Origin of the sequence: Pseudomonas corrugata (assembly GCF_001269905.1) — a bacterium.
Lineage (GTDB): Bacteria > Pseudomonadota > Gammaproteobacteria > Pseudomonadales > Pseudomonadaceae > Aquipseudomonas > Aquipseudomonas corrugata.
The window spans coordinates 57,672-171,078 of the sequence record NZ_LHVK01000003.1 but is presented as its reverse complement, the minus strand read 5'-3'; the positions used below and the strand labels follow the sequence as shown (position 1 = coordinate 171,078).

General features: G+C 61.5%; 106 protein-coding genes, 2 pseudogenes and 1 riboswitch (2 of these 109 only partly in view). Of the genes and pseudogenes, 52 read left to right on the top strand and 56 right to left on the bottom strand.

Annotated elements, in window-relative coordinates:
* On the bottom strand, window positions 1-536 hold the 5' portion of the coding sequence (locus AD665_RS01025) for a M16 family metallopeptidase (protein ID WP_053190568.1). The gene continues 820 nt to the left of window position 1, outside the view; the window shows 536 of its 1,356 coding nt (coding positions 1-536); it begins with the start codon at window positions 534-536; its stop codon lies beyond the left edge, outside the window.
* Between the two features lie 344 nt (window positions 537-880).
* Here AD665_RS01025 and ftsY point away from each other — a divergent pair, with 344 nt between their 5' ends.
* The 4 genes from ftsY to rpoH all read left to right on the top strand — a co-directional run bounded on the left by ftsY (window position 881) and on the right by rpoH (window position 4,907).
* Window positions 881-2,251: a signal recognition particle-docking protein FtsY gene (gene ftsY / locus AD665_RS01020; protein WP_024778909.1), complete on the top strand. Its 1,371-nt coding sequence runs from the start codon at window positions 881-883 to the stop codon at window positions 2,249-2,251.
* A complete protein-coding gene (gene ftsE, locus AD665_RS01015) occupies window positions 2,248-2,919 on the top strand; it encodes a cell division ATP-binding protein FtsE (protein WP_024778908.1) in 672 nt (223 codons plus the stop codon). Before ftsY ends, ftsE begins: the two co-directional genes overlap by 4 nt.
* Entirely contained in the window at window positions 2,916-3,938 is a 1,023-nt protein-coding gene (gene ftsX, locus AD665_RS01010) for a permease-like cell division protein FtsX (protein WP_024778907.1), read from the top strand. The genes ftsE and ftsX overlap by 4 nt, the downstream gene beginning before the upstream one ends.
* Before the next feature lie 114 nt (window positions 3,939-4,052).
* Entirely contained in the window at window positions 4,053-4,907 is an 855-nt protein-coding gene (rpoH, locus tag AD665_RS01005) for an RNA polymerase sigma factor RpoH (protein ID WP_024778906.1), read from the top strand.
* A 185-nt stretch (window positions 4,908-5,092) separates the two neighbouring features.
* On the opposite strand, the gene mtgA is transcribed toward rpoH, so the two are convergent.
* A complete protein-coding gene (gene mtgA / locus AD665_RS01000; protein WP_024778905.1) occupies window positions 5,093-5,815 on the bottom strand; it encodes a monofunctional biosynthetic peptidoglycan transglycosylase in 723 nt (240 codons plus the stop codon).
* Window positions 5,816-5,888: 73 nt separating this feature from the next.
* Between mtgA and AD665_RS00995 the strand changes: the two genes are divergently transcribed.
* The 4 genes from AD665_RS00995 (at window position 5,889) to trmB (ending at window position 8,140) form a co-directional block, all read left to right on the top strand.
* Window positions 5,889-6,269: a DUF423 domain-containing protein gene (locus tag AD665_RS00995; protein ID WP_024778904.1), complete on the top strand. Its 381-nt coding sequence runs from the start codon at window positions 5,889-5,891 to the stop codon at window positions 6,267-6,269.
* Between the two features lie 84 nt (window positions 6,270-6,353).
* The gene (gene thiS / locus AD665_RS00990) at window positions 6,354-6,554 is read left to right on the top strand and encodes a sulfur carrier protein ThiS (RefSeq protein ID WP_024778903.1); all 201 of its coding nucleotides are present in this window, start codon (window positions 6,354-6,356) and stop codon (window positions 6,552-6,554) included.
* Between the two features lie 56 nt (window positions 6,555-6,610).
* Window positions 6,611-7,405 carry a thiazole synthase gene (locus tag AD665_RS00985; protein ID WP_024778902.1) on the top strand — a complete coding sequence of 265 codons (795 nt, stop codon included), beginning with the start codon at window positions 6,611-6,613 and terminating at the stop codon, window positions 7,403-7,405.
* 9 nt (window positions 7,406-7,414) lie between these two features.
* Window positions 7,415-8,140 (top strand): tRNA (guanosine(46)-N7)-methyltransferase TrmB, encoded by a 726-nt coding sequence (gene trmB / locus AD665_RS00980; RefSeq protein WP_053190566.1) that lies wholly within the window; start codon window positions 7,415-7,417, stop codon window positions 8,138-8,140.
* Window positions 8,141-8,268: 128 nt separating this feature from the next.
* Here the strand turns inward: trmB and AD665_RS00975 are convergent, their stop codons facing one another.
* The 9 genes from AD665_RS00975 to AD665_RS00935 all read right to left on the bottom strand — a co-directional run bounded on the left by AD665_RS00975 (window position 8,269) and on the right by AD665_RS00935 (window position 14,961).
* Entirely contained in the window at window positions 8,269-8,592 is a 324-nt protein-coding gene (locus tag AD665_RS00975) for a DUF3392 domain-containing protein (protein ID WP_024778900.1), read from the bottom strand.
* Window positions 8,593-8,610: 18 nt separating this feature from the next.
* Entirely contained in the window at window positions 8,611-9,810 is a 1,200-nt protein-coding gene (gene hemW / locus AD665_RS00970; RefSeq protein WP_024778899.1) for a radical SAM family heme chaperone HemW, read from the bottom strand.
* The gene (gene rdgB / locus AD665_RS00965; RefSeq protein WP_024778898.1) at window positions 9,807-10,403 is read right to left on the bottom strand and encodes an RdgB/HAM1 family non-canonical purine NTP pyrophosphatase; all 597 of its coding nucleotides are present in this window, start codon (window positions 10,401-10,403) and stop codon (window positions 9,807-9,809) included. The genes hemW and rdgB overlap by 4 nt, the downstream gene beginning before the upstream one ends.
* Entirely contained in the window at window positions 10,400-10,834 is a 435-nt protein-coding gene (locus AD665_RS00960) for a DUF4426 domain-containing protein (protein WP_024778897.1), read from the bottom strand. The genes rdgB and AD665_RS00960 overlap by 4 nt, the downstream gene beginning before the upstream one ends.
* A gap of 28 nt (window positions 10,835-10,862) precedes the next feature.
* Window positions 10,863-11,483, bottom strand: coding sequence for a methionine biosynthesis protein MetW (metW, locus tag AD665_RS00955; RefSeq protein WP_053190564.1), 621 nt, complete (start codon window positions 11,481-11,483; stop codon window positions 10,863-10,865).
* 7 nt (window positions 11,484-11,490) lie between these two features.
* Complete coding sequence (metX, locus tag AD665_RS00950; RefSeq protein ID WP_024778895.1) at window positions 11,491-12,630, bottom strand: homoserine O-succinyltransferase MetX; 1,140 nt, start codon at window positions 12,628-12,630, stop codon at window positions 11,491-11,493.
* A gap of 182 nt (window positions 12,631-12,812) precedes the next feature.
* Window positions 12,813-13,403, bottom strand: a complete 591-nt coding sequence (locus AD665_RS00945) for a YggT family protein (RefSeq protein ID WP_024778894.1) — start codon at window positions 13,401-13,403, stop codon at window positions 12,813-12,815.
* Window positions 13,404-13,413: 10 nt separating this feature from the next.
* The gene (gene proC / locus AD665_RS00940) at window positions 13,414-14,232 is read right to left on the bottom strand and encodes a pyrroline-5-carboxylate reductase (protein WP_024778893.1); all 819 of its coding nucleotides are present in this window, start codon (window positions 14,230-14,232) and stop codon (window positions 13,414-13,416) included.
* Between the two features lie 36 nt (window positions 14,233-14,268).
* On the bottom strand, window positions 14,269-14,961 hold the full coding sequence (locus AD665_RS00935) for a YggS family pyridoxal phosphate-dependent enzyme (protein ID WP_053190562.1): 693 nt from the start codon (window positions 14,959-14,961) through the stop codon (window positions 14,269-14,271).
* Window positions 14,962-15,016: 55 nt separating this feature from the next.
* Here AD665_RS00935 and AD665_RS00930 point away from each other — a divergent pair, with 55 nt between their 5' ends.
* A complete protein-coding gene (locus AD665_RS00930; RefSeq protein ID WP_024778891.1) occupies window positions 15,017-16,051 on the top strand; it encodes a type IV pilus twitching motility protein PilT in 1,035 nt (344 codons plus the stop codon).
* Window positions 16,052-16,171: 120 nt separating this feature from the next.
* Here AD665_RS00930 and AD665_RS00925 read toward each other — a convergent pair whose 3' ends face one another.
* Window positions 16,172-16,783: a C40 family peptidase gene (locus tag AD665_RS00925; RefSeq protein ID WP_024778890.1), complete on the bottom strand. Its 612-nt coding sequence runs from the start codon at window positions 16,781-16,783 to the stop codon at window positions 16,172-16,174.
* Window positions 16,784-17,032: 249 nt separating this feature from the next.
* Between AD665_RS00925 and AD665_RS00920 the strand changes: the two genes are divergently transcribed.
* A complete protein-coding gene (locus tag AD665_RS00920; protein WP_024778889.1) occupies window positions 17,033-17,461 on the top strand; it encodes an NINE protein in 429 nt (142 codons plus the stop codon).
* Between the two features lie 122 nt (window positions 17,462-17,583).
* On the opposite strand, the gene AD665_RS00915 is transcribed toward AD665_RS00920, so the two are convergent.
* From AD665_RS00915 to gshB, 7 genes are all read right to left on the bottom strand, one after another.
* Window positions 17,584-18,855, bottom strand: a complete 1,272-nt coding sequence (locus tag AD665_RS00915) for a dihydroorotase (protein WP_024778888.1) — start codon at window positions 18,853-18,855, stop codon at window positions 17,584-17,586.
* Window positions 18,852-19,856 carry an aspartate carbamoyltransferase catalytic subunit gene (locus AD665_RS00910; RefSeq protein WP_024778887.1) on the bottom strand — a complete coding sequence of 335 codons (1,005 nt, stop codon included), beginning with the start codon at window positions 19,854-19,856 and terminating at the stop codon, window positions 18,852-18,854. Before AD665_RS00910 ends, AD665_RS00915 begins: the two co-directional genes overlap by 4 nt.
* A 24-nt stretch (window positions 19,857-19,880) precedes the next feature.
* Window positions 19,881-20,387 (bottom strand): bifunctional pyr operon transcriptional regulator/uracil phosphoribosyltransferase PyrR, encoded by a 507-nt coding sequence (gene pyrR, locus AD665_RS00905; protein ID WP_024778886.1) that lies wholly within the window; start codon window positions 20,385-20,387, stop codon window positions 19,881-19,883.
* Window positions 20,388-20,468: 81 nt separating this feature from the next.
* Window positions 20,469-20,906: a Holliday junction resolvase RuvX gene (gene ruvX / locus AD665_RS00900; protein WP_024778885.1), complete on the bottom strand. Its 438-nt coding sequence runs from the start codon at window positions 20,904-20,906 to the stop codon at window positions 20,469-20,471.
* Window positions 20,906-21,475: a YqgE/AlgH family protein gene (locus tag AD665_RS00895; protein ID WP_024778884.1), complete on the bottom strand. Its 570-nt coding sequence runs from the start codon at window positions 21,473-21,475 to the stop codon at window positions 20,906-20,908. Before AD665_RS00895 ends, ruvX begins: the two co-directional genes overlap by 1 nt.
* Before the next feature lie 222 nt (window positions 21,476-21,697).
* Window positions 21,698-22,594: an energy transducer TonB gene (locus tag AD665_RS00890; protein WP_024778883.1), complete on the bottom strand. Its 897-nt coding sequence runs from the start codon at window positions 22,592-22,594 to the stop codon at window positions 21,698-21,700.
* A 100-nt stretch (window positions 22,595-22,694) separates the two neighbouring features.
* Window positions 22,695-23,666 carry a glutathione synthase gene (gshB, locus tag AD665_RS00885; RefSeq protein WP_053190560.1) on the bottom strand — a complete coding sequence of 324 codons (972 nt, stop codon included), beginning with the start codon at window positions 23,664-23,666 and terminating at the stop codon, window positions 22,695-22,697.
* 222 nt (window positions 23,667-23,888) lie between these two features.
* On the opposite strand from gshB, the gene AD665_RS00880 reads away from it, so the two are divergent.
* The 17 genes and pseudogenes from AD665_RS00880 to madM all read left to right on the top strand — a co-directional run bounded on the left by AD665_RS00880 (window position 23,889) and on the right by madM (window position 42,577).
* Window positions 23,889-24,314, top strand: coding sequence for a response regulator (locus AD665_RS00880; RefSeq protein WP_024778881.1), 426 nt, complete (start codon window positions 23,889-23,891; stop codon window positions 24,312-24,314).
* Between the two features lie 47 nt (window positions 24,315-24,361).
* Window positions 24,362-24,727 carry a twitching motility response regulator PilH gene (gene pilH / locus AD665_RS00875; RefSeq protein WP_024778880.1) on the top strand — a complete coding sequence of 122 codons (366 nt, stop codon included), beginning with the start codon at window positions 24,362-24,364 and terminating at the stop codon, window positions 24,725-24,727.
* 10 nt (window positions 24,728-24,737) lie between these two features.
* Window positions 24,738-25,277 carry a chemotaxis protein CheW gene (locus tag AD665_RS00870; protein ID WP_053190558.1) on the top strand — a complete coding sequence of 180 codons (540 nt, stop codon included), beginning with the start codon at window positions 24,738-24,740 and terminating at the stop codon, window positions 25,275-25,277.
* Window positions 25,278-25,457: 180 nt separating this feature from the next.
* Window positions 25,458-27,512 carry a methyl-accepting chemotaxis protein gene (locus AD665_RS00865; RefSeq protein ID WP_024778878.1) on the top strand — a complete coding sequence of 685 codons (2,055 nt, stop codon included), beginning with the start codon at window positions 25,458-25,460 and terminating at the stop codon, window positions 27,510-27,512.
* A 171-nt stretch (window positions 27,513-27,683) separates the two neighbouring features.
* Entirely contained in the window at window positions 27,684-33,617 is a 5,934-nt protein-coding gene (locus AD665_RS00860) for an Hpt domain-containing protein (protein WP_053190556.1), read from the top strand.
* On the top strand, window positions 33,610-34,089 hold the full coding sequence (locus AD665_RS00855; RefSeq protein ID WP_024778876.1) for a chemotaxis protein CheW: 480 nt from the start codon (window positions 33,610-33,612) through the stop codon (window positions 34,087-34,089). The genes AD665_RS00860 and AD665_RS00855 overlap by 8 nt, the downstream gene beginning before the upstream one ends.
* 52 nt (window positions 34,090-34,141) lie before the next feature.
* A pseudogene (locus tag AD665_RS26575) lies at window positions 34,142-34,695 on the top strand (transcriptional regulator).
* Window positions 34,658-35,064: pseudogene (locus AD665_RS27715) on the top strand (hypothetical protein). The pseudogenes AD665_RS26575 and AD665_RS27715 overlap by 38 nt, the downstream one beginning before the upstream one ends.
* 260 nt (window positions 35,065-35,324) lie before the next feature.
* Window positions 35,325-36,995, top strand: coding sequence for a malonate decarboxylase subunit alpha (gene mdcA / locus AD665_RS00845; protein WP_024778875.1), 1,671 nt, complete (start codon window positions 35,325-35,327; stop codon window positions 36,993-36,995).
* On the top strand, window positions 36,995-37,870 hold the full coding sequence (locus AD665_RS00840) for a triphosphoribosyl-dephospho-CoA synthase (protein WP_024778874.1): 876 nt from the start codon (window positions 36,995-36,997) through the stop codon (window positions 37,868-37,870). The genes mdcA and AD665_RS00840 overlap by 1 nt, the downstream gene beginning before the upstream one ends.
* On the top strand, window positions 37,870-38,169 hold the full coding sequence (locus AD665_RS00835) for a malonate decarboxylase subunit delta (protein ID WP_024778873.1): 300 nt from the start codon (window positions 37,870-37,872) through the stop codon (window positions 38,167-38,169). Before AD665_RS00840 ends, AD665_RS00835 begins: the two co-directional genes overlap by 1 nt.
* A complete protein-coding gene (locus AD665_RS00830; RefSeq protein ID WP_053190553.1) occupies window positions 38,162-39,013 on the top strand; it encodes a biotin-independent malonate decarboxylase subunit beta in 852 nt (283 codons plus the stop codon). Before AD665_RS00835 ends, AD665_RS00830 begins: the two co-directional genes overlap by 8 nt.
* Window positions 39,010-39,813 (top strand): biotin-independent malonate decarboxylase subunit gamma, encoded by an 804-nt coding sequence (mdcE, locus tag AD665_RS00825; RefSeq protein ID WP_024778871.1) that lies wholly within the window; start codon window positions 39,010-39,012, stop codon window positions 39,811-39,813. The genes AD665_RS00830 and mdcE overlap by 4 nt, the downstream gene beginning before the upstream one ends.
* Window positions 39,807-40,430: a malonate decarboxylase holo-ACP synthase gene (locus AD665_RS00820; protein ID WP_024778870.1), complete on the top strand. Its 624-nt coding sequence runs from the start codon at window positions 39,807-39,809 to the stop codon at window positions 40,428-40,430. Before mdcE ends, AD665_RS00820 begins: the two co-directional genes overlap by 7 nt.
* Window positions 40,427-41,347 (top strand): malonate decarboxylase subunit epsilon, encoded by a 921-nt coding sequence (gene mdcH / locus AD665_RS00815; RefSeq protein WP_024778869.1) that lies wholly within the window; start codon window positions 40,427-40,429, stop codon window positions 41,345-41,347. Before AD665_RS00820 ends, mdcH begins: the two co-directional genes overlap by 4 nt.
* 67 nt (window positions 41,348-41,414) lie before the next feature.
* Window positions 41,415-41,807, top strand: coding sequence for a malonate transporter subunit MadL (gene madL / locus AD665_RS00810; protein ID WP_053190551.1), 393 nt, complete (start codon window positions 41,415-41,417; stop codon window positions 41,805-41,807).
* Window positions 41,808-41,812: 5 nt separating this feature from the next.
* On the top strand, window positions 41,813-42,577 hold the full coding sequence (gene madM / locus AD665_RS00805) for a malonate transporter subunit MadM (RefSeq protein WP_024778867.1): 765 nt from the start codon (window positions 41,813-41,815) through the stop codon (window positions 42,575-42,577).
* Between the two features lie 124 nt (window positions 42,578-42,701).
* On the opposite strand, the gene AD665_RS00800 is transcribed toward madM, so the two are convergent.
* Window positions 42,702-43,622, bottom strand: a complete 921-nt coding sequence (locus AD665_RS00800) for a LysR family transcriptional regulator (RefSeq protein WP_024778866.1) — start codon at window positions 43,620-43,622, stop codon at window positions 42,702-42,704.
* Between the two features lie 153 nt (window positions 43,623-43,775).
* Between AD665_RS00800 and trhA the strand changes: the two genes are divergently transcribed.
* Entirely contained in the window at window positions 43,776-44,393 is a 618-nt protein-coding gene (trhA, locus tag AD665_RS00795) for a PAQR family membrane homeostasis protein TrhA (protein WP_053190550.1), read from the top strand.
* Here the strand turns inward: trhA and AD665_RS00790 are convergent.
* Entirely contained in the window at window positions 44,390-45,307 is a 918-nt protein-coding gene (locus AD665_RS00790; protein ID WP_024778864.1) for a LysR family transcriptional regulator, read from the bottom strand. The genes trhA and AD665_RS00790 overlap by 4 nt on opposite strands.
* 106 nt (window positions 45,308-45,413) lie before the next feature.
* Between AD665_RS00790 and AD665_RS00785 the strand changes: the two genes are divergently transcribed.
* Both AD665_RS00785 and AD665_RS00780 read left to right on the top strand, forming a co-directional pair.
* The gene (locus AD665_RS00785; protein WP_053190548.1) at window positions 45,414-46,655 is read left to right on the top strand and encodes a D-amino acid dehydrogenase; all 1,242 of its coding nucleotides are present in this window, start codon (window positions 45,414-45,416) and stop codon (window positions 46,653-46,655) included.
* A gap of 23 nt (window positions 46,656-46,678) precedes the next feature.
* Entirely contained in the window at window positions 46,679-47,581 is a 903-nt protein-coding gene (locus AD665_RS00780) for a transporter substrate-binding domain-containing protein (protein ID WP_053190547.1), read from the top strand.
* Window positions 47,582-47,708: 127 nt separating this feature from the next.
* On the opposite strand, the gene AD665_RS00775 is transcribed toward AD665_RS00780, so the two are convergent.
* The gene (locus AD665_RS00775) at window positions 47,709-48,428 is read right to left on the bottom strand and encodes a 16S rRNA (uracil(1498)-N(3))-methyltransferase (RefSeq protein WP_024778861.1); all 720 of its coding nucleotides are present in this window, start codon (window positions 48,426-48,428) and stop codon (window positions 47,709-47,711) included.
* 131 nt (window positions 48,429-48,559) lie between these two features.
* On the bottom strand, window positions 48,560-49,966 hold the full coding sequence (locus tag AD665_RS00770) for an adenosylmethionine--8-amino-7-oxononanoate transaminase (protein ID WP_024778860.1): 1,407 nt from the start codon (window positions 49,964-49,966) through the stop codon (window positions 48,560-48,562).
* A 223-nt stretch (window positions 49,967-50,189) separates the two neighbouring features.
* Between AD665_RS00770 and AD665_RS00765 the strand changes: the two genes are divergently transcribed.
* On the top strand, window positions 50,190-51,950 hold the full coding sequence (locus AD665_RS00765) for a flavin monoamine oxidase family protein (RefSeq protein WP_024778859.1): 1,761 nt from the start codon (window positions 50,190-50,192) through the stop codon (window positions 51,948-51,950).
* A gap of 422 nt (window positions 51,951-52,372) precedes the next feature.
* Here AD665_RS00765 and llpB read toward each other — a convergent pair whose 3' ends face one another.
* Complete coding sequence (llpB, locus tag AD665_RS26565) at window positions 52,373-52,879, bottom strand: lectin-like bacteriocin LlpB (RefSeq protein ID WP_080686236.1); 507 nt, start codon at window positions 52,877-52,879, stop codon at window positions 52,373-52,375.
* A gap of 336 nt (window positions 52,880-53,215) precedes the next feature.
* Here llpB and AD665_RS00760 point away from each other — a divergent pair, with 336 nt between their 5' ends.
* Window positions 53,216-53,767, top strand: coding sequence for a cytochrome b (locus AD665_RS00760; protein ID WP_024778858.1), 552 nt, complete (start codon window positions 53,216-53,218; stop codon window positions 53,765-53,767).
* A gap of 32 nt (window positions 53,768-53,799) precedes the next feature.
* The gene (locus tag AD665_RS00755; protein ID WP_024778857.1) at window positions 53,800-54,396 is read left to right on the top strand and encodes a YceI family protein; all 597 of its coding nucleotides are present in this window, start codon (window positions 53,800-53,802) and stop codon (window positions 54,394-54,396) included.
* Window positions 54,397-54,643: 247 nt separating this feature from the next.
* Here the strand turns inward: AD665_RS00755 and rhlE2 are convergent, their stop codons facing one another.
* From rhlE2 to ahcY, 5 genes are all read right to left on the bottom strand, one after another.
* The gene (rhlE2, locus tag AD665_RS00750; RefSeq protein ID WP_024778856.1) at window positions 54,644-56,497 is read right to left on the bottom strand and encodes an RNA helicase RhlE2; all 1,854 of its coding nucleotides are present in this window, start codon (window positions 56,495-56,497) and stop codon (window positions 54,644-54,646) included.
* Between the two features lie 259 nt (window positions 56,498-56,756).
* On the bottom strand, window positions 56,757-57,515 hold the full coding sequence (locus AD665_RS00745) for a substrate-binding periplasmic protein (RefSeq protein WP_033034521.1): 759 nt from the start codon (window positions 57,513-57,515) through the stop codon (window positions 56,757-56,759).
* 114 nt (window positions 57,516-57,629) lie between these two features.
* Complete coding sequence (locus AD665_RS00740) at window positions 57,630-58,715, bottom strand: hypothetical protein (protein WP_024778855.1); 1,086 nt, start codon at window positions 58,713-58,715, stop codon at window positions 57,630-57,632.
* 128 nt (window positions 58,716-58,843) lie between these two features.
* Window positions 58,844-59,689: a methylenetetrahydrofolate reductase [NAD(P)H] gene (gene metF, locus AD665_RS00735; protein ID WP_024778854.1), complete on the bottom strand. Its 846-nt coding sequence runs from the start codon at window positions 59,687-59,689 to the stop codon at window positions 58,844-58,846.
* 183 nt (window positions 59,690-59,872) lie between these two features.
* Window positions 59,873-61,282: an adenosylhomocysteinase gene (ahcY, locus tag AD665_RS00730; protein ID WP_024778853.1), complete on the bottom strand. Its 1,410-nt coding sequence runs from the start codon at window positions 61,280-61,282 to the stop codon at window positions 59,873-59,875.
* 23 nt (window positions 61,283-61,305) lie between these two features.
* Window positions 61,306-61,412: riboswitch (S-adenosyl-L-homocysteine riboswitch) on the bottom strand.
* A 191-nt stretch (window positions 61,413-61,603) separates the two neighbouring features.
* On the opposite strand from ahcY, the gene AD665_RS00725 reads away from it, so the two are divergent.
* Both AD665_RS00725 and AD665_RS00720 read left to right on the top strand, forming a co-directional pair.
* Window positions 61,604-62,008 (top strand): acyl-CoA thioesterase, encoded by a 405-nt coding sequence (locus AD665_RS00725; protein ID WP_024778852.1) that lies wholly within the window; start codon window positions 61,604-61,606, stop codon window positions 62,006-62,008.
* Between the two features lie 192 nt (window positions 62,009-62,200).
* A complete protein-coding gene (locus AD665_RS00720; RefSeq protein ID WP_024778851.1) occupies window positions 62,201-63,082 on the top strand; it encodes a formate/nitrite transporter family protein in 882 nt (293 codons plus the stop codon).
* Here the strand turns inward: AD665_RS00720 and AD665_RS00715 are convergent.
* Window positions 63,033-64,202 carry an MFS transporter gene (locus tag AD665_RS00715; protein ID WP_053190546.1) on the bottom strand — a complete coding sequence of 390 codons (1,170 nt, stop codon included), beginning with the start codon at window positions 64,200-64,202 and terminating at the stop codon, window positions 63,033-63,035. The two genes, AD665_RS00720 and AD665_RS00715, sit on opposite strands and share 50 nt — an antisense overlap.
* Window positions 64,203-64,498: 296 nt before the next feature.
* Here AD665_RS00715 and AD665_RS00710 point away from each other — a divergent pair, with 296 nt between their 5' ends.
* Entirely contained in the window at window positions 64,499-65,332 is an 834-nt protein-coding gene (locus AD665_RS00710; protein WP_053190545.1) for an EamA family transporter, read from the top strand.
* Window positions 65,333-65,384: 52 nt separating this feature from the next.
* Entirely contained in the window at window positions 65,385-65,768 is a 384-nt protein-coding gene (locus AD665_RS00705; protein ID WP_024778848.1) for an MAPEG family protein, read from the top strand.
* Window positions 65,769-65,921: 153 nt separating this feature from the next.
* Here AD665_RS00705 and mltA read toward each other — a convergent pair whose 3' ends face one another.
* Entirely contained in the window at window positions 65,922-67,109 is a 1,188-nt protein-coding gene (mltA, locus tag AD665_RS00700; protein ID WP_053190543.1) for a murein transglycosylase A, read from the bottom strand.
* Window positions 67,110-67,234: 125 nt separating this feature from the next.
* On the opposite strand from mltA, the gene AD665_RS00695 reads away from it, so the two are divergent.
* Window positions 67,235-67,684, top strand: coding sequence for a c-type cytochrome (locus AD665_RS00695; protein ID WP_024778846.1), 450 nt, complete (start codon window positions 67,235-67,237; stop codon window positions 67,682-67,684).
* A 60-nt stretch (window positions 67,685-67,744) separates the two neighbouring features.
* Here the strand turns inward: AD665_RS00695 and AD665_RS00690 are convergent, their stop codons facing one another.
* Complete coding sequence (locus AD665_RS00690; protein ID WP_053190541.1) at window positions 67,745-68,140, bottom strand: DUF1090 domain-containing protein; 396 nt, start codon at window positions 68,138-68,140, stop codon at window positions 67,745-67,747.
* 89 nt (window positions 68,141-68,229) lie between these two features.
* Window positions 68,230-69,900 (bottom strand): NAD-dependent DNA ligase LigB, encoded by a 1,671-nt coding sequence (gene ligB, locus AD665_RS00685; RefSeq protein ID WP_024778844.1) that lies wholly within the window; start codon window positions 69,898-69,900, stop codon window positions 68,230-68,232.
* A gap of 207 nt (window positions 69,901-70,107) precedes the next feature.
* Here ligB and AD665_RS00680 point away from each other — a divergent pair, with 207 nt between their 5' ends.
* Window positions 70,108-70,728 (top strand): LysE family translocator, encoded by a 621-nt coding sequence (locus AD665_RS00680; RefSeq protein ID WP_024778843.1) that lies wholly within the window; start codon window positions 70,108-70,110, stop codon window positions 70,726-70,728.
* 129 nt (window positions 70,729-70,857) lie between these two features.
* Here AD665_RS00680 and metK read toward each other — a convergent pair whose 3' ends face one another.
* Both metK and AD665_RS00670 read right to left on the bottom strand, forming a co-directional pair.
* Window positions 70,858-72,048, bottom strand: coding sequence for a methionine adenosyltransferase (gene metK, locus AD665_RS00675; RefSeq protein WP_024778842.1), 1,191 nt, complete (start codon window positions 72,046-72,048; stop codon window positions 70,858-70,860).
* Between the two features lie 19 nt (window positions 72,049-72,067).
* On the bottom strand, window positions 72,068-73,063 hold the full coding sequence (locus tag AD665_RS00670) for an ArsR/SmtB family transcription factor (RefSeq protein WP_024778841.1): 996 nt from the start codon (window positions 73,061-73,063) through the stop codon (window positions 72,068-72,070).
* A gap of 255 nt (window positions 73,064-73,318) precedes the next feature.
* Between AD665_RS00670 and tkt the strand changes: the two genes are divergently transcribed.
* The 6 genes from tkt (at window position 73,319) to fba (ending at window position 79,678) form a co-directional block, all read left to right on the top strand.
* On the top strand, window positions 73,319-75,316 hold the full coding sequence (tkt, locus tag AD665_RS00665; protein WP_024778840.1) for a transketolase: 1,998 nt from the start codon (window positions 73,319-73,321) through the stop codon (window positions 75,314-75,316).
* Between the two features lie 166 nt (window positions 75,317-75,482).
* Window positions 75,483-76,538 (top strand): erythrose-4-phosphate dehydrogenase, encoded by a 1,056-nt coding sequence (gene epd / locus AD665_RS00660; RefSeq protein WP_024778839.1) that lies wholly within the window; start codon window positions 75,483-75,485, stop codon window positions 76,536-76,538.
* Window positions 76,539-76,562: 24 nt separating this feature from the next.
* A complete protein-coding gene (locus AD665_RS00655; protein ID WP_024778838.1) occupies window positions 76,563-77,726 on the top strand; it encodes a phosphoglycerate kinase in 1,164 nt (387 codons plus the stop codon).
* Window positions 77,727-77,757: 31 nt separating this feature from the next.
* The gene (locus AD665_RS00650) at window positions 77,758-77,979 is read left to right on the top strand and encodes a hypothetical protein (RefSeq protein ID WP_024778837.1); all 222 of its coding nucleotides are present in this window, start codon (window positions 77,758-77,760) and stop codon (window positions 77,977-77,979) included.
* A gap of 57 nt (window positions 77,980-78,036) precedes the next feature.
* Window positions 78,037-78,369, top strand: a complete 333-nt coding sequence (locus AD665_RS00645; protein WP_053190539.1) for an MliC family protein — start codon at window positions 78,037-78,039, stop codon at window positions 78,367-78,369.
* Between the two features lie 244 nt (window positions 78,370-78,613).
* Entirely contained in the window at window positions 78,614-79,678 is a 1,065-nt protein-coding gene (gene fba, locus AD665_RS00640) for a class II fructose-bisphosphate aldolase (protein WP_024778835.1), read from the top strand.
* A gap of 282 nt (window positions 79,679-79,960) precedes the next feature.
* On the opposite strand, the gene AD665_RS00635 is transcribed toward fba, so the two are convergent.
* Together AD665_RS00635 and AD665_RS00630 are read right to left on the bottom strand one after the other, a co-directional pair.
* Window positions 79,961-80,629, bottom strand: coding sequence for a polysaccharide lyase family 7 protein (locus tag AD665_RS00635; RefSeq protein WP_024778834.1), 669 nt, complete (start codon window positions 80,627-80,629; stop codon window positions 79,961-79,963).
* A 295-nt stretch (window positions 80,630-80,924) separates the two neighbouring features.
* On the bottom strand, window positions 80,925-81,596 hold the full coding sequence (locus AD665_RS00630) for a polysaccharide lyase family 7 protein (RefSeq protein WP_024778833.1): 672 nt from the start codon (window positions 81,594-81,596) through the stop codon (window positions 80,925-80,927).
* Between the two features lie 312 nt (window positions 81,597-81,908).
* On the opposite strand from AD665_RS00630, the gene AD665_RS00625 reads away from it, so the two are divergent.
* From AD665_RS00625 to AD665_RS00615, 3 genes are read left to right on the top strand one after another with little or no spacing between them, the layout of a single operon-like run.
* A complete protein-coding gene (locus tag AD665_RS00625) occupies window positions 81,909-84,032 on the top strand; it encodes a putative bifunctional diguanylate cyclase/phosphodiesterase (protein WP_024778832.1) in 2,124 nt (707 codons plus the stop codon).
* Between the two features lie 41 nt (window positions 84,033-84,073).
* A complete protein-coding gene (locus AD665_RS00620; protein ID WP_024778831.1) occupies window positions 84,074-84,577 on the top strand; it encodes a YgjP-like metallopeptidase domain-containing protein in 504 nt (167 codons plus the stop codon).
* A gap of 4 nt (window positions 84,578-84,581) precedes the next feature.
* Entirely contained in the window at window positions 84,582-84,878 is a 297-nt protein-coding gene (locus AD665_RS00615) for a winged helix-turn-helix domain-containing protein (protein WP_024778830.1), read from the top strand.
* A 97-nt stretch (window positions 84,879-84,975) separates the two neighbouring features.
* On the opposite strand, the gene AD665_RS00610 is transcribed toward AD665_RS00615, so the two are convergent.
* Window positions 84,976-85,428 carry a GNAT family N-acetyltransferase gene (locus AD665_RS00610; protein ID WP_024778829.1) on the bottom strand — a complete coding sequence of 151 codons (453 nt, stop codon included), beginning with the start codon at window positions 85,426-85,428 and terminating at the stop codon, window positions 84,976-84,978.
* A gap of 254 nt (window positions 85,429-85,682) precedes the next feature.
* Between AD665_RS00610 and AD665_RS00605 the strand changes: the two genes are divergently transcribed.
* On the top strand, window positions 85,683-86,420 hold the full coding sequence (locus AD665_RS00605; RefSeq protein WP_053190537.1) for a substrate-binding periplasmic protein: 738 nt from the start codon (window positions 85,683-85,685) through the stop codon (window positions 86,418-86,420).
* Between the two features lie 118 nt (window positions 86,421-86,538).
* Here AD665_RS00605 and yccS read toward each other — a convergent pair whose 3' ends face one another.
* The 12 genes from yccS to AD665_RS00545 all read right to left on the bottom strand — a co-directional run bounded on the left by yccS (window position 86,539) and on the right by AD665_RS00545 (window position 103,811).
* Window positions 86,539-88,722 carry a YccS family putative transporter gene (gene yccS, locus AD665_RS00600; protein ID WP_024778827.1) on the bottom strand — a complete coding sequence of 728 codons (2,184 nt, stop codon included), beginning with the start codon at window positions 88,720-88,722 and terminating at the stop codon, window positions 86,539-86,541.
* Window positions 88,723-88,940: 218 nt separating this feature from the next.
* Window positions 88,941-90,119 carry a BaiN/RdsA family NAD(P)/FAD-dependent oxidoreductase gene (locus AD665_RS00595; RefSeq protein ID WP_053190535.1) on the bottom strand — a complete coding sequence of 393 codons (1,179 nt, stop codon included), beginning with the start codon at window positions 90,117-90,119 and terminating at the stop codon, window positions 88,941-88,943.
* A 147-nt stretch (window positions 90,120-90,266) separates the two neighbouring features.
* Window positions 90,267-91,604, bottom strand: coding sequence for an ATP-dependent RNA helicase DbpA (dbpA, locus tag AD665_RS00590; RefSeq protein ID WP_231995077.1), 1,338 nt, complete (start codon window positions 91,602-91,604; stop codon window positions 90,267-90,269).
* A 223-nt stretch (window positions 91,605-91,827) separates the two neighbouring features.
* Window positions 91,828-93,255, bottom strand: coding sequence for a multidrug transporter subunit MdtD (gene mdtD, locus AD665_RS00585; protein WP_024778824.1), 1,428 nt, complete (start codon window positions 93,253-93,255; stop codon window positions 91,828-91,830).
* A 108-nt stretch (window positions 93,256-93,363) separates the two neighbouring features.
* Window positions 93,364-94,701 carry a TldD/PmbA family protein gene (locus AD665_RS00580; RefSeq protein WP_024778823.1) on the bottom strand — a complete coding sequence of 446 codons (1,338 nt, stop codon included), beginning with the start codon at window positions 94,699-94,701 and terminating at the stop codon, window positions 93,364-93,366.
* Complete coding sequence (locus AD665_RS00575; protein ID WP_053190533.1) at window positions 94,701-96,143, bottom strand: TldD/PmbA family protein; 1,443 nt, start codon at window positions 96,141-96,143, stop codon at window positions 94,701-94,703. The genes AD665_RS00580 and AD665_RS00575 overlap by 1 nt, the downstream gene beginning before the upstream one ends.
* A 254-nt stretch (window positions 96,144-96,397) precedes the next feature.
* Window positions 96,398-98,101 (bottom strand): choline dehydrogenase, encoded by a 1,704-nt coding sequence (gene betA, locus AD665_RS00570; protein ID WP_024778821.1) that lies wholly within the window; start codon window positions 98,099-98,101, stop codon window positions 96,398-96,400.
* A 180-nt stretch (window positions 98,102-98,281) separates the two neighbouring features.
* Window positions 98,282-99,754 carry a betaine-aldehyde dehydrogenase gene (gene betB / locus AD665_RS00565; protein ID WP_024778820.1) on the bottom strand — a complete coding sequence of 491 codons (1,473 nt, stop codon included), beginning with the start codon at window positions 99,752-99,754 and terminating at the stop codon, window positions 98,282-98,284.
* 78 nt (window positions 99,755-99,832) lie between these two features.
* Window positions 99,833-100,453, bottom strand: a complete 621-nt coding sequence (gene betI / locus AD665_RS00560; protein WP_024778819.1) for a transcriptional regulator BetI — start codon at window positions 100,451-100,453, stop codon at window positions 99,833-99,835.
* A 323-nt stretch (window positions 100,454-100,776) separates the two neighbouring features.
* On the bottom strand, window positions 100,777-101,955 hold the full coding sequence (choV, locus tag AD665_RS00555; protein ID WP_041021077.1) for a choline ABC transporter ATP-binding protein: 1,179 nt from the start codon (window positions 101,953-101,955) through the stop codon (window positions 100,777-100,779).
* Window positions 101,952-102,797, bottom strand: coding sequence for a choline ABC transporter permease subunit (gene choW / locus AD665_RS00550; protein WP_024776551.1), 846 nt, complete (start codon window positions 102,795-102,797; stop codon window positions 101,952-101,954). Before choW ends, choV begins: the two co-directional genes overlap by 4 nt.
* Window positions 102,798-102,863: 66 nt before the next feature.
* Window positions 102,864-103,811, bottom strand: coding sequence for a choline ABC transporter substrate-binding protein (locus AD665_RS00545; RefSeq protein WP_024776552.1), 948 nt, complete (start codon window positions 103,809-103,811; stop codon window positions 102,864-102,866).
* 425 nt (window positions 103,812-104,236) lie between these two features.
* On the opposite strand from AD665_RS00545, the gene AD665_RS00540 reads away from it, so the two are divergent.
* Together AD665_RS00540 and gbdR are read left to right on the top strand one after the other, a co-directional pair.
* Window positions 104,237-105,613 (top strand): L-serine ammonia-lyase, encoded by a 1,377-nt coding sequence (locus tag AD665_RS00540; RefSeq protein ID WP_024776553.1) that lies wholly within the window; start codon window positions 104,237-104,239, stop codon window positions 105,611-105,613.
* Between the two features lie 574 nt (window positions 105,614-106,187).
* Window positions 106,188-107,291, top strand: coding sequence for a choline metabolism transcriptional regulator GbdR (gene gbdR / locus AD665_RS00535; protein WP_024776554.1), 1,104 nt, complete (start codon window positions 106,188-106,190; stop codon window positions 107,289-107,291).
* Between the two features lie 130 nt (window positions 107,292-107,421).
* On the opposite strand, the gene AD665_RS00530 is transcribed toward gbdR, so the two are convergent.
* The 6 genes from AD665_RS00530 to AD665_RS00505 all read right to left on the bottom strand — a co-directional run bounded on the left by AD665_RS00530 (window position 107,422) and on the right by AD665_RS00505 (window position 112,847).
* The gene (locus tag AD665_RS00530; protein WP_024776555.1) at window positions 107,422-107,685 is read right to left on the bottom strand and encodes a hypothetical protein; all 264 of its coding nucleotides are present in this window, start codon (window positions 107,683-107,685) and stop codon (window positions 107,422-107,424) included.
* Window positions 107,686-108,035: 350 nt separating this feature from the next.
* Complete coding sequence (locus AD665_RS00525) at window positions 108,036-109,199, bottom strand: gamma-butyrobetaine dioxygenase (protein ID WP_024776556.1); 1,164 nt, start codon at window positions 109,197-109,199, stop codon at window positions 108,036-108,038.
* A gap of 20 nt (window positions 109,200-109,219) precedes the next feature.
* A complete protein-coding gene (locus tag AD665_RS00520; protein WP_024776557.1) occupies window positions 109,220-109,696 on the bottom strand; it encodes a thioesterase family protein in 477 nt (158 codons plus the stop codon).
* A 129-nt stretch (window positions 109,697-109,825) separates the two neighbouring features.
* Window positions 109,826-110,791, bottom strand: a complete 966-nt coding sequence (locus AD665_RS00515) for an L-carnitine dehydrogenase (protein ID WP_024776558.1) — start codon at window positions 110,789-110,791, stop codon at window positions 109,826-109,828.
* Window positions 110,792-110,936: 145 nt separating this feature from the next.
* Complete coding sequence (cdhC, locus tag AD665_RS00510) at window positions 110,937-111,824, bottom strand: 3-dehydrocarnitine:acetyl-CoA trimethylamine transferase CdhC (RefSeq protein ID WP_024776559.1); 888 nt, start codon at window positions 111,822-111,824, stop codon at window positions 110,937-110,939.
* A gap of 72 nt (window positions 111,825-111,896) precedes the next feature.
* The gene (locus AD665_RS00505; RefSeq protein ID WP_024776560.1) at window positions 111,897-112,847 is read right to left on the bottom strand and encodes a choline ABC transporter substrate-binding protein; all 951 of its coding nucleotides are present in this window, start codon (window positions 112,845-112,847) and stop codon (window positions 111,897-111,899) included.
* Window positions 112,848-113,032: 185 nt separating this feature from the next.
* Here AD665_RS00505 and AD665_RS00500 point away from each other — a divergent pair, with 185 nt between their 5' ends.
* On the top strand, window positions 113,033-113,407 hold the 5' portion of the coding sequence (locus AD665_RS00500) for a GlxA family transcriptional regulator (RefSeq protein WP_024776561.1). The gene runs 567 nt beyond the window's last position; only the first 375 of its 942 coding nucleotides appear in the window; the start codon lies at window positions 113,033-113,035; its stop codon lies beyond the right edge, outside the window.

Here is a 113,407-nt window from a genome sequence, read left to right as displayed (position 1 = left end):
CTGGCCGGATAAGCCATGGCCTTGAAGCGCTCGAACGCCTTGGACATCGGCTTGTCGTCGGTGCGCATGCGGCGCTCTTCCTTGATGACTTCGATCTCGCGGCTGAACTCTTCAGGCGGCAGGCGCAGGCTGGCCATGCGGTCGGCTTCCAGCTCGAAGGCCACGCCCAGGCGATCCCGCGCCAACACCTGGTAATACGCAGTGAAATCATCGCTGGTGAAGGCGTTTTCCTCGGCACCCAGGTCCCGCAGGATCAGCGACGCTTCACCAGGGCCGACTTTTTCGCTGCCCTTGAACATCATATGTTCCAGGGCGTGGGACAAACCGGTCTGGCCCGGTGTTTCATAACTGGAACCGACCTTGTACCAGACCTGGGAAACCACCACCGGCGCCCGATGATCTTCGCGCACCACGACCTTCAGGCCGTTGTCGAGGGTGAATTCATGGGTGGGTTGTGGATCGGCAGCCAAGGCTGAAAGGGGCAGACAAACTGTGCTGAACAGCAGGCCTGCAACGCGGCGGGCAAGAGCATTCATTCGTGTTTAAACCTGTTGGGCTGCCCGCTAGGTCTTAGCGTCGGCGGGCGAGAGGGTGCTAGGATACTGATCCGTTTTACTGGCGGCCACGCCTATCGGGCCTTTTATCGGTCCAGGGTTGTCCGGGTTTTGCGCAGAAGCGTCGGGTTTTTTCGTGGATCCCTGCGTTTTCGCCGACGATACCTTGCCAGTCCTTCGAAAGAATCGACGATGAGGTGTCCCTGGGACATTTCGACAATCTGTTGCGCGTGAACAAGCTGGATGAAACGCAGTCTGTTCAACATCGAATATTCATCACCGATGCGCCCTCGTGGCGCGTCGCTACCGTGAGATAGCCGTCCTCCATGTTTGGTTCCAACGACGACAAGAAGACCCCAGCTGAGGCTGGCGAGAAAAAAGGCCTGTTCGGATGGCTGCGCAAGAAGCCGCAGGAAACCGTCGTCGAGCAGCCGCAACCGCTGCCCGAGCCTGCCACAGAACCTGCCACCGAGGCGGTGGCCGAAGAAGCTGCGCCGATCGTGCTGCCGCTGGCCGAACCGGTGCTGCAACCGGCCGAGCCCGAACCCGTTGCCGCACCGGCGGCCGAGCAACCGTTGACTCCACCTGTCGGGCAAACCCCGTGGCTGACCCTGCCGGTGGCGGAAGAGCCGGTGGCATTGGTCGAGGATGCACAGGCTCCCCATGTCACGCCGCCGATTCCTGCCCCGACGGCTCCCGTTGTGGAGCCGCTTGTCGAAGCCCCGCCGGTCACCGTCGCGCCCGCACCTTCCACTGAGCCAGGCAAGGTCGGTTTCTTCGCCCGCCTCAAGCAAGGCTTGTCCAAGACCAGTGCCAGCATTGGCGAAGGCATGGCCAGCCTGTTCCTGGGCAAGAAAGTCATCGACGACGAATTGCTGGATGACATCGAAACCCGCCTGCTGACCGCCGATGTCGGCGTCGAGGCGACGTCGGTGATCATCCAGAGCCTGACCCAGAAGGTCGCGCGCAAGCAACTGACCGATGCCGACGCATTGTACAAATCCCTGCAGAGCGAGCTGGGCAACCTGCTCAAGCCTGTGGAGCAGCCGCTGGTGATCGCTTCACAGAACAAGCCGTTCGTGATCCTGGTGGTTGGCGTCAATGGGGCCGGCAAGACCACTACCATTGGCAAGCTGGCGAAGAAGCTGCAACTCGAAGGCAAGAAGGTCATGCTCGCCGCCGGCGACACCTTCCGCGCCGCTGCTGTCGAGCAACTGCAAGTGTGGGGCGAGCGCAACAAGATCCCGGTGATCGCCCAGCACACCGGCGCTGATTCCGCTTCGGTGATCTTCGACGCCGTGCAGGCCGCCAAGGCCCGTGGCATCGACGTGCTCATCGCCGACACAGCCGGTCGCCTGCATACCAAAGACAACCTGATGGAAGAATTGAAGAAGGTTCGCCGGGTGATCGGCAAGCTTGATGCCGACGCGCCCCACGAAGTGCTGCTGGTGCTGGATGCCGGTACTGGCCAGAACGCCATCAACCAGGCCAAGCAATTCAACCAGACCGTCGAACTGACCGGGCTGGCCCTGACCAAGCTCGATGGCACCGCCAAGGGCGGAGTGATCTTCGCCCTGGCCAAGCAGTTCGGCCTGCCCATTCGCTACATTGGCGTGGGCGAAGGCATCGACGACCTGCGTACCTTTGAAGCCGAGCCCTTTGTCCAGGCACTGTTTGCCGAGCGGGAGCATTCATGATTCGTTTCGAACAGGTCGGTAAACGCTATCCGAACGGTCACGTCGGCCTGCATGAACTGAGCTTTCGGGTACGTCGAGGTGAGTTTCTGTTCGTCACCGGCCATTCCGGCGCGGGTAAAAGCACATTGCTGCGCCTGTTGCTGGCAATGGAGCGGCCTACCACCGGCAAGTTGCTGCTGGCCGGACAGGACCTGAGCACCATCAGCAATGCTCAGATCCCTTACCTGCGGCGGCAGATTGGCGTGGTGTTCCAGAATCACCAGTTGCTGTTCGATCGCACCGTGTTCAACAACGTGGCGTTGCCCTTGCAGATCCTTGGCCTGTCCAAGGCCGAGATCAACAAGCGGGTGGATTCGGCCCTGGAACGCGTGGCCCTGTCGGACAAGACTGATCTTTACCCGGGCGACCTGTCCACCGGCCAGCAACAACGTGTCGGTATCGCCCGCGCCATTGTTCACCGCCCGGCCTTGCTGCTGGCGGACGAACCTACCGGTAACCTCGACCCGCGTCTGGCGGCGGAAATCATGGGCGTATTTGAAGATATCAACCGTTTGGGTACCAGTGTGCTGATCGCCAGTCACGACCTGGCCCTGATCGCACGCATGCGCCACCGCATGCTCACCTTGCAGCGCGGTCGTTTGATCGGTGACGGGGAGGCTGGTGTATGAGCGCAACCCGTAGCCCGAAAGTGGCCGAGCGTGTGGCCCCAAAGGCCTCCGATCCGCAGCCGCAAAAGAAAAAACGCGACGAGGACGACGGCCCGGACTTCAGTACGCTGCTGCATGCCTGGCTCGAAAGCCACCGTGCCAGCTTGCTCGACAGCCTGCGTCGCCTGGGCAAGCAGCCGATCGGCAGTTTCTTCACCTGCATGGTCATGGCGGTAGCCCTGAGCCTGCCGATGGGGCTGTCATTACTGCTGAACAATGTGGAGCGCCTGGGGGGCTCCTGGCAGCGCGCGGCGCAGATTTCCCTGTACCTGCAATTGGAGGCGACGCCGGGCGAAGGTCAGGCGTTGCGCGAGCAGATCAAAGCCATGCCAGGCGTGGCTGATGCCGAATACATCGGCCGCGATCAGGCGCTCGAGGAATTTCAGCAACAGTCCGGCCTGGGCGAGGCGCTCAAGGAACTGCCGGAAAACCCATTGCCGGGCGTGGTGCTGGTGACGCCGAAGGAAGTCGACAAACCGACCCTTGAAGCATTAAGACAAAGACTTTCCGAGTTGCCGAAGGTACAACAGGCGCAACTTGATCTAGTCTGGGTCGAGCGTCTTGCGGCGATCCTCAAGCTCGGCGACCGGTTTGTCTTCGGTCTGACGGTGCTTCTGGTGTCCGCATTACTTTTGGTGATAGGCAATACCATTCGTCTTCATATTGAAAACCGCCGCACCGAGATAGAAGTGATTAAACTTGTCGGCGGCACGGACAGTTATGTGCGCAGGCCTTTCCTTTACATGGGCGCGCTGTATGGCTTCGGTGCCGGAATCCTGTCCTGGGGAGTATTGGCGTTCGGCCTGGACTGGTTGAATGATGCGGTAGTGGGGCTGGCCGGTTTGTATGGCAGTGATTTCGCGCTGGCTGGAGTGCCAGTCGCCGACGGTCTGTCGCTCTTGCTTGGCGCGGTGCTGTTGGGTTATATCGGTGCATGGATTGCGGTCGCACGCCACTTGCGTGAGCTTGCACCAAAATAGAGTCATTTTGCGCGTATTGACCTTTCAGTTTTTGTGGGAACTTGTCCTATGGTTTCCGGTCAATTTTCGCAGTGCTGAACTGCACGAGTTATGTGAGTCGGAGGTTTTTTTCGTATGACCACTTCTTTGCAACCTGCGTATGCTCTGGTCCCGGGTGCGAACCTGGAGGCCTATGTGCACACGGTGAACAGCATTCCCTTGCTGACACCCGAGCAGGAGCGTGAACTGGCCGAGAGTCTCTATTATGAGCAGGATCTTGAGGCGGCTCGGCAAATGGTGCTCGCCCACCTGCGTTTTGTCGTACATATCGCCCGCAGCTATTCCGGCTACGGGTTGGCCCAGGCCGACCTGATCCAGGAAGGTAACGTTGGCCTGATGAAGGCGGTCAAGCGCTTCAACCCCGAAATGGGTGTGCGCCTGGTATCGTTCGCGGTGCACTGGATCAAGGCGGAAATCCACGAGTTCATCCTGCGCAACTGGCGCATTGTGAAGGTCGCGACCACCAAGGCCCAGCGCAAGCTGTTCTTCAACCTGCGCAGCCAGAAGAAGCGTCTGGCCTGGCTGAACAACGAAGAAGTCCATCGTGTGGCCGAAAGCCTGGGTGTGGAGCCTCGTGAAGTCCGCGAGATGGAAAGTCGCCTGACCGGCCAGGACATGGCCTTCGACCCGGCCGCCGAAGCCGATGACGACAGCGCCTTCCAATCGCCGGCCAACTATCTGGAAGACCACCGGTATGACCCGGCGCGTCAGTTGGAAGACGCCGACTGGAGCGACAACTCCAACACCAACCTGCACGAAGCCCTGGAAGTGCTGGACGAGCGCAGTCGTGACATTCTCTACCAGCGCTGGCTGGCAGAGGAAAAAGCCACGCTGCACGACCTGGCGCAGAAGTACAACGTGTCGGCGGAGCGGATTCGCCAGCTTGAGAAAAGCGCGATGAACAAGCTCAAGCTGTCGATTGCGGCTTGACCGTCCAACGCAATAAAAAACGCCCCGATCAGCGATGATCGGGGCGTTTTCATTCCAGATCCAAATTATCCCCCTGCCGGAGATTCCCCCTGTGGGAGCGAGCCTGCTCGCGATAGCGGTATACCTGCCCCATGACTGCTGACAGACACACCGCGTTCGCGAGCAGGCTCGCTCCCACAGGGCCGCTACTGGGCCCAGGGCGCCCGCCGCGAATCATTGAGTCCCAGCAGGTAACTGTCGCCTCCCAACTGGCTCATCTGCTGGCGTATCCAGCTTGCCCGGCGCAATACATATGGACTTGGCCGGCTGGCGCTCCATTTCCGAGGGTTGGGCAGTACCGCCGCCAGCAGGCTTGCCTGCTGGCGGGACAAGGCATCGGCGCCTACGCGGAAATGGTGTCGCGCTGCGGCTTCGGCACCGAACACCCCGTCGTCCCACTCCACGCTGTTGAGGTACACCTCAAGAATTCGCTGTTTGGGCCAGAGCACCTCGATCAGCGCGGTGAACCAGGCTTCGAAGCCCTTGCGCAACCAGCTACGGCCCGACCACAGGAACAGGTTCTTGGAGACTTGCTGGCTGAGAGTGCTGGCGCCACGAATCGAACCGCCGCGGCCGTTATGGGCGAATGCAGCCTGGATCGCGTCGATGTCGAAGCCCCAGTGTTCGGGAAATTTCTGGTCTTCGCCGGCAATCACCGCGACCTTGAGGCTGTCGGATATCTGGTCCCAGGGCTGCCAGGTGCGCTGCAGGTCGATCGGTTCGCCGTCGAACCAGGATTCAACCTTGCGCTCGACCATCAGCGCCGTGAACGGCGGCGGCACCACGCGAAACAGCAGCACCAGAACAACGCTGCCGACGGCGAACCAGAACAGGGCTTTGAGGAATCGTCGAAACAATGTACGCAGCATAGAGATGGCTTGGCCGAACCCGTCGAGCGGGCCATTATACAGACCCTGTCCACCGAGTCTGACTGGAGTTCTCATGCTGCGTAGCTTTCTGATGCTGGCTGCCTTTTTCGGCTTCACCGGCGTGGCGCTCGGAGCCTTTGCCGCCCACGGCCTGAAAAACCGCCTGAGCGCCGATTACCTGGCGATTTTCCACACCGGCGTCACCTACCAACTGGTGCACACCCTGGCCTTGTTCGGCGTTGCGCTGCTGGCTACGCACATCCCCGGCCGCATTGTCACCTGGGCCGGAATCTCATTCGTGATCGGTATCCTGTTGTTCTCCGGCAGTCTCTACCTGCTCACCCTGACCGGTATCAGCAAACTCGGCATCATCACCCCGTTCGGCGGTTTGGCGTTCCTGATCGGCTGGCTCTGCCTGGGGATAGCGGCCTGGCGCCTGCAACTTGCCGCTTGAAGCTTGTAGCTGACCAAGGGGCTTGGGTCCCCCAGACTGATCGGGCTAGAATGCCAGCCCCTAAAAATGATGGCGGCATCCGGCATGCGCATTCAGTTGAACGGCGAACCCTTTGAATTGCCCGACGGTGAGACCGTTGCGGCCCTGTTGACCCGTCTGGATCTCACCGGACGCCGTGTCGCGGTGGAGCTCAATCTGGATATCGTCCCGCGCAGCCAGCACGCCGACACCGCCCTCAACGAGGGTGATCAGGTTGAAGTCGTACATGCCATCGGTGGCGGCTAGATACCTGCGGTTTCGCAACATTTTTGCAAGAACCTCACCCCAACAGAGGATTTCCCATGAGCATCGTTCGTAACGACAAGCCCTTCGTCCTGGCCGGTCGTACCTACCAGTCGCGCTTGCTGGTAGGCACCGGCAAATACCGCGACATGGAAGAAACCCGCCTGGCCATCGAGGCTTCGGGTGCCGAGATCGTCACCGTCGCCGTGCGTCGGACCAACATCGGCCAGAACCCGGGCGAACCGAACCTGCTGGATATCCTGCCGCCGGATCGCTACACCATCCTGCCCAACACCGCCGGCTGCTTCGACGCCATCGAAGCCGTGCGCACCTGCCGCCTCGCCCGGGAGTTGCTCGACGGCCACAATCTGGTGAAGCTGGAAGTGCTGGCCGACCAGAAGACCCTGTTCCCCAACGTCATCGAAACCCTCAAGGCCGCCGAAACGCTGGTCAAGGAAGGTTTCGACGTCATGGTGTACACCAGCGATGATCCGATCATCGCCCGGCAACTGGCGGAAATCGGCTGCATCGCAGTCATGCCGTTGGCCGGCCTGATCGGTACGGGCCTGGGGATCTGCAACCCTTACAACCTGCAGATCATCCTTGAAGAGGCCAGGATCCCGGTGCTCGTGGATGCTGGCGTCGGTACCGCGTCCGACGCCACCATTGCCATGGAGCTGGGCTGCGAAGCGGTGCTGATGAACTCTGCCATCGCACACGCCCAGCAGCCGGTTCTGATGGCCGAAGCCATGAAGCACGCCATTGTGGCCGGGCGCCTGGCCTACCTCGCCGGTCGCATGCCGAAGAAACTTTACGCCAGCGCCTCCTCGCCGCTGGATGGTCTGATCAAGTAAGAGCCATTGATGACTGAATCGAACGACACGCCTGTCCAGCCGGACGAAGGTGAAGAGCGCCAACATCGCCGCATCAAGAGTTTCGTGATGCGCGCCGGGCGTATGACTGAAGGCCAGCAGCGCGGCCTGGAGCAGGGCGCGCCGCTGTTCGTCCTGCCGCTGGCCGATGCGCCGGTGGACTTCGACCAGGTGTTTGGCCGCTCGGCCCCGCGCTCGCTGGAAATCGGCTTTGGCATGGGCCACTCGCTGCTGGAAATGGCCGCCGCTGCGCCGGAGCAGGACTTCATTGGCGTGGAAGTGCATCGTCCCGGTGTCGGCGCGCTGCTCAATGGTGTACTCACCCAAGGGCTGACCAACCTGCGGATCTACGATTGCGACGCCATCGAAGTACTCAACCGTTGCGTGGCCGACAACAGTCTGGACCGGCTGATGCTGTTCTTCCCGGACCCATGGCACAAGAGCCGTCACCACAAGCGTCGTATCGTCCAGGCGCCATTCGCCGAGCTGGTGCGCAGCAAGTTGAAGGTCGGCGGTGTGCTGCACATGGCCACCGACTGGGAACCTTACGCCGAATACATGCTGGAAGTGATGAACGTCGCCCCGGGTTATCGCAACCTCGCCGAAGACGGCAAGTGCGTACCCCGTCCGGCCGAGCGACCGATCACCAAGTTCGAGCGCCGTGGTGAACGGCTTGGGCATGGGGTTTGGGATCTGAAGTTCGAGAAGCAGTCCTAAGCCATACGCAGTTCAATGTGGGAGCGAGCCTGCTCGCGATGGCGGCCTGACAGTCACCTGGATGTTGACTGTGATGGCCTCATCGCGAGCAGGCTCGCTCCCACAGTTGTTTCAGGGCGCTGCGAAGGTCAGCGACGGTCCGCCACCACCCCGATCAACACCAGTACCACCAACAGCACCGGCGCCAGGCTGTAGTTATTGAACTGGCTCAGCCCACGCACCACCCACGGCGTGGCGTAGATCAACGCCGCGCCGCTGCCGATCATGCACAGCAAGGCGATCAACGGGACGCGCAACGCGCCGGCGATACTGCCCAGGCGTTGTTCGACCCAGGCCTTGATGTCTGCGCCGAACAGCACCAGCAGGCAGCCGACCAGTGCCAGGGAGATTTCCGACAGGTTGCTGCGGCTCCAGCGGGACACGGTGGCGAGCAGGTCGAGTACCAGATCCATTCGATTTCCTTGTGTTGATCAGCTCAGAAATTTCTGCAGCAAGTCATTGAGAAACAGCTGTCCGCGTTCGGTGGCCGCCAGACGTGACGGTTCGACCTGCAACAGCCCGCTTTGTTCGGCCTCGCGCCGGCCTTCGGTCAGGCTTTGCAGCGACAGTCCGGTGCGTTCCGGATATAGCTGCGCTTGCACTCCCTCGGTCAGGCGCAGGGCGTTCATCAGGAACTCGAAGGGAAGTTCCTCGTTGGCCAGGGTTTTCTCGCCGGCCAGGAAGCGTTTGGCCGGGTTGAGGTAGTCCTTGGGCAGGCGAGTCTTCCAGGTGCGCACGATGCGCCCGTCCGGGTGGCTGAGCTTGCCATGGGCGCCTGCACCGATGCCGATGAAGTCACCGAAGCTCCAGTAGTTGAGATTGTGCCGCGCCGCCCGACCTGGCTGGGCGTATGCCGACACTTCGTACTGGGCGTAGCCGTGCTCGGCCAGCAGCGCTTGTCCGGCCTCCTGGATGTCCCACAATGTATCGTCTTCCGGCAGCGTTGGCGGCTGGTTCCAGAACACCGTGTTCGGCTCCAGCGTCAGCTGATACCAGGAGAGATGGGTCGGCTTCAGAGCGATGGCCTGGCGCAGGTCGCTCAAGGCATCGTCGAGGGACTGGTCGGGCAGGCCATGCATCAGATCCAGGTTGAAGTTATCGAACCCGGCCTGGCGCGCCATGCCGGCGGCCCGTACTGCTTCGTCACCGTTATGGATCCGGCCCAGGGCTTCGAGCTTGGCCTGCTGGAAGCTCTGGATACCGATGGACAGGCGATTGATGCCCAAGGCTCGGTAAGCCACGAATTTCTCTTGTTCGAAGGTGCCGGGGTTGGCCTCCAGGGTGATTTCGATGTCGTCGGCGAAGGCGATCCGCGCCTCGACACCCTTGAGCAGCCGGCCCAGGGCCCGGGCGCTGAACAGGCTGGGGGTCCCGCCGCCGAAGAAGATCGAGCTCAGCTTGCGGCCATATGTCCCGTGCAGATCCTGGTCGAGGTCGGCCAGCAAGGCGTCGACGTACTCTTCTTCCGGCAGATGGGGGCTGGCGGTGTGGGAGTTGAAATCGCAATACGGGCATTTGCGCACGCACCATGGGATATGGACGTACAACGCCAAGGGCGGCAGCACTGGCAGCGGCGCCCGAGGCGTGTGTGCGCCGCCATGAATCAGCGACGCGGGAGAATCATTACTCATTGCAGGCCCAGGCGTTGACGCAGCAGGGCCATGGCGCGGGCGCGGTGGCTCAGTTGGTTCTTTTCCACCGGGCCCAGCTCGGCGCTGGAACAGTTGCGCTCCGGCACCCAGAACAGCGGATCGTAGCCGAAGCCGTGCTCGCCGCTGGCCTCGGTGAGGATGCGTCCCTGCCACAGGCCTTCGCAGAGAATCGGCAGCGGATCATCGGCATGTCGCACCAACGCCAGGACGCAAACGAACTGCGCGCCGCGCTCGGCTTCAGGTACGTCCTTGAGAACGTCGAGCAGCTTGGCGTTGTTCGCCGCGTCACCCTTGCCGTCGGCGTAACGGGCCGAGTAGATGCCCGGCGCGCCGCCGAGGAAATCCACCGCCAACCCGGAATCGTCTGCCAGCGCCGGCAGGCCGGATATGCGCGCGGCGTTGCGGGCTTTGAGGATGGCGTTTTCAACGAACGACAGGCCGGTTTCTTCCGGCTCCACCTGGCTGAACTCCCCAATCGAGCGCAGTTGCACCGATCCGCCGAGCATGGCCTGGAGTTCCTTGAGTTTGCCGGCGTTATGGCTGGCGAGTACGAGTTGGGTGAAGTTCATCATTCGCCGGGGAACAGTTCCTGGTTGAAGTTGAGGGTGTTGATCTTGTCGCCCGTCTGCACCTTGATCTCGAAGGTGCGGGTTTCCTGTTGTTCTACCGGATACTGGGCGATGTAGTAGATCGCGCCTTGTTCGCTGATCTGGCGGAACGTCAGAGGGATCGTCTTGCTGGTCAGGTCCTTGATCGTGCCGCTGACCTGGGCCATCAACGGCTTGCCATCCTTGATCACCGACACATTGATCACGCCCTGGTTCTTGCTGCGGACCAGCTTGGCGGCCTTGGCGATGTCCGATGTCAGGAAGGTGGAATTGAAGGTGTTGTAGTGCACGGTGACGTCACCGAACACTTCCTTGCGCTCGGCCTTGATGGCGTCGGCGGCCATGACGCCGGTGCATAGGCAAGCGGTAATGAGGAACAACGCGAGACGTTTCATGTTGTGCTCCTGGGAACAGGGTCGGGGTTCACACGGCGACCTGATGATTGGCAAGGCCTGGGCTGCTGACCCGATAGATGCCTATTTCACCTAATAGATTAGGCCATAGCTTGCTGGCCCACCCGTGGCGGTGCTGCTGATCCACCGCCAGGCGATTGATGACCTTGGCCTGGCGTTCGCGGCACAACGCTTCGAAATCCTCGAAGGTGCAGAAGTGGATGTTCGGCGTGTTGTACCAGGTGTAGGGCAGGAACTCCGAGACCGGCATGCGCCCCTTGCTCGCCAGGTACCAGCGGCAGCGCCAGTGCCCGAAGTTGGGGAAGGTGATGATGCACTGGCGGCCGACCCGGAGCATTTCGTCGAGGATCCTGTCCGGGTAGTGAACCGCTTGCAGGGCCTGGGTCATGACCACGATATCAAAGCTGTTGCTGGCGAAATTGCCCAGGCCCTTGTCCAGGTCCTGTTCGATCACGTTGATACCCTTGGCGACGCACTCGGCGATGTTGTCCGGGTCGTTTTCCAGGCCATAGCCGGTGACCTGCTTGTTGTCCCGCAGCCAGGTCAGCAGCTCACCGTTGCCGCAACCCAGGTCCAGCACGCGGCTGCCGGCGGGGATCCATTCCTGGATGATGTCCAGATCGGCTCTCATGGCGTCCTCACAGCGTAATACGGTTCATGTAGTTGCCGAACGCCTGCAGGTAGCGCGGGATCGGAATCAGAAAGGCGTCGTGGCCCTGGGGGGCGTCGATCTCCAGGTAACAGACGTCCTTGCGCGCGGCCATCAGCGCGTCCACCAGTTCCCGTGAGCGAGCCGGGGAGAAGCGCCAGTCGGTGGTGAACGACATCACGCAGAACTTGGCCGTGGCGTTGGCAAAGGTTTTCGCCAGGTCATCGTCGAAGTTCGCCGCCGGATCGAAGTAGTCCAGGGCCTTGGTCATCAGCAGGTAGGTGTTGGCGTCGAAGCGTCCGGAGAACTCCTCACCCTGGTAGCGCAGGTAGCTTTCTACCTGGAATTCGACGCTGTGGAAGTCATAGTTGAGCTTTTCGCTCTTGAGGCCGCGGCCGAATTTCTCGCCCATGGAATCGTCGGACAGGTAGGTGATGTGCCCGACCATCCGCGCCAGCATCAATCCGCGCTTGGGAATCACGCCGTGCTCCTGGAACGAGCCGCCGTGGAACTCCGGGTCGGTGAGGATCGCCTGGCGCGCCACTTCGTTGAAGGCAATGTTCTGTGCCGACAGCTTGGGAGCCGAGGCGATTGCCAGGCAATGGCGTACGCGGTCCGGGTAGGTGATGGTCCATTGCAGGGCCTGCATGCCGCCCAGGCTGCCGCCGATCACTGCCGCCCATTGGCCGATGCCGAGACGGTCGGCCAGGCGGGCCTGGCTGTGGACCCAGTCTTCCACGGTCAGCACCGGAAAATCGGCACCGAAGGGCTTGCCGGTGTCCGGGTTGAGGCTGCTGGGGCCGGTGGAGCCGTTGCAGCCGCCGAGGTTGTTCAGGCTGACCACGAAGAACCGGTTGGTGTCGATCGGCTTGCCGGGGCCGATACAACTGTCCCACCAGCCTGGCTTGCGGTCGTCGACGCTGTGATAGCCAGCGGCATGGTGATGCCCCGACAAGGCGTGACAGATCAGCACGGCATTGCTCGCCGTGGCGTTGAGCGTGCCGTAGGTTTCGTAGATCAGGTCATAGGCTGGCAACGAACGACCGCAGGCCAGGGCCAGGGGCTCGCTGAAATGCGCCATTTGCGGCGTCACCAGACCAACGGAATCGGCGGGAAAGGCAGCTGGCATCGACCCTGCTCTCGTTGAAATGAGGCGTAAGTCTAAAGACCGCTGGGGTTAGCGGCAAGCAAAGGTCTGGCTTGAAGGTTTCCTGCCAGACCGAAGCGTGGCTATCGCGGGCAAGCCATGCTCCCACAGGGGAATGCATCCAATGTGGGAGCATGGCTTGCCCGCGACAAACGATGATGCAGTCAGATCAGGACGCGCAGGATCTCCGGCATCATGGTCATTGCTGCGAGGTTGTTGATCACCAGCATGTCGAGCAGCTTGAGCACCATGAATGCCAGGATCGGCGAGATGTCCAGGCCGCCGAGGTTCGGTACGATGCGACGGAACGGGGCCAGGGCCGGTTCGCAGATCTGGTTTACCAGTTCGGCGCCCGGGTTGTGGCTGCCCGGGGCGACCCAGGACAGGATCACGCTGATGATCAAGGCGAAGAAGAAGATCTTCAGGAACAGCGCGGTGATGCCGATGATCGACCAGATCAGCAGTTGCAGCGGGTTGCCGGTGGTGCCGTAGGTCAGTAGCAGGGTCAGGGCCATCAGCGCCATTTGCACGAGGATCGCCAGTACCAGCGACGACATGTCCAGGCCAAACAGGCTCGGGATGATCCGGCGCAGGGGCTTGAGCAGCGGCTGGGTGGCCTTGACGACGAACTGGCACAGCGGGTTGTAGAAGTTGGCGTGGACCAGTTGCAGCACGAAGCGCATCAGCACGATCAGCAGGTACAGGCTGCCAAGGGTTTGCAGCACGTAGACCGCTGCGGTGTTCAATCCAATCATGAATGGCTCCTTATTGGCCCAGTTGTTCGGCCATTTCGGCCGAGCGGTGCGCGGCGGCGCCGAGTGCTTTTTCCACCAGGGCTTCGAATCCCCCGGCCTGGAACGATTTGATGGCGGCTTCGGTGGTGCCGGCCGGTGAGGTCACGCGCCGGCGCAGTTCGGCGGCATCGACGTCGCTGGAAGTCGCCATGTGGGCTGCGCCGAGGGCTGTCTGCAAGGTCAGCTGCGCGGCAATCTCACGGGGCAGACCAAGTTTTTCGCCGGCGGCGGTCATGGCTTCGATCAGCAGGAAGAAGTACGCCGGGCCTGAACCGGAAACGGCAGTGACCGCGTCCAGCTGCTGCTCGGTCTCCAGCCACAGCGCCAGACCGACGGCCGACAGCAGCTCTTCAGCTTGCTGGCGTTGTTCGGCGCTGACCTGTGGGGTGGCGAACAGGCCGCTGACGCCCTGACGCAACAGCGCCGGGGTGTTGGGCATGCAGCGCACGATGGGCTGGTCGCCGAGCCATTTGTTCATGCTGGCGCAGGTGATGCCGGCGGCAATCGACACCACCAGTTGATGGGGCTTTAGGCTTGGGCGAAGGGCTTCGCACACGGTTTTCATCGCTTGCGGCTTGACCGCCAGCACGATGACGTCCGCGCCATCGATGGCCTGTGCGTTGTCGGCAAAGGTCTCGATGCCGTGCTCGCTGCTCACCCGGGTACGGGTATCGATACCCGGATCGCTGGCGCGGATCTGCGCAGCGTCCAGGCCCTTGGCCCGCAGGCCGCCGATCAGGCTGGCGGCCATGTTGCCGGCGCCGATAAAGGCAATACGCGTGTTGCTCATGACAGGTCCTTGATTGAGGAGTTGAGTCGACATGGCTTACGGTTGGTTGGCGCTGTAGTCGCGAGCACCAAACAAGGCGGTACCGATCCTGACCCAGGTGGCGCCCTGGGCAATGGCGGATTCGAGATCGTGGCTCATGCCCATGGATAGCGTGTCCAGCGGCAGGGCCAGGCTGGCTTGCAGACGTTGGACGGCGGCGAAAGCTGCGTCCTGGGCGGCGCGCTCTTCGGTCGGCTCGGGGATCGCCATCAGTCCGCGCAGCGTCAGGTGTGGCAACGCGCTGATGGCGTCGGCCAAGGCCGGCAGATCCTCCGGGGTACAACCGGATTTGCTGGCCTCCCCGCTGACGTTGACTTGAATGCAGATGTTCAGCGGCGGCAACCCGGCCGGACGCTGCTCGGACAGGCGTTGGGCAATTTTCAAGCGATCCACGGAGTGCACCCAGTCGAAGTGTTCGGCAATAGCGCGCGTCTTGTTCGATTGAATGGGGCCGATGAAGTGCCAGATCAAGGGTAGGTCGGTCAGTTCGATCTGCTTGCCCAGCGCTTCCTGCAGGTAGTTCTCACCGAAGTCCCGCAGGCCGGCGGCATAAGCTTCACGCAGGGCCTGGGCGGGCTTGGTCTTGCTCACCGCCAGCAATTGGACGCTGTCTGCGGCGCGGTGGGCGGCTTGCTCCGCAGCGCGGATGCGCGATCTAACCTGAGCGATGTTGTCTGCTATCGTGGACATAAAGAAGCGCCAGCGGTCTGAGGTTCGCGGCATTCTACTGGAATTGAGGAGCGCTATGGATATCACTGAACTGCTGGCGTTCAGCGCCAAACAGGGAGCGTCGGACCTGCACTTGTCCGCTGGGCTGCCACCGATGATCCGGGTCGATGGCGATGTGCGGCGGATCAACCTGCCGGCACTGGACCATAAACAGGTTCATGAACTGATCTACGACATCATGAACGACCGGCAACGGGTAGATTACGAAAAGTTTCTGGAAACCGATTTTTCCTTCGATGTACCCGGGGTCGCACGGTTCCGGGTCAACGCGTTCAATCAGAATCGCGGCGCGGGGGCGGTATTCCGGACCATCCCGTCGAAAGTCCTGACCATGGAAGATCTGGGCATGGGCGAGGTTTTTCGCAAAGTGACCGAGGCCCCCCGCGGGCTGGTGCTGGTGACCGGGCCGACCGGCTCAGGCAAATCCACCACCCTCGCGGCGATGATCGACTACCTCAACACCCATAAGCACCACCACATCCTCACCATCGAGGACCCTATCGAGTTTGTCCACGAGCCGCGCAAATGCCTGATCAACCAGCGCGAAGTGCACCGCGACACCCAAGGTTTTTCCACAGCCTTGCGTTCGGCCCTGCGGGAAGACCCTGACGTGATCCTGGTGGGGGAGATGCGCGACCTGGAAACCATCCGCCTGGCGCTGACCGCCGCCGAAACCGGGCACCTGGTATTCGGCACCCTGCACACCACCTCGGCGGCCAAGACCATCGACCGGGTGGTGGACGTGTTTCCGGGGGACGAAAAGTCCATGGTGCGCTCGATGTTGTCGGAATCATTGCAAGCGGTGATTTCCCAGACGCTGGTCAAGAAGATCGGCGGCGGCCGGGTCGCCGCTCATGAAATCATGCTGGGCACGTCGGCGATCCGTAACCTGATCCGCGAAGACAAGGTGGCGCAGATGTACTCGGCGATCCAGACCGGCGGCTCGCTGGGGATGCAGACGCTGGACATGTGCTTGAAGGACCTGGTGGCCAAGGGATTGATCAGCCGGGAGCACGCGCGGGAGCGGGCGCGTACGCCGGATAATTTCTGAGGGATTTTCCGATCGTTCCCACGCCCTGCGTGGGAACGCATCCGGGGACGCTCCGCGTCCCTGAGAGCCGAACGCAGAGCGTCCGCTGAGGCATTCCCACGCAGAGCGTGGGAACGATCATCAGCGCTGGACGACCCGCATCCCGCCCGGCTCTTTCGGCAACACCCGCTTGGCAACCACGTAGTGAGTGTTCCAGTACGGTTTGTTCAGGGTGTCGATGGTCACCGACTTGCCACGACGTGGTGCGTGGATGAAGCGGTCGTTGCCCAGATAGATGGCCACGTGGTTGACGCGGCGGCTCTTGAGCTTGAAGAAGATCAGGTCGCCGGGCTTGAGGTCCTTGCGCTCGACTTTCTCACCGTGACCGGCCGCCATTGCATTCGAGGTGCGTGGCAGATCGAAGGTAGCGTCGTTGAAAGCGTATTTCACCAGGCCGCTGCAATCGAAGCCTTTACTTGGGCTGCTGCCGCCCCAACGATAAGGTGTGCCGAGTACATTCACGGCACGGCTCAATACGTTGCTGCTCGCTTTGGTCGCCATGGGCGGAACCAGCTTGCTGTTGCCCGTGTTCGTATACTGGACGCTGGGCTTGTTCTTGCTCGAAGGAGCAGAAACATGGGATTTCGGGGTGTAGCCGTTGACGTTGGGAAGACGTTGCTCACGGTTGGTGGCGTGGGCGGCCAGTGGCAATAATAGGCAAATGGTCAGCCATGTCTTGAAAAATGGACGCATTAGGCAGGGCTCTTAAAGGTTAGCGCGCAACTTTATAACAGCTTTTTTGGTGATTCCGAGGCCGTTTGTCGATTGGAAATCCCGCGAGCGATCCATGAAATCGCGATACTTTGGCCCGATTGTCCGACACAGGCCCCGGTTTACGGGGCTTTGCTGCGCTCAAGGTGTCGCGAACCGCTTGTCGGCCAGACACGCAAAAGTCACAAAAAATCCGAACAAATTTATCTATCGAGGCAAAAGAGACCATTCATGAACAGCTATCAGCTGGACGCCCCCCACGATACCCACAGCAAAATCATTGGGTATCTGCTCTGGATTTTCGGTTTCACCGGAGCCCATCGTTTCTACTATGGCAAGCCGGTCACCGGCACGATCTGGTTCTTCACCTTTGGCCTGCTGGGCATTGGCTGGCTGATCGACCTGTTCCTGATTCCTGTCATGGATCGCGAAGCGGACCTGCGCTTCACCCCAGGTCCCATCGAATACACCGTGGCATGGATCCTGTTGACGTTTCTCGGGGTGTTCGGCGTGCACCGGATGTATCAGGGCAAATGGCTCAGCGGGATCATCTACCTGCTGACTGGCGGGGTGTTCTTCCTGGGGGTGTTGTATGACTTCTGGACGCTGAACGACCAGGTTTCGATTCGCAATGCGCAGAAGCGTGGGGCTTTTCAGTAAAACCGGGTTGCTCCCATCGCGAGCAGGCTCGCTCCCACAGGGATCTTCAGCGCACACCGATGGTGTGAATACCTGAAATCCAATGTGGGAGCGAGCCCGCTCGCGATAGATGCGACGCGGTATCAGGCCTGGTGCGTGACCCGCCCATCCATCAGGGTGTAGCGCACCACGCCCGGCAAGCTGTGGCCCAGGAACGGACAGTTGTCGCCCCTGGAACGCCAGGCTTCCCCGGCCACGGTGGAGGCGGAGGGATCAAACAGCACCAGGTCCGCTGCCGCACCCACCGCCAGTTTCCCGACCGGTAGTTGCAGGGCCTGGGCCGGGCCGGCGCTCAGGCGCGCCACCAAGGTCGGCAGGTCGAGCAGGCCGTCTTCCACCAGGGTCATTGCCAGCGGCAGCAGCAATTCGACGCTGCTGATGCCCGGTTCGGTCGCGCCAAAAGGTGCCAGCTTGGCATCGCGCTCATGGGGTTGGTGATGGCTGGAGATGGCCGAGATCACCCCGGACTTCACCGCCTCGCGCAAGCCATCCCGGTCGGTGCGTGTGCGCAATGGCGGTTGGACGTGATAGACGCTGTTGAAATCGATCAGCGCTTCGTCGGTCAGGATCAGTTGGTACAGCGCTACGTCGGCGGTCACCGGCAAGCCGCGGGCCTGGGCCTGGGCGATCAGCGCCGCGCCACGGGCGCTGGTCAACTGGCTGAAGTGCGCGCGCACGCCACTTTGCTCCACCAGCAACAGATCACGGGCCAGGGCCACGGTCTCGGCGGTCTCCGGTATGCCCGGCAGGCCGAGGAAGCTGGCGGTCGGGCCTTCATGGGCCAGGCCACCCTCGGCCAGGTCGTGATCCTGAGAGTTGAAAATCACGGTCAAGCCGAAGGTGGCTGCGTATTCCAGAGCGCGGCATAGGGTGCGGGTATTGCGAAAGCTGTTCAGGCCGTTGCCGAACGCCACGCAACCGGCATCGCGCAGCGCAATCAGCTCCGCCAGTTGTTCGCCGTCGAGGCCTTTGCTCAACGCCCCAATCGGAAAGACCTTGGTGTTGCCGGCTTCGCGGGCGCGGTCGAGGATCAGTTCGGCCACGGCCGAGGTGTCCAGCACCGGTTTGGTCTGTGGCGGGCAGCACAGGCTGGTCACGCCACCGGCGGCGGCCGCCCGGGTTTCGCTGACGATGCTGCCTTTACGACTGTAGCCGGGTTCGCGCAGGGCAACGTTCAGGTCGACCAGGCCGGGTGCGGCCACCAGGCCCTGAGCGTCGAGGGTCTCGACCGCCACGAAGCCGGCCGGGACGGTGCCCAGGGCGACGATTTTGCAGGCGTCGATATGGATGTCAGTCACTTGATCCAGGCCGCTGGCCGGATCGATCACGCGTGCGCCGAGAATGCTGAGTTTCACTGGGCGTTCTCCTGGTCGAGTTGGCGCTGGGCCGTTTGCCCGCTCATGGCCATGGACAGCACGGCCATGCGGATGGCAATGCCGTAGGTCACCTGGTTGAGAATCACTGAATGAGGGCCGTCGGCCACCGCCGACTCGATCTCCACGCCGCGGTTGATCGGTCCCGGGTGCATGACGATGGCATCCGGCTTGGCCCCGGCCAGGCGGGCGGTAGTGAGGCCGAACAGGCGGTAGAACTCGCCTTCGCTGGGCAGCAGGCCGCCGGTCATGCGTTCACGCTGCAGGCGCAGCATGATCACCACGTCGACATCCTTGAGGCCTTCGGTCATGTCGGTGTAGACCTTCACGCCGTATTGCTCGACGCCGATGGGCAGCAGGGTTTTCGGCGCGATCACGCGGATGTCCGGACAACCGAGGGTCTTGAGGGCGAGCATGTTCGAACGAGCCACCCGCGAGTGCAGGATGTCGCCGACAATGGCCACCGAGAGGTTCTCGAAACTGCCCTTGTGTCGGCGGATGGTCAACATGTCCAGCATGCCCTGGGTCGGGTGGGCATGACGGCCATCGCCGCCGTTGATGATCGCCACCTGCGGGCAGACGTGTTCGGCAATGAAGTGTGCGGCGCCGGAGTCACCGTGGCGAACGACGAACATGTCTGCCGCCATGGCTTCGAGGTTGCGCAGTGTATCGAGCAGGGTTTCGCCCTTGCTCGCCGAGGATGTCGACACGTTGAGGGTAATCACGTCCGCCGACAGCCGCTGGGCCGCCAGTTCGAAGGTGGTGCGGGTACGGGTGGAGTTTTCGAAGAACACGTTGCATACGGTCTTGCCGCGCAGCAACGGGACTTTCTTCACGGCCCGGGCGCCGACTTCAAGGAACGAGTCGGCGGTGTCGAGGATTTCCGTCAGCAGCTCGCGGCGCAGGCCGTCGAGGGACAGGAAGTGCTGCAGCTGGCCCTGATCGTTGAGCTGCAGCGGGCGCTTGGTTTCGAGAGGCGTCATCGCGATGGACTCTTACAAGGGCAGTTAAAGGGCAAGGTCTTGCAGTTCGAGTTGCAGCGGCGCGGGGCCGGAAAGCTTGACCCGCTGGTGTGCGGCCAGGCTCAGCGTCGCACCGACCACGTTCGGGCGGATCGGCAACTCGGCGGCGTCCAGGTCCAGCAGGCACACCAGGGTCACACTGGCCGGGCGGCCGTAATCGAACAATTCGTTCATGGCTGCGCGGATGGTCCGGCCACTCATCAGCACGTCGTCGATCAGGACCAGGTGCTGACCCTCGATCTCGAACGGCAGCGCCGAAGGACGTACCTGTGGGTGCAGGCCGTTCTGGCTGAAGTCGTCGCGGTAGAAGGACACATCCAGGGTGCCCAGTGGCGATTGGCTGCCGAGTTCCTCAAGCAAGGCCTGGGCGACCCAGACGCCGCCGGTACGAATGCCGATGTAGCGCGGTTCGCTGATGCCGCGTTGTTCCAGGTGTGCCGTGAGACGGATCGCCATCTGGCTGATCAGGTCGGCAGGATTGGGCAGGCTCATGCTGGCTCCTCAGGTTCCCGGGCCGGCGGTGAAAGGCCCGGTCTATCGCTAAAAGAAAGCGCCTTGGCGGCGCTCTCAAAATCAGGTGTCGAACAGGGCGCTATTGGCATCGAGCCAGCCCTGCAGTAGCAGGGCGGCGGCGATGGCGTCCACCGGGTTGTCGCGGTAACTGCCTTTCTGCCCGCCACGTTCCAGACGTTCGCCCTTGGCTTCGAAGGTGGTCAGGCGCTCGTCGTGGGTATAGAAGGGCAGGTTGTAGCGCCCATGGAGCCGGCGGGCGAATTTTTCGGCGCGCACGCACATGTCGCTGGGCGAACCGTCCATGTTCAGCGGCAGGCCGACCACTACAGCGTCGGGTTTCCATTCCTTGATCAGCGCTTCGACCTGGTTCCAGTCCGGAACGCCATTCTGCGCCTTGAGGGTGCACAGCTCGCGGGCCTGGCCGGTAACGACCTGGCCGACCGCGACGCCGATCTGTTTGGTGCCGTAATCGAAACCCAGCAGCAGGCGCAGGGCCATCAGGCGTGTCCTGCCTGGCTGGTGAGCAGGCTGAGGTTGATCCCCAGACGGTTGGCCGCCGCTTCCAGGCGCAGTTCACTGCTGGTATTGAACAGGATGTCGGCGTCGAACGGGCAGGTCAGCCAGGCGTTGTCGGCCAGTTCGGCCTCCAGTTGCCCGGCTTCCCAGCCGGCGTAGCCGAGGGCGATCAGGCTTTTTTCCGGACCGACACCGTCAGCGATGGCAAACAACACGTCCTGGGAAGTCGACAGCGACACGCCATTGAGGTCCACGGTGGCCTGGTAGCTCGGCCCTGACGGATGGAGCACGAAACCGCGGTCGGTCTGCACCGGCCCGCCGATGAAAATCGGCACGTGCTGGCACAGGATTGGCGGCTCTACCTCAGGGCGCAACTGCTCGAGAATATCCGCCAGGTTCAGCTCCTGCGGGCGATTGATCACCAGCCCCATGGCACCATTGGCCGTGTGCTCGACGATGTAGGTCAAGGTATGGGCGAAGTTCGGATCGGCCATGTGCGGCATGGCGATCAGGAAATGATGCTTGAGGTAGGTGGGGCTGACGTTTTTCATAGGCGATAGTGTGGCGGCGCAGGGGCGAACTGACAAGCTGGGGATGTGCAGGAAATACCTCGATCTGGTCGGCGACACCGGTCAAATCATGGGCGCGGGCTTTGTGGGAGCAAAGCTTGCTCGCGATCCAGGCGCTGCGGTCCTCAAAAGACCGCGGAGTTTTCATCGCGGGCAAGCCTTGCTCCCACACAACCCGCTCCCGCAAGGGGCTTGGGCAGTGGGTCAGTTACTGGAAAGCCGATCACCCCGGGAGAATTTCCAGGTGCGGATGATCTCCAGCCGGTCAATGTCCGACAAATCCCCGGTAAACGGCGCAAACGGCGCCGCCAGGCGCACGATGCGTTGGGCTGCCTGGTCCAGCAACGGCTGGCCGGAGGACTCCAGCACCAGCACTTCATACAGCGAGCCGTCGCGGTTTATAGAGACCATCAGCCGCAGGTTGCCGTAGATCTGCTTGCGTCGTGCTTCGTCGGGGTAATTGAGGTTGCCGATGCGCTCGACTTTCTTGCGCCACTCGTCCTTGTACCAGGCACCCTTGTCGCGCATGGTCGAGGCGGCACTCAGGCGGTGGATACGCGGACGCTTGGCATAGAGCTGCTGTTCCTGGGCCAGTTCGGCTTCCAGGCTGGCGATGTCACTGGACAACTGGGAGCTGTCGAAGGTCGGCGCCGGGGCTTTGGGTTTGGGGTCTGGCTTGACCTCCTCCTTGACTGGCGCCTTTTTCGGTTTCGGTGCCACGGTGGTCACGGCCGCCTTGGGCGCCGTTTCCTGCACTTCGGGCTTGGCCGCCGGGGGAGGGCTGGCTTTCTGTACCTGATTGTCCTGGAATGGCGCGATCTCGGTGGTCTTGGGAACCGCCTTTTTTTCCAGGGTGCCGCTACCCTGCTGGTTTTCCTGGGCGAGGAAATCCGCCTGCTTCGGCTTGGTTTCGCTCTTGAAGGTGGCCAGGGTGATTTCCAGGGTCTGGCTGATCTGCTTGGGCTCGACCGTGGCAAACCCGACGCCCAGTAGCAGGGCCAGGTGGATCAGCGCCGCCAGGAACAGGGTAAAGCCGAGGCGATCAGCCGGGCGCACGCCACGGTGGGCGAGCTCTCGGGGCAGATCGGACGGTAATGTCATGGCGGCAAAAACCAACATCGCTTTTTTCAGGGCCCGGCATGATAGCGCAATGTTGGTTTTTAGCTGCAAGCTTCAAGCGGCAGGCGACAAGCTGTACGCATTAAACTTTCCGCTTGAAGCTCGTAGATTGCAGCTGCTTCTCTATGGCATCCATCAGCATCCCCCCGATGTCGGTACCGAAGGCATTGTCGATCTCGCGGATGCAGGTCGGGCTGGTGACGTTGATTTCCGTCAGGTGCTCGCCGATCACGTCCAGGCCCACGAACAGCAGGCCTTTTTCCCGTAGGGTCGGGCCAACCTGAGCCGCGATCCAGCGGTCCTTATCGGTCAGCGGACGGGCTTCGCCACGGCCGCCGGCGGCCAGGTTGCCGCGGGTTTCGCCTGCTGCCGGAATACGCGCCAGGCAATAGTCCACCGGTTCGCCGTCGATCATCAGGATGCGCTTGTCGCCATCGATGATGGCTGGCAGGTAACCCTGGATCATGATCTGCTGCTTGCCGTGCAGGGTCAGGGTTTCCAGGATCACGGAAAGGTTCGGATGGCCGGCGGTGTGACGGAAGATCGAAGAACCGCCCATGCCGTCCAGGGGCTTGAGGATCACGTCGCCGTGATGATCGGCGAACTCGCGCAGTACATCCGGGCGGCGGCTGACGATGGTTGGAGGTGTGCATTGCGGGAACAGCGTGGCGAACAGCTTCTCGTTGCAGTCGCGCAGGCTCTGGGGCTTGTTGACCACCAGTACACCAGCGGTTTCGGCTTGTTCCAGCAGGTACGTGGAATACACGAACTCCATGTCGAAGGGCGGATCCTTGCGCATCAGGATCACGTCCAGGTCGCTCAGTAGCGCGTCGTTCTCGTCGCCCAGTTCAAACCACTTTTCCGGGTTGGCGAATACTTTCAACGGCTTCATGCGCGCCCGGGCCTGTCCTTCGGACTGGTAGAGGTCGCGCTGTTCCATGTAGAACAACTCCCAGCCGCGCTTTTGAGCGGCCAGCAGCATGGCCAGCGAGCTATCCTTCTTGTAGGAAATGCTGGCGATAGGGTCCATGACAATGCCGACGCGTACGCTCATGGCTTGGTTCCTCGAATATGATGGGCACAAATGGCGTGAAAAAGTGGCGTCAGAGTGGCGTCCGCCGGATTCGCGGTCAAGGAAAAACCACCGTGCCGCCCGGCCGATAGCCCGGCGCTGGAGACTGTGCTAAAAAGGCTGCCATGTGGCGCGCGGGCCTTGAACATCAAGGGCTTGCGCCGTCGGTCGCATTTACGCGTTTAAAACCGGTTCGCAGTGGCAATGGCAGAGCATCCTACGCAGCAACCCAGCGCCTTGAAGGTCATGGTCATTGATGATTCGAAGACCATCCGCCGTACCGCCGAAACCTTGCTGCGCAATGTGGGTTGCGAGGTGATCACGGCGGTCGACGGCTTCGATGCCCTGGCCAAGATTACCGACCATCATCCAGGCATCATCTTTGTCGACATCATGATGCCGCGTCTGGATGGCTATCAGACCTGCGCCCTGATCAAGAACAATAGCGCCTTCAAGGCTACGCCAGTGATCCTGCTGTCGTCCCGGGACGGGTTGTTCGACAAGGCCAAGGGACGCATTGTCGGTTCCGATCAGTTTTTGACCAAGCCTTTCAGCAAGGAAGAACTGCTGGGCGCGATACAAGCTCATGTTCCGGGCTTTGCCGCCGTCCAGCCGCACCAGGCACATTAATGACATCCGGCCGCAGAGCCTGGGGGTCGACAAGAATGGGGAACACCATGGCACGAATTCTGATCGTCGATGATTCGCCGACTGAAATGTACAAGCTGACCGGCATGCTGGAAAAACACGGTCATCAGGTCCTCAAGGCCGAGAACGGCGCCGACGGCGTGGCCCTGGCCCGCCAGGAGAAACCCGACGCGGTGCTGATGGACATCGTCATGCCCGGTCTCAACGGTTTCCAGGCCACGCGCCAGTTGACCAAGGATCCGGAAACCGGCCACATCCCGGTGATCATCATCACCACCAAGGATCAGGAAACCGACAAAGTCTGGGGCACGCGCCAGGGCGCCAAGGACTACCTGACCAAGCCGGTCGACGAAGAAACCCTGATCAAGACCCTGAACAACGTACTGGCGGGTTGAAAGCGCGGCCATGAGCCCATCCCTGACTGCTTTCGAGCTGTTGCTGCAGATCGATCGACGCTGCCGGTCGTTGGCGGCGGACCTGCCGTCCCAGCCGACCCACCGTCATGCCTGGAGCGGTATCGGTTTTCGCTTGGGCGAGCGTTGGTACGTGGCGCCCATGGAAGAGGTCAGCGAAGTGCTGCACGAGCCGCGCCATACGCATCTGCCCGGGGTCAAGCCGTGGGTGCGTGGCGTGGCCAACCTGCGGGGCCGACTGTTACCGTTGATGGACCTGTGCGGTTTTTTCGGTCATGAACTGTCGACGGTGCGCAAGCAGCGGCGGGTGCTGGTGGTGGATCATGGCGAGGTATTCGCCGGGTTGCTGGTCGATGAGGTCCTCGGGCTGCAGCATTTCACCCAGGACAACCTGGAGCCGATGCAAGCGGGCGACCGCGACTATCCGGAAGCCGCCTTCGTCAAGGGCCGGTTTCGTGGCGAGCGGCAGTGGCAGGTATTCAGCCCTTTTGCGTTGACGCAGTCGGAGGGGTTCATGGATGTGGCTATTTAACAGACACCGCGCAGCCTCCTGTGGGAGCGAGCCTGTGGGAACAAAGCTTGCTCGCGATGCAGACGCCTGGGTCGGCAGCAAACCGTGTTGTTTTCATCGCGGGCAAGCCTTGCTCCCACAGCGCCGCCCTGAGATCAGTCACCAATGGCGAGTTGGATTGGGCAGTACAGGCGAAAATCGATGATCAAAGCAAACACAGGCAAGCCACTGGAAGCGTCGCGCAGTCGTTCGCAGATCATCGTGCTGTTCGTTGCGCTGATTGTTTTCATCATGCTGCTGTTCGCCAATTTCGCGTACCTCAACACCCAGTCTACCTACGATAAACAGTACATCGGTCATGCCGGTGAGTTGCGGGTGCTGTCCCAGCGCATTGCCAAGAATGCCACCGAGGCCGCCGCCGGCAAGGCTGCGGCGTTCAAGTTGCTGAGCGATGCACGCAACGATTTTGCCCAGCGCTGGGGATACCTCAAGCAAGGTGACCCAGTGACCGGCCTGCCTCCGGCGCCCTCGACTCTGCGGCCGCAGATGCGCGCCGTGCAACTGGACTGGGAACGACTGCTCAAGAACACTGATGCCATCCTGTCCAGCGAGCAGACCGTGCTGTCGCTGCATCAGGTGGCGGCGACCCTGGCCGAGACCGTGCCGCAGTTGCAGGTCGAATACGAAAAAGTCGTCGAGATCCTGCTGCAACGGGGTGCGCCTGCCGCCCAGGTGGCCATGGCCCAGCGCCAATCCTTGTTGGCCGAGCGTATATTGGGGGCGGTGAATACCGTGTTGGCGGGAGATGAAAACGCCAGCCAGGCCGCCGATACCTTTGGCCGCGATGCCGCACGTTTCGGCCAGGTGCTCAACGGGATGTTGCAAGGCGACCCGGCCTTGAAGATCTCCCAGGTCCAGGATCGCGATGCCCGGACACGCCTGAGCGAAATCAGCGAACTGTTCGAGTTCGTCTCGGGCTCGGTGGACGAAATCCTCGAAACCTCGCCGGAGCTGTTCAAGGTCCGCGAGTCGGCGGGCAACATCTTCAATCTGTCACAGACCCTGTTGGACGAAGCCTCGCACCTGACCACGGCACTGGAGAACCTGGCCGGTGGCCGCTCCGTTCACGCCATTGGTGGTTACGTCCTGGGGCTGCTGGCATTGATGTCGATCATCCTGATCGGCCTGGTGATGGTGCGTGAAACCAACCGCCAGTTGTACGAGACCGCAGAGAAGAACGAGCGTAACCAGAACGCGATCATGCGCCTGCTGGACGAAATCGCCGATCTGGCCGATGGAGACCTGACCGTCACCGCTTCGGTCACCGAGGACTTCACCGGCACCATCGCCGATTCGATCAATTATTCGGTGGATCAATTGCGCGACCTGGTCGCCACCATCAATCTCACCGCCGGCCAGGTCGCCGCCGCGGTGCAGGAAACCCAGGCCACCGCCATGCATCTGGCCCAGGCTTCCGAGCATCAGGCCCAGCAGATCAGCGAAGCTTCGACTTCAATCAATGAAATGGCTCAGTCCATCGATCAGGTATCGGCCAACGCCGCCGAGTCGTCAGCGGTGGCCGAGCGTTCCGTGGAAATCGCCAACAAGGGCAACGAGGTGGTGCACAACACCATTCATGGCATGGACAACATCCGGGAGCAGATCCAGGACACCGCCAAGCGCATCAAGCGCCTGGGCGAGTCGTCCCAGGAAATCGGCGACATCGTCAGCCTGATCGACGACATTGCCGATCAGACCAATATATTGGCCCTCAACGCCGCGATCCAGGCGTCCATGGCCGGTGATGCGGGACGCGGGTTCGCGGTGGTGGCCGATGAAGTGCAGCGGCTGGCGGAGCGCTCTTCGGCGGCGACCCGACAGATCGAAACGCTGGTGCGGGCGATCCAGGCCGACACCAACGAAGCGGTAATCTCAATGGAGCAGACCACCAGCGAAGTGGTTCGCGGCGCTCGGTTGGCCCAGGATGCCGGCGTGGCCCTGGAGGAGATCGAGGGCGTGTCGAAGACCCTGGCCGCGCTGATCCAGAGTATTTCCAACGCGGCGCAGCGGCAGACCACCTCGGCGGGGCAGATTTCCCTGACGATGAACGTGATCCAGCAGATCACCACACAGACATCGTCCGGCTCCACCGCTACAGCAGAGAGCATTGGCAACCTGGCGAAAATGGCCAGCCAACTGCGTCGGTCGGTATCCGGGTTCACGTTGCCGGCGGCTAAGGATGAGGACAAGTCTTGATTGTTGGAGGCGGTATACGGGGCGAGGGGAATCATGTGGGAGCAAGGCTTGCCCGCGATGAGAGCGACGCGTCAGGCCGGAGATCGAGTTGCCTTTATCGCGAGCAAGCTTTGCTCCCACAGCTGAGTCCTCCCGCCACAAGGAGCGTGTATTTGCCGGATTGGAGCGGTTATGGGTGATCGGCACGACTATGTGGCCCTGGAATGGGTCAAGGGCGAGATTGCCGAAACGCTGAAGCAGGCCCATCTGGCCCTCAACCGGTTGGTGGATGACCCGCAGGCGGTGGACGCCCTTGAGCAATGCCTGGCCTGCATTCACCAGGTGCATGGCAGCCTGCAGATGGTTGAGTTCTATGGCGCGGCGTTGCTGGCCGAAGAGATGGAGCAGCTGTGCAGCGCCTTGCAGGACAACCACATTGCTCATCGCGAAGAAGCCATCAGCCTGTTGAGCCAGGCCCTGGGACAGATGCCAATCTACCTGGACCGCATCCAGGGTGCCCGCCGCGACCTGCCGCTGGTGGTCTTGCCGCTGATCAACGACCTGCGCAGTGCCCGGGGCGAGGGCCTGCTGTCGGAGACCAGCCTGTTCAGCCCGGAGCTGCCCGACATCGCTCCCCTCGGCGATGCGGCACTGAAGCGGCTCGAACCGGCGGACCTGCCCGGCACCTTGCGCAAGTTGCGCCAGACCTTGCAAGTGGCTCTGGTGGGACTGTTGCGCGAGCAGGATGACGCTACCCATCTTGGTTACCTGGCCAAGGTCTTTCATCGTCTGGAAGGGCTCTGCGCCGGGGCGCCGCTCAATGCCCTGTGGCAGGTGGCTTCGGCGCTGGTCGAAGGCATGCGTGACGGGCGCATTGCCAACAGCCCGGCGTTGCGCAGCCTGTTAAAGGAAGCCGACAAGGAACTCAAGCGCCTGCTGGAGCACGGCATGCCTGGCATCAATCAACCGGCACCGCCACACCTGCTCAAGAGCTTGTTGTTCTATATTGCCAAGGCCGAACATCCCAGCGGGCAAATGCAGATCATGAAAGAACGCTACTCACTGGACGACGCGCTGCCTGACAGCGCCATGCTCGACGAAGAACGTGCGCGCCTGGCCGGGCCCGACCGTGATGCCATGCGCTCGGTGCTCACCGCGCTCTGCGAGGAGCTGGTGCGGGTCAAGGAGCGGTTGGACCTGTTCGTGCGCAGCGATCGCCAGCACGCCTCGGAGCTGGACAGTTTGCTGGCGCCCCTGCGGCAGATCGCCGATACCCTGGCGGTGCTCGGTTTCGGCCAGCCGCGCAAGGTCATCATCGATCAATTGGCGGTGGTACTGAGCCTCTCCCAGGGGCAGCGTGAGCCCGATGACGCGACCCTCATGGACGTCGCCGGTGCCTTGCTCTATGTCGAGGCCAACCTGGCCGGCATGGTCGGCACCGTCGAGCCTGAAAGTCGTGAAGACAGTCAACTGCCCACCACCGACCTGACCCAGATCCACCAGATTGTCATCAAGGAAGCCCACACCTGCCTGCAACAGGCCAAGGACATGATCGTCGACTACATCGACGCCGACTGGAACAGCGAGCAATTACAAACCCTGCCGACCCTGCTGACCCAGGTCCGCGGAGCGTTGGCGATGATCCCCCTGAGCCGCGCTGCCGGTCTGGTGGAGGCTTGTAACGGATTCATCCGCGACCACTTGCTGCCGGACCAGGCCCGACCGGGTTGGGAAGAGCTTGACCATCTGGCCGACGTGATCACCGGCCTTGAGTACTATCTGGAGCGCTTGAGCGAAGATCCGGAGGCACCTGGTGAGGCGCTGTTGGAGGTGGTCGAGGGGAGCCTGGCTGCGCTCGGCTATTTTCCGGACGAGGCCCGGGTACCGTTGCTCGATGATGTGCTGAGTCCCAACGAGGCCCAGGTCATGCAGGACCTGCAAGAGCTGGATGATCCAGAGACCGTGCAATCCCTCGCCGACATGCTGGCCAACCCGGTCTCGGCGGTCAATCCGCCGGCCAGGAACACGCCCGGCAGTCTGCTGCCGCCCCCGGCGGATGAGCATCCGGTCGACGAAGAGTTGCGTGAGGTCTTTCTCGAGGAGACCGGCGAGGTGCTGGAGGCGCTGCACGAATACCTGCCGCGCTGGGCCGCTCACCCCACTGATCAGGTCGCCCTGGGGGAAGTGCGCCGGGCCTTCCATACGCTCAAGGGCAGCGGCCGCATGGTCCGGGCACTGGTGCTGAGTGAACTGGCCTGGGCGGTGGAGAACCTGCTCAACCGGGTGCTGGAGCGCAGCGTCGAGCCGGGAGCTACGGTCCTGCAACTGGTGGACGACACGGTGCGGCTGTTGCCCGCCCTGGTCGCCGATTTTGCCGCCCATCTTCAGCGCCAGCGTGACGATGTCGACCGTTTGGCCGCACGCGCGCACGGCCTTGCCAGGGGCAATGATGAGCTTGACGAAGACCAACTGGACGTGGCCGCCCTCGACCCGCTGCTGTTGAAAATCTTCGATAGTGAAGCCCAGGGGCATCTCGCCGGCATCAATCGTTTTCTCGATCAGGCTGCCGAGCACTTGCCCTTGCAGGCCAGTGACGAATTGCAGCGTGCCCTGCACACCCTCAAGGGCAGCGCATCGATGGCCGGGGTGCTGCCGATTGCCGAACTGGCCGGGGCGATGGATCAGCTTGCCCGGGAATACAGGGTGCACCTGATTCCCCTCGACCTGGATGAAGTCGAGTGCCTGCTGGAAGCCGAAGGCCTGCTGCGCCTGGGCCTGCGCCAGTTGCACAGCGATCCGCTGGCGCCGATTTCCGGGGCTGCGGACTTGATCCTGCGGGCCCAGGCCTTGTTGGCCGAGCGCCTGCAGGCGGTCAGCGGTACCTCGGACAATGGCGCGCGGAACAAGCGTGACCCGCAACTGATCAACGATTTCCTGTCCCAGGGCATGGACATCCTGCTGGACGCCGAAAACCTGCTGCAACGCTGGCAACAGCATCCCGGCGAGGGGCAGGAATTGAGTGCGTTACTGGATGAGCTGACGACGCTCGGCGAAGGGGCGCACTTGGCCGACCTGCAGCCGGTGGACGAACTCTGCGAAGCCTTGCTCGATCTTTATGGCGCCGTTGAAGAAAGCAGCCTGACGGTCAGCGACGAATTTTTCCAGCAGGCGCAACGCGCCCACGAAGCGTTGATCGACATGCTCGATGAGTTGGCGGCCGGTCAGCATGTGCATCCACGGCCCGAGCGGGTGCATGCCCTGCACGCCCTGCTCGAGGCCGGACTCGATCCGTCGGCCACGGGCCTGATCCGCAGCGATGGCAGCCGCACCTTGAGCATCCGCGAGCTGGGTCGTGCAACCGCCGAACTCGAACGCGACGTTCCCGCCGACACGTCGATGGACGACGACATCACCTCGATCTTTCTCGAAGAGGCCCAGGATATCCTGGAGAACGCGGCCCAGGCCTTGCAACGATGGCTGGCCGACCCGGACAACGGGGCGTCGCTGTCCTCGTTGCAACGGGACCTGCACACCCTCAAGGGCGGCGCACGGATGGCTGATATCCGGCCGATCAGCGATCTGGCCCAAGAGTTGGAAAACCTCTACGAAGGCCTGGTAGACCGTCGATACAACTACAGCGATGAGCTGGCTCAGCTGCTCAACAGCAGTCACGAACGCCTCGACCTGCTGCTTGGACAATTGCAACAGGGCCAGACGTTAGGCGATCCGGTTTCGCTGATTGACGCCATCCGCCGATTCCGTCAGGACAAGCCGAACGCCGTCGAGGGCGCCGGGTCGATCCCGGGCGACACCGCCAGTCACGATCCCGAGTTGCTGGAAATCTTTCTGGAGGAAGGTTTCGACATCCTCGACAGCTCCGGCGCGGCCTTGCTGCGCTGGCAAGCCGAACCGTCGAATCGCCAGGCGGTGGAAACCCTGCTGCGAGACCTGCACACCCTCAAGGGCGGTGCGCGGATGGTGGAGATCGGGCCCATTGGCGACCTGGCCCATGAACTGGAAAACCTCTACGAAGGCTTGTCCGCAGGCCTGCTGCAACCGACGCCGGCGCTGTTCGTCCTGCTGCAGAGCAGCCATGACCGCCTGGCCCACATGCTCGATGCTGTGCAGGCCGGCCTGGCATGCCCGCCGGCGGACCGGCTGATTACGCAGATCCAGGCGGTCAACCACCCGCAGCACAGCGAAGCCCCGGCACCGGAGCCCTCAGTGGCCCCGGCCGTGCCCCTGGCGGTAGTCGCGACACCCGTGGCCGCCAAGCCCGAGCCAGGTGCATCGAGCGACGGTACGGACATGGTCAAGGTGTCTGCCGAACTGCTGGACGATCTGGTAAACCTCGCCGGGGAAACGTCGATTTTCCGTGGCCGAATCGAACAGCAGGTCAACGATGCGCATGTGGCCCTGAGCGAAATGGAAACCACCATCGAGCGCATGCGCGACCAGTTGCGACGCCTGGACACCGAAACCCAGGGGCGGATCCTCAGTCGCCAGCAAGTGGAGGCCGAGCGCCTGGGCTACGAAGAGTTCGACCCGCTGGAGATGGACCGTCATTCCCAGCTGCAACAATTATCCCGGGCGTTGTTCGAGTCTGCCTCGGACTTGCTCGATCTCAAGGAAACCCTGGATCGCAGCAACCATGATGCCGAGAACCTTTTGCAGCAACAGCGACGCATCAATACCCGGCTCCAGGAAGGCCTGATGCGCACGCGTATGGTGCCGTTCGAGCGTATGGTGCCGCGGCTCCAGCGCATCGTCCGGCAAGTGGCCCAGGAGCTGGGCAAGGATGTGGAGTTCGTCGTCGATAATGCCGAAGGCGAGATGGATCGCAATGTGCTGGAGCGCATGGCCGCGCCGTTGGAGCACATGCTGCGTAACGCCGTCGATCATGGCCTGGAGCCGGCCGACGTGCGCATTGCCGCAGGCAAGCCGGCCCGTGGGCGTATCAGCCTCGACCTGTCCCGCGAAGGCGGCGACATCGTTTTCGATATCCGTGACGACGGCGCCGGCGTGCCGCTGGACGCGGTGCGGCGCAAGGCGATCAAGCGCGGGCTGCTGGCACCGGACACCGACATCAGCGACCGCGACGTGCTGCAATTCATCCTGCAACCGGGATTCTCCACCGCCGAAAAGATCACCCAGATCTCCGGGCGTGGCGTCGGCATGGACGTGGTCCACGAAGAGGTGCGGCAACTGGGCGGCAGCATGGTGATCGACTCGACGCCGGGGCAGGGTGTGCACTTCCGCATCCGCCTGCCCTTTACTGTGTCGGTCAACCGGGCCCTGATGGTGCAATGTCACGAAGACCTGTACGCGATTCCGTTGAACACCATCGAAAGCATCGTGCGGGTGCTGCCTGCCGAGTTGGAGGCTTATTACCAGCTCGATCCACCGACCTATACCTACGCCGGGCAACGCTATGAGCTGTGCTACCTGGGCGAGCTGTTGAAAAGCGCTCCCCGCCCTAAACTGCTGGGTCAGAGCCAGTCCTTGCCCCTGTTGCTGATGCATTGCAACGAACGGCATATCGCAGTACAGCTGGATGCGACCGTCGGGACCCGGGAGATCGTGGTGAAAAGCCTCGGCTCACAATTCTCGGCGGTACAGGGCCTCTCCGGCGCGACGATCCTTGGTGATGGCCGGGTGGTGCTGATTCTCGATCTGTTGGCACCGATCCGCGCCATGCCCAGTCAGGCCCCACGCCGCCCGGTACTGGCCGAAGGCGAGGGCGAGCATCAGCGGCCACTGCTGGTACTGGTGGTGGACGATTCGGTGACGGTCCGCAAGGTCACCAGCCGCCTGCTGGAGCGACATGGCATGCACGTTCTGACTGCCAAAGACGGCGTGGATGCCATGGCGGTGCTGGCCGAGCACACCCCGGACCTGATGCTACTGGATATCGAAATGCCACGCATGGACGGCTTCGAGGTCGCGACGCAGGTGCGCAACGATCCGCGCCTGGTTCACCTGCCGATCATCATGATCACCTCCCGCACCGGCCAGAAACACCGAGACCGGGCCATGGCCATCGGCGTCAACGACTACCTGGGCAAGCCCTATCAGGAGTCAGTGTTGCTCGAGAGCATCGCCCACTGGAGCAAACCCCATGCATGACCACCGCACCCGCTACCTGACCGGGTTGCTGTTGCCCCTGGCGGACCGGCATCTGGTGTTGCCCAATGTGGCCGTGGCCGAGCTGATCGACTATCAGCGCGGCACCTTCGATATGGACACCCCGCCGTGGTTCCTGGGTTGGGTCACCTGGCGTGAACGGCAGATCCCATTGTTGAGCTTCGAATCCGCCTGCGACCAGAAAACCGTGATTGGCGAACGCGCCCGTATCGCCGTGCTCAACGCCTTGGGCGGTCGAGCGGAATTGAAGTTCATCGCCCTGCTGGTGCAGGGCATCCCGCGCTCCTACAAGCTCGATAGCCAGTTGAGTTACGTCGACGTGCCGTTGTGCGGGCTGGAGCAGGCGGCTGTGCAGGTGGGCGAGCATGTGGCGAAGGTGCCGGATCTGTTGGCCCTGGAAGAACTGGTGATCGCCGCCGGACTCATTAGCCCCTCTGGAGGTCTTAAGACTTGATAATTCCCAAAAAGGGACCTATCGGTCCCTTTTTGGGACTTATGGTTTCTCCATGAATCATCTCTCTCTCAGCGATGCATTATTTACGGTAACCCAGCAACGGATCCTGGGTTTGTTGTTCGGGAAACCGGATCAGAGTTTCTACACCAATGAGATTGCTCGCTGGGCTCAAGTGGGCAAAGGCAGTCTGATGCGCGAGCTGGAGCGCTTGCAGAATTCGGGCGTTCTGAGGTTGACTCGTCAAGGTAACCAAAACCCATTACCAGGCCAATACACACTGCCCGATTTACGCTGAACTGCTGGGCATCGTTCGCAAAACCATCGGCATAGCCGAGCCGATTCGCCAAGCATTGGAGCCTTTTTCCGGGCAGCTAAAATGGGCATTCGTCTACGGTTCCATCGCCAAGGCTCATGCCCTTGGAAGAGCAACTGGGCCGACCTCTCAACCCTACGCTCTACGCGCCTCAGGACTGGGTCGCAAAATTTGCAGCTGGCAACCACTTCGTGGTGCGAGTGGCGCAACAGGACAAGATCAGCTTGCTGGGTGAAGACCCTTTGGAGTCCAAGGATGGGATACCAGGAAAGCCTGGAGAATCTGTTACGTAGTGGCGGGCTTAAGGCCGAACCGCCTGATCGCCAGGAATGCGAGGTTTGATGCACTCGGCAATGGCTCGCCTCAATGACGCACAAACGCCGTCTCTTTCATTCGCCAGCCGGTTTGACCTGGCCTACAACGCGGCTCATGCCCTGGCGCTTACGGCACTGCGCTTGAGCGGCTATCGTTCGGACAAGCGTTATCTGGTTTTTTAATGTCTGATTCAAACGGCAGATGCCAGCAAGCTTCAGGTCCGCATATTTGCGCTTTGCCATGAACGGCGCAATCTTGCCGAATACGAAGGCTACATGGATGAAGATCATGGGCTTCTCGCTCAACTGATTGAGAGTGCTGTGGAACTGCTCGAGCGGGTCCGGTGATTGATGGACATCTACTGATCCTGGCGCAAGCCGCAGAATCTGAGCCCACCACAACCCTGTGTGCGAGCCTGCTCGCGATAGCGGCGCCCCATTCAGAACAGATACAGGCTGACCCACCGCCATCGCGAGCAGGCTCGCTCCCACACGAAATTCATTTCAACCATTACTCCAAGCGTAACGATCCACCGTCGAGCTTGATTGATGCCATCGTCCCATCACTCCTAAGGTAATCCTCACGACAGCGAACCCGTGGAGTGGTCATGACAACAACAATATCCCCCGACTCGCGCTGGACGCGGCGGCGCGGCGAAAAGCAGCGGCGTCTCGAACAGGTGAAGGGCATGGTCGATGGTGTGGTATTGCCCACCGATCGGATCGTCGAGGCGTTGCAGGTTCTGATAGAACCTGGCGACCGTGTGGTGTTGGAAGGCAACAACCAGAAACAGGCGGATTTCCTGTCGCGTTCCCTGGCCAAGGCCGATCCTTCGAAGCTGCACGACTTGCACATGATCATGCCCAGTGTCGGCCGCTCCGAGCACCTGGACCTGTTCGAACGCGGCATCGCCCGCAAGCTCGATTTTTCCTTCGCCGGGACCCAGAGCCTGCGTATCAGCCAGTTGCTGGAAGACGGTCTGCTGGAAATCGGCGCGATCCACACCTACATCGAACTCTACGCCCGGCTGGTGGTGGACTTGATTCCCAACGTGGTGCTCTCGGCCGGTTTCATGGCCGACCGCGCCGGCAACATCTACACCGGTCCCAGCACCGAAGACACTCCGGCGCTGATCGAGCCGGCGGCCTTCAGCGATGGCATCGTCATCGTCCAGGTCAACCAGTTGGTGGATGACGTCAGCGACTTGCCACGAGTGGACATCCCGGCGTCCTGGGTGGATTTCGTGGTGGTGGCCGACAAGCCGTTCTACATCGAACCGCTATTCACCCGCGACCCGCGCCACATCAAGCCTGTGCATGTGCTCATGGCGATGATGGCGATCCGTGGGATCTATGAAAAGCACAATGTCCAGTCCCTCAACCACGGCATCGGCTTCAACACCGCCGCCATTGAGCTGATCCTGCCGACCTACGGCGAATCTCTCGGTCTGAAGGGCAAGATCTGCCGCAACTGGACCCTCAATCCTCACCCGACGCTGATCCCGGCCATTGAAAGCGGCTGGGTCGAGAGCGTGCATTGCTTCGGTACCGAACTGGGCATGGAACATTACATCGCCGCCCGGCCGGACGTGTTCTTCACCGGCCGCGATGGCTCGCTGCGCTCTAACCGCATGGTCTGCCAACTGGCCGGCCAGTACGCGGTTGACCTGTTCATCGGTGCCACCCTGCAAGTGGATGGTGACGGTCATTCCTCGACGGTTACTCGAGGCCGACTGGCCGGTTTTGGTGGTGCGCCGAACATGGGTCACGATCCCCGTGGTCGCCGCCACGGTACCCCGGCCTGGCTCGACATGCGCCACGGCGACGGCGAGGCCCCGTTGCTCGAACGCGGCAAGAAGCTGGTAGTGCAGATGGTCGAGACCTTCCAGGAGGGCGGCAAACCGACGTTCGTCGACACCCTCGATGCGGTGGACGTGGCGAAGAAAGCCGGCATGCCCCTGGCGCCGATCATGATCTACGGCGACGACGTTACCCATCTGTTGACTGAAGAGGGCATCGCCTATCTGTACAAGGCCCGCTCACTGGAAGAGCGCCAGGCGATGATCGCGGCGGTTGCCGGGGTCACCGCCATCGGCCTGCGCCACGACCCGAAGGACACTGCCCGCATGCGCCGCGAAGGGCTGATCGCGTTGCCCGAAGACTTGGGTATCCGCCGCACCGACGCCACCCGCGAATTACTCGCCGCCAAGAGCGTGGCCGACCTGGTGGAGTGGTCCGGCGGCCTCTACAACCCACCCGCCAAGTTCAGGAGCTGGTAATGCACGCACTCAACCTGCAACCGAAAACGCTGACCCTGGCCGAACGGCTGGCGGACCTGGCGGTGGACGCGCTGATCGACGAAGCGGACCTGTCGCCCAAACCGGCGCTGGTGGACCGCCGTGGCAATGGCGCCCATACCGATCTGCACCTGGGACTGATGCATGCCTCGGCGCTTTCCTTGTGGCCGGCCTTCAAGGAAATGGCTGACGCGGCACTGGCGTTCGGTGAAGTGGGCCTGCCGCTGCGCGAAGCCCTCGGGCGCATCGGTCGTGAAGGCGAAGCGGCGATGCTCGCCACCACCGATGGTGTGAATACCCATCGTGGCGCGATCTGGGCGTTGGGCCTGTTGGTGGCGGCGGCTGCGCTGGAGCCTGAATCCAGCGCAGCCGGTGCCGTCACGTTGCGTGCCGCACGCCTGGCGCTGCTTGAAGATCGCTACGCGCCAAGACCCCTCAGTCATGGCGCCCAAGTGGCCCAGCGCTACGGCGCACGCGGTGCAAGGGAAGAAGCGCAGCTTGGCTTTCCTTCGATCATGCAACGCGCACTGCCGCAACTCAGGCGCAGCCGCACCCAGGCCCATGGCGAGCAGAACGCCCGGCTCGATGCCTTACTGGCGATCATGAGCCAACTGGCGGACACCTGTGTGCTGTACCGCGCCGGCGAACCCGGTTTGCGGGCCATGCAGGCCGGTGCCCAGGCGGTACTGGATGCCGGTGGCAGTGCGAGCCTTGACGGCCGTCGCCGATTGCACGCACTGGACCAACAACTGATTGCATTGAACGCCTCGCCCGGCGGCGCCGCCGACCTGCTCGCGGCCTGCCTGTTCATCGACCGTATCGAGTCGGGTGATAGCGTCATCCAGGGAGTTTGCTGATGGAAACCTTATCCTTTGAATTTCCCGCCGGGCAGCCGCCACGGGGCCGGGCGCTGGTGGGCTGTGTCGGCTCGGGTGACCTGGAAGTGCTGATCGAGCCGGGGCTGGCAGGCAAGCTGACTATCCAGGTGCAGACCTCGGTCAATGGCAGCGAGCAACGCTGGCAGCATCTCTTCAGCCGGATGTTCGACGGCCAGACGCCACCCGCGCTGTCCATCGATATCCATGATTTCGGCGCCACCCCCGGCGTGGTGCGTCTGCGCCTGGAGCAAGGTTTCGAGGAGATCGGTCATGACTGACAGTGCAGCGTTGCTCAACAAGCACAGCTTCGTCGAACTCGGTGCCCGGCAACGGGCGAAGGCCTTGCTCGATGACGGTACGTTTCGCGAACTGCTCGACCCGTTCCAGCGAATCATGTCGCCGTGGCTGCTGCGCCAAGGCGTGGTACCGCAAAGCGACGACGGCGTAGTGATTGCCAAAGGCAGCCTCGACGGCCTGCCGGTGGTGATCGCCGCCATCGAAGGCGCGTTCCAGGGCGGTAGCCTTGGCGAAGTGGGTGGGGCGAAGATCGCCGGCGCCCTGGAGCTGGCCGCCGAGGACAACCGCAAGGGCATTGCGACCCGTGCGGTACTGCTGCTGGAAACCGGCGGTGTGCGTTTGCAGGAAGCCAATCTGGGGTTGGCGGCTATTGCCGAGATTCATGCTGCGATTGTCGACCTGCGTCAGTACCAGCCGGTGGTCGGTGTGGTGGCGGGCAGTGTCGGTTGCTTTGGCGGCATGTCCATCGCCGCCGGGCTATGCAGTTATTTGCTGGTGACCCAGGAGGCGCGGCTGGGATTGAACGGTCCGCAAGTGATTGAACAGGAGGCCGGAATCGAGGAGTACGACTCCCGGGACCGCCCGTTCATCTGGAGCCTGACCGGTGGCGAGCAACGTTTCGCCAGCGGATTGGTGGATCGTTATTGCGCCGATGATGTGCAGCAGATCCGCCAGCAGGTCAGCCAGTTGTTGCACCTGGGCGTGCCCGCCGTACACCGCAGCGGCCAGGCCGAGTTGTTCCTGCAGCACCTGGCCCGGTTGGACACTGACGTGCAGATCGAACCGGCAGCGGTTCGCCAGTTGTATCAGGGAGAACGCCCATGAGTTCGTATTCATTGAGAGGCTTGCGCTGGTTCGAAGCCTTGAGTGGTGGCACCGAGCCGCTGCCGGGATTGCCCGCTTCGGTGAAAGCGGCCGATGCCAGGTTAGGCGGGCAGACCGTGCGCCTGTTGGCGGTGGTAGCCGATCCCGATAATCGTTTTCCCCGGGCGCGCAACGGAGAGGTCGGTCTGCTGGAAGGTTGGGGCCTGGCCAAGGCGGTGGATGACGCCATCGAGGCTGACCGCGAGGCGTCCAGCAAGCGTGCGCTGATCGCCATTGTCGATGTACCCAGCCAGGCCTATGGTCGCCGGGAGGAGGCCCTGGGCATCCATCAGGCGTTGGCCGGTGCGGCGGACAGTTATGCCCGTGCCCGGTTGGCCGGACATCCGGTGATCGGCTTGCTGGTGGGCAAGGCAATGTCCGGGGCGTTCCTGGCCCACGGCTACCAGGCCAACCGGCTGATTGCATTGCGCGATCCTGGGGTGATGGTCCACGCCATGGGCAAGGCCTCGGCAGCGCGGGTGACTCTGCGCAGTGTAGAAGAATTGGAAGCCCTGGCCGCCAGCGTGCCGCCGATGGCCTATGACATCGACAGCTATGCCAGTCTGGGGTTGTTGTGGGAAACCCTGTCGGTCGAGCAGATAGAGCAGCCATCGGCGACCGATCTGGCCCGGGTCACCGATTGCCTGCAGCAAGCGATCAACGATGTGGCCGGTGCGCCTCGAAATTTGAGCGGCCGCCTTGGGGCGCCCCATCGGGCCGCTTCCAGCCAAGTTCGCCAGTTGCTGAGCGCGCAGTGGTGAACACCTTCCTGGCGCACGACCTGCTCTGGGGGATGACCCCGCAGCAGTTGCCAGCGGATGCGCCGGCGTGGGCTGTGCAAGCCCTCGGCCTCGGGCAACCGGTGGTGGTGCGGCGGGCGCTGACGGCGCCGGGACAGGTGGCGGTGGGTGTTCGTGGTCGGGCTCGGGAGCAGCGTTACGCCACGTTGATGCAGCTGTCAGCGATCCGGCGTCGGGTGCGCCCGGAAGACCTGTGCCACATCGACTGCCAACGGAACTTGCCGGCCCTGCGGGTGTTGTCCCGCCTGCGGCCGATACTCAACGCCTGCGGCTGGACCTGGGGCATCAGCGGCAGCGCCGGGTTCGAACTCGCCAGCGGCATCGAGGCACTGCATGAGCGCAGCGACCTTGACCTGATCCTGCGCACGCCGCAACCGATGGATCGCGTCCAGGCCAGGGACTTGCTGGCGCAACTGGACGGCTTGGTGTGCGTCGTGGACATGCAGTTGCAGACGCCATTCGGCGCTGTTGCCTTGCGAGAGTGGGCGGGCCCGTCGCGTCGGGTCCTGCTCAAGGATGACCTCCAGGCGCGGCTGGTGAGCGATCCCTGGCAGCCGTCGCTGGAGCAGGTCGCATGAGCAGCCTCCTGGTATTCCCCGGCCAGGGTGCGCAGCGCACGGGCATGCTCCATGGCCTGGCGCCGCATGTGTTGGCCGAGGCGAGCGATGTGCTCGGTGAAGACGTGCTGCAACTGGACGGCGCCGAGGCCTTGCAATCGACCCGCGCCGTGCAGTTGTGCCTGTTGATTGCGGGTGTGGCGGCGTCGCGCCGCTTGCTGGAGCAAGCCCCGGCGCCGGACTACGTGGCGGGGCTGTCCATCGGCGCATATCCGGCGGCGGTGGTGGCGGGTGCGCTGGGGTTCGAGGATGCGTTGCGGCTGGTCAGCCTGCGGGGCGAACTGATGCAGCAGGCCTATCCGCAAGGCTATGGAATGACCGCGATCATCGGCCTGGACCTCGCCGTCGTGGAAGGTTTGCTGGCCCAGGTGCACAGCGGCGCAACGCCGGTCTACCTGGCCAATATCAATGCCGATAACCAGGTGGTCATCGCCGGCAGCGACGAGGCCATGGCGGTGGTTGCCAGCCACGCACGCAGCCAGGGCGCCGGCAAGGCCTGCCGCCTGGCGGTGAGCGTGCCGTCCCATTGCCCGTTGCTGGAGAGGCCGGCGCAAACATTGGCCCAGGCATTTGCCGACGTGCCGCTGCAAGTCCCCACGCTGGGTTATCTCAGCGGCAGCCGCGCCCGGCTTGTGACAAAGCCCGACGCCTTGCGCGACGACTTGGCTTTCAACATGTGCCGCGTCGTCGATTGGCGCGGTACGGTGCAAAGTGCCTATGAGCGAGGCGTGCGCTTGCAGATCGAGCTGCCACCTGGTGCGGTGCTGACCGGCCTGGCACGCCGGGTGTTCGAGCAGGGCACTGTCATGGCCTTTGACGGTGCCCGGCTCGATACCCTGCAAGCGCTGCTCGCAGAGGAGGGACGCCGCCAACCCTAGACCATCGACTCAAGCTGGCGAAGCACAAAAACAACAACTTCGACGATGCACTTTGAGGACTACAACAATGATTATTTACGGTGTGGCGTTTCTGGCCTTTTGTACCCTGACGGGTATTTTCATCGGTGAGCTGCTGGGCAAACTGATCGGCGTGCCGGCTAACGTCGGCGGAGTCGGCATTGCGATGCTGCTGTTGATCGGCCTGGGCAGCTATCTGAGCAGACGCGGTCTGTTCAAGGGCAAATCCGAGGCCGGCGTGGAATTCTGGAGTGCGATCTACATTCCCATCGTCGTTGCCATGGCAGCCCAGCAAAATGTCTATGGCGCGCTCAAGGGCGGGCCGATGGCGATCCTGGCCGGGATCCTGGCGGTGGTGATTGCCTTTGCGTTGGTGCCGGTGCTGGTGCGCATTGGCAACAAAGGGCCTGAAGCCAACGTTTCCGTGAAGACGGTAGGGTGATCACTATGTACGAATCAATGATGAAAGTGATTACCGGCTATGGCCTGATCAGTGGTTTTGCGGTTGTCGGCATCACCATGTGGGTGTCGTACTGGATCAGCAACACATTCACCAAGGGCCGACTGCACGGTTCGGCCATCGCTATTCTGCTGGGGCTGATACTGTCGTATATCGGCGGGGCGATGACTGGGGGGCATAAGGGGGTGGTGGACATTCCGCTGCTTTCCGGGATTGGTTTGCTGGGCGGCGCCATGCTGCGGGACTTTGCCATTGTCGCCACGGCGTTTGGGGTGAGTGTCGAGGAGCTCAAGCGTGCCGGCTTTGTCGGGGTGGTGGCGTTGTTTGTCGGTGTGGGCACCTCGTTCATTGCCGGCGTGGGTGTGGCGATGGCGTTCGGATACACCGATGCGGTGAGCCTGACTACCATTGGCGCCGGAGCGGTCACGTATATCGTCGGGCCGGTCACCGGCGCGGCTATCGGCGCCAGTTCCGAGGTTATGGCGCTGTCCATTGCCGCAGGTTTGATCAAGGCGATCCTGGTGATGGTGGCAACGCCTTTCGTGGCGCCGCTGATCGGCCTCAACAATCCACGCAGTGCGGTGATCTTCGGCGGGTTGATGGGCACCTCCAGCGGCGTGGCCGGCGGGCTGGCGGCGACCGATCCGAAGCTGGTGCCGTATGGATGCCTGACGGCGGCGTTCTATACCGCGCTGGGTTGTTTGCTGGGCCCTTCGTTGTTGTTCCTGATCATGCGCGGGCTGATGGGCTAGTTTGCAGGCTGCAGTTCTGATCGTTCCCACGCTCTGCGTGGGAATGCCTCTTTTGACGCTCTGCGTCACGCTTTTGGGACGCGGAGCGTCCCGGGCTGCGTCCCCACGCAGAGCGTGGGGACGATCATGGGATGGCTTGGCGATTGGCATACATCCGGCATTCGGCAAGCAACGCCAGCAGGTTCGGATCACGCTCCTTGGCCTTGAGAAACACCACGCCGATGTGCTGCTGCAAGCGGTACTTCTCCTGCAATGGGATGAGCTTCACCCGGTTTTCATACACCGCCGCAATCCGGCCCGGCAACAAGGCATAACCGACCCCGGAGCTGACCATGCTCAACAGGGTGAAGATGTCGTTGACCTGCATCGCCACCTTCGGTTCGAAGCCTGCCTGTCTGAACACCCGAATCCCGTCCTGATGCGTGGCGAAGCCCTGGGTCAGGGTGATGAACGTCTCGTCACGGACTTCGGCCAGGTCGACTTCGCTACGTTGGGCAAACGGTGAGTCGGCCGGCGTGGCGAGGAATATGTCGTCGGAGAACAGAGCGATGTGTTCGCAGTCCGGATCGTTGACGCTGTCGTCCAGGGACACCAGGATGGCATCGACTTCCATGTTCTTGAGCTTGTACAGCAGGTCGATGTTCGAGCCCATGATCAGGTCGATGTTGAGTTCGCTGCGGCGGATCTTCAGGCCCATGATCAACTGCGGCACGGTCTTGACTGTCAGCGAATACAACGACCCCAGCTTGAAGCGCTCGGCGGAGAACCCGGCGGCCTCGCGGGTCAGGCGTACGCTTTCGACCACGTCCTGGATCAGTTTCTGCGCTCGTTCCTCCAGCACATAGGCGCTTTCCAGCGGTGTGAGATTGCGGCCTTCGTGCTTGAACAACGGGCAGCGAAGGGCGCTCTCCAGCGAATGGATGGCCCGGTGCACGCTGACGTTGCTGGTCTGCAACTCTGCCGCCGCCCGCGCCAGGTTGCCGGTGCGCATGAAGGCCAGGAACACCTCGAGTTTCTTCAGGGTCAATTCTTCGTCGATCAACATGGGGCGGGCTCTTATTCGTGTCATGCGATTGTGCCCCAATGAACCTGGGAGCGAGGAGATTTACAGCGGATCGCAACTCACAGCAAACCATTGCACTTTTGCGCCCCAGGCCTGAGCCTTGGCGCGTGTTTCATCATGGAGGGGTAGGAATCGATGTATCACGGGGAGCGACTGAACGCCTGGACCCACCTGGTTGGAGCGATTGCGGCGTTTATCGGCGGGGTATGGCTGGTGGTGCTTGCCGGGCTGACCGGCGATCCATGGAAGATCGTCAGCGTGGCGATCTATGGGTTCACCCTGCTGGTGCTGTACAGCTCCTCGACGGTCTACCACAGCGTGCGCGGGCGCAAGAAAGCGATCATGCAGAAGGTCGATCATTTTTCGATCTACCTGCTGATCGCCGGCAGCTACACACCGTTCTGCCTGGTAACCCTGCGCGGGCCCTGGGGCTGGACGTTGTTCGGGATCGTCTGGGGGCTGGCGTTGATCGGCATCCTGCAAGAAATCAAGCCGCGGTCCGAAGCGCGGATTCTGTCGATCGTGATCTACGCGGTGATGGGCTGGATCGTGCTGGTGGCGGTCAAGCCGCTGTTGGCAACCCTGGGCAGCACTGGTTTCGCCTGGCTGGCCTCGGGCGGGGTGTTGTACACCGTGGGCATCATTTTCTTCGCCCTCGATAACCGATTGCGCCATGCCCATGGCATCTGGCATCTGTTTGTGATCGCCGGCAGCCTGCTGCACTTCGTGGCGATTCTGTTCTATGTCCTTTAGCGGCCAGCCGTGAACAGCCCGTCCAGTTGCCCCTGGGCCTGGTTGGCGAAAATCTCCAGCAGGGTGCCCAGGGTGTGCGCCGGCGCTTCATTGGCCCGGGTCACGGCGTAAAGCGAGATGGGCAGCGGTGGCGACAACGGTCGGATCGCCGTGGAGGTCTTCGAGGCGCCAAGGGCCGTGAACGGGTCGATCACGGCCATGCCGGCACCGGACTCCACCATGGCCCGGGCCAGCGAATAGGTCTGCACGGCGATGCTGATGCGCGGCGCAGGGGCCACTGCTTCGAGATAGCCGTCCAGCCTGGCCGAGAGCGGATCGGCGCTGGACAGGCCGATCAGGGGCGCGCCGGCCAATTCCTGCAACGACATCGGTTTGCCCACCGCCGCATCGCTCCAGTGCCCCTTTGGGGCCAGCGCCACCAGCACGCCGCTGGCCAGGGTCTGGGCCTTGAGCCCCGGATGATCAGGCGGCTGCAAGGTCAGGGCGACGTCGATCTCACGCATCAACAGGTTCTGCACCAGCTCACGGCTGTGGGCGCTGGACAGTTCACAGACAATGTCCGGGTAGCGCCGGGTCCATTGATGAATGGCCGCCGGCAGCAGTGACAGGGCCAGGGCCGGGGTCGCGCCGATACGCAGGTTGTGACCGGGCTCGCGGCGCAGGCTCTGGGCCAGTCGTCGCACGCCTTGCAGGCTTTCGCTGACCTTGTCGACTTCGCGTTCCAGCTCCAGGGCTTCGGGGGTGGCCTGCAACTTGCCGCGCACTCGCAGGAACAGGGCAAATCCCAGCTGTTGCTCGGCGTGCTGCAGCACCTTGGTCACCGCCGGCTGAGAGACATGCAGCAACTGCGCGGCGCCGCTGATGGAGCCGGCCTGGCGTATGGCCTGGAAAATCTCGATGTGACGGAGGCGCATTGGCGAGCCCATAACCCTTGTTTATAGGTGCTCCATCTTTATTTATTGTTCCGGACCTGTCACCTGCCCCTAACCTCAACTGATCGGAAACGGTTAGGAGGCGGGCATGGGGCAAAGGGCGTGCATCATTGGCGGTGGCGTGGTCGGGTTGGCGACGGCTTATGCGCTGGTTCGCGACGGCGTCGACGTGACGCTGGTGGAGGCCAGGGATGCGTTGGGCAGCGAGACCAGCTTTGCCAATGGTGGCCAATTGTCCTATCGCTACGTGGCCCCCCTGGCGGACGCCGGGGTGCCCTGGCAGGCACTCGGCTGGATGTTGCGCGGGGATTCGCCACTCAGGTTGCGGCCCCGCCTGGATCCTGCCCAGTGGCGCTGGATGGCTGCGTTCATCGCGGCGTGCCGGACGTCGATCAACCGACGCAACGGCGCCCACCTGTTACGCCTGGCACTGCTGAGCCAGGCCACCTTGCAGGGCTGGCGCGAAGACGATCGCCTTGATGGCTTCGGCTGGCGGCGCAACGGCAAGCTGGTGACGTTTCGTGATGCCAACCATTTCCAACATGCCCGGCGGCGACTGGCGGACAACCTGCACCAGCAGGTGCTCGGGCCCGCCGAGTGCGCGAGCCTGGAGCCGGCGCTGGCGGGCGTGCCGTTGGTGGGCGGGATCTACACGCCGGACGAGGAGGTCGCCGATTGCCACGCTTTCTGCCAGCAACTGGCCGCACGCTTGCAGGCATCGGGGCGCTGTGAATTCTTGTTGGGGGAGACGGTGACTGGCATTTGCCACGCCGATGGCCAGGTGCACGCCATCGAGTTGAATGGACAGCGCTTGCCGGTGGACAGCCTCGTGATTGCCGCCGGTCACCGCAGCGCGACCCTGGCGTTACCGGGAGTGCGAATGCCGCTGTATCCGCTCAAGGGTTACAGCCTGACCGTGCCTATCGGCGCAGCGCATCGGGCTCCGGACCTGAGCATCACTGACTATGACCGCAAGATCGTTTATGCGCGAATCGGCGAACATTTGCGGGTGGCGGCGATGGTGGATATCGTCGGCTTCGACCCGACGCCGGATCCGCGGCGCCTGGCCTTGATCAAGCGCCAGGCCCGGGAAACTTTTCCCTTGGCCGGGGATTATGAACACGCCGTCGAATGGGCCGGCATGCGCCCGGCCACGCCCAGCGGCGTGCCGCTGATCGGCGCCACCGGCTATCGCAACCTGTGGCTCAACCTCGGCCATGGAGCACTGGGTTTCACCCTGGCTTGCGGCAGCGCTCGCCTGCTCAGCGAACTGATCCGCCAGCGCACGCCGTCCATTGATCTGCAGGGCCTCACGCCCCGCGCCGCCTGACCCACCCGCAACGGAGAATAACAATGCAAAAAATCACGTTGATCGGCTGCACCCTGAGCCTGTTGTTGAGCGCCCATGTCCAGGCTACACAAGCCCCTCCGAGCGGCACGCTGGGGAAAATCGCCAATACCCGCGGCATCACCCTGGGGTATCGCGACGCCTCGGTGCCGTTTTCCTACATAGGTGACAGCAGCGGCAAACCGATGGGCTACTCAGTGGACCTGGCGAACAAAATCGTCGAGCGGATCAAGACCCAACTGGCATTGCCGCAACTGGATGTGAAGTACAACCTGGTGACCTCCCAGACCCGCATCCCGCTGGTGCAGAACGGCACCGTCGACCTGGAGTGTGGCTCCACCGGCGTGACGGCCGAGCGGCAGAAGCAGGTGGCGTTTTCCTATGGTTTCATCTATGTGAAGGGTCAACTGCTGACGGCCAGGGACAGCGGTATCCACAGCTTTGCCAACCTGCGCGGCAAGAACGTGGTGACCACCGCAGGCACCACCAACGAGCGTTTCCTGAAAAGCTACAACCAGGACAACCAGGCCGACATGTTCATCATCAGTGCGAAAGACCATGGCGAGGCGTTCCAGATGCTCGAGACCGGTCGGGCGGCGGCTTTTTACATGGACGATGCGCTGCTCTATGGCGAACGAGCCAAGGCCCGTGATCCACACAACTGGGTCGTGGTGGGCAAAGAACAGTCGCGGGAAATCTACAGTTGCATGGTGCGCAAGGACGATCCGCAATTCCTGGCGTTGGTCAATGCGGCCCTGGGGGACCTGTACAAGTCAGGTGAGATCAACGCCATCTATGACCGTTGGTTTCAGAAACCGATACCACCCAAGGGCCTGAACCTGGAGTTTCCGATGACCAGTGAGCTGAAGGCGATCATCGCCAGGCCGGTGAGTGATCCGGTGCAATAATCGGCAACGCCAATAACCATTGTGGGAACGAGCCCGCTCGCGAAGGCGGCGTGTCAATCAGGAGGTGATTGACTGATACACCGCTATCGCGAGCAGGCTCGCTCCCACAAGTGAAACTTCGACGGGTCTAGAAATCCCCCCACAGCTGCTGCGCCACCGCCAGCGCCACCACCGGCGCGGTCTCGGTACGCAGCACGCGGGGACCGAGGCGGGCGGCGTGGTAACCGGCGCTGGCGGCCTGTTCGACTTCGGCATCGGACAAACCGCCCTCGGGGCCTATCAGGAACGCCAGCGTCGAGGGTCTGGCATGACTGACCAGTGGCTCGGCTACCGGGTGCAGCACCAGCTTCAGCTCGGCATCGGTCTGCTTCAGCCAGTCGGCCAGCAGCAACGGCGGATGGATCACCGGTACGGTCGAGCGTCCGCATTGCTCACAAGCGCTGATCGCCACCTGGCGCCAGTGCAGCAGGCGTTTGTCGGCGCGCTCGTCCTTGAGGCGCACTTCGCAGCGTTCGCTGAAAATCGGCGTGATCTCGCTGACTCCCAGCTCGGTGGCTTTCTGGATGGCCCAGTCCATGCGCTCGCCCCGGGACAAGCCTTGGCCGAGGTGGATGCGCAGTGGCGATTCAGGCTGCCCGGCGAATTGCTCATCCAGTTGCACCCGCACGCGCTTCTTGCCGACTTCGGCCAGGCTACCGCGAAACTCCTGGCCCGAACCGTCGAACACCTGCACCGCATCCCCTTCGGCCATGCGCAGCACACGGCCGATGTAATGGGCCTGGGCTTCGGGCAACTCGTGAGCGCCGAGGCTCAGGGGGGTGTCGATGAAGAAGCGGGACAGTCTCATGTGGAGTCTCTGCAAGAAAAAAATGATCGTGGTTGAAGCGCCCGGCCTCATCGCGGGCAAGCCTTGCTCCCACAGTGGTTTCGCATTTCTCTGTGGGAGCAAGGCTTGCCCGCGATGGCGGTGGCCCAGGCTCAGCCCGGATCGCGATAACCCGGGTGGAAGTCCTTCGGCACCGCCACGCTGACCGTATCCCGGGTGGCAATGTCGATGCCTTCGCTGGCCACTTGTGCCAGGAAGTCGATCTGCTCCGGGGTGATGACGTACGGCGGCAGGAAATACACCACACTGCCCAGCGGCCGCAGCAACGCACCGCGCTCCAGGGCATGCTGGAACACGCTCAGGCCGCGTCGCTCCTGCCAGGGGTAAGCGGTCTTGCTCGCCTTGTCCTTGACCATCTCGATGGCCAGCACCATGCCCGTCTGGCGCACTTCGGCCACGTTCGGGTGATCGGCCAGGTGCGCGGTGGCGCTCGCCATGCGCTGGGCCAGGGCCTTGTTGTTGTCGATGACGTGGTCTTCTTCGAAGATATCCAGCGTCGCCAAGGCGGCCGCGCAGGCCAGCGGGTTACCGGTATAGCTGTGGGAATGCAGAAAGGCGCGCAGGGTGGGGTAATCGTCGTAGAACGCGCTGTAGACATCGTCGGTGGTCAGGCACGCCGCCAGCGGCAGGTAACCACCGGTCAGGGCCTTGGACAGGCAAAGGAAGTCCGGCGTGATACCGGCCTGCTCGCAGGCGAACATCGTTCCCGTGCGGCCGAAGCCCACGGCGATTTCGTCATGGATCAGGTGCACGCCATAGCGGTCACAGGCTTCGCGCAGCAGCTTCAGGTACACCGGGTGATACATGCGCATGCCGCCGGCGCCCTGGATCAGCGGCTCGACGATCACCGCGGCCACGGTGTCGTGGTGTTCGGCGAGGGTCTGTTCCATGGCGGCGAACATCGTGCGTGAATGCTCTTCCCAGCTCATGCCTTCAGGGCGATGGTAGCAGTCGGGACTTGGCACCTTGAGGGTGTCCAGCAGCAACGCCTTGTAGGTCTCGGTGAACAGCGGCACATCGCCTACCGACATCGCCGCGATGGTTTCGCCGTGATAACTGTTGCTCAGGGTGACGAAGCGCTTCTTGTCGGGACGGCCGCGATTGACCCAGTAATGAAAGCTCATCTTCATCGCCACTTCGATGCAGGACGAACCGTTATCGGCGTAGAAGCACCGTGTCAGTCCTTCTGGCGTCATTTTCACCAGGCGCTCGGACAGCTCAATCACAGGCTGGTGGCTGAAACCGGCGAGGATCACATGCTCCAACTGGTCGACCTGGTCCTTGATTCGCTGGTTGATGCGTGGGTTGGCATGGCCGAATACGTTGACCCACCAGGAGCTGACGGCGTCGAGGTAGCGCTTGCCTTCAAAATCTTCCAGCCAGACGCCCTCACCGCGCTTGATGGGGATCAGCGGCAGTTGTTCGTGGTCTTTCATCTGGGTGCAGGGATGCCACAGCACTGCGAGGTCGCGTTGCATCCACTGGTTGTTCAGGCCCATCTACAGTCTCCTCGAGGCGGCTCGCGGCGGGCGCGGGCCAAACAATCGGGCAAGCCTATGCAATGACGGCCCTGCGAACAACCCATTGTGTCGTTCCTGCTACTTTGAGCGAGGCGATAGACGTCGCTGGCGGCGTTTTGATGGCTGACGTATTCTTCGCCGTTCTCTGAGCCGGCTGGCTCGAAACCTGAAATTTTTCCTGCTTTATTCCGGAGTTCGCTGAATGTCTGCTGGTTGGCTGCGCGCGTGTGCGCTGGTGGTGATAGGGCTCTTCAGCGTTACGGCGCTGGCGAAGGACAAGCAACCGACGGCCATCGTCATCGGTGGCGGCCTGGCGGGGCTCACGGCGGCCTATGAGTTGCAGAACAAAGGTTGGGCGGTGACCTTGCTTGAAGCCAAGCCCAGCGTGGGCGGTCGTTCGGGCATGGCCACCAGCGAGTGGATCGGCAACGAAAAGACCCAGCCGGTGCTCAACAAATACATCTCGACGTTCAAGCTGGGTACCACCTCGGCCCCCGAGTTCGTGCGCACCCCCAGCTATCTGATCGACGGCACCTATTTTACCGCCGCTGACCTGGCCGCGAAGCAGCCTGCCACCGCCGAAGCCATCAAACGCTACGAAACCACCCTGGATGAGCTGGCACGTTCCATCGAAGACCCGCTGAATCCGACCGCCACCAGCACCTTGCATGCGTTGGACCAGATGACCGTGTCCGCCTGGCTCGATCGCCTGCAACTGCCGGCCACCGCACGGCAGCTGGTGAATCAGGAGATCCGTACCCGTTACGACGAACCTTCGCGCCTGTCGCTGCTGTATTTCGCACAGCAGAACCGCGTCAATCGCGGCGTGTCCGATCGCGACCTGCGGGCTTCGCGTTTGCTCGGCGGCAGCCAGGTGCTGGCCCAGGCCTTCCTCAAGCAGTTGAAAACCATCAAGACCGATTCTCCAGTGTCAGCCATTTCCCAGGACAAGGACGGTGTGACCGTCAAGGTCGGCAGCGTCGGCTACCAAGCCGATTACGTGGTACTGGCCGTACCGCTGCGCGCCCTGAACAAGATCCAACTGACCCCGGCCCTGGATGCCCAGCACCTTGGCGCCATCAAGGGCACCAACTACGGCTGGCGCGACCAGATCATGCTCAAGTTCAAGACCCCGGTCTGGGACAGCAAGGCGCGCATGTCGGGGGAGATCTTCAGCAATGCCGGCCTGGGCATGATGTGGATCGAGCCGGCCTTGAAGGGCGGTGCCAATGTGATCATCAACCTTTCGGGTGACAATGCCCGAGTGATGCAGGCTTTTGGCGACAAGCAGATGGTCGATCAGGTATTGATCCGCCTGCACGCATTTTATCCACAAGCCCGCGGGGCCTTCACCGGTTATGAAATCCGCCGCTACAGCACTGACCCATCCACGGCCGGTTCGTACCTGGCCTTTGGTCCGGGCCAGATCAGCAAGTACTGGCGCCTGTGGGAAAAACCGTTGCAGCGCGTAGCCTTTGCCGGTGAACACACGGACGCCTTGTACCCAGGCACCCTGGAAGGCGCGTTGCGTAGCGGCCAGCGCGCGGCCAGCCAAGTGCAGGACCTGGCGGCGGGCAAGTCGTTCGAACCGGTCAAGGTCGCTCCGGCCGCGACTGCAGGTGCAGTGGCGGCGAAGAAAGGCAACTTCTTCACCAACCTGTTCGGCGGTTCGGATGACGAGAAGAAGCCAGAGCCGGTCAAGGCACCCGAGCCGGTCACTCCGTCGACCCCGGCCCCTGCTCCAGCGCCAACCCCGGCCCCAGCGCCGGTTGAAGCGCCGAAGCCTGCGACGCCGGTAAAAGCCGAGCCGACCAAAAAGGCCACGACCAAAGCCGCGCCGAAGAAGCCGGCCGCCAAACCCGCGGCAAAAAAAGCCCCGGCCAAGGCACCTGTGAAAAAGGCTGAACCGGCGAAGAAGCCAGCGGCCAAACCGGCGACAACCACTGAGCCCGCGGCTCAGTAACGTCCAGGTGTAAAAAAGCGCGGCCTAAGGGTCGCGCTTTTTTTTGCTCGTTTATCCAGATATTGAATATCCGGTTGCATGATGCCGCGCCCTGGAGTCGCCTGACTTTACGATTCCGGTCCTACACGCCCATGCGATTTATCAGATGCTTCCCACAACAGTGTCGGAAGGGAACGATAGATTGTGCCAAGCGTTGCGCTCTAGTCTCTGCAAAACAAAAAAAGACTGGAGTGCTTATGAAATTATTAATGATGCTAATGACAGTAATCGTACTTTCTGGTTGTGTATATGGTGGCTGTAGAGACCCTCTTACGATTCCGATGATTCCCAAAGTTGATCCTGGTTTAGCTTTTAAATGCAGTATGGATCCGTACAAGCCTGAGTGTTCAGTTAACTAGGAGATATAGGGTGGTGGATATCTATTAGAACGGCCCTAATGAAAATGTCCATGTGTGGATCGGTACATCTTCAAACAGGACCTTCACTCGCCTTGGCTTGGAAAGCCGCCCCGGGACAAAGCCAGAGCGAGCCCAACACAGCTTTCCCGTTCGCCTGTCGTGGATGACCAGATTGCCGTCATCCTGCATGACCATACAAGAGTTGTACCAAAGCGATTTGTCCCTGCTATGAGTACTTTCCGCAATCCATAAGCGCCCTCTGGCTGGGTCATAAAGAAAACCACTGTTGCTGATTACAAACTGCAGTGGCTCGCGCATTCTTTTTGGGTGCAAAGTTACGCTGTAAAGCTGGTTGCCATTTGCGGTCCAGACGATAGTCTCTCCGTCCTTGATGACCAAATTCCCATCAGCTTGTAACACCAGTCGAAATCGTCCGTTAGGTGATTGAAGGTACTGCCCTGCTGACATTGTTTGGTTGGGAGGCAATATTGGAGAGCCGCTTGCTCGAAATGGAGTATAAGGAACAGCCATGTGTTTCACCTTGTTAAATGAATGTTGAGCGCTCATTTAATCAAGGATAAAAACCGAAAGGGCAATACATATATATTGCAAAGCAAATACTTGGGGCGCAATTACGGTCCACCAGGGCTCCTTTGGAGGGTAAGCTTGCTGATGATGGGATCCGTTTAGCCGCTTCATGGTTGCTGGTGCCCCTCGCTAACACGCATCGTGTTGGCGTTAATCTTTCCTTAACCCACCCAACCCAGACTGATGATCGTATTTCTCGATATTTCAAAGCAAAAATTTCCGCTTTAAATCGATAGATAACTCGCTAGTCTTGGTCGCAGTTTTTACAGGATATGAGCAATGCAGCTACGCAACTCTTCTTCTCGCTATGGCAGGGTCAGCATCGTCATGCACTGGGGCGTTGCGCTGGTGGTGTACGGGTTGTTCGCGCTGGGGCTGTGGATGGTCGGCCTGGATTACTACAGCACCTGGCGCAAAGCTGCGCCGGACCTGCACAAGAGCATCGGCCTGGTGCTGCTGGCGGTGATGCTGCTGCGGGTGATCTGGCGCTTTGTCAGCCCACCGCCACCGACTCTGGAAACCTATGGGCGCATGACCCGTGTCGGCGCGAAGCTTGGCCATGGTGCCCTGTATCTCGGGTTGTTTGCCTTGATGGGCGCCGGTTACCTGATTTCCACTGCAGAGGGTGTCGGGATTCCGGTGTTCGGTTTGTTTGAAGTCCCCGCGCTGGTGTCCGGACTGCCCGACCAGGCAGACGTCGCCGGCCAGATCCACCTGTACCTGGCATGGGCGCTGGTCATTTTCTCCGGCCTTCATGCACTGGCAGCACTGAAACACCACTTTATCGACCGTGACGCGACCCTCAAGCGAATGCTGGGGCGCCAAGCCTGATGTTCAACCTCGACTCCTAAGGAATAGAAAGCATGTTGAAAAAGACGCTCGCCGCCCTGGCAATCGGTTCTGCACTGTTGTCGGCCGGCCAGGCCATGGCTGCCGACTATGTGGTCGACAAGGAAGGCCAGCACGCCTTCGTCGACTTCAAGATCAGCCATCTGGGCTATAGCTACATCACCGGTACCTTCAAGGACATCGACGGCAAGTTCAGCTTCGATGCCGCCAAGCCTGAAGACAGCAAGGTTGAGTTCAACGTCAACACCTCCAGCGTGTTCACCAACAACGCCGAGCGCGACAAGCACATCGCCAGCGCTGACTTCCTGAACGCTGGCAAGTTCGCCAAGGCCACTTTCGTTTCCACCAGCGTCAAATCCACCGGCAAGAACGCCGATGGCAAGGACACCGCCGACGTTACCGGTAACCTGACCCTGCTGGGCGTGACCAAACCAGTTGTGGTCAAGGCCACGTTCCTGGGCGAAGGCAAGGATCCATGGGGTGGCTACCGTGCCGGTTTCGAAGGAACCACCAGCATCAAGCGTTCCGACTTCGGCAAACAAAAAGACCTGGGGCCATCGTCCGACGCGGTCGAGCTGTACGTAACCTTTGAAGGTGTCAAAGCGAAGTAATATTCGCGCCTAAAAAAACGCCCCCGATCCTGCGATCGGGGGCGTTTTTTATTGCCATACGAAATTCGAAAGGTAACGCAGACCCCTGTGGGAGCGGGCTTGCTCGCGAATGCGGTGCATCTGTGCCAATCACGTTGCCTGACACACCGTCTTCGCGAGCAAGCCCGCTCCCACATTTGGATCTGCGTCGACTCAAAAAAATGCCCCTGGTTGTGAGATCAGGGGCATTTTCAGCGTTTGGAATAACTCAGCGATTGCGAGTCAGCAACGCAGGTTTCTCACCCCGTGGGCGGCTTGGCAGTTGGTCCAGTTGCTCAGGCGTCGGGAAGCGATCAAGTTTCGATTCCTTGTGCATGATTTTCGGCTGGTTGCCACGAGGGGTCTGCACTGCAGGTTCCTGGCTCGCCTGGTCATCGCGGGCCGGGCGACGGCGGGCATCTTCGCGGCGCGCCTGACCATCACGAGGGCCGCCGTTGCGAGGGCCGTTGCGCTTGGCTGGCGGGGTACCAGTGGACGAGCCGTTGCTGTTGCGCGGACCGTTCTGGCGCCCCTGCGATTGGCCGCTGCGTGGCGCGCCTGCGCCAGCACCCTGTGCCGGAGCCCCCGGACGGCGACCACGACCCTGGGCCGGTTTCTGCTGCGGTACGTAGTCGACGCGGTTACCGAAGTTATCGATATCGTCGTCCAGGAACTCGTCCGGGGCGCGATCAGCGGCGGCACGAGGGGCTGGGCGCTGTTGTTCACGGGCTGGGGTGCCTTCGCGGGGCTTTTGCTCGCGCGCCGGGCGTTCGCCACGACTGCTGCCGGCCGGTTTTTCCTTGCCTTTATCCTTACCCTTGTCCTTGCGACCGCCACCGCCGCCATTCGGACCGTCACCGCGTGGGCCACGTGGGTTGCGCGGGTTGCGTACGTCCGGACGTTCACGCACTTCAGGTTTCTCGGCCTCGATGGTGCTGGCATCAAAGCCCATCAGATCACCATCGGGAATCTTCTGCCGGGTCATGCGCTCGATGCTCTTGAGCAGCTTTTCTTCGTCCGGAGCGACCAGCGAGATCGCCTCGCCCGAACGACCGGCCCGACCGGTACGACCGATCCGGTGCACGTAGTCTTCGTCGACGTTCGGCAGCTCGAAGTTGACCACGTGGGGCAACTGGTCGATGTCCAGGCCGCGGGCGGCAATGTCAGTGGCAACCAGGATCCGTACTTCGCCGGCCTTGAAGTCGGCCAAGGCCTTGGTGCGAGCGTTCTGGCTCTTGTTGCCGTGGATCGCCACGGCCGGCAGGCCATGCTTGTCCAGATACTCGGCCAGGCGGTTGGCACCGTGCTTGGTGCGGGTGAACACCAGGACCTGTTCCCAGGCACCGGTGGTGATCAGGTGCGCCAGCAGGCTGCGTTTATGACTGGCTGGCAGGCGGAATACGCGCTGTTCGATACGCTCGACCGTGGTGTTCGGCGGCGTTACTTCGATGCGTTCCGGGTTGTGCAGCAGCTTGCCGGCCAGATCAGTGATGTCTTTGGAGAACGTTGCCGAAAACAGCAGGTTCTGACGCTTGGCGGGCAGGCGGGCGAGGACTTTCTTCACGTCATGGACAAAGCCCATGTCGAGCATGCGGTCGGCTTCGTCCAGCACGAGGATTTCAACGTGGGACAGATCGACGCTGCCCTGACCGGCCAGATCCAGCAGGCGGCCGGGGCAGGCCACCAGCACGTCGACGCCGCGCGCCATGGCCTGGACCTGGGGATTCATGCCGACGCCGCCGAAAATGCAGGCACTGACGAATTTCAGGTCACGGGCGTAGATCTTGAAGCTCTCGTGGACCTGGGCAGCCAGTTCCCGGGTCGGGGTCAAGACCAGTACGCGCGGTTGGCGCGGGCCGTGACGCTGGGATTTGTCCGGGTGACCGTTGGGGAACAGCCGCTCCAGGATCGGGAGGGCGAAACCGCCGGTTTTACCAGTACCTGTCTGCGCGGCGACCATCAGGTCGCGACCTTGCAACACGGCGGGGATGGCCCGCTGTTGCACCGGGGTAGGCTCGGTGTAGCCGGCGGCTTCGATGGCGCCGACTAAAGCCTCGGAGAGACCGAGGGAAGCAAAGGACATGAGTAATCCTGTTTTTAGTGAGGGCCTGGCCCAATGGGATAGTCTTGCCTGGCGCGAATGACGTTCAAAAAGACGTCATCCCGTCCGGTCCTGCCGGGTCTGGAAGACAGCTCCGGACAAGGCTCGCGCTGGCTGGAAGCTGCGCTGTAGCGATGTCGGGATGCCTTTTGCAAGACCGGGTGTCCGGGCGTGAGCCTGGCGGGAAGGCGCGAGTATAACAGAGCAAACGCCCTGCGCCGCTTTCCTGCTGCTCAACGGTTTATTTCATCCTCTCATTGACAGGTGTGCTGTCATAGCGAGCATTCAGCTCGGCATAGGCCGGCTCGCGCTTGAAACGCTTGAGTTCGGCGCTGAAGCGTTGCACCAGCAAATCCATTCCGGCCTTGCGCCGCAGGGCCAGGTATTGGCTTTGACGGCTTACGACGGTGGGATTTTCGCTGATCTGGTCGCCCAGTTGCATTTGCTTGAGCAGATGTCGGCCCACCCGGCGATCGGTGATGAGCAGATCAATCCGGCCCAGTTGCAACTTACCGAAGTTGGCTTCGTGGGTGGGCGCGGTTTCACGCTTGAACAAAGTCGACTCCCGGAATGGCTGGCTGTAGAGATAACCGGGCGACGTGCCGACGGTCAGGCCACTCAGGTCCGCGAGCGTGTGAAATGGATGGGGCCTGGCGTTGGCATGGAACATCACGAATTCTACTTCCGACAGTGGCTCGCTGGGATAGAGCAACATGGAGTCGCGTTCGTCGCTGTGAAAAATGTCCAGTGCCCCATCCGCCAGACCTTGTTCCAGCATCGCCAGGCATCGTTTCCATGGCAGGAGCTGCCATTCGACATCAATGCCCAGGCGCTTGAATACGATGGCTGTGGTCTCGTAATCCAGCCCCAGGATCTTGCCGTTCTCCTCAAAGACGTAGGGCGCCCAGGGTTCGGTAACGATACGCAACTTTTCGGCCCGGGCGGCAAGGCTCAGGCACAGGAAAAGAAGGGCGGTCAGTAATTGGGCGATGACGGGCATAGCCTGAGGTTACGATGAGTACGGACCAAATAGCCAGAGCGCTCTGGCTCACAGGTCAACGCGTGCCCTGGTGGTCTGTGCGGTTCGTTTGAGCGCAGAAATCACCCACACAGATCACTCGTTGTCTTTTTTTTGCATCAGGTGCGAATAGATGGCTTTGCGGCGACGACCCAGCACCAGGCGAATCAGCGGATGGTTGAGCCAGTGTTTGAGCTCGTGGTCTTCCAACGGCTTTTTCAGGCGGTGCTCGACGTTCTCCAGGGCCTTTTCCCACCAGACCGGAGCACAAGCCTGATCGAACTGATTGGCGTGGCGGTAGCAGCCGTAGAGAATTTCCCGCATGAATTGTCGCTTATGGCCGGGCAGCGCCACAGTGACAAGTTTATAGGCCAGCCGCTGCAATGTCGGGGGGCGGGGCAGGGTGACGGTAACCTGTCGGGTTTCGTCCAGGGCTTGCAGGCAGACAGGATTGGCGTGGTGCTTATCAAGCCAGGCTTTTATCTTGGCGCGAAACAGTTGCTTGCGGCTCCAGTAATGGTGAATTAGATCCGGACATTCGCGTACCTTCATTCCATCATAGGCCGCCACCGAGAGGCAGAACTCCTCCAGGGTGTAAGCCCCTTTCGCCAGGGGAAAAAGCTCATCCATCAGAGCAATCGAACGATCCAGCACGACCGCGTCGCTTGAATGGAGACCGATCACCCCTGAATTGAGCAGTAACATGTTGTCGTCCGCCAGTTGGCGTTGCTGAAGGAACTGCGCCAGGGCCACGTAAAGCTCGGCGTCCTTGTTGTCTCCGTAGCTCAGGGTGACGGCGTTGCATAGCAGCGTACCGGGCTGGATGCGCCGAAACAGCTCCAGCGGGGAGCAATGGAAGAAGGTGTCAGTGTCGATCAGCAGGGCCAGCTCGGTTTCCTCGAGCACTTTCTGCATGACTACATGCTTGGCGCGGAAGTGATAGCCGTGGGGGCCAGTCCAGGCCAGTCGGGTCTCATTGTCCAGGGGGCGCAAGCGCACCGGCAGCCCGTGATAGGGCTTGGGATTGTCAGTGAATACCTGGATGTCCAACGCTTCACCGGGGGTTTCGCGCAGGCCGGCGAGGGCACTGGCGATACTGAACACAGCTTCCTGGTGATAGGTTTCAGCCCCGTAGACCAGATAGATGAGTTGAGGGGGCGTCGACCGGTGGTCGTTTGGCATCGACTGCAATCCTTTGAACATCATTGGATAGTGAAAGGCCCTGGCATCCGCCAAGGCCTGCTTGTCACGACGTTAACCCTGGTGGCCAGTGTGGCTAATTCGAGTACTCAAATTAACCGCAAAGGCTACTAGCGCGGCAACTTGAGATTATTCCATACCGCCAGACTGGGTTCGGCCTGGTTCAGGGTATAGAAATGCAGCCCCGGTGCGCCGCCCTGCAACAAGCGCTCACACATTTGTGTGATTACATCTTCGCCGAAGCGTTGGATGCTGGACGTATCGTCGCCGTAGGCTTCCAGCTGTTTGCGGATCCAGCGAGGTATTTCCGCACCGCAGGCGTCGGAGAAGCGCGCCAGTTTGCTGTAGTTGGTGATCGGCATGATTCCCGGCACGACGGGAATGTCCACACCCATCTTGCGCACGCGTTCGACAAAGTAGAAATAACTGTCGGCGTTGAAGAAGTACTGGGTGATCGCACTGTTGGCGCCAGCATTGGCCTTGTTGACGAAGTTGCGCAGGTCATCTTCGAAATTACGCGCCTGGGGATGCATCTCCGGATAAGCGGCGACTTCGATGTGGAAGTGCTCGCCGGTTTCTTCACGAATGAAGCTCACCAGGTCGTTGGCATGGCGCAGCTCGCCACTGGCCATGCCCATGCCCGAGGGCAGGTCACCACGCAGGGCAACGATACGCTGGATGCCCGCGGCCTTGTAGCGAGCCAGCAGGGTGCGCAAGTCGTCCTTGCTGTCGCCTACGCAGGACAGGTGCGGGGCAGCCGGGATTTTGACTTCGCTTTCCAGCTGCAGCACGGTGTTCATCGTGCGGTCACGGGTCGAGCCGCCGGCGCCATAGGTGCAGGAGAAGAAGTCGGGGTTGTAGCTCGCCAGCTGACGGGCAGTGGCGATCAGTTTTTCGTGACCAGCATCGGTCTTCGTCGGGAAGAACTCGAAGCTGTAGCGACGGTCTTGGGACATGGTCATATCCTTGGAAACTCGTAAGCCTGGAAGCCTTGCACATCACAATGTGGAAGCGGGCTTGTGTGGGAGCTGAGCTTGCTCGCGATCAGAATCGCCTCGGTCCGACAGACAGGACGAGGTGTCTGCATCGCGAGCAAGCTCGGCTCCCACAGGCCCCACATCAGGGGCATGCAATGCCAATCAGTAGCGGTAAGCGTGCGGCTTGAACGGGCCTTCGACGGTCACGCCGATATAGTCAGCCTGTTGCTTGGTCAGCTTGGTGACCACGCCGCCGAAACCGCGGACCATTTCCAGGGCTACTTCTTCGTCGAGTTTCTTCGGCAATACTTCCACCGTCAGGCGCTCGGCTTTCTGGGCCGGCGACAGGTCGGCGTACTTCTGGCCGAACAGGAAGATCTGGGCCAGGACCTGGTTGGCGAAAGAACCGTCCATGATCCGGCTCGGGTGACCGGTAGCGTTGCCCAGGTTCACCAGGCGGCCTTCGGCCAGCAGGATCAGGTAGTCGTCGTTCTGTGGGTCGAAGCTGCCGGTGCCGGTGCGGTGAACCTTGTGAACCTGCGGCTTCACTTCTTCCCAAGCCCAGTTCTTGCGCATGAAAGCGGTATCGATTTCATTGTCGAAGTGACCGATGTTGCACACCACCGCGCGCTTCTTCAGGGCCTTGAGCATGTTCGCGTCGCAGACATTGACGTTGCCGGTGGTGGTCACGATCAGGTCGATCTTGCCCAGCAAGGCCTTGTCGATGCTGGCTTCGGTGCCGTCGTTGATCCCGTCGATGAACGGCGAAACCAATTCGAAACCGTCCATGCAGGCTTGCATGGCGCAGATCGGGTCGACTTCGGACACCTTGACGATCATGCCTTCCTGGCGCAGGGATTGGGCCGAGCCCTTGCCCACGTCACCGTAGCCGATCACCAGCGCCTGCTTGCCCGACAACAGGTGGTCGGTGCCGCGCTTGATGGCGTCGTTGAGGCTGTGACGGCAGCCGTACTTGTTGTCGTTCTTGCTCTTGGTCACCGAGTCGTTGACGTTGATGGCCGGGATCTTCAGTTCGCCCTTGGCCAGCATGTCCAGCAGACGGTGCACGCCGGTGGTGGTTTCTTCGGTCACACCGTGGACCTTGTCCAGGACGGCCGGGTATTTCTTGTGCAGCAATTCGGTCAGGTCGCCGCCGTCGTCGAGGATCATGTTGGTGTCCCACGGCTGGCCATCCTTGAGGATGGTCTGCTCCAGGCACCACTCGTACTCCTGCTCGGTCTCGCCCTTCCAGGCGAACACCGGGATACCGGCGGCGGCAATGGCGGCAGCGGCCTGGTCCTGGGTCGAGAAGATGTTGCAGGACGACCAGCGCACTTCGGCACCCAGGGCGACCAGGGTTTCGATCAGCACGGCGGTCTGGATGGTCATGTGGATGCAGCCGAGGATCTTCGCGCCCTTGAGCGGTTGTTCACCAGCGTACTTGCGGCGCAGGCCCATCAGGGCCGGCATTTCGGATTCGGCGATGATGATTTCGCGACGACCCCAGGCGGCCAGGGACATATCGGCGACTTTGTAATCGGTAAAATCTGCAGGCGTGATAACAGCGCTCATGAAGAGCCTCCATTCGTAATGTATGCGAATGGGCGCCGTTGTGCGTTTAGTGTTCGTGCGGGGAGCCCCGAACGAACAACGCCCCATCCGAGCCTGACAGGTCTTGCCTGCTGCAGCGCCCCTCGGACAGGTGGCGGGAACGGTCCAAAGCGTGGACCGGGTAAAGCGAGGGCGATTATAGCGGGCTAATCGGATCTTCCAAAAGGGTTTCTGTCGGCAAATCAAAATTGCCGATGACTGTTATTGAACCAGCGGCGTAGAGCCTGCCTGTCCGGTCTGCCATGATGCAGGCATTCATTGGCCAGACGCTCAGGAGCGATCATGAATTTCCACACCCGCAAATGGGTCAAGCCCGAAGACCTCAATCCCAATGGCACGCTGTTCGGTGGCAGCCTGCTGCGTTGGATCGACGAAGAAGCGGCGATCTACGCCATCGTCCAGCTGGGCAACCAGCGCGTGGTGACCAAATACATCTCGGAAATCAACTTCGTCAGCGCCTCGCGCCAGGGCGATATCATCGAACTGGGCATTACCGCGACCGAATTTGGCCGCACCTCCATTACCCTGACCTGTGAAGTGCGCAACAAGATCACCCGCAAGAGCATCCTGACCGTGGAGAAAATGGTTTTCGTCAACCTTGGCGAGGATGGTCTGCCGGCGCCCCATGGGCGGACCGAGATCAAGTACGTGAAGGATCAGTTCAAGGACGATATTGCCAGCGAGTGAGACGGGCGGTGTACCCATCGCGAGCAGGCTCGCTCCCACATAAGCCCCCATTCTCCTGTGGGAGCGAGCCTGCTCGCGATAGCGGTAGTTCAAACACTGAAAATCCCAAGTCCCAATCAAGCTTGAGTCAGCACTGAACAGCTCCGAACGCCACGTGTCGTAGATTCATCACGCCACCGGTTCAGGAGCTCTATGGACACCCACGAAGACGGCAAGACCCCTGACCTTTCCGCCCAGGAGAAGCACGAAGTCGACCGCAACCAGCCGCCACGGGCTGCGGTGCTGCATGAAATCATCCGCACCCAGGGCAATCAGGAACTGGAACGCAGTGTCGCCGCGCTCTGGTGGTCGGCCCTGGCGGCCGGGTTGACCATGGGGCTGTCGCTGATGGCGATGGGGTTGCTCAATTCCCGATTGCCTGAGGGCGAGGCCTTCAAGGTTATTGGCAGTTTCGGCTACTGTGCCGGATTTCTCGCGGTGATCCTGGCCCGTCAGCAGTTGTTCACCGAAAACACCCTGACTGCCGTGCTGCCGATCATGAGCAAACCCACCCTGGGCAATTTCGGTCGGCTGTTGCGGCTATGGGGCATCGTGCTGGTGGGCAACCTCTGTGGCACCTTGCTGGTGGCCTACGTGATGTTGCATCTGCCGATTTTCGACCCGCGTACCGACTTGGCTTTCCTCGAGATCGGTCGCAAAGTCATGGAGAACGACACCGGCCAGATGTTCGCCAAGGGCATCATTTCCGGCTGGATGATCGCCACCATGGTCTGGATGATTCCCTCCATGGAAAGCGCCAAGATGTGGATCATCATCCTCATTACCTACCTGATGGCGCTCGGGGATTTCACTCACATTGTCGTCGGCTCCGCTGAAGTGTCGTATCTGGTATTCGCCGGGCAGTTGTCGTGGGAAGACTTCTGGCTGGTGTTCGCCGCGCCGACCCTGGCGGGAAACATCATCGGTGGCAGCTTCATCTTTGCGTTGCTCAGCCATGCGCAAGTGCGCAGCGAGAGTGGCACGCCTAGTCGGCCACGCCCACCGGAGCGCCCAGGTGACGCTGGTGATGAATGAAGTACAGGGCTGTCAGCACGGTCAACCCACTCACCAGGGCTCCAGTCCAGGGCAGCTCGGCCAGGTCGACGCCGCTGCCGACCACCAGCCCGCCGATCCAGGCGCCAGCCGCGTTGCCCAGGTTGAAGGCGCTCTGGTTCAGCGTCGAGCCCAGATTCGGCGCTTCATGGGCCTGATCGATGATCAGCAATTGCAGGATCGGGCACAGGGCGAAGGCGAAGATCCCCCACAGCACCAACGTGACAGCTGCCGGCATCACTGAGCGGCTGGTCTGGCTGAACGCGGCCAGCACCAGCACCACGGCCAGGGCCATGCCTACCAGTGACGGCAACAGGCGACGATCCGCCAGGCGCCCGCCGAGGAAGCTGCCTGCCGTCAGGCCGACCCCGAACAACAGCAACATGAGAGTGATGCCGTGGGGGCTGATCCCGGTGATGTCCTGGAGAATCGGTGCGATGTACGTGAACACGCTGAACAGACTGGTGGACGCCAGCACGCTCATCCCCAGGGCCAACAGCACGCTGGTCTTGCCCAGCACCTTGAATTCGCTGGCCAGGTTGGCCTTCTCCATGGGGATTTCCCTGGGCAGCCACGTCCATTGGGCGATGGCGGCGATGACGCCGATCACCGACACCGCCCAGAAGGTCGAACGCCAGCCAGCGTATTGACCCAGCGCAGTACCCAGGGGGACGCCGAGGACGTTGGCCAGGGTCAGGCCGGTGAACATCATTGCAATAGCCTGGGCGCGTTTGTTCGGCACTACCAGCCCGGCTGCCACCACGGAACCGATGCCGAAAAATGCGCCATGGCATAGTGCGGTGATGACGCGGGCGGCCATCAGCGTGGCGTAGTTCGGTGCCAGGGCGCAGAGCATGTTGCCCAGGATGAACATCAGCGTCATGCCCAGCAATGTCGCCTTGCGCGGCATGTTGGCGGTGCCGACCGCCAGGATCGGCGCGCCGAACACCACGCCCAGGGCATAGCCGGTTATCAGCAATCCGGCCTGGGGAATGCTCACCGCCAGGTCGCGGGCGACATCGGGCAGCAGGCCCATGATGACGAATTCGGTGGTGCCGATGCCGAAAGCGGCAACGGCCAAAGCAAGCAAGGCGAGTGGCATGCGCAAGGTCTCTGTCTGTAGTCTTGACGCTCTGATCAGGCATACGCATGCCGTGGCCCTGACTCGATTGAAAGGGACAACGGCAGAATTATTGGAATTGGCTTATGCGCAACTGAGTGCGGCGTGGTCGTTTGCAGTATAAACACCTGCTGACGCATCGCGAAAAATTCATCACCCGGCTGACGGGTAGGAACTGCCGAAGGCTGCGATCTTTCCGCTGCCGCTTGAGTCTTGAGCGAAAGATCAAAGGATCGCAGCCTTCGGCAGCTCCTACGGGCGGGAATAAGGAGTGTGCCGTGCTTGCAACGGCTTTGGTATTGGTGGCTGCGTTGCTGCATGCCGCCTGGAATACGTTGATCAAATTCAGTGGCGAGCGTCTTCTGGTGGTGGCGTGCATGGACAGCGTCGCGCTGCTGTTTGCCGTGTCGGCCCTGGGCTTCGTGGCGCTGCCGCCGATGGAAGTCTGGCCGTGGATCCTGGCATCGGCGGCCTTTGAGCTGCTATATCGCTACTTGCTGATCCAGGCGTATCGGGTCGGGGACCTGGGGCTGGTCTATCCGCTGATGCGCGGCTTGTCGCCGCTGGTGGTCTTGGCCCTGACGCTGATCTTTGCCGGCGAAGTGCTGACGACTCAGCAGACCCTCGGCATTTTGCTGATCCCGTTCGGCATGCTGTGCCTGTTATGGCAGGGTGGGGGCGGCGAGCGGCTGCCCTGGTCGATGCTGCCGGTGGTGGTGCTGATTGGCCTGTGTATTGGCTGCTACACCTACATCGATGGCCAGGCCCTGCGGCGCTGGTCCCATCCGCTGGACTACCTGGTCTGGATCACCCTGTTCTGCGCCTGGCCATTCCCGCTATTGGCCGTGGTGAGCAAACGACCGGCGTTCCTGCTGTTCTGGCGCGAACAGTGGCGGCTCGGGTTGGCGGTCGGGCTCTGCGTCTTGTTCAGTTACGCTCTGGTGCTCTGGGCCATGCAACTGGGGTCGATCGCCGAAGCGGCGGCGCTGCGGGAGATCAGTGTGATCCTGGTGGTGCTGTTCGGTATGCGCTACCTGAAAGAACCTTTCGGTCGGCCGCGGCTCTTAGCCTGCGGGCTGGTGCTGATTGGCATGCTGGTGATTAAATTCTGAGCAACTTCCCGATTTTCGACTTCCCCGTAAAACTCAAAGAAGGAACTGCATCATGACGGTTGCCCTGTGGTGTATTTTGATCGCGATCATCCTGCCTTATCTGTGTATCGCCATCGCCAAGATCGGTGGAAGATACCGGCTGCGAGACAATCACGATCCTCGGGACTTCCTGGAAACGCTCGAGGGCTTTCCCCGACGCGCGTATGCCGCGCAGCTCAACAGTTTTGAAATTGCCCCGGCATTCGCTGCCGCGGTGATCGTTGCGCACTTGGCCGGCAACGCCGAACTGGTGACTATCAATGTGCTGGCGGTGTTGTTCATCACCAGTCGCCTGCTGTACATCATTTGCTACCTGGCGGACTGGGCGATTCTGCGTTCGCTGGTGTGGTTCGTGGGAGCGGGGCTGATCGTCAGTTTCTTCTGTGTTTCTGTCTGAGCCTGGCTGTTGAGTCCCGGGGCCGTGGAGGCCCCCTTCGCGAGCAGGCTCGCTCCCACATTGATTTCGGGTGTTCACAAGATCGTTGTCCACTGAAGATCAACTGTGGGAGCGAGCCTGCTCGCGAAGGCGTCGGTACAGACAACCCTTCTCTCAGGGATTGGCGGTGACGGCATTCGCCACCTGTGGCACTTGCGGCAACGCCATGCCCTTGGGCCACAACATCCAGATCTGCCCCTGTTGCTTCATGTCCCCGGCCAATTGCCCCGCGGCTTCGCCGGTGCCCCAGAACAGGTCCGCCCGTACTTCACCGGCAATGGCGCCGCCGGTGTCCTGGGCCGCGACCGGTCGGTTCAATGCGCTGCCGTCGGGGCGGGTAGTGGAGAGCCACAGCAGGCTGCCCAGCGGAATGACCTTGCGGTCCACCGCTACGCTATAGCCGGCGGTCAGCGGTACGTTCAACGAGCCTCGCGGGCCTTCGTTGCTATCGGGGTTACGGTTGAAAAAAACATAGCTGGGGTTGCTGCCCAGCAATTCGGGTATCCGGGTCGGATGGGCCTTGGCCCAGGCACTGATGGTGCCCATGGTCACGTCTTCCTTCTTCAGTTCACCCTGTTCGACCAGCCAGCGTCCGATGGGGCGGTAGGGGTGGCCGTTCTGATCGGCGTAACCGATGCGCAACTGGCGACCGTCATCGAGACGAATACGGCCCGAACCCTGGATCTGCAGGAACTGCAGGTTCATCGGGTCCGTCAACCAGGCGATCACGGGCGCTTTCACGCCGTTGGATTCGATGGTGGCTGCGTCGTCGTAGGGCTTGAGCACCCGGCCTTCGAGACGACCGCGCAGGCGTTTGCCCTTGAGCTCGGGGTAGAGGCTGTCCAGCGCCACGATGATCATGTCCTCCGGTACACCGTACACCGGGATATTGGCGCTGGCGGTCTGGGTGAGGCTGCCCGGATAGACCGGCTCGTAGTACCCGGTGATCAGGCCGTTGGGACTGTTGTCTCCCGAGCGCAGGCCGTAGACCTCCAGGTTCTGTTTCAGGAAATTGCGCACAGTGGGAGCGGTCTGCGGCACATTGGCTGCCGCGGCGCAGGTGGGGCCCCAGGTCGCATCGGCCTTGAGCCGGGTGCATGCGCTGCGCCAGGAGCCGAAACCGGCCAGCAGGTCTTCATCGGAGACCGCCGGTAGCGCTTCCCAAGGGGCACTGACATAAGTGGCGAGGGCATGAGTCCGGGGCTCTTCGCCTTTTTCGCCGCGATTACAGCCAGCCAGCAGTGCGATCAGCGGTAGGGTCAACGCCAGGACTTTGTGCCAGGTCTTGAAGCGGCTGTTCATGAAATTTTTCCTTGCGGTCATTCGAGCGCTGTCAGGCATTCGAATAACCCGTATTGTAAATAGGGCCATTGGTCTTTTCCGATGAGCCGAGGATACTAACCGCCGTTCCCTGCCCCGAGGCCAAGATGTTTGTAAAACGATTTTCCATGGCCATGCTGGCCTGCCTGATGTTGTCCGCCTGCGGCGGTGTCGATCCCAACTCCCCGCTGGGCCAGCGCAAGGCGATTTTCAAGCAGATGCTCAAGACCAACGAAGAGTTGGGCGGCATGTTGCGTGGCCGGGTTCCGTTCGACGGTGCGCGCTTCGCCGAGGGTGCCGTGCAGCTCGATCAGTTGTCCCGCGAACCGTGGAAACACTTCCCGCCAGTGCGCGAGCAGGACCATACCAGTGCGCGGGATGAAGTCTGGCAGAAACAGGCGCGCTTCCAGGAACTGGCCCACAACCTTGAAGCGGCTACTGGAGAGTTGGTGACGGCCAGCAAGGTCCAGCCCTACAGCGCCAGTTACCTGGGGCCGGCGGTGCAGAAGGTCGAGGATGCGTGCAGTGCCTGTCATAAGGAGTTTCGGGATCATTGACGCCTCTTGAAAGATCGCAGTCTTCGGCAGCTCCTACAGAATATTGCGATCTCTCAGTGCTTATTTGTCCAACTCATCCACCGCTTCCTGCAGTTCCTTGCGGGAGGCAGCCAGTTTGTCCTTGCGCTTGTTGATCCGCTCGGGGTCGCCTTTTTTCATGGCTTTTTCCAGCTCGGCCTGGCGGCGGCTGACTTCGTGCTTGGCGTCGAGCACCTTGGTTTCGCGCTCCTTGCGCAATGATGCGTCGGTACAATGGGTCGTGACTTCACTCAGAGCGCTTTCCAGGCCGGCCTGCTGGTCTGCATTTCCGCGGGACTTGGCCAGTTCGATCTGATTGATGATGCCCTGGCGCTTGGCTGCGCAACCGGTAAGCTCAGGGGCTTGTTCGTCCGCCATCAGGGGCGCGGCCAGGGTGGCGCACAAGACCAGCAAGGCAAAGGGGGGCAGGAAATTCATGGCAACTCCGTAAAAGCTCGTGAGCGGTCGGTCCAGATGCGCTGTTGGAACGCATGTTCGCCCCTTGGGTTCAATTGCGCGGGACGATGTCAGAAACCTTCGACCCCGGCAGTGCGTAATACTTCACTCAACCCCAGCACGTGCGGGTCACGGAAAAAAGCGCTCAATTGCGCGGCTCGTCCCGGCCCGATGCCGGCTTCGGCTTGCCATTGGTCGGTAGTCCGTTCGGCCAGCACGTGCCACGGTCCATCCAGACTGGCCGCTCCGGCGGGCGGTAGCCCGAGGGCCTTGAGCCATTGACCGAACGGGCGTCGTCGGGCGCTGTGCAAACTGACGAGCAGGCGGGCGCTGCTGCGTTCGCCGAAGCCGGTCATGTTAGCAAGCTCGGCGGCGTCGAGGGTCATCCAATCCAACAATCCGTCGAGTCGGCCCGCAGCCAGGAGTTTTTCCCAGGTCCCGGGGCCCACATTGGGCAGGGCGAGGCCGTGCTTGCCGCTGAGCCAACTCAGGCGCGCCAGGAACTGGCTTTCGCAGCCGGGCGTCGGTTGCCAGCAACTCAGCGGGTGATAATCCGCCGCCACGGGGGCAGTGATGACCGGCCGCTCGACACTGCGCAGCACAACGCCATCGAGTCGCGGGATGGTCAGCCCGGCGAGGCTGATGGCGACCCGGTCTCCGGGGCGGATGTCCATGTCCGCCCAGCGTTTGAGGGAACTGACGCTGACCCGCCGGATCTGTCGGTCGTCGAGCATGACGGGCTCGAGTTCCAGCAACGGTGTGATGCGTCCGGTGCGCCCGATCTTGAAATGCACCTTGCGCACTTCGGCCAATGACTGGGCGTAAGGGTATTTCCAGGCCACGCCCCAGAACGGAGGCTTGGCCTGCCAGCGGTTGGCAGGCGGTCTGCGGCTCTGGCGCAGGACGATGCCGTCGCTGGCGAATGGCAGTGGTGTGCGATACCAGTGGTCGCGCCAGCGTTCGGCGTCGCCGGCTGCTTGCACCGGGTGGCTGTAGCCGCGGGTGTCGGCGAAGCCCAGCGCATGCAATTGGGTCTCGCGCTCGGACAGGGTGGCGGGGCCTTCGGGCCAGTCCCAGGTGAACAGGCCGATGCTTGAGGTTTGTTCAGTCGTCAGGTCCTTGCGAGCCATCAGGCCCGCCACGGTTGCCCGGGCATTAAGACTGCCCTCCCTGGCCTGCACGTGATCAGTCAGTCGCCAGTACAACTCCCCCTGAACGAGCATGTCCGAAGGCCTGTGCAGGCGCTGGGGGATGGCGTCGACCTTGCGCGCCGTTGCCGTCCAGTCGTGTCCTTGGACGCCATCGCCGCGGCTGATTGCCTGATGCAGACGACCTGCGCGATAAATCAGGGTGACCGCCACACCGTCGACTTTCGGCTGGACCCAGATGTCTGCCCGATTCTGCAGCCAGGCCCGCACCGCGTCGGCATCCTTCAGCTTATCCAGGCCTGTATGAGGGACTGGATGCAGCACTTTGCCGCTTGCTGTGCGCAGCGGGTCAGGCGGCGCCGCAAGATCAAAACAATTGCGCCATTGGCCCAGTTGCGTGCGGGACTGATCGTAAAGCTCGTCGGCGACCAGTGAGCGGCCGAGACGGTAGTAGCTGTCGTCCCAAGCGTCGATTTGCTGTTGCAGAGCCGCGACCTCCGACCTGGCACGTTCGTCGGGCCAATCGGGGCAAGGCGCGGCAATGACGAGAGTAGGGAGCATTAGAAAAACGAGAGCACACAACAGCAGCGTCATCGAAGCATCCTTGCTGGTTCATGTGCCTGAAGGCTAGTCACTGGAACAGAGGAGGCGAGGGCAGGATGGTTACCGGATTTTGCCGAGCCTGATGGCGCTACTGTGGCGGTACAGTGGGGCGTGATTTGATCGCCTAACTGTCCCTTGAACCCATTGCTGGCCGGCGCAGAATAGACCTCCCGAACCGCCCTGCCAGGAGTGCACCCGATGGACCTGACGACACTCGCTGTTTTCATTCCGGCCTGTTTCGCCCTGAACATGGCCCCAGGCCCGAATAACCTGTTATCCATCAGCAACGCCTCGCGTTATGGCTTTGTCCGGGGTTGCAGTGGTGGTGTTGGCCGGCTGCTGGCGTTCGCCATCATGATTGCCTTGGCAGCGGTGGGGTTGACGGCCGTGCTGCATACCTCGGAATTGCTGTTCCTGGGGATCAAGCTCGTGGGTGCCGGTTATCTGTTCTACCTCGCCGTGCAGCTGTGGCGGGCCCGGCCTGAGGTCGGTAGCGAAGCGTCGATGGAGTCAAAGGGCGTGGGGCAACTGGCGCGCCAGGAATTCCTGGTGGCTATCGGCAATCCCAAGGCGATCCTGTTGTTTACCGCGTTTCTGCCACAGTTCGTTGACCGTTCGGGTAGCGTCACCCAGCAATTCGCCGTGCTGGGCGGGTTGTTCCTGGCGTTGGAATGCATTGCCGTCGGGCTGTATTGCTACATGGGTATTTATGCGCGAAAGCTGTTTGCCCAGCCCCGTGGCAAGCGTTTGTTCAATCGGATGTGTGCGGGACTGCTGGCGAGCGCCGCTTCGTTCCTGCTGGTGGCGCGGCGTTCCTGAGGGTTCTGCTGACTTTCGTGGCGAGGGGGATAAATCCCCTCGCCACGAAACGCGGTGTGGCAGTTGATGCCAGGCATGAAAAAGCCCCTGGCGACCAAGTCGCCAGGGGCTTTTTCATGACAGCAGGTATTACAGGCCGGCAGCGGCGCGCAGGGCGTCGGCGCGGTCGGTTTTTTCCCAGGTGAAAGTGGTGAACGTGTCGCTACCGACAGTCTTGGTTTGCGGCGTGCGACCGAAGTGGCCGTAGGCTGCTGTTTCCTGGTACATCGGGTGCAGCAGGTCAAGCATGGTGGTGATGGCGTACGGCCGCAGGTCGAACACTTCACGGACCAGTTTGATGATTTTGTCGTCGCCGATCTTGCCGGTACCGAAGGTGTTCAGGGAGATCGACGTAGGTTGGGCAACGCCGATGGCGTAGGAAACCTGGATCTCGCAGCGCTCGGCCAGGCCGGCGGCGACGATGTTCTTGGCCACATAGCGACCGGCGTAGGCCGCCGAGCGGTCAACCTTGGATGGATCCTTGCCGGAGAATGCGCCACCGCCGTGACGGGCCATGCCGCCGTAACTGTCGACGATGATCTTGCGACCGGTCAGACCGCAGTCGCCTACCGGGCCGCCGATGATGAAGTTGCCGGTCGGGTTGATGTGGAACTGGGTGTCCTTGTTCAGCAGTTCGGCAGGCAGCACGTGCTTGACGATCAGCTCCATCACGCCTTCGCGCAGGTCTTTGTAGGAAACTTCAGGGTTGTGTTGGGTCGACAGTACGATGGCGTCGATACCCACCACCTTGCCATTTTCGTAACGGCAGGTGACCTGCGACTTGGCGTCCGGACGCAGCCACGGCAGCAGGCCGGATTTGCGGGCTTCGGCCTGACGCTGCACCAGTTGGTGCGAGAAGGTGATCGGGGCTGGCATCAGTACGTCGGTTTCGTTGCTGGCATAGCCGAACATCAGGCCCTGGTCGCCGGCACCCTGGTCTTCCGGCTTGCTACGGTCAACGCCTTGGGCGATGTCCACCGATTGTTTGCCGATGATGTTCATCACGCCGCAGGTCGCGCCGTCGAAGCCGACGTCGGAACTGTTGTAGCCGATGCCCAGGATGACGTCGCGGACGATCTGTTCCAGGTCGACCCAGGCCGAGGTGGTGACTTCGCCGGCGATGATCGCCACGCCCGTCTTCACCAGAGTCTCGCACGCCACGCGGGCGTACTTGTCTTCAGCAATAATGGCGTCCAGCACCGCATCAGAAATCTGGTCGGCGATTTTGTCCGGATGCCCTTCAGACACGGACTCGGAGGTGAAAAGGGAGTATTCGCTCATCTCGATGTTTTCCTACAAGTTACCGATGGTGAGTGTCGCCAGCCGGTCGCTGAAAGTGGCGAACCTGGATCTGGAAACCATTACGTAAGCCTACATAGAGGCTTTCCCCGGGCACGAGGCCCGCAGCGGTGGCCCAACGGGCCAGATCATCCTGTTCAAACCCCAACCAGAGATCGCCGCAGGCCTCCCTGGCCCAGCTCTGGTTGTGGCTGCATAACTCTGTCACCAACAGGCTACCGCCTGGTTGCAGCAGGCCGGCCATGTGCCTGAGCGCATCGGCCGGTGCGGCAAAATGGTGCAGTACCATATTCAATACAACGCAATCGGCCTGCAGGTTCACACCCTCCAAGGCATCGGCCAATTGCAGGCTGACATGAGTCAGCTTTTCGCGTTCGCATACCTGACGCGCCAGCTCGAGCATCGCCGGGCTGTTGTCCAGCGCCGTCACCTGGCTGAAGCGTCGCGCCAGCTCCGGCAGAAAAGCACCGTCGCCGGGGCCAACTTCAATGGCAGTGGCGGCAGGCTCGAAGCTCAGCTTGTCGAGCAGCGCCACGACGCTCTCACGGTATTGCGGCAGTCCCGCGATCAGGTCCTGCTGGGCGCGGAATTTTTCCGCTACCCGTGCGAAAAAATCCTGGCTGGCGGCGGCCCGTTGCCTGTGCACCTGGGCGATGCGAGCCTGTACATCCGTCGGTAGGTCGAGTTCGTCCACTTCGTCCAGCAATGCCGTGTGCAGCTTGCCGCCCAGAAGATCGGAGTGGGGCAGGGCGCGGCGATAGAAAATGGCGTTGCCTTCACGGCGGGTTGCCACCAGGTCGGCCTGGGCCAGGACCTTGAGGTGATGGCTCATGCCGGACTGGCCGATGCCGAAGATCTGCGCCAGCTCCAGTACGCCGAACGAGTCGTTGGCCAGGGCACGCAATACATTGAGCCGCAGCGGATCGCCGCCGGCCTTGCAAAGGGCCGCCAGTTCATCGCTGTCTTCATGGCGAATGGACGGCACGCGTAAGTTCATAGTGCGGCAGTCTAGTGATGGGTCCGGATCATCGCAAGGTCAATATCAAAAAGTTTTGATATTGCTCGATAGATGGCACTTCCTGATACGGGCTTTACTCTACAAACCATCAGCGGAAAGGTTTCATCTGGCGAATGCGAATTTATCCACCGGAAAAACCGCTCTGGATGACTATCTGTCATTGCCCCGCGCGGGTGGGTGAGGGAAAATGCACGCCTTTTTTCAGTTTCGTTATTCAAACCCAGGAGATCAGCGATGCCCAGCCGTCGTGAGCGTGCCAATGCCATTCGTGCCCTCAGCATGGATGCCGTGCAGAAAGCCAACAGCGGCCACCCAGGTGCCCCGATGGGCATGGCGGATATCGCCGAGGTGCTGTGGCGCGACTACCTCAAGCACAGTCCGAGCAATCCATCGTTCGCTGACCGTGACCGCTTCGTGCTGTCCAACGGCCACGGCTCGATGTTGATCTACTCGCTGCTGCACCTGACCGGCTACGACCTGTCGATCGATGACCTGAAGAACTTCCGTCAATTGCATAGCCGCACCCCGGGCCACCCCGAATACGGCTATACCCCCGGCGTTGAGACCACTACCGGCCCACTGGGTCAGGGCCTGGCCAATGCCGTGGGCTTCGCCCTGGCGGAAAAAGTCCTCGCCGCGCAGTTCAACCGTCCGGGTCATAACGTTGTCGATCACCACACCTATGTGTTCCTCGGTGATGGCTGCATGATGGAAGGCATTTCCCATGAAGTGGCTTCCCTGGCCGGCACCCTGGGCCTGGACAAGCTGATCGCTTTCTACGACGACAACGGCATTTCCATCGACGGTGAAGTCGAAGGCTGGTTCACCGATGACACGCCGAAACGTTTCGAAGCCTACAACTGGCTGGTGATCCGTAACGTTGATGGCCATGATCCGGAAGAAATCAAGACCGCCATCGAGACGGCTCGCAAGAGCGCCCAGCCGACCCTGATCTGCTGCAAGACCACTATCGGTTTCGGTTCGCCGAACAAGCAAGGCAAGGAAGACTGCCATGGCGCCCCCCTGGGTGCCGAGGAAATCGCCTTGACCCGCGCCGCATTGAAGTGGGAGCACGGTCCATTCGAAATTCCAGCGGACATCTACGCAGAATGGGACGCCAAGGAAAAGGGCCGTGCCCTCGAAGCCGATTGGGATCAGCGTTTCGCTGCCTACTCCGCCGAATTCCCTGCGCTGGCCAACGAACTGGTGCGCCGCCTCAGTGGTGAGCTGCCAGCTGACTTCGCTGAAAAAGCCTCGGCCTACATCGCCGAAGTCGCGGCCAAGGGCGAAACCATCGCCAGCCGCAAGGCCAGCCAGAATACCCTGAACGCTTTTGGTCCATTGCTGCCGGAACTGCTGGGCGGTTCGGCCGACCTGGCAGGTTCCAACCTGACCCTGTGGAAAGGCTGCAAGGGCGTCAGCGCCGAAGATGCCAGCGGCAACTATATGTACTACGGCGTTCGTGAGTTCGGCATGAGCGCGATCATGAACGGCGTTGCGCTGCACGGCGGCCTGGTGCCTTACGGCGCGACCTTCCTGATGTTCATGGAATACGCCCGCAATGCGGTGCGCATGTCGGCCTTGATGAAGAAGCGCGTGCTCTACGTATTCACCCACGACTCCATCGGCCTGGGCGAAGACGGCCCGACTCACCAGCCGATCGAGCAACTGGCGAGCCTGCGTTGCACCCCGAACCTGGACACCTGGCGCCCATGCGACGCCGTGGAGTCGGCGGTGGCCTGGAAGTACGCCATCGAACGCAACGACGGCCCGTCGGCGCTGATCTTCTCCCGTCAGAACCTGCAGCATCAGGCCCGCGAAGTCGGCCAGATCGACGAGATCGCCCGTGGCGGTTATGTGCTCAAGGATTGCATCGGCGAGCCTGAGCTGATCCTGATCGCCACCGGCTCCGAAGTCGGCCTGGCTGTCCAGGCCTACGACAAGCTGACGGAGCAGGGCCGCAACGTGCGCGTAGTGTCCATGCCTTGCACCAGCGTGTTCGATGCCCAGGACGCCGGCTACAAGCAGTCGGTATTGCCACTGCAGGTCAGCGCCCGAATCGCTATCGAGGCTGCCCATGCCGATTACTGGTACAAGTACGTGGGCCTGGAAGGCCGCGTGATCGGCATGACCACCTACGGCGAGTCGGCGCCTGCCCCGGCGTTGTTCGAGGAATTCGGTTTCACCCTGGAAAACATCCTGGGTCAGGCTGAGGAATTGCTGGAAGACTAAGCCCAGGAATGTATCGCCTGTTCTGACGCTATCGCGGGCAAGCCTTGCTCCCACAGGATGTGCACTCCCACAGGGAAATGCCAACCTGCGGGGGCAAGGCTTGCCCGCGATGGCAATCCAATGTTCAGCGCCATATTCATGGATTCACTCAGGTCAGAGACCCCCCATGCCCCAACCGCGTCCCTACAAAGTTGCACTCAACGGCTACGGCCGGATTGGTCGTTGCGTCTTGCGTGCGTTGTTCGAGCGAGGGGCGCAGGCCGGCTTCGAGATCGTGGCAATCAATGATCTGGCCGACATGGCCAGCATCGAATACCTGACGCGCTTTGACTCCACCCATGGCCGGTTTCCCGGCGAGGTACGGGTCGAGGGCGATTGTCTGCACATTAATGGCAACTGCGTGAAAGTCCTGCGCAGTGCCACCCCCGAAGGCATCGATTGGGCGTCCCTGGGCGTCGACCTGGTGCTCGAGTGCTCCGGCGCCTACCACACCCGTGAAGACGGTGAGCGTTTCCTCGCTGCCGGTGCGCCGCGGGTGCTGTTTTCCCAGCCGATGGCCAGTGAAGCGGATGTGGACGCCACCATCGTCTACGGCGTCAACCAGGATTGCCTGACTGGTCACGAACTGCTGGTATCCAATGCCTCCTGCACCACCAACTGCGGCGTGCCGCTGTTGCGCCTGTTGGATCAGGCCATTGGCCTGGAATACGTGTCGATCACCACCATCCATTCGGCGATGAACGATCAGCCGGTGATCGACGCCTACCATCACGAAGACTTGCGCCGCACCCGCTCGGCGTTCCAGTCGGTGATCCCGGTGTCCACTGGTCTGGCGCGAGGCATTGAACGGCTGCTGCCGGAACTTGCGGGGAGAATTCAGGCCAAAGCCGTGCGAGTGCCGACGGTCAACGTGTCCTGCCTCGATATGACGATGCAGACCGTGAGCGATACCGACGCCACCGAGGTCAACCGGATCCTGCGCGAAGCCGCTACCAGTGGCCCGCTCAAAGGCCTGCTGGCCTACACCGAATTGCCTCATGCAAGTTGTGATTTTAACCATGACCCACATTCGGCCATCGTCGATGCCAGCCAGACCCGTGTATCCGGCCCGAGGCTGGTGAACATCCTGGCCTGGTTCGACAACGAATGGGGGTTTGCCAACCGAATGCTGGATGTTGCCGAGCATTACCTGCAAACCGCTTCTAAAAAACCTGCTCTCTAAACAGTTACCCAGGAATTGCGACCCATGACCGTGTTGAAGATGTCCGACCTCGATCTGCAAGGTAAGCGCGTACTGATCCGCGAAGACCTCAACGTCCCTGTAAAGGACGGTGTCGTCACCAGCGACGCGCGTATCCTGGCCTCGCTGCCGACCATCAAGCTGGCCCTGGAAAAAGGTGCGGCGGTGATGGTCTGCTCCCACCTGGGCCGTCCGACCGAAGGCGAGTTCTCGGCCGAAAACAGCCTCAAGCCCGTGGCCGACTACCTGAGCCGCGCCCTGGGTCGCGAAGTGCCGCTGGTGGCTGACTACCTGGGCGGCGTCGACGTGAAGGCCGGTGATGTAGTGCTGTTCGAAAACGTGCGCTTCAACAAGGGCGAGAAAAAGAACGCTGATGAGCTGGCCCAGCAATACGCAGCCTTGTGCGACGTGTTCGTGATGGACGCTTTCGGCACTGCCCACCGCGCCGAGGGTTCGACCCACGGCGTGGCGAAGTTCGCCAAGGTCGCCGCTGCCGGCCCGCTGCTGGCTGCTGAACTGGATGCACTGGGCAAGGCTCTGGGCGCACCGGCCAAGCCGATGGCGGCCATCGTTGCCGGCTCCAAGGTTTCGACAAAACTCGACGTGCTCAACAGTCTGAGCCAGATCTGCGACCAATTGATCGTCGGCGGCGGCATTGCCAACACCTTCCTGGCTGCAGCCGGTCATCCAGTCGGCAAGTCCCTGTACGAGCCGGATCTGCTGGACACCGCCCGCGAAATCGCCGCCAAGGTCAGCGTGCCGCTGCCGGTGGACGTGGTGGTCGCCAAGGAATTCGCTGAAAGCGCTGTTGCTACCGTCAAGGCCATTGCTGACGTAGCCGACGACGACATGATTCTGGACATTGGCCCGCAGACGGCAGCCAATTTTGCCGAGCTGTTGAAATCTTCCAAGACTATCCTGTGGAACGGCCCGGTCGGTGTGTTCGAGTTCGACCAGTTCGGCAACGGCACCAAGGTCCTGGCCCAGGCCATCGCCGACAGTGCTGCGTTCTCCATCGCTGGCGGCGGTGACACCTTGGCGGCCATCGACAAATATGGCGTGGCCGAACAGATTTCCTACATCTCCACCGGCGGTGGCGCGTTCCTTGAGTTCGTCGAGGGCAAGGTGTTGCCTGCGGTAGAGGTCCTGGAAAGCCGGGCCAAGGCTTGAGGCTGTATTGACCGGGCAAAGGAGTGTTTTTATGGTCAAGACGTGGATGTTTTTGTTGTTGACCGCGGCCCTGGCCGCTTGCGGGAGTCACCCGCAAGCGACGCCGGAAGCGGCCGCCAGCGATCCGGAGCCAGGTTGCTATCAGGCGCACTGGCAGGCGGAAACCAACCCGGTGCTCAACAAGCGCTCCGGGCCGGACGGTCTGGACAAATACGAAACGCAAACCCCGACCAAGGAACATGGGTGTCCTTGACGGGTCTGACCCTTTAACTCAGGGCTGGCGGCACGCGTCGCCGGTCGAGGAACACGGATGAAAGGCTTGATCGCCGTTGTGGCATTGGCATCGCTGGCCGGTTGCGCGCAGTTGGGTTTTTCGAATGCGTCCGAACCTGTAGCGGGTTGGACGACCTGGACCTGTGACAGCGAGGCCAAGGTGTTCTGGCGTTATACCGACACCACCCGCAAGGCCGTCGATGTGCGCCTCGGTGGGGCCGAGCAGGTTTACCGCTTGAAGCAGGAGCCAGGCGCGTCGGGCGCGCTGTACAGCGACGACATGCTGGCGTTTCACATCAACGGTGACGAAGGCCTGGCGTACTGGGTTGCCACCAATGATTTGATTGGCCGGGGCTGCAAGGCCCAGTAATTGAACCTATGGACCCATGTGGGAGCGAGCCTGCTCGCGATAGCGATATATCATCCAATCAGATGTCGACTGATCTACCGCTATCGCGAGCAGGCTCGCTCCCACAGGGTTCTGTGAACGCTGAAGTTACAAGTAACACTGAATTCGCGGCCGAGGCTCACCCCTTACCCGCAATGACTTGAATAGCCGCCGCCGCTACGGCAGGCTGGCACGATTAACGACCCTCGACCGGGAGAGACACACAATGGCACTTATCAGCATGCGTCAGATGCTGGACCACGCAGCCGAATTCGGCTACGGCGTTCCAGCCTTTAACGTCAACAACCTTGAGCAGATGCGCGCCATCATGGAAGCCGCTGACAAGACCGACTCTCCGGTGATCGTCCAGGCTTCGGCTGGCGCCCGTAAATACGCCGGTGCGCCGTTCCTGCGTCACCTGATCCTGGCGGCAATCGAAGAATTCCCGCACATCCCGGTGTGCATGCACCAGGACCACGGCACCAGCCCTGACGTCTGCCAGCGCTCCATCCAACTGGGCTTCAGCTCGGTAATGATGGACGGTTCCCTGGGCGAAGACGGCAAGACTCCGACCGACTACGAATACAACGTACGCGTCACCCAACAAACCGTTGCCATGGCCCACGCCTGCGGTGTGTCGGTGGAAGGTGAGCTGGGTTGCCTGGGTTCGCTGGAAACCGGCATGGCCGGTGAAGAAGACGGTATCGGTGCCGAAGGCGTGCTGGATCACAGCCAGATGCTGACCGACCCGGAAGAAGCCGCCGACTTCGTCAAGAAAACCCAGGTCGACGCTCTGGCCATCGCCATCGGCACCAGCCACGGCGCCTACAAGTTCACCAAGCCGCCCACCGGTGACGTGCTGGCGATCGACCGCATCAAGGAAATCCACAAGCGCATTCCCAACACTCACCTGGTGATGCACGGCTCGTCCTCGGTGCCGCAGGAGTGGCTGGCGATCATCAACCAGTACGGTGGCGACATCAAGGAAACCTACGGCGTGCCGGTCGAGGAAATCGTCGAAGGCATCAAGCACGGCGTGCGCAAGGTCAACATCGACACCGACCTGCGCCTGGCGTCCACCGGTGCCATGCGCCGTTTGATGGCGACCAACCCGAGCGAGTTCGATCCGCGCAAGTTCTTTGGCGCGACCGTGACTGCGATGCGTGATGTGTGCATTGCGCGTTATGAGGCTTTTGGTACGGCGGGTAATGCTTCGAAGATCAAGCCGATCTCCATGGAAGCGATGTTCCAGCGTTATCTGAAGGGTGAGTTGAACGCCAAGGTCAACTAAAGCCTCTCGCGCCAGGAAAAACCCGCATCCCTATGCGGGTTTTTTTATGGGGTGCGGTTTACGTGTATATCCGTTCCGCGGTAACGGTTGTCCATGGTTTCGCTTTTACTGCGGGTTACTGTACGGCGGATGTGTCTCTCTCCAGTTGTGGGGACGAGCCTAGTCAACATCAATGCAAGCTGACCCACCGCTATCGCGAGCAGGCTCGCTCCCACAAAATTGCTGCTCCCCTTCGAACCCGCGTTGTTCAGTCACCCCAAGCGCGTCGGTTACATCTGAGACTCAGGTGTTGTGATCGATATCCAGCACGCTGAACGTCACTTTCCCGCCTTCGCTGGTGTAGCCGGTGTTGTCCTGCACATACACCCCAGCCTTGAAATACAACGGCTTGTCGCGCCACGCTCGGCCGACGGTGGTGTACCAACTTCTACCGGCAGCGGTAATGCCCAGGTCGCCGGTACGATCGAGGTGGATCCGGTAAGAGAAGGATCGGTTCAACTGTACCCCAGTGGCGACGGTAATGACCCTCCCTTCGCTGTCATCGGGACGCATGCGGACCTTGGCGACGATGTTGCCATTGGCGCTGTTCTCCTTGTATTGGTATTCCAGTTTGACCATGGGCTTGCTGCTGTCCTTGGCATGGATCTGGCCAATCACGATCTTGCCGCTGCTGGGCACCTGATTCACAACCAGGGTGGCCCGCAAATGATTGTCGGCGTCGGGATAGACCCAGTTGCGCAAGGTTCCGTCTTTATAGGTTTCTCGCAATTCGCTGCGCGGGTAGATCGCGTTTTCAGTCTTGGTACCGGTGACGGGTGACCAGAAATACACCGTGCTGCCTTCGGAGTTGAAATATTTGTCCTGGAACCCATCCACCAGACGGGGGGTTTCGATGGTCTTTGGCGGACTGCCTTCAGGGATGCTCAGGTTCCAGGTTGCAAGATCGACCATGTTCGGATCCTTTCTGAGAAGAAGAAATGATTTACGCCACAGCCGGAGGCTCTAAGACGCGCTTTTGCTGAGGCCAGAAGGGAGTGCGAACGAGTATTTGGCACGTTCGTACGGCGGAGGGTTGGCGTCAGCAGTCCGTCAGAGTTGCGTTTGTCGCTTTTGTGCCCGAGATAAATGACCGCTGGTCGGCTATTCCGGTTTTTATCGGAACAATTGGGTGGTGGCCATCGGGCCGCGCGCCAAATATAGAAAAAAAAGGCATCCGAAGCGGATGCCTTCAAGGGTGCAGCAGTACTTAAGAGGTGGTGTGTTTGATTTCAAGCAGGCTGAACGACACTTTTCCGCCTTCGGTGGGGTAGCCGGTGTTGTCCTGCACATACACACCCGCTTTGAAGTACAGGGGCTTGTCCTTCCAGCTCGGGTCGATGGTCGTTCTCCAGTTGTAACCCGCTGCGCTGATGCCCAGGGCACCCTTCGGGCTGAGATGGATCATGTAGGAGAAACTACGGTCTAGCCTCACGCCGGTGGCAACGACGATAACCTGGCCTGTTTCGTCATCGGGGCGCATCCGTACCTTGGCGACGATGTTGCCGGTGGCGCTGTAGGCCTTGTATTGGTATTCCAGTTTCACCATGGGACTGGTGCTGTTCTTGGTGTGGATCTGGCCAATCACGACCTTGCCGCTGCTGGGCACCTGGTTGACCGTCAACGTCGCCCGCAGGATGTTGTCCGCCGCCGAGTACAGCCAGTTTCGCAGGGTGCCGTCGCTGTAGGTCTCCCGCAGTTCGCTACGTGGGTAGATCGCGTTTTCGGTCTTGGAGCCGGTCACCGGGGCCCAGAAAAACACCGTGCCGGTTTCGGCGTTGAAGTACTGATCCTTGAACCCTTGCGCCAGGCGAGGGGTTTCGATAGTCATCGCCGGGCTGCCTTCGGGGATGCTCAAGTTCCAAGTGTTAAGGTCGATCATGTTCAGTTCCTGCAGTGAAATGTTAGGCGCAACAACGCGAGGCTCTAGCCCGCGAGTTGGGGCGTCCTGATAGCACCGGTTTGAGCTTGTTGTCGTTCTTGCGGCGAATGATTGACGTCAAGTGATCGTCACTATGGCTATTGCAGTTTTTGTGCCCAGGATGGGTGACCGTTAGTCGGCTATTTCGGGCATTGTCGGGATGATGGCGCGATGACACCTACTGCTTTTTAGAATCACGGTCTAGAGTGAGATCACAGTATTTGTCTGTTTTGCTATGTAAAACGGACATGGCGCCCCGATAAGAGAAGCAGCATGGAATGCGCGCAACCTACGCTTGGTGAAGACAGCTCCGTCCTTTTGATTGTTGATGATTACCCTGAAAACCTGCTCAGCATGCGAGCGTTGTTGCAGCGTCAGGATTGGCAAGTCATGACCGCAGCCTCGGGTGTCGAGGCCCTCAACCTGCTGCTCGAACATGACATCGACCTGGTTCTGCTGGATGTGCAGATGCCCGAAATGGACGGTTTCGAAGTGGCACGCCTGATGCGCGGCAGCCAGCGCACGCGGCTTACGCCGATCATTTTCCTGACCGCCAATGAGCAATCCCAGGACGCGGTGATCAAGGGCTACGCCAGTGGTGCGGTGGACTATCTGTTCAAACCCTTCGATCCGCAGATTCTCAAACCCAAGGTCCAGGCGTTGCTGGAGCACCAGCGCAATCGCCGGGCCTTGCAGCGCCTGAGCCAGGACCTGGAAGCCGCCAGGGCGTTCAACGCCTCGGTGCTGGATAACGCCGCCGAGGGCATTCTCGTGGTGGACGAGGCCGGTTGCATCCGTTTCGCCAACCCGTCCACGTGCCGTCTGCTCAATGCCATGGCCGAGCAGTTGCAGGGAACACCGTTCCTGGATTACCTGCAGAAACCCCACATTCCACAGTGGGTCGACTCCGACATTCATGTCGCCTATTGCCGTGGCCAGACCTGGCGCCTGCACGATGCGGTCCTGCGTACAGCGCCCGGCCAACAGGTGTCGGTGGCTTTGTCCTGCGCACCGCTGCCCTCGGAACAGAAGGCAATGGTGGTAACGCTCCAAGACATGTCGGTAGTCCGGCACTTGCACCAGCAACTCGAATTCCAGGCCGTTACGGATCCGCTGACCGGTTTGCTCAATCGCAGGGGGTTTTATCAGACCGCCGAAAATCTGCTGATGCGTAGCGAGCGGCTGGAAAGCAACTGGGTGCTGCTGTACCTGGACCTCGACGGTTTCAAGCGCGTCAACGACTCACTGGGGCACGATGCCGGCGATCGGGTGTTGCGCTGGGTCTCGGAGCAGTTGAAAGCTTGCTTGCGCCCCTTTGACATCCTGGCGCGGCTGGGCGGGGATGAGTTCACGGCACTGCTGGACCTGGAGCTCCCGGAGCAGGCGGCCAAGATTGCGGAAAAACTCATTGAGCGGGTCGCGATCTGCCAGCAGATCGAAGGCATGGATGTGGCACTGGGGGCCAGTATCGGTATTGCGACGTATCCGGACTGCGGCGCCAATCTCGACGGGTTGCTGCGCGCATCCGACATCGCCATGTATGAAGCCAAGCGCGCCGGCCGCCAGCAATACCGTTTCTACGATCACGAAATGAACGGCCGAGCCCGTTCACGGTTGATGCTCGAGGAAAGCGTGCGCTCGGCCATCGAGAACCGTGACTTCAATATGGTCTACCAGCCCCAGGTGAACATCCGCGATGGGCGGATTCGTGGATTCGAGGCGTTGCTACGCTGGCAGCACCCGAGCGTTGGCGATGTGCCGCCGGGCCTGTTCCTGCCCTTGTTGGAGGAAGCGCGACTGATCAGTCGGCTGGGCAGTTGGATCTATCATCGCAGCGCGGCCCAGCGCAAGGTATGGGAACGAAATTTCGCCGATGACCTGGTGCTGGGGGTGAGCCTGAGCAGTACTCAGTTTGGCATGCCGAACCTGGTCACCGAGTTGCGTCAGGTCCTGGAGCGCCATGCCTTGAAGCCCCGGCAATTGGAGGTCGAGGTGACCGAGGATGCGTTGATGCGCAATCCCGACGAAACTCAGAAGCAACTGCGGCTGCTGCGCCACCTCGGGGTGCGGGTGGCGCTGGATGACTTCGGCTCGGGGCCGTGCTCGCTGACCCATTTGCGTGACCTTGAGCTCGATACCCTCAAGCTCGACCGGCACCTGATCGCCCGATTGCCGGATTCGCCGCGCGATGCTGCCTTGGCGGCATCGGTGATCGATTTATGCACGCAATTGGGTCTGCGGGTGATCGCCGAAGGAGTGGAAACCCTGGAGCAATATCGATGGCTGCAAGCCCATGGTTGTGAGTACGTGCAGGGATTCCTGGTGGCGCGACCCTTGATGGCCGCCGATACCGATGCGTTCGCCAAACCTTTTGACTGGGGCGCGCTAACGGTCTGAGTTCGTTACACTGGCGGCCTTTCCCACAGTATTTCCGTTCAATGACTGCGCTCAAGTACCTCCAGGCCTATCCCGCCGCACTGCAAGCCCAGGTGCAGCAACTGATCGCTCAGGACAGACTGGGTGATTACCTGCACCAGCGCTATCCGGGCCGGCATCCGATCCAGAGCGACAAGGCTCTGTACAGTTATGCGCTGGAACTCAAGCAACAGTACCTGCGTAACGCGCCGGCCATCGACAAGGTGTTGTTCGACAACCGCCTCGACCTGACCCATCGCGCCCTCGGTCTGCACACCGCCGTTTCGCGGGTGCAGGGTGGCAAGCTCAAGGCGAAGAAGGAAATCCGCATCGCGTCGCTGTTCAAGGATGCAGCGCCCGAATTCCTCAATATGATCGTGGTGCATGAACTGGCCCACTTCAAGGAGTCGGACCACAACAAGGCGTTCTACCAACTCTGCGAGCACATGCTGCCGGGCTATCACCAGCTGGAGTTCGACCTGCGGGTGTACCTGACCTGGCGCGATCTGCAACAACCGAAGGAATGACCGGATGGATGTCAGCAAGACCAAGAGCAGCTTCTATCGCCGCTTGTATGTGGCTTACCTGATCGACAGCGGCGTGGCCAGCAATGTCCCGGCGCTCATTGACGTGACCGGCATGCCGCGACGCACCGCCCAGGACACTGTTGCCGCGCTGGCGGACCTGGATATCGTGTGCGAGTTCGAGCAGCAGGAGGGCGCTCGCAACCATGCAGGGTGCTATCGGATCCGCGATTGGGGAGCGATTGATCGGGAGTGGATCGAGGCCAATCTGCAGCGGATCAAGGCGGTGCTCGAATACCCCTGACAGGAATAGTGGCGGTACTGGCCCCATCGCGAGCAGGCTCGCTCCCACAGGAGGATGTGTTTCAAATGTGGGAGCGAGCCTGCTCGCGATGACGGCCTCAGGGCCGATGCATCCCAATGTGCGGAATACCATCTTCCAGGTATTCGACCCCCACCACTACAAACCCATACCGCCCGTAGTAGCCCTGCAGATGCGCCTGCGCCGACAGTGAAATCGACGTGCCGGGCCACTGCTTCCCGGCGTGCTTGAGCCCGTGCTCCATCAAGGTGTGACCCAACCCCTGACCTCGTGCCTCGGGAGCGATGACGACGCGGCCGATCACCACGTCGCTGTTCTGCGAATGAGGATCGAGCAGGCGCAGGTAGGCGATGAGGTGGTTGTCCCTCCAGGCCATCAGGTGGAAGGTATCGCCTTCCAGATCCAACCCGTCGACGTCCGGATAAGCGCAGTTCTGTTCGACGACGAATACGTCGGCGCGCAATTTGAGTATGGCGTACAGCTGTTCCTTGCTCAGGTCACTGTGATGTTTGCAGACCCAATCGATGTCCATGTTCTGAATTTCCTGAAGAACCCGATGCCGATATTAAGTGCACTGTGTTCAGAAGTCTCTTTCTCGGGTGAGCGAAAGTCTGGGGTAAATGCCAAATTGCCATCATTCTTGTTTCGCAGAGCTGTCGTCTTTATGTAATCTTCGTCCCAGCGCTGCGTAGCGATTTCAATGAGCTAATGTTAGGTCGGATGTCACTGTTTACCCCCGGATTTTGGCTAAGGACATGGGCTTCGCAACCTTCAAGGATGTATGGCATGCCGCGATTGCATCGAGCTCTTGTTTTGATTGGGTTGTTGTTGCTGAGCCACAACGCTTGCGCGCAGACGCTGCGCCTGGTTGCGGATGGCTGGCCACCCTTTACCGACTCCACGCTGGTCAATGGTGGCCTGGCGACTGATATCGTCAGCACCGCCCTGGCGCGTGCCGGCTATGCCACCGAATTCGAACAGGTGCCTTGGGCCCGGGCAATGCTGGGCATCGGCGAGGGGCGTTATGACGTGCTGGTCAACGCCTGGTACAGCGAAGCACGCACTCATATAGGCCAGTTCTCGGCCGAATACCTGCTCAACCGCGTGCGTTTCCTCAAGCGCAAGGAGGCTCCGATCCAGTTCGACAGCCTGCAACAGCTCTACGATTACCCCATCGCAGTGGTTCGCGGTTATGCCTATTCCAAGGCGTTCGATGAGGACCAGCAACTGCAGAAAGTCCCCGTGCATAACTTTGCGATGGCAGTACGCATGGTCGCTGCCGACCGCGTGAAGTTGACCCTGGAAGACGAATATGTCGCTCGTTATTACCTGGCTCGCGAATCGCCCAAGGTGCGTAATTCCGTTGAGTTCTTGCCCAAGCCGTTGAGCGAAAACAGCCTGCATATCCTGGTCAGCCTGAAGAACCCGGAGCATGAGCAGATCGTGGCGGGGTTCGATCGGGAGATCGCGGCGATGAAGGCCGATGGGAGCTATGCACGGATCCTGAAAATGCACGGTATGTGAGCGAGTTTTGCGCTGCCCATGCTGGCCCCAATCGCGAGCAGGCTCGCTCCCACATTGGAATGCATACCCTGTGGGAGCGAGCCTGCTCGCGATGGGGCCCGATTGACCGCCGCAGCTTTCAGGCCTCGCTCGTATCCTTGATGAGATGCGCCGCCAGGGTCCGCAACGGTCCAAGCTGACGGCAGATCAACCCCAGTTGCGTCTGCACCAGTCGCTGGCCCTCATCGATTTCGTCAGGCATCTGTTCAAGCTCGTTGGCCAGGGCTTCTTCCTCATCACTCTGGATCATGATCGAGGTTTTGGTTGCAAGGCCCTGGGCGATTTCGTCGATGCTGGAGGCCAGCTTCGCCCCTGCACCGTCTATCAACTGCTCGCGCACGTTCGTCGGCAGCTCGGTTCCCCGGTGGGCCCCCAGGCCCGACAGGTAGCTGAGCAAGGTATGGGACAGCACCAGGAAGCGAAATCCGACGTCGGCTTCCTTACGGAAATGCCCCGGCTCCATCAGCATGTTCGCCAGTGTCGTGGACAACGCCGCGTCGGCGTTATGGGCGTTGCGTCGGGCCAGGCGATAGGCCAGGTCATCACTTTTGCCGGCAGCGTATTGCTGCATGATCTGGCGCAGATAAATGCTGTTGCAGGTCAGCGTATTGGCCAGGACCTTGTTCAGCCGGCGGCCTTGCCAGTCCGGGAGGAAGAGGAACACTGCCAGGCCGGCGATCAGGCTGCCGAGCAGGGTATCGAAAAGCCGTGGCAGCAACAGTCCGTAGCCGTCGCCGACCTGGTTGAAGCAGAACAGCACCATGATGGTGATCGCGGCTGTCGCCAGGGTGTAGCGGGTCGTGCGGTTGGTGAAGAACACCACCCCGGCGGCAATGGCGAAGCACGACTGCACCAGCGGGTTGGGGAACAGGTCGAACAGCGCCCAGGCCACCGTCAGGCCAATGGCAGTGCCGATGATCCGCTGACCCAGTTTGCGTCGGGTGGCCCCATAGTTGGGCTGGCAGACGAACAGCGTGGTGAGCACGATCCAGTAACCCTGGGAGGGGTGAATCCAGTGCACCATCGCGTAGCCAACGCTCAGCGCCAGCGGCAGGCGCAGGGCATGGCGGAACAGCAGCGAGGTCGGTGTAAGTTGCGTGCGCAGACGTAGCCAGACGTCCTTGAAGTTGCGCGGTGAGCGATCCAGCAGGCTGCTGTCAGTGGCGTCGGCCAGGGCGTCAGGGTTACTGGCATCGCTGAGCAAGCGGTCAAGCGTGCCAAGGTTCGCCGACAAGGCCCGCAACGAACGCAACAGGCCACGCCAGGCCGGATTGCTCTGGATGCGCAGGTGCTCGAGAGATGCATGCAGGTCGTTCAAGGCCTCGGCGAAGCGATCATCGTAGACGAACGGCTGGCGCATCTGGATCGACTCGGCCAGCGCCTGACAGGCCTTGCCTTGCTGGCGCAGCAGGCGCTGGCAGCGGAACAGTACGTCGCTGTGAAAGAACGCCTCGGCGAGGGCGTTGTAGGGATAGTGGGAGGAACTGGCACGCTCATGGATGTCCTGGGCGAGGAAGTACAGCTTCAGGTAACGGCTGACCTTCGAGCCCGGCCGGCCATTGCCGACGCGGTGCAGGATGATTTCCTTCGCCGCATTGAGGGCCGCCACCACGCGGCCATTTTGTTGGGCCAGTTCCAGACGTCGGGCTTCGATATCCAGTTGGCGAACCGGTTCGAGCAGCGACGACTTGAGTTTCAGATAATGTCCCAGCTCGCGGAACAGTCGCGCCAGGCTCTGTTGCACCGGCTGGTTGGAAAACAATACATGCCACAGCACCGATAGCATGCCGTACCACGCCGCGCCGGCCACCAGCAGCAAGGGTTCGTGCCAGAAATCGGTGACCGCGCCACCGCGCTGGTCCACGCCGATTACGGTGTAGACCGACAGGATCAAGGTGGCCGAGGCAATCGCGCCATAGCGCTCACCCAGGGCACCGAGCATGGTCAGGCCGAAACTGGCCAGGGCCAGAGCGATGATGAAGAGGATAGGGTAGGGGAACAGCAGCTCAACCGACAGTGCCGCGACGGTGAAGCAGACCAGGGTCACGGCGAGCGCGTTGAGACGGCCCTGCCAGTTGTCATCGGTCTCGGCCAGGGCGCTGGCAATAATGCCCAGGAACAAGGGAATCAGCAGAGTCATCTCGTCCAGGTACCAGCACAGCCCCATGCTGCCGGTCAGGGCGATGAACACCCGCACGCTATAACTGAATTTATCCAACGCCCAAAGGCGACGCAGAGACTGACGGAACGAGGTCGATGACATGAAATGCAAGGGCCTGACGGGCAATGACACTAAATTGAGGCAGTAATGACGCCGACGCAATGGCGGCGATCACATCTGACAGCAAAAAGTGTTCCGCAGTCCACCATTCAGCCCCTGTTGGAGCGAGCCTGCTCGCGATGGCGGTATGTCAGTCAATTCATTATCAACTGACCCACCGCTATCGCGAGCAGGCTCGCTCCCACAGGGGATGTGGCGTGTCAGACATATTGTGCGGCGGCATAGCCCGAAGCCCAGGCCCACTGGAAGTTGAACCCGCCCAGGTGGCCGGTGACGTCCAGTACTTCACCGATGAAGTACAGCCCGGGGCTTTTCAGCGATTCCATGGTCTTGGAGGAGACTTCCCGTGTGTCGACGCCACCCAGGGTGACCTCGGCGGTGCGATAGCCTTCGGTGCCGGCCGGGGCGACGTTCCAGCTCGCCAGCTTCTCGGCAATGTCCGCCAGTTCCGCGTGGGTGTATTGCTTCATGGGTTTGGAGACGAACCAGGTGTCGGCCAACAGGGTGGCCATTTTTTTGGTGAACAACTCCCCCAGGAGGGTTTTCAGCTCGCTGTTGGGGCGCTCGGCCTGCTGTTGTTGCAGCCATTGGGGCACGTCGTGGTCCGGTAGCAGATTGATCTGCACCGTGTCCCCCGGCTCCCAGAACGACGAGATCTGCAGGATAGCCGGGCCGCTGAGGCCGCGGTGGGTGAACAGGATATTTTCGCGAAAGCTCTGGCCGTTGCAGCTCACCAGGCAATCGACCGAAGTGCCCGAGAGTTCGGTACACAAGGCCTTGAGTTGATCGGTGATGGTGAACGGTACCAGTCCGGCGCGGGTTGGCAAAAGCTGGTGGCCGAACTGCCTGGCGACCTGGTAACCGAAACCGGTCGCACCCAGGGTCGGGATCGACAGTCCGCCGGTGGCGATCACCAGGGACTGGCAGGCGATGGCGCCCAGGGTGGTCTGCAGCAGATAGCCGCCGTCGGTTTTCTCGATGTGTTCGATCGAGGTGTCCAGGTGCAGGTTTACCCCGACCTGTTCGCACTCATCCAGGAGCACGCCGAGAATGTCGCTGGACTTGTTATCGCAGAACAACTGGCCGAGCTTCTTCTCGTGATACGGCACGCCGTGCTTGGCCACCAGGGCGATGAAGTCCCACTGGGTATAGCGGGCCAGGGCGGATTTGCAGAAGTGCGGGTTCTGCGAAAGGAAGTTGGCCGGCTCGGTGTACATATTGGTGAAGTTGCAGCGTCCACCGCCGGACATGAGGATTTTCTTGCCGGCCTTGTTGGCATGGTCCAGCAACATCACCTGCCGTCCGCGCCCCGCAGCGGTCAACGCGCACATCAACCCTGCGGCGCCAGCGCCAATGATCACGACTTCGGTAGAGCGCAAAACGGTGTCCTCTCAGTCTCGCCACAAAACCCATTGTGGGAGCGAGCCTGCTCGCGATTGCGGTGTGTCAGTCAAATAAAGGTTGGCTGACCCGCCGCAATCGCGAGCAGGCTCGCTCCCACAGGGGAACTTCGTTGGTTGGGATGGTTACAGGATTCGCACCCGCAACGAGCGTCCCTTGATCTTGCCTTCGTTCAGGCGCTTGAGTGCCTGTTTGGCGATTCCGCGTTCCACGGCGACGTAAGCCTGGAAATCGAAAATCGCGATCTTGCCGACCTGGGTGCCGGGGATGCCCGCGTCGCCGGTCAGGGCGCCGAGGATGTCGCCGGGACGAACCTTGTCCTTGCGACCGGCGGCGATGCACAGGGTGCTCATGGCCGGCAGCAGCGGGCCGCCGCCCTGGGGCTTGAGGTTGTCCAATTGGTCCCAGCTCAGTGGGGCCTTCTGCAATTGCTCGATGGCCTGGGCCCGGTGAGCTTCGGATGGCGCTACCAGGCTGATGGCAACACCGGTTTCCCCGGCGCGGCCAGTGCGGCCGACGCGGTGGATATGGATTTCCGAGTCCCGGGCCAGTTCGACGTTGATCACCATGTCCAAGGCATCGATATCGAGTCCGCGGGCCGCCACATCAGTGGCTACCAGCACCGAAGTGCTGCGGTTGGCGAACATCGCCAGCACCTGGTCGCGGTCGCGCTGTTCCAGGTCGCCATGCAGGCCGACGGCGGAAATACCCTTGGACGTCAGGTGGTCGACAGTTTCCTGGACCTGCTGCTTGGTGAAGCAGAACGCCACGCAAGAGGCCGGCCGGAAGTGCGCCAGTACCTTGACCACTGCATCCATGCGCTCCTCGGGGGATATCTCGTAGAAACGCTGCTCGATCTGCGCGTCGGAATGCAGTGCCTCGGCCTTCACCTGTTGCGGGTCACGCATGAACTTGGACGACAGTTGCTTGATGCCTACCGGGTACGTGGCGGAGAACAGCAGCGTCTGGCGACGCTCCGGGGTCTGCTGGATGATGTCTTCGATCGCGTCGTAGAAACCCATGTCGAGCATGCGGTCGGCTTCGTCGAGGATCAGCGTGTTGAGGCCATCGAGTACCAGCGAGCCTTTGCGCAGGTGCTGCTGGATGCGTCCCGGTGTGCCGACAATGATGTGGGCGCCATGCTCGAGAGAGGCGATCTGCGGGCCGAAGGATACGCCGCCGCACAGGGTCAGGACCTTGATATTGTCCTCGGCACGAGCCAGGCGACGAATTTCCTTGGCGACCTGGTCGGCCAACTCGCGGGTCGGGCACATGACCAGCGCCTGGCAGCCGAAATAGCGCGGATTGATCGGGTTCAGCAGGCCGATACCGAACGCCGCGGTCTTGCCGCTGCCGGTCTTGGCTTGGGCGATCAGGTCCAGGCCCTTGAGGATCACCGGCAAGCTTTGCGCCTGGATCGGCGTCATCTGGGCATAACCGAGGGATTCGAGGTTAGCCAGCATGGCGGCGGACAGCGGCAAAGTGTTGAAATCGGTGGCAATGGTGGTCACGGGACAGGCCTGCAAAACAAAATGTCGCGCAGTGTAGCAGCCTCGTGCCACTTTCTTCGAAAGTTCTGGACGAGCTGTGCGAGCCATGGGGCTCCTGGAAGGCTGGGTGATTAACCTCTGGCGAGGGGATTTATCCCCTCGCTACAAAAGCTTACCGAAGCCACTCAAGCTTGGGTTAATGCTCGATATGCTCATCGTGACGTTTCTGCCGCCGCCCGTCCTGCTTCGACAACTGGGAGAAAATCGTCGCCGCCAGCATCGCCATGACCCCCACCGTCACGAATGTCAGCTGGAACGCACCCAGCACCGTGTCGACTCCATCGTTACCCACCTGGGCCGTGAAACCGCCGAGCAGGGCGCCGGCACAGGCGACGCCGAGGCTCAGGGACAGTTGCGCCACCACGGACAGCAGGCTGTTGCCGCTGCTGGCGCTGGCATCGTCCAGGTCGATCAGGGTCACCGTGTTCATCGCCGTGAATTGCAGCGAGTTGATCGCCCCCAGCACCGCCAGTTGTACCAACAACAGCCAGTATGGGGTCTGTTCGCTGACCAATCCCACGCTCGCCAGCATCACGCCCAGGGCCAGGGTGTTTCCGGTCAGGACGATGCGATAGCCCAGGCGCTCGATCAATGGCCGGGCGACGGATTTGGCGACCATGGCCGCCGCAGCCAGAGGGAGCATGCTCATCCCTGCCTGGGACGGCGAATACCCCAGGGCCACTTGCAGCAGCAACGGCACCAGGAAGGGCAGGGCGCCGCTGCCCAGGCGGGCAAACAGGTTGCCAAGGATGCCCACCGCGAAGGTCCGGGTCTTGAACAGCGACGGCGCGAACAGTGGATTCTCGACGTGTCCGGCCCTTAGCCAATAAGCCGCCAGGCAGGCCATGCCGCCGAACAGCAGCAACATTACCCGCAGGTGCGGCAAGTGCAGCTCGCCAAGGCCCTCCATGGCGATGGTGATCAATACCATTGCTGCGCCGAACAGCAGGAAGCCCACGCCATCGAAGCGAGTGCGCTCGCTGCCGCGCAGGTCGGGGATGAATTTCCATACCGCGTAGCAGCCGATCAGCCCCACCGGCAGGTTGATGATGAAGATCCAGTGCCATGTGAGGTACTGCACCATCCAGCCGCCCATGGTTGGACCGATCAGAGGACCGAGCAGGCCGGGAATGGTAATGAAGCCCATGATCCGCACCAGTTCCGAGCGAGGGTAGGCCCGCAGCACCACCAGCCTGCCTACCGGTAGCATCAGCGCGCCGCCCAGGCCCTGGACCACCCGCGCGCCGACCAGCATCGTCAGCGAGCTGGACAAGGCGCACAGCAGCGAGCCGAAGCTGAACAACAGGATTGCACCGAAGAAGATTTTTTTGGTGCCAAAGCGGTCGGCGATCCAGCCCGAGGCCGGGATCAGCAACGCCACGGTGAGCATGTAAGCGATGATCACGCCCTGCATGCGCAGTGGGTTCTCTGCCAGGTCGCTGGCCATGGCAGGCAGGGCGGTATTAAGGATCGTCCCGTCGAGGGACTGCATGAAAAAAGCGATCGCCACGACCCACGGAAGCCAGCGGGCGGTGGTTGCGTCGAGCGGTGCACGGTTGGGCATGGGGCCTCTTGCTGTGTCTCAGGGTGTTCGTGGTGGCTTTATCGCGGGCAAGCCTTGCTCCCACCGGATGTCATTGTCCTTGTGGGAGCAAGGCTTGCCCGCGATGCTTTACAGGGTCAACGTCAACCGCTTGACCAACGCCCCCGGCAACAGCATCGAGGCAGTGGCCCGCTGGCTGTAGGTGCTGGCCGAGAGCAGAAGCTCCCGCTCCCGGGTCAGGCCTTCGAGTTGCGAGCCGAGCAGGCTATAGACGCTGTCGTCGAAGCGCATGGTGCTGACCGGTGCCTGGATCTGGCCGTTCTCGACCCAGAACGTGGCGAAGCGAGTCATGCCGGTCATGCGTGCCGCTGGCTGGTCCGAGTAGTTCAGGTACCAGAGGTTGCTGATGTACAAGCCGGTGCCGAGGCGCTCGAGAATGTCTTTCTGCTCCAACTGGCCTTCCTGCATGACCAGCGCCGAGGGGTATTCGTAACTGCTCGCACCGTTGGCGGTGAGGCCGTATTCGGCGGCGCTGCGTGAATTGACCAACCGGGCGTTGGCCTTGCCCTTGGCGATCAGCGTCAGGTCATCGCGCGGATAGCCCTCATCGGAAAACGCCGGGCTCAAGGAGCCGCTCACCTGCTCGCTCAGCCCTACGACGGAGCTGAAGGTGGTCTCGTCGGCGTAGAACTTCTGCAACGGGCTCTGTTTGCTGGCAATTGCCCGGGCCGAGAACCCGCCCCAACTGAGCATGCCCATTATCTCTTCCAGCGCGGCCGGTGCCAGGTAGGCGCGATACTCACCGGGCGGGAGCGTGCGCAGCGGCCGGCCGAGAAACGCCAGTTGCTCGCGGGCCTGGGCAAAGCGCTTGGCAAATCCTTCGCTGCTCCACTCATGGCCGGCGTAACTGGCTTTCACCGCCTGGCCGTTTTCGTGGAACAGGCTGAAGTCAAAGTTGAAGCTGTTGGCCTGATGCCAGCCAAATGCCCCCGATGAACTGGCGAAACCGCGGCTGATGGAGCCGGCGGCGTAGATCCCCACCAGGTCCAGGCCTTCAGCAGCCCGGGCTATTTCGGCCACGGCCTGTTCGGTCGCCGGCAGCGGATGGTGTTGCTCATTATTGTTCTGCCAGTGATTGTGGTTGAGCAGCAGATAAGGATCCCGGGGCAGTAGCGGCAGGGTATCGCGCAGTTGTTGCAGGCCTTCACCCAAGCGCTGCAGGTCTGTCTCGATCTCGCCGGACAAGGTGATCTGCAGGTCGGCGTGGCGCCCGTCGTCGATCAATTTGAAACTCACATTGGCCTGTTGCACCTGTCCGGCCTGGCGCACCTTGCCATGGTTGAAGCGCACGAAGGCCGAGGACTCCGCGGCGTAGCCCAGGGTGAATTGTTCGGACTCATGCAGCGCGGCGCGTAGCCAGTCGGCCAGCGTCTTGAATGCCCCAGCCTGATTGTTGACGGTACTCATCAAGCGTCTCCCCCAAACACATCTACGTTGCTGAACACACAAGCTGGCGACGCATGGCCAACGCGGATGACCTGGTTCGGTTCGCCTTTGCCGCAGTTCGGCGTGCCCAGCACCTGGGAGGTACTGGCATCGCCCACGGCTCGCAGACTCTTCCAGAATTGCGCGGAGATGCCCCGGTAGTTGGGATTCTTCACCACGCCCTTGAGCTCGCCGTTCTCGATCAACTGGCCCCATTCGCAGCCGAACTGGAATTTGTTGCGCGCATCGTCGATGGACCAGGAGCGGTTGGTGCGCATCAGCACGCCGTGTTCGATGCCCTGTATCAACTGTTCCAGGGATTGATCGCCCGCCTCGATGTTCAGGTTCGCCATGCGGTCGATGGGCGGCCGGTTCCAGCCGCAGGCGCGGCTGTTGGCGACGCCGTCCAGGCCTGCGCGAAACTGTGACAGCGCACCGCCCAATGGGCGCAGCAGCAAGCCTTCGCGAATGAGGAACTGTTTGCTGGCGGCGCTGCCGTCGTCGTCATGGCTGTAGCTGGCCAGTTCCTCGGGGATGTCCGGGTCGAACGTCACGTTCAGCAGGCGGGAGCCGTATTGCAAGTGGCCGAAGTCACTGGTCTTGACGAAACTGGTGCCGGCGTAGTTGCGCTCGTCCCCCAGGATACGGTCCAGTTCCAACGGGTGGCCGATGGACTCGTGAATCTGCAGCATCATCTGGTCGGGCATCAACAGCAGGTCTCGCGGGCCTTGCGGGGTGTTCGGCGCCATCAGCAACTGCAGGGCCTGATCGGCGATTTTCGGCCCGGCCCCGATGAGGCCGCAACGGTTGATCACATCGAAGCCACCTTGCTGGCCAAAGTTTTCGCGGCCCAGGGTGCGAGTCTGGCTGTCATTACCGTCGAAGGCGGTGACGTCCAGTGACGGGTAGATGAAGCGTTGGGCCTGGCGTAATTCGGCACCGGCACTGTTGAGGTAGATCTGCTCGACCTGGGTCAGGCCGATGCTGACCTGCCAGTTCACCAGGCGCTCGTCCCGGGGTACCGCCGCCGATTCGTCACCGAGTAATTGGTAGCAATCGCTCAGGGCGGGGAATGCCTGGTCGAAGTGCGGCGAGAAGTAATCGGCGCGGTCGCAGGCAACCGCCTGCTCGCGCAAGTCGAGCAGGGCGTGGGGCTTGAGCTGGCGAGCCTGTTGCTCGGCGTGTTCGAGAGCTGCTTGCAGACCAGCCTGGGACAGGTCGTTGGTGGCGGCGTAGGCTTCGACACCGTTGACTCGCACGGTGAGCATTGCTCCTTCGTCACGGCTCAGGCTGGGCGGTTCGGCGATGTTCTTGCGCACCGACAGATGTTGGCCGGATTCGCGCACGTAACGCAGGGAAAAGAATTCAGCGCCCGTGCGCAAGGCAGCAAAACGCTGCTTGAGCTGGGGGTGGAAGTCGAACATCGGGGAACCTCCTTGGTAGGGTGCATCGGTGCTGCGGGGGGGGGGAGGGTGAAACGTTTGCGTGAGGCTAGATTAGGCTTGGGGCGGGGCGGGATCAAGGCTTGAGGATGGATAGAGCGGGAATGCTTCAGTGTCTGGTCGGGCGCCATCGCGAGCAGGCTCGCTCCCACATGGGATCTGTGTCGGGCACGAAACTTGTGTCCGCCGAAATCCAGTGTGGGAGCGAGCCTGCTCGCGATAGCCGCGCTGCGGTGTTACTGCACGGCTGGCGCCACCTCGCGCAACGGCTTTCCCTTGACCGGCGCATCGCCGGCCACATAGTACGGCGCGGTGCTGCGTGGCAGTGGCTTGCGGCCGCGGATCCTGTCGGCGATTTTCTCGGCCATCATGATCGTCGGCGCGTTCAGGTTGCCGGTGGTGATGATCGGCATGATCGAGGCATCCACCACCCGCAGGCCTTGCATGCCATGCACGCGGCCTTCGCCGTCCACCACCGCCATGTCGTCGGTACCCATCTTGCACGAGCAGGACGGGTGGAAGGCGGTTTCGGCGTGTTCGCGGATGAACTGGTCCAGTTGTTCGTCGGTCTGCACCTCAATGCCCGGGCTGATCTCTCGCCCACGGAACGGATCGAGCGCCGGCTGTTGCATGATCTCACGGGTCAGGCGGATGCCGTCGCGAAATTCCTGCCAATCCTGCTCGGTGGCCATGTAGTTGAACAGAATGCTCGGGTGCTGGCGGGGATCCTTGGACTTCGCCTGGATCCGGCCCCGGCTTGGCGAGCGCATGGAACCCATGTGCGCCTGGAAACCGTGCTCCTTCACACCGTTGCTGCCGTTGTAGTTAATCGCCACCGGCAGGAAGTGATACTGGATGTTCGGCCATTCGAATTCCGGACGGCTGCGGATGAAACCACCAGCCTCGAACTGGTTGCTGGCACCGATGCCGGTACCGTTGAACAGCCATTCGGCACCGATGGCCGGCTGGTTGTACCAGAGCAGCGACGGGTACAACGAGACCGGTTGGGTGCAGGCGTATTGCAGATAGAGCTCCAGGTGGTCCTGGAGGTTTTCGCCGACACCCGGCAGGTCGTGCACCACCGGGATGTCGAGGCTTTCCAGCAGTTTGGCCGGGCCGACGCCGGAGCGTTGCAGGATCTGCGGCGAGGCGATGGCGCCTGAGCACAACAGCACTTCCTTGCGTGCCCGGGCTTCGACGCGCTCTTCAGCGGCGCCCACCAGATAACGCACGCCCACGGCACGCTTGCCTTCGAACAGGATCTTGTCGGTCAGGGCATGGGTGACGATGGTCAGGGTCGAACGCTTCTTGGCCACGTCCAGATACCCGCGCGCGGTGCTGGCGCGCCGGCCATTCGGGGTGACGGTGCGGTCCATAGGGCCGAAACCTTCCTGCTGGTAGCCGTTGAGGTCTTCCGTACGCGGGTAACCGGCCTGAACGCCGGCCTCGACCATGGCATGGAACAGCGGGTTGTTGCCGGGCTTGGGTGTGGTCACACTGACCGGGCCGTCGCCGCCGTGATAGTCGTTCGGGCCGATGTCCCTGGTTTCAGCTTTCCTGAAATAGGGCAGGCAGTCCAGGTACGTCCAATCCTCGAGACCGGGCAGTTTTGCCCAGTTGTCGTAGTCCAGGGCGTTGCCACGGATGTAGCACATGCCGTTGATCAGCGAAGAGCCGCCCAGGCCCTTGCCGCGACCGCACTCCATGCGCCGGCCGTTCATGTGTGGCTCGGGATCGGTTTCGTAGGCCCAGTTGTAGCGACGACCTTGCAACGGGAACGCCAGGGCGGCGGGCATCTGCGTGCGGAAGTCGAGGCGATAGTCCGGGCCACCGGCTTCGAGCAGCAGGACGGTGACGCCCTCGTCTTCGGTCAGGCGGGTGGCCAGGGTGTTACCGGCGGAGCCGGCACCGATGATGATGTAATCGAATTCTTGGGACATGAAATGTACCCTCTTTTAATTGGGTTCAGGTCGTGGCCGGTGAGTGTCTTTCACTCCATCGCGAGCAAGCTTTGATCCCACAGGTTTCTGATAGACACAGCAGTTGTGTTACAGCAGATTCCTTGTGGGAGCATGGCTTGCCCGCGATGACGGCCTCGCAGGCACCGCAGAAGCCGGGCTTTAGAACACCGATGCGTAATCGCCCAACTCGACCTGTACCGATTTGATGCGCGTGAAGTTATTCAGCGAGCTGATCCCGTTCTCCCGGCCTACACCCGATTGTTTGTAGCCACCGACCGGCATCTTCGCGTCGGATTCGCCCCAGGCGTTGATCCAGCAGATACCCGCTTCCAGTTGATGAATCACGCGGTGGGCGCGGTTGAGGTCGCGGGTCACGACGCCGGCGGCCAGGCCGAATTCGGTGTCGTTGGCTCGGCGGATCACTTCTTCCTCGGTTTCGTAGCTGAGGATCGCCATTACCGGGCCGAAGATTTCTTCCCGCACGATGGTCATCTCGTCGGTGCAATCGGTGAATACGGTCGGAGCGACGAACGCACCCTTGGCAAACTCGCCGTCGGTCAGGCGCTTGCCGCCACACAGTAGACGGGCGCCTTCAGCCTTGCCCTTCTCGATGTAGCCCAGCACGCTTTCCATGTGGGCGAAGCTCACCAGCGGGCCGAAGTTGGTGTTTTCGTCCTCTGGGTTGCCGATGCGGATGCGCGCCACACGCTCGGCGATCTTGGCTTCGAACGCAGCCTTGAGATGGCTTGGCACGAACACGCGGGTGCCGTTGGTGCAGACCTGGCCGGAGCTGTAGAAGTTGGCCATCATCGCGGTGTCGGCGGCTCTATCCAGGTCGGCGTCGTCGCAGATGATCAGAGGCGACTTGCCGCCCAGTTCCATGGTTACGTCCTTGAGCGAGGAACTCGAAGCGCTGGCCATGACTTTCTTGCCGGTGTCGGTGCCGCCGGTGAACGAGACCTTCTCGATGCGCGGGTGCTCGGTCAGCCAGGTGCCGACTTCACGGCCGCTGCCGGTCAAGACGTTGAAGACCCCAGGTGGAACGCCTGCTTCGGTGTAGATCTCGGCCAGCTTCAGGGTCGTCAGCGAGGTGACTTCGCTGGGCTTGAAGATCATCGCATTGCCGGCCGCCAGGGCCGGTGCGGACTTCCATAGCGCGATCTGGATCGGGTAGTTCCACGCACCGATCCCGGCGACGATGCCCAGGGGCTCGCGACGGGTGTAGACGAACGAGGTATCGCGCAACGGGATCTGCTCGCCTTCGATGGCGGGCACCAGGCCGGCATAGTATTCCAGCACGTCGGCGCCGGTCACGATGTCGACGTAGCGGGTTTCGGAGTAGGCCTTGCCGGTGTCCAGGGTTTCCAGAGCGGCCAACTCATCGTTGCGCTCGCGCAGGATGTCCACAGCGCGACGCAAGATCCGCGAGCGCTGCATGGCGGTCATGGCGGCCCAGACTTTCTGGCCCTTTTCGGCGCTGAGCACGGCGCGTTCGACGTCTTCCTTCGTCGCACGCTGCACTTGGGCAAGTACTTCACCGTTGGCAGGGTTGATGGCTTCGAAAGTGGCGTCGCCACTGGCATCGCTGTACGCGCCATCGATGTAGAGTTTTTGCAGTTCGAAACGGGCCATAAAGTCCTCGCAAGTGCATAAGTGGTTGGCTGCCCCCGTGCGCGTCTTCTAAAGCTGACTACGCGGTTCGGCGGCGGTTCAGGAGTCGAGCGGTTCTGTGTGCTCTGGCGCCCCTGCCTTGCCCAGTTGGAAATCCATGTATTCGTAAGCGATCCGGTGTGCCTGGGCGGTGTCGAACGCGTCTCCCGACAGCGCCCCGCGCAGCCACAAGCCGTCAATCAGCGCGGCCAGGCCCCGCGCCGCGCTACGCGCCTCATCGACAGGCAGCACGCGGCGGAACTGGCAACACAGGTTGGAATACAGACGGTGATCGTTGATCCGCTGCAACCTGTGCAATGACGGGTGATGCATGCTGGTGGCCCAGAAGGCCAGCCAGGTTTTTCTTGCCGGGCCGTTGACCTGACTGGCGTCGAAGTTGCCTTCGATGATCACCTTCAGATGAGCCCGTGGGCTTGAATCCTCAAGCGCCTGGCGGCGTGCGGTGATGTTCTCGCTCAGGACAGTCATCAGGTACTGGGCCGTGGCCGCGATCAGGCCATTCTTGTCCTGGAAGTAGTGGCTGATGATGCCGTTCGAGACACCGGCCAAACGGGCAATCAGCGCAATGCTGGCATCCCCCATGCCGACCTGATCGACGGCCTGCAACGTGGCATCGATCAATTGCTGGCGGCGGATGGGTTGCATACCGACCTTGGGCATGGGGCTCTCTCCTCGATCATCCGACGGACAGAGTGTTGTCCGGTGGTGCTGATGAGCAGTCTATTTTGTTTTAATTGAACGTTCAATCAATAAAAAATCTGGCGTAGGTCAAGGTCCAGAGATTTGCTTTTCAGGAATGCAAAACCCTGTGGGAGCCGAACCCTGTAGGAGCCCGCCCTGTGGGAGCCGAGCTTGCTCGCGATGGAGTCGACACGGTTCAACTGCAAACCGCGTCATCGTTCATCGCGAGCAAGCTCGGCTCCCACAGGGTTCGGCTCCTACAGAGTTTGCTCCCACAGGGCTCGCTACCACAGGGTTGGGGTTTAGCCCAGGTTCTTACCGAGCAGCGCGTGGTACAGCTCGCTGTCGCCGAGGATCCCGACCACTTTCTGATTGTCGTGGAGCACCAGCTTGTTGCCGGTCTGGTAGCGGATCTGCAAGGCGTCGCGCATGCCGATGTTGGAATCCACCAGCGTCGGGCGACGGCCCAGGCCTTCGACGGGTTGCCCCTGGACCCAATTCTGCAGGTCCAGTGCTGCGCCGTTCTGGCGTGCACCCTTGATGGTGTTGCCTTCGGCCAGGTCGAGCCAGGAGTCGCCACCTGGATCCAGGCATACCGAACCGTTGATGCGCTTGCAGTTGTCCAGGGTGCGCATCAGGCTGCGACCGCACAGGACGTTGAGCGGGTTGGTATGGGCAACGAAGGTGCGCACATAGTCGTCCGCCGGGTTCAGCACGATTTCTTCCGGCTTGCTGTACTGGATGATCCGGCCGTCCTTCATGATCGCGATCCGGCTGCCCAGCTTCAGGGCCTCGTCGAGGTCATGGCTGACGAACACGATGGTCTTGCTCAGCTTGCGCTGCAGCTCCAGCAGTTCGTCCTGCAGGCCTTGGCGGATCAGCGGGTCGAGGGCCGAGAACGGTTCGTCCATCAACAGAATGTCGGCGTCCATCGCCAAGGCGCGGGCCAGGCCGACCCGCTGCTGCATCCCGCCGGACAACTCGTCGGGCTTCTTGTTGCGCCACTGGGCCAGGCCCACCAGCTCCAGTTTCTCATCCACCAGCTTGCGCCGTTCCTTTTCCGGACGGCCCTGCATTTCCAGGCCGAAGCTGATGTTCTCGCGCACCGTCAGCCAAGGCATCAGGGCGAACTTCTGGAATACCATGGCGATGCGCTTGGTGCGCATCATCTTCAGTTCGGCGGGGCTGCAGGAGGCAATGTCGATCTGCCGGCCTTCATGCTCGACGAACAACTTGCCACGGCTCACGGTGTTCAGGCCGTTGATGCAGCGCAGCAGGCTGGATTTGCCGGAGCCGGACAGGCCCATCAGCACGCAGATTTCGCCTTTCTCGATGTCCAGGCTGGCTTTTTCCACGCCGACGATTTGTCCGGTCTTTTTCAGGATCTCGTTGCGGGTCATGCCTTGGTCGAGCAGTTTGAGGGCTTCGCGTGGATCCTTGGCGAAGATCACATCGACCTGGTCGAAGCGGATTATGCTCATGCGTCACCCCCTGCTTTGGCGTCGGGTTGTTTGCAGATACGGTCGAGCATGATCGCCAGCAGTACGATTGCCAGGCCGGCTTCGAAGCCCAGGGCGATATCGGCGGTGTTCAGTGCGTTGACCACGGGTTTGCCCAGACCGTCGGCACCTACCAGTGCAGCGATTACCACCATCGACAACGACAGCATGATGCACTGGGTGACGCCGGCCGCGATGCTTGGCATCGCATGGGGTAGTTCGATACGCGACAGGAGCTGGCGACGGGAGCAGCCAAAGGCCTTGCCGGCGTCCATCAGTTCTTCCGGAACGTCGCAGATACCCAGGTAGGTCAGGCGGATGGGCGCGGCAATCGCGAACACCACGGTGGAGATCAGACCCGGGACTACACCCAGACCGAAGAGGGTCAGGGTAGGAATGAGGTAGACGAAGGTCGGTACGGTCTGCATCAGATCGAGTACCGGGCGCATCATGGTGTAGAACATCGGCCTGTGCGCGGCAACAATGCCCAGCGGCACACCGATCACAACGCAGACCAGGGTCGCGAACATCACCTGGGCCAAGGTTTCCATGGTTTCCTGCCAGTAACCCAGATTGAGGATCAACAGGAAGGAAGCTATGACGAATACAGTGAGGCCCCATTTGCGCTGGATGAAATGCGCCAGGAGGGCAATCAGGCCAATCAAGGCAAACGGGTTGAACCAGGTCAGCGCAAATGTCACGCCGTGAATCATCGTTTCCAGGAATAACGCGATTGCGTCAAAGGTGTTGGCGCCATGTTGCGTCAACCATTCGACGAAGCCCGCAATGTACTGGCCCAAGGGTATTTTATGATCAATCAGCATGGTAGTGAACGTCCGCATGCAAGGGATAAACAGCCCGGGCGGGTGGAGGCCCGCCCGGCATAACTATTACTGTGCGAGCTTGGCTTTCACGGCTTCCAGGCCAGGTTTACCGTCAATGGTGGTCACGCCAGCGAGCCAGGTATCGAGTACCTGTGGGTTTTTCTGCAGCCACGCCTTGGCGGCGGCTTCAGGCTTCATCTTGTCGTCCAGGACGTTGCCCATCAGTTTGCTTTCCATGTCGACCGTGAACTCGAGGTTCTTCAACAGCTGGCCAACGTTGCTGCATTCCTGGGTGTAACCTTTGCGGGTGTTGGTCGCCACGGTAGCGGCGCCAAAATCCGGACCGAAGAAGTCGTCGCCGCCGGTCAGGTATTCAATGTTGAAGCGGGTGTTCATCGGATGCGGTGCCCAGCCGAGGAACACCACGTCGGTGCCGCGCTTGGAGGCACGGTCGACCTGGGACAACATGCCCGCTTCGCTCGACTCGACAACCTTGAAGCCGGCGTCCTTCAGGCCGAAGGCGTTCTTGTCGATCATGCTCTGGATCAGGCGGTTGCCGTCGTTGCCCGGTTCGATGCCGTAGATCTTGCCGTCGAGTTCCTTCTTGAACTTGGCAATGTCGGCGAAGTCGTGCAGGCCTTTGTCGTACAGGGCCTTGGGCACGGCCAGGGTGTACTTGGCGCCCTTGAGGTTGGTGCGCACGGTCTCCACGGTGCCGGCGTCGCGGTAGGCCTTGATGTCGTTCTCCATGGTCGGCATCCAGTTGCCGAGGAACACGTCCATGTTCTTGCCGTCGGCCAGGGACTTATAGGTCACTGGTACGGAGATCATGGTGGTCTTGGTCTTGTAGCCCAGAGCGTCGAGAATCACGCTGGTGGTGGCGGTGGTCACGGTGATGTCGGTCCAGCCGACGTCGGAGAAGTTGACAGTGCTGCACTGTGCGGGTTCAGCAGCGTTGGCCAGCATGGGAAGACTCAGCATGGCGGCCAACAACAACGACTTGGAACCTTTCATGAGTGGACTCCTGGTGTTTTATCGGCGGTGTCCGGCAGGACAATCGCGCTTTGTATTGTGATGTTGCGGTTGGGGCGCGTGACCACTGTCGACACGCGGCCTTGAAAACGAGCCGTAACCGATCATGTACCAGCGCAAATCTGTCGCCTACAGGGTGGGTCGTATCCAGTACAGGGAGGGTCGCATCCAGTGTTGGTAACGTCGTTTACAGATTTTTTCCGCCTCTGGCAGGTCTCTGACACGCAAAAAAACGGCGAAGAACCCTGTCATGGGACGGGCGACGTTGGTGGGCATAATTGCGTCGGTGTCAGACGTCGACCCCTGCGGCAAAAACCGGATGATGCGGCCATCCCGGCGTTGAGCGTAGCAGCTCCGTCACCGGGCGCTCCTGCGCCCGGATATGCCCGTTCTGGAGGTTCTAGGCAATGGCAATCAGCGTATTTGACCTGTTCAAAATTGGTATTGGCCCGTCCAGTTCTCACACGGTCGGCCCGATGCGCGCCGCGGCGCTGTTTGTCGAGGCGCTGCGGGCAAAGGCACTGCTGAATGACGTGCGGCGGGTCGAGGTACAGCTCTATGGTTCGTTGTCGGCCACCGGTATTGGCCACGGTAGCGATACCGCCGTCATCATGGGCCTGATGGGCGAGTGGCCGGATGCGATCGATCCGTCGCAGATTGCGCCGCGCATCGCGTTGTTGCGCGAAACCGAGACCCTGCAACTGGACGGTCGCTTGCCGGTGCCTTTCGTATGGGCACGGGACATGCGCCTGATCGATGAAAACCTGCCGTTCCACCCCAATGCCATGACGCTGGTGGCCGAAGGCGCCAGCGGTGAGTTGTTCCGCGACACCTATTATTCGGTTGGCGGCGGTTTTGTCGTTGATGAGGCCCAGGCCTCCAGCGGCGTAGCGGACCTGGACACCACCCGGTTGCCTTACGACTTCTCCAGCGCCGAAGAGCTGCTTACGTTGTGTCGCACCCACAACCTGCGGGTGGCCGAACTGATGATGGCCAATGAAAAGGCCTGGCGCTCGGAAGAGGAAATCCGCAGCGGGCTGATGAAGCTCTGGCGGGCCATGCAGGAATGTGTCGAGCATGGTCTCAAGCATGAAGGCATCCTGCCCGGCGGCCTGAACGTACGTCGGCGTGCAGCCAAGTTGCACCGCAGCCTGCAGGAATTGAACAAGCCGAATGTCATCGGTTCGACCCTGAGCGCAATGGAGTGGGTCAACCTCTTCGCCTTGGCGGTCAACGAAGAAAACGCCGCCGGCGGGCGCATGGTGACCGCGCCGACCAATGGCGCGGCGGGGATCATTCCGGCGGTTCTGCACTATTTCATGAAGTTCAGCGAGGCCGTTACCGACGCCAACGTAGTGGATTATTTCCTCGGCGCGGCGGCGGTGGGCATCCTGTGCAAGAAGAACGCTTCGATTTCCGGTGCCGAGGTCGGTTGCCAGGGCGAAGTGGGCTCGGCCTGTGCCATGGCGGCGGCAGGCCTGGCGGAGATCCTCGGTGCCACGCCGGAGCAACTGTGCAACGCGGCGGAAATCGGCCTGGAACACAACCTTGGCCTGACCTGCGACCCGGTGGGCGGTCTGGTCCAGGTGCCTTGCATTGAGCGCAACGCGATCGCCGCGGTAAAAGCGATCAATGCGGCGCAGATGGCACTGCGCGGCGACGGCCAGCATTTCATCTCCCTGGACCGGGTGATCCGCACCATGCGCGATACCGGCGCCGACATGCACGACAAGTATAAAGAGACGTCGCGCGGTGGGTTGGCGGTCAGTGCGGTGGAATGCTGATAAAAGCCTTTACGATCCTTGTGGTGAGGGGATTTATCCCCGCTGGGCTGCGAAGCAGCCCTGAATACAGACAGCTCGGTGTGTCAGAAGTACCTGAAGGCCCGCTTCGCGACCCAGCGGGGATAAATCCCCTCGCCACAGGCGCTCTGAAACTGCTCGATAAACGAACATTGCCCCCCTGAACCCGCCACCTTTTAGCGCGTCGCAAACAGATAAGACGCTGTTATCTGATCAGTCGCTGTGCAGCAGATGAGCGCTCGTCCTCTGCGCTTGGGGTGACACTGTGGTGAAAGCGGCGCAGCCCAGTTCCCACAAGTGATACCGAACTGCTCACCGCCTGCCGCGCCGCGCCGCAGCCGCCCTTGATGACCCTTATAGTCCACACTCAATGTGCGCCTTATATAGACGGCTCGGCATGTCGTTTTCAGGATTTATTGAATGCGCCTCCAAGTTTAGGCACGGCAATTGCTCTATCAATGAAAAGCCCGTCTCCTGCATAAGGACCAAGGGCAACAACCAATAAAAAGAGCCTCCGCCTGAGGCCATCACCCGCTTTGTGTGAGGAGATACTGCGATGACGTCGACCCACTCCGGGGCCCAACCCCAGAACCGTGCGCCTCAGTCCATTGGCTTTCTGCTGCTGGACAATTTCACGTTGATTTCCCTGGCGTCCGCAGTGGAGCCCCTGCGCATGGCCAACCAGCTATCCGGGCGCGAGCTGTATCGCTGGACCACCCTCACCGTGGATGGCGGGCAGGTCTGGGCCAGTGACGGTCTGCAGATCACTCCGGACGCCTCCATGCATAAGGCACCGGCCCTGGATACTGTCATCGTCTGTGGCGGCATCGGCATCCAGCGCACCGTTACCCGTGAGCACGTGTCCTGGCTGCAAGGCCAGGCCCGCCAGTCCCGTCGCCTTGGCGCGGTCTGCACCGGCAGTTGGGCGCTGGCCTGTGCCGGTCTGCTCGATGGGTTCGATTGCAGCGTGCACTGGGAATGTCTGGCAGCGATGCAGGAAGCTTTCCCGCGGGTGTCGATGAGCACTCGCCTGTTTACCCTCGACCGTAACCGTTTCACCAGCTCCGGCGGCACCGCGCCACTGGACATGATGCTGCACCTGATCAGTCGCGATCACGGTCGCGAGCTGTCGGCGGCCATCTCGGAAATGTTTGTCTACGAGCGCATCCGCAACGAGCAGGATCACCAGCGCGTGCCGCTCAAGCACATGCTCGGCACCAACCAGCCGAAGTTGCAGGAGATCGTTGCGCTGATGGAGGCCAACCTCGAAGAGCCGATCGATCTGGACGAACTGGCGGTGTACGTCGCCGTGTCCCGGCGTCAGCTCGAGCGGTTGTTCCAGAAATACCTGCACTGCTCGCCGTCGCGCTATTACCTCAAGCTGCGACTGATCCGTGCACGGCAACTGCTCAAGCAGACGCCGATGTCGATCATCGAAGTGGCTTCGGTGTGCGGCTTCGTCTCCACGCCGCACTTCTCCAAGTGCTACCGCGAATACTTCGGCATTCCACCGCGCGACGAGCGCGTCGGTTCCAACACCACGCAACAGGTGGCGATGATGCCGTTGCCGCAGGCCCTGGTGCTGTCACCGTTGTCCGGTCCGTTGTCGGCGTTGAGCCAAGCGCGTAACGAGTCGACGTTTGCCAGCGTGAGGCTCTAGACCGAGGCGCTTTCGTCGCGAGCAAGCTTTGCTCCCACAGGCCTGGACTACCCCCAAGAAGTTGGACACAAATCCAACCCTTAGGGGCAGTCCAGGCCTGTGGGAGCAAAGCTTGCTCGCGATAGATTTTTCAGGCGCTGTGGTTCTGCTGGTATTGCGCCAGTGCCGGCAATAGCTGCTTATCGATCGCCTGGCGCACGGCCGGCAGGATGGTGGCGCTGCTGGTGTACATTTCCTTGACCATCCGGCGCAGTTCATTGGCGCGAGCCTTGTCCAGGCCGCGCACCGCACACTCACAGGCCTGCTCGGCGGTAGAGCCGCTGGGTATCTGGAGGCCGAGAGCCTTGAGCTGGCCCAGCAGGTCTTCCTGGTCGATCAAATCGGCGTGCATCATGACGCTTTTCCTTGTTCATGGATGGGGGCGTGACTCGATTCTGGTAGCCACCCGAAGCGGCGGCAAGGGCAAATCGTCGCGATGACCTATATGGCTATGAGCGTGTCGTTTTCGGCTAACTGACGCTGATCGGGACTGGGCACACTGGCCTCAAGCTGAATCACGATGGTTTGGTCACCCTCGCGCGACAGCTCCTCCAGTAACGCCTCCTGCCCCGATCATGTCACGGCTTGATCGGGGATTTTTTTGCCTGCGCTATTCGTGCCGCCGCCCATCGCGAGCAAGCTCGCTCCCACAGGGAAAAGGGGCTCCTGTGGGAGCGAGCCTGCTCGCGATAGCCACGACGCGGTCTAACGCTGCAACACCAGAATCCGCGACAGCAACTCATCCCGGTCCACATAGCAGCCCTGGAAATGCCGTGCCCCGGTGGCCGGGTCGAAGGCGTTGCGGGCGTGGAGGGTGCGGCGGTTGTCGAAACACCACAGCTGACCGGGCTCCAGCCGCTGTGTCAGGCGAAACGACGGCTCGCGGGTCAGGGCGATGAAGCGTCGGTAGGCGCGGTAGAGGCTGGGCATCTGCTTGACCGAGGTGTCGAACGGTCCGCGCAGGAAGTTCGCCATGCGGATTTCCGAAACCTGGCCCAGCGCATCCAGCGCGATGATGGGCGCCAGGCAGCGATAGTCGCTGTGGCGATCCTTGTTGCGAAATTCCACCGGGATCTCGCATAACGCGGCAAAAGCCTCCGGGTCTTCCTGGCGCAGGGCTTCGGCAATGGAAAAACCGTCGACGAAAATGCTCTCGCCACCCTCGGCGTCATTGACCAGACAATGCAGGAACTGCAATCCCGGCTGCAGTTCCCGGGTCGGCAAGTCGCTGTGCAGCGGCAGGTTGAAGGCGGTGTAGGCGTTACTGTCGGCGTTGGCCTTGGATTGCACATTGAACAGCACGCCAAAGTTGCTTTCGCGGATGAATGAAATGCGCTGGGCAATCTGTTTCAGCGAACCGGGTTCGGTGGGCACGCCGCGCACCTGGGTCAGACCGATGTCTCGTACCGCGAGCAACCATTGCAGCAGCGCGCTGTCATCCTCCATCAGCGCCGGATAATCGAACACCGGCAGTTGCAGATCGTGTTTCCAAAGTTGGCGCTTGCCCTTGCCCGCCAGGCGCTCGGCCCTGGATTCATCATCGTAGGCGTGGGCGCGCAGCCATCCCGGATCGAAACGGCTCTGATGGCCGTCCCGCCAATCCACGCACAGACAGCCTTCGGCATCGAGGCGGATCGCGCCAGGCTCCAGGTCTTCAGGCACATCGACGATTTCCAGCACCTGTTCCCGGGTAACGGTATAGACACAGTGTGGGCAGGGGCAGTTATCCCGCAGCCATTGATGATGAAACGGGCTGATGCGGCCGTCGGCCCAGGTGATCTGTATGCGGTCAGCGAAGGGGCTTGCCGCGCTCAACGCGCAAACCCGGGGATAGCAACGGAAGTCGGCAACAGCGGCGGCGATGTTCATGGCGAGCTCCTTTTCGAGGCCTAACGGGCGGGCGGCAGGGCGATCACCCGACCGATGCAGGCTGGCAGTGGCAGGTCGGATTGTTCGGTGATCAAAGCCTTGAGTTTGCCCAGGGTAGGCTCCGTGAAGGGGGCCGAACGCGGGCCGGCCAGGTCGACGTGTAACAGCATCTGCTCGTTGCCCGCCAACGCCTTATCCCCGCCAACCAGATGCAGGCTGTGGTAGAGATGCAGGCGTTTGGCGTCGTGACCGATGATCTGCGTATGCACTTCGACGTCGGCGTCGACCTTCACTTCGTGCAGGTAATTGAGATGCAGTTCGAGGGTGAACAACGAGTGGCCGCTGGCGTCGCGGTTCTGGCTGTCCATGTCGAGCATGTCCATCAGCGCGTCGGTGGCGTAGCTGAAAATCAACAGATAGTAAGCGTCGCGCAGGTGACCGTTGTAATCGACCCATTCGGGGCGGATGTGGGTTTGGTAGGTGGTGAGGGTGGGCATGATGACGATCCAACGGAAGACTGTGGTTACTGTGGGAGCGGGCTTGCTCGCGAAGAGGCCGGTGCATCCAACGGATTTTCCTGTGAAAGGAATGCCGCCTTCGCGAGCAAGCCCGCTCCCACAAGGGAATTATTCGATAAAGCTCATTCCATGCTTGGCCTTGGTGGTCTTCACCGCTTCCAGCACCGCCAGCAGGCAGTCGTCACGATAGCGCTCCAGTGCCGAAATGCTGTGGCTGCCCAACTGATCGCTGGTGCCTTCCACCACATCGTCAATCAGCTTCTCGGTCAGTTCGGGGGCCGGCAGATAGGTCCACGGCAATTGCAACGCCGGGCCGAACTGAGCCATGAAATGGCGCATCCCGGCGTCGCCACCGGCCAGCGTGTACGTCAGGAACGTACCCATGAACGACCAGCGCAAGCCGGCACCAAAGCGGATGGCGTCATCGATTTCCCCGGTGGTGGCCACGCCGTCGTTGACCAGATGCAGAGCTTCGCGCCAGAGCGCTTCAAGCAGCCGATCGGCGATGAAACCGGGCACTTCCTTGCGCACGTGCAGGGGGCGCATGCCGAGCGATTCATAGACCTGCATGGCGGCCTGGATGGCTTCGGGCGCGGTGTGCTTGCCGCCGACCACTTCCACCAGCGGCAGCAGGTAGACCGGGTTGAACGGGTGACCGACCACGCAGCGTTCCGGATGGGTGGAGCCTTCGTAGAACTCGCTCGGCAGCAGCCCCGAGGTGCTGGAGCCAATCAGTGCATTGGGCTTGGCAGCGGCGCTGATCTGGCTGTGCAGTTCAAGTTTGAGTTCCAGGCGCTCGGGTGCGCTCTCTTGGATGAAGTCGGCATCGCGTACGCACTCTTCGATGGTCGTGACAAAACGCAGCCGGTCCTGGGAAGCGCCAGGCGCCAGGCCCTGTTTCTCCAGTGCGCCCCAGGCACTGGCGACGCGTTTGCGCAGCGCTGCTTCGGCACCCGGTGCCGGGTCCCAGGCCACAACGTCCAGCCCATGGGCCAGGGCCCGGCTGACCCAGCCGCTGCCGATGACGCCACTGCCCAGGGCGGCGAAGGTCTTGATGTCGGTGATAAAGCTCATGGTGGTTTCCTGAAAAGGGTCGGTAATCTTCTGTGGGAGCAAGGCTTGCCCGCGATAACGGCGGCACATGCAACGCGGATGTCGACTGTTCAATCGCCATCGCGGGCAGACCTTGCTCCCACAGAGAGGGGAGTGGAGGGGGCTGTCAGCTGCGTTTGGTCAGGCCCATTTTCTTGCGACCTTCAGCAGGCGTGAGTACGCGGGCACCGAGGCGGCTGAGGATTTCACGGGCCCGATCCACCAGTTGGCCGTTGGTGGCGAGCACGCCTTTGTCCAGCCACAGGTTATCTTCCAGACCGACCCGCACGTTGCCTCCCAACAGCACCGCTTGGGCGGCCATCGGCATTTGCATGCGACCGATGCCGAAGCCGGCCCACACCGCGTCCGCCGGCAGGTTGTCGACCATGGCTTTCATGGTGGTGGTGTCGGCCGGTGCGCCCCATGGGATGCCCAGGCAGAGCTGAAACAGCGGATTGTCCAGCAGGCCTTCCTTGATCATCTGCTTGGCGAACCACAGGTGGCCGGTGTCGAAGATTTCCAGCTCGGCCTTGACCCCCAGCTCGGTGATGCGCCTGGCCCCGGCCCGCAGTTGCGCGGGGGTGGATACGTAAATGGTGTCGCCGTCACCGAAATTAAGGGTGCCGCAATCCAGGGTGCAGATTTCCGGCAGCAGTTCTTCGACGTGGGCCAGGCGGGTCAGCGGTCCCACCAGATCAGTATTGGGGCCGAACTCCATCGGCCGCTCGCCGCTGCCGATTTCCAGGTCGCCACCCATGCCGGCGGTGAGGTTGACGATGATGTCCACGTCCGCCTCGCGGATGCGCTCCATCACTTCGCGATACAACGCCACGTCGCGGCTGAACCTGCCGGTCTGCGGATCGCGGACATGGCAATGGACGACCGTGGCTCCGGCCTTGGCGGCTTCTACGGCGGCCTCGGCGATCTGTTTCGGCGTGACCGGTACGTGGGGGCTCTTGGCGGTTGTGTCGCCAGCACCGGTGAGTGCGCAAGTGATGATGACGTCGTGGTTCATGGTGCGGTTTCCTTCAGGCGTAGTGAGTCACTGCGCAGCCAGCCGGGTGCCGCGCAGAGGGATAACGTTCGATCAGTTACTGGTCAGTTTCAGGTTGTCGGCGGCCGGCTTGCCGTCGAAGGTGGTCACGCCTTCGAGCCAGCGCTGCTTGTCCTGGGGGTGATCCTTGAGCCATTGCCGGGCCGATTCGAGCGGATCCTTGTGATCCAGCAACGGCTGCATCATCCGGCTCTCGTCTTCGGCACTGAAGGTCAAGTTGCTCAGCAAGCGGTTGACGTTCGGGCATTGTTCGGCGTAGTTCGGCGCCGTGACGGTCCAAACGGTGGCCATGCCTTCATTCGGGCCGAGGGCGTCATCGCTGCCGGTGAGGTAGGTCATCTGTACGTTGACGTTCATCGGATGCGGCGCCCAGCCGAAGAACACCACGGCTTCCTTGCGTCGCACGGCACGGTCCACAGCGGCGAGCATGCCGGCCTCGCTGGACTCCACCAGTTGGAATTTGCCCAGGCCGAACTGGTTCTTGGCGATCATTGCCTTGATCTGGGTATTGGCGCCGGACCCGGGTTCGATGCCATAGATCTTGCCGCCCAGTTCCTTCTCGAACTTGGCGATGTCGGCGAAGGTCTTCAGGCCCTTGTCGGCCAGGTAAGTCGGTACGGCCAGGGTAGCGCGGGCATCTTTCAGGCTGGGTTGCTCCAGCACCTTCACCTGCTTGGCCTCGACGAACGGCGTGATGGTCTGGGTCATCAGTGGGTTCCAGTAGCCCAGGAACATGTCCAGGCGCTGATCCCGGATGCCGGCGAAGATGATCTGCTGGGAGGCGCTGGTCTGCTTGGTCTGGTAGCCGAGGCCGTCGAGCATCACCTGGGTCAAGGCGCTGGTGGCGATGACGTCGGTCCAGTTGACGACGCCCAGGCGCACGTTCTGGCACGCGGCCGGTTCGGCTGCCAGGGTGGCCGAGCTCATGCCCAGGAAAGTGGTACCGCTGAGTGCAAGAACGCAGTAGCTGATCAGTCGTTTCATGTCGGGTTCCTCGGCAGCTTATTGTTATGGGTTCCGGTGTCTGCGCGCCGGTGATGCCAAGTTACGCAGCCGGCCCTTTCGCAAAACGCACTGCGGCGACTCGCACTTGCACTGCAGCGACCTCTTGAACGGCCCTGGCAAGTGGCGTATCAAGATCCCCACGCTACCCGTCGACCGAGTGCGCCATGTCCCAGGATTTCTACTTTTTGCTGATGCCGGGTTTTTCGGCCATCGGTTTCATTTCGGCCATCGAACCGTTGCGGGTCGCCAATCGCTTTCGTGGCGAACTGTACCGCTGGCATGTGCTGAGTGCCGATGGCGGCGCGGTCCTGGCCAGCAATGGCATGTCGGTCAACGCCGACGCTGCGCTGGAGCCGTTGAAGAAGGGCGCGACGTTGTGGGTGGTGGCGGGGTTCGAACCGCTGAAGTTCGCCACACAAGCGTTGCAACGCTGGTTGCATCGGCTGGACAAGGAGGGCGTGACCCTGGGTGGCATCGATACGGGCAGCGTGGTCCTGGCCGACGCGGGGTTGCTGGAAGGGCACCGCGTGACCCTGCAC

Bases quoted from the DNA above. Each gene is read 5' to 3' on its own strand.
- ftsY (WP_024778909.1), top strand. From the start codon at position 881: ATGTTTGGTTCCAACGACGACAAGAAGACCCCAGCTGAGGCTGGCGAG.
- ftsE (WP_024778908.1), top strand. From the start codon at position 2,248: ATGATTCGTTTCGAACAGGTCGGTAAACGCTATCCGAACGGTCACGTC.
- ftsX (WP_024778907.1), top strand. From the start codon at position 2,916: ATGAGCGCAACCCGTAGCCCGAAAGTGGCCGAGCGTGTGGCCCCAAAG.
- rpoH (WP_024778906.1), top strand. From the start codon at position 4,053: ATGACCACTTCTTTGCAACCTGCGTATGCTCTGGTCCCGGGTGCGAAC.
- mtgA (WP_024778905.1), bottom strand. From the start codon at position 5,815: ATGCTGCGTACATTGTTTCGACGATTCCTCAAAGCCCTGTTCTGGTTC.
- AD665_RS00995 (WP_024778904.1), top strand. From the start codon at position 5,889: ATGCTGCGTAGCTTTCTGATGCTGGCTGCCTTTTTCGGCTTCACCGGC.
- thiS (WP_024778903.1), top strand. From the start codon at position 6,354: ATGCGCATTCAGTTGAACGGCGAACCCTTTGAATTGCCCGACGGTGAG.
- AD665_RS00985 (WP_024778902.1), top strand. From the start codon at position 6,611: ATGAGCATCGTTCGTAACGACAAGCCCTTCGTCCTGGCCGGTCGTACC.
- trmB (WP_053190566.1), top strand. From the start codon at position 7,415: ATGACTGAATCGAACGACACGCCTGTCCAGCCGGACGAAGGTGAAGAG.
- AD665_RS00975 (WP_024778900.1), bottom strand. From the start codon at position 8,592: ATGGATCTGGTACTCGACCTGCTCGCCACCGTGTCCCGCTGGAGCCGC.
- hemW (WP_024778899.1), bottom strand. From the start codon at position 9,810: ATGAGTAATGATTCTCCCGCGTCGCTGATTCATGGCGGCGCACACACG.
- rdgB (WP_024778898.1), bottom strand. From the start codon at position 10,403: ATGATGAACTTCACCCAACTCGTACTCGCCAGCCATAACGCCGGCAAA.
- AD665_RS00960 (WP_024778897.1), bottom strand. From the start codon at position 10,834: ATGAAACGTCTCGCGTTGTTCCTCATTACCGCTTGCCTATGCACCGGC.
- metW (WP_053190564.1), bottom strand. From the start codon at position 11,483: ATGAGAGCCGATCTGGACATCATCCAGGAATGGATCCCCGCCGGCAGC.
- metX (WP_024778895.1), bottom strand. From the start codon at position 12,630: ATGCCAGCTGCCTTTCCCGCCGATTCCGTTGGTCTGGTGACGCCGCAA.
- AD665_RS00945 (WP_024778894.1), bottom strand. From the start codon at position 13,403: ATGATTGGATTGAACACCGCAGCGGTCTACGTGCTGCAAACCCTTGGC.
- proC (WP_024778893.1), bottom strand. From the start codon at position 14,232: ATGAGCAACACGCGTATTGCCTTTATCGGCGCCGGCAACATGGCCGCC.
- AD665_RS00935 (WP_053190562.1), bottom strand. From the start codon at position 14,961: ATGTCCACGATAGCAGACAACATCGCTCAGGTTAGATCGCGCATCCGC.
- AD665_RS00930 (WP_024778891.1), top strand. From the start codon at position 15,017: ATGGATATCACTGAACTGCTGGCGTTCAGCGCCAAACAGGGAGCGTCG.
- AD665_RS00925 (WP_024778890.1), bottom strand. From the start codon at position 16,783: ATGCGTCCATTTTTCAAGACATGGCTGACCATTTGCCTATTATTGCCA.
- AD665_RS00920 (WP_024778889.1), top strand. From the start codon at position 17,033: ATGAACAGCTATCAGCTGGACGCCCCCCACGATACCCACAGCAAAATC.
- AD665_RS00910 (WP_024778887.1), bottom strand. From the start codon at position 19,856: ATGACGCCTCTCGAAACCAAGCGCCCGCTGCAGCTCAACGATCAGGGC.
- pyrR (WP_024778886.1), bottom strand. From the start codon at position 20,387: ATGAGCCTGCCCAATCCTGCCGACCTGATCAGCCAGATGGCGATCCGT.
- ruvX (WP_024778885.1), bottom strand. From the start codon at position 20,906: ATGGCCCTGCGCCTGCTGCTGGGTTTCGATTACGGCACCAAACAGATC.
- AD665_RS00895 (WP_024778884.1), bottom strand. From the start codon at position 21,475: ATGAAAAACGTCAGCCCCACCTACCTCAAGCATCATTTCCTGATCGCC.
- AD665_RS00890 (WP_024778883.1), bottom strand. From the start codon at position 22,594: ATGACATTACCGTCCGATCTGCCCCGAGAGCTCGCCCACCGTGGCGTG.
- gshB (WP_053190560.1), bottom strand. From the start codon at position 23,666: ATGAGCGTACGCGTCGGCATTGTCATGGACCCTATCGCCAGCATTTCC.
- AD665_RS00880 (WP_024778881.1), top strand. From the start codon at position 23,889: ATGGCAGAGCATCCTACGCAGCAACCCAGCGCCTTGAAGGTCATGGTC.
- pilH (WP_024778880.1), top strand. From the start codon at position 24,362: ATGGCACGAATTCTGATCGTCGATGATTCGCCGACTGAAATGTACAAG.
- AD665_RS00870 (WP_053190558.1), top strand. From the start codon at position 24,738: ATGAGCCCATCCCTGACTGCTTTCGAGCTGTTGCTGCAGATCGATCGA.
- AD665_RS00865 (WP_024778878.1), top strand. From the start codon at position 25,458: ATGATCAAAGCAAACACAGGCAAGCCACTGGAAGCGTCGCGCAGTCGT.
- AD665_RS00860 (WP_053190556.1), top strand. From the start codon at position 27,684: ATGGGTGATCGGCACGACTATGTGGCCCTGGAATGGGTCAAGGGCGAG.
- AD665_RS00855 (WP_024778876.1), top strand. From the start codon at position 33,610: ATGCATGACCACCGCACCCGCTACCTGACCGGGTTGCTGTTGCCCCTG.
- mdcA (WP_024778875.1), top strand. From the start codon at position 35,325: ATGACAACAACAATATCCCCCGACTCGCGCTGGACGCGGCGGCGCGGC.
- AD665_RS00840 (WP_024778874.1), top strand. From the start codon at position 36,995: ATGCACGCACTCAACCTGCAACCGAAAACGCTGACCCTGGCCGAACGG.
- AD665_RS00835 (WP_024778873.1), top strand. From the start codon at position 37,870: ATGGAAACCTTATCCTTTGAATTTCCCGCCGGGCAGCCGCCACGGGGC.
- AD665_RS00830 (WP_053190553.1), top strand. From the start codon at position 38,162: ATGACTGACAGTGCAGCGTTGCTCAACAAGCACAGCTTCGTCGAACTC.
- mdcE (WP_024778871.1), top strand. From the start codon at position 39,010: ATGAGTTCGTATTCATTGAGAGGCTTGCGCTGGTTCGAAGCCTTGAGT.
- mdcH (WP_024778869.1), top strand. From the start codon at position 40,427: ATGAGCAGCCTCCTGGTATTCCCCGGCCAGGGTGCGCAGCGCACGGGC.
- madL (WP_053190551.1), top strand. From the start codon at position 41,415: ATGATTATTTACGGTGTGGCGTTTCTGGCCTTTTGTACCCTGACGGGT.
- madM (WP_024778867.1), top strand. From the start codon at position 41,813: ATGTACGAATCAATGATGAAAGTGATTACCGGCTATGGCCTGATCAGT.
- AD665_RS00800 (WP_024778866.1), bottom strand. From the start codon at position 43,622: ATGTTGATCGACGAAGAATTGACCCTGAAGAAACTCGAGGTGTTCCTG.
- trhA (WP_053190550.1), top strand. From the start codon at position 43,776: ATGTATCACGGGGAGCGACTGAACGCCTGGACCCACCTGGTTGGAGCG.
- AD665_RS00790 (WP_024778864.1), bottom strand. From the start codon at position 45,307: ATGCGCCTCCGTCACATCGAGATTTTCCAGGCCATACGCCAGGCCGGC.
- AD665_RS00785 (WP_053190548.1), top strand. From the start codon at position 45,414: ATGGGGCAAAGGGCGTGCATCATTGGCGGTGGCGTGGTCGGGTTGGCG.
- AD665_RS00780 (WP_053190547.1), top strand. From the start codon at position 46,679: ATGCAAAAAATCACGTTGATCGGCTGCACCCTGAGCCTGTTGTTGAGC.
- AD665_RS00775 (WP_024778861.1), bottom strand. From the start codon at position 48,428: ATGAGACTGTCCCGCTTCTTCATCGACACCCCCCTGAGCCTCGGCGCT.
- AD665_RS00770 (WP_024778860.1), bottom strand. From the start codon at position 49,966: ATGGGCCTGAACAACCAGTGGATGCAACGCGACCTCGCAGTGCTGTGG.
- AD665_RS00765 (WP_024778859.1), top strand. From the start codon at position 50,190: ATGTCTGCTGGTTGGCTGCGCGCGTGTGCGCTGGTGGTGATAGGGCTC.
- llpB (WP_080686236.1), bottom strand. From the start codon at position 52,879: ATGGCTGTTCCTTATACTCCATTTCGAGCAAGCGGCTCTCCAATATTG.
- AD665_RS00760 (WP_024778858.1), top strand. From the start codon at position 53,216: ATGCAGCTACGCAACTCTTCTTCTCGCTATGGCAGGGTCAGCATCGTC.
- AD665_RS00755 (WP_024778857.1), top strand. From the start codon at position 53,800: ATGTTGAAAAAGACGCTCGCCGCCCTGGCAATCGGTTCTGCACTGTTG.
- rhlE2 (WP_024778856.1), bottom strand. From the start codon at position 56,497: ATGTCCTTTGCTTCCCTCGGTCTCTCCGAGGCTTTAGTCGGCGCCATC.
- AD665_RS00745 (WP_033034521.1), bottom strand. From the start codon at position 57,515: ATGCCCGTCATCGCCCAATTACTGACCGCCCTTCTTTTCCTGTGCCTG.
- AD665_RS00740 (WP_024778855.1), bottom strand. From the start codon at position 58,715: ATGCCAAACGACCACCGGTCGACGCCCCCTCAACTCATCTATCTGGTC.
- metF (WP_024778854.1), bottom strand. From the start codon at position 59,689: ATGTCCCAAGACCGTCGCTACAGCTTCGAGTTCTTCCCGACGAAGACC.
- ahcY (WP_024778853.1), bottom strand. From the start codon at position 61,282: ATGAGCGCTGTTATCACGCCTGCAGATTTTACCGATTACAAAGTCGCC.
- AD665_RS00725 (WP_024778852.1), top strand. From the start codon at position 61,604: ATGAATTTCCACACCCGCAAATGGGTCAAGCCCGAAGACCTCAATCCC.
- AD665_RS00720 (WP_024778851.1), top strand. From the start codon at position 62,201: ATGGACACCCACGAAGACGGCAAGACCCCTGACCTTTCCGCCCAGGAG.
- AD665_RS00715 (WP_053190546.1), bottom strand. From the start codon at position 64,202: ATGCCACTCGCCTTGCTTGCTTTGGCCGTTGCCGCTTTCGGCATCGGC.
- AD665_RS00705 (WP_024778848.1), top strand. From the start codon at position 65,385: ATGACGGTTGCCCTGTGGTGTATTTTGATCGCGATCATCCTGCCTTAT.
- mltA (WP_053190543.1), bottom strand. From the start codon at position 67,109: ATGAACAGCCGCTTCAAGACCTGGCACAAAGTCCTGGCGTTGACCCTA.
- AD665_RS00695 (WP_024778846.1), top strand. From the start codon at position 67,235: ATGTTTGTAAAACGATTTTCCATGGCCATGCTGGCCTGCCTGATGTTG.
- AD665_RS00690 (WP_053190541.1), bottom strand. From the start codon at position 68,140: ATGAATTTCCTGCCCCCCTTTGCCTTGCTGGTCTTGTGCGCCACCCTG.
- ligB (WP_024778844.1), bottom strand. From the start codon at position 69,900: ATGACGCTGCTGTTGTGTGCTCTCGTTTTTCTAATGCTCCCTACTCTC.
- AD665_RS00680 (WP_024778843.1), top strand. From the start codon at position 70,108: ATGGACCTGACGACACTCGCTGTTTTCATTCCGGCCTGTTTCGCCCTG.
- metK (WP_024778842.1), bottom strand. From the start codon at position 72,048: ATGAGCGAATACTCCCTTTTCACCTCCGAGTCCGTGTCTGAAGGGCAT.
- AD665_RS00670 (WP_024778841.1), bottom strand. From the start codon at position 73,063: ATGAACTTACGCGTGCCGTCCATTCGCCATGAAGACAGCGATGAACTG.
- tkt (WP_024778840.1), top strand. From the start codon at position 73,319: ATGCCCAGCCGTCGTGAGCGTGCCAATGCCATTCGTGCCCTCAGCATG.
- epd (WP_024778839.1), top strand. From the start codon at position 75,483: ATGCCCCAACCGCGTCCCTACAAAGTTGCACTCAACGGCTACGGCCGG.
- AD665_RS00655 (WP_024778838.1), top strand. From the start codon at position 76,563: ATGACCGTGTTGAAGATGTCCGACCTCGATCTGCAAGGTAAGCGCGTA.
- AD665_RS00650 (WP_024778837.1), top strand. From the start codon at position 77,758: ATGGTCAAGACGTGGATGTTTTTGTTGTTGACCGCGGCCCTGGCCGCT.
- AD665_RS00645 (WP_053190539.1), top strand. From the start codon at position 78,037: ATGAAAGGCTTGATCGCCGTTGTGGCATTGGCATCGCTGGCCGGTTGC.
- fba (WP_024778835.1), top strand. From the start codon at position 78,614: ATGGCACTTATCAGCATGCGTCAGATGCTGGACCACGCAGCCGAATTC.
- AD665_RS00635 (WP_024778834.1), bottom strand. From the start codon at position 80,629: ATGGTCGATCTTGCAACCTGGAACCTGAGCATCCCTGAAGGCAGTCCG.
- AD665_RS00630 (WP_024778833.1), bottom strand. From the start codon at position 81,596: ATGATCGACCTTAACACTTGGAACTTGAGCATCCCCGAAGGCAGCCCG.
- AD665_RS00625 (WP_024778832.1), top strand. From the start codon at position 81,909: ATGGAATGCGCGCAACCTACGCTTGGTGAAGACAGCTCCGTCCTTTTG.
- AD665_RS00620 (WP_024778831.1), top strand. From the start codon at position 84,074: ATGACTGCGCTCAAGTACCTCCAGGCCTATCCCGCCGCACTGCAAGCC.
- AD665_RS00615 (WP_024778830.1), top strand. From the start codon at position 84,582: ATGGATGTCAGCAAGACCAAGAGCAGCTTCTATCGCCGCTTGTATGTG.
- AD665_RS00610 (WP_024778829.1), bottom strand. From the start codon at position 85,428: ATGGACATCGATTGGGTCTGCAAACATCACAGTGACCTGAGCAAGGAA.
- AD665_RS00605 (WP_053190537.1), top strand. From the start codon at position 85,683: ATGCCGCGATTGCATCGAGCTCTTGTTTTGATTGGGTTGTTGTTGCTG.
- yccS (WP_024778827.1), bottom strand. From the start codon at position 88,722: ATGTCATCGACCTCGTTCCGTCAGTCTCTGCGTCGCCTTTGGGCGTTG.
- dbpA (WP_231995077.1), bottom strand. From the start codon at position 91,604: ATGCTGGCTAACCTCGAATCCCTCGGTTATGCCCAGATGACGCCGATC.
- mdtD (WP_024778824.1), bottom strand. From the start codon at position 93,255: ATGCCCAACCGTGCACCGCTCGACGCAACCACCGCCCGCTGGCTTCCG.
- AD665_RS00580 (WP_024778823.1), bottom strand. From the start codon at position 94,701: ATGAGTACCGTCAACAATCAGGCTGGGGCATTCAAGACGCTGGCCGAC.
- AD665_RS00575 (WP_053190533.1), bottom strand. From the start codon at position 96,143: ATGTTCGACTTCCACCCCCAGCTCAAGCAGCGTTTTGCTGCCTTGCGC.
- betA (WP_024778821.1), bottom strand. From the start codon at position 98,101: ATGTCCCAAGAATTCGATTACATCATCATCGGTGCCGGCTCCGCCGGT.
- betB (WP_024778820.1), bottom strand. From the start codon at position 99,754: ATGGCCCGTTTCGAACTGCAAAAACTCTACATCGATGGCGCGTACAGC.
- betI (WP_024778819.1), bottom strand. From the start codon at position 100,453: ATGCCCAAGGTCGGTATGCAACCCATCCGCCGCCAGCAATTGATCGAT.
- choV (WP_041021077.1), bottom strand. From the start codon at position 101,955: ATGAGCATAATCCGCTTCGACCAGGTCGATGTGATCTTCGCCAAGGAT.
- choW (WP_024776551.1), bottom strand. From the start codon at position 102,797: ATGCTGATTGATCATAAAATACCCTTGGGCCAGTACATTGCGGGCTTC.
- AD665_RS00545 (WP_024776552.1), bottom strand. From the start codon at position 103,811: ATGAAAGGTTCCAAGTCGTTGTTGTTGGCCGCCATGCTGAGTCTTCCC.
- AD665_RS00540 (WP_024776553.1), top strand. From the start codon at position 104,237: ATGGCAATCAGCGTATTTGACCTGTTCAAAATTGGTATTGGCCCGTCC.
- gbdR (WP_024776554.1), top strand. From the start codon at position 106,188: ATGACGTCGACCCACTCCGGGGCCCAACCCCAGAACCGTGCGCCTCAG.
- AD665_RS00530 (WP_024776555.1), bottom strand. From the start codon at position 107,685: ATGATGCACGCCGATTTGATCGACCAGGAAGACCTGCTGGGCCAGCTC.
- AD665_RS00525 (WP_024776556.1), bottom strand. From the start codon at position 109,199: ATGAACATCGCCGCCGCTGTTGCCGACTTCCGTTGCTATCCCCGGGTT.
- AD665_RS00520 (WP_024776557.1), bottom strand. From the start codon at position 109,696: ATGCCCACCCTCACCACCTACCAAACCCACATCCGCCCCGAATGGGTC.
- AD665_RS00515 (WP_024776558.1), bottom strand. From the start codon at position 110,791: ATGAGCTTTATCACCGACATCAAGACCTTCGCCGCCCTGGGCAGTGGC.
- cdhC (WP_024776559.1), bottom strand. From the start codon at position 111,824: ATGAACCACGACGTCATCATCACTTGCGCACTCACCGGTGCTGGCGAC.
- AD665_RS00505 (WP_024776560.1), bottom strand. From the start codon at position 112,847: ATGAAACGACTGATCAGCTACTGCGTTCTTGCACTCAGCGGTACCACT.